100 protein-coding genes and 4 tRNA genes (2 of these 104 cut by a window edge) are annotated in these 114589 nt (G+C 68.8%); 68 read left to right on the top strand and 36 right to left on the bottom strand.

Annotated features, from left to right (window positions below; all coding sequences use genetic code 11):
- A protein-coding gene (locus tag GVV77_RS11570) for an MFS transporter (protein WP_159618481.1) crosses the window boundary here: on the top strand, positions 1 to 313 show its end. 1139 nt of this gene lie to the left of the window's left edge; only the last 313 of its 1452 coding nucleotides appear in the window; its start codon lies beyond the left edge, outside the window; it ends in the stop codon at positions 311 to 313.
- Positions 310 to 2091: a DEAD/DEAH box helicase gene (locus GVV77_RS11565; protein ID WP_159618480.1), complete on the top strand. Its 1782-nt coding sequence runs from the start codon at positions 310 to 312 to the stop codon at positions 2089 to 2091. Before GVV77_RS11570 ends, GVV77_RS11565 begins: the two co-directional genes overlap by 4 nt.
- Before the next feature lie 72 nt (positions 2092 to 2163).
- On the opposite strand, the gene GVV77_RS11560 is transcribed toward GVV77_RS11565, so the two are convergent.
- Both GVV77_RS11560 and GVV77_RS11555 read right to left on the bottom strand, forming a co-directional pair.
- Complete coding sequence (locus GVV77_RS11560) at positions 2164 to 2787, bottom strand: isochorismatase family protein (RefSeq protein WP_159618479.1); 624 nt, start codon at positions 2785 to 2787, stop codon at positions 2164 to 2166.
- On the bottom strand, positions 2784 to 4127 hold the full coding sequence (locus tag GVV77_RS11555; protein ID WP_425483359.1) for a nicotinate phosphoribosyltransferase: 1344 nt from the start codon (positions 4125 to 4127) through the stop codon (positions 2784 to 2786). The genes GVV77_RS11560 and GVV77_RS11555 overlap by 4 nt, the downstream gene beginning before the upstream one ends.
- 78 nt (positions 4128 to 4205) lie before the next feature.
- On the opposite strand from GVV77_RS11555, the gene clpS reads away from it, so the two are divergent.
- The 9 genes from clpS to GVV77_RS11510 all read left to right on the top strand — a co-directional run bounded on the left by clpS (position 4206) and on the right by GVV77_RS11510 (position 10781).
- The gene (gene clpS, locus GVV77_RS11550; protein WP_120165220.1) at positions 4206 to 4514 is read left to right on the top strand and encodes an ATP-dependent Clp protease adapter ClpS; all 309 of its coding nucleotides are present in this window, start codon (positions 4206 to 4208) and stop codon (positions 4512 to 4514) included.
- Between the two features lie 6 nt (positions 4515 to 4520).
- Positions 4521 to 5087 carry a DUF2017 domain-containing protein gene (locus GVV77_RS11545; RefSeq protein ID WP_159618477.1) on the top strand — a complete coding sequence of 189 codons (567 nt, stop codon included), beginning with the start codon at positions 4521 to 4523 and terminating at the stop codon, positions 5085 to 5087.
- An 83-nt stretch (positions 5088 to 5170) separates the two neighbouring features.
- On the top strand, positions 5171 to 6088 hold the full coding sequence (gene murI, locus GVV77_RS11540; protein ID WP_159618475.1) for a glutamate racemase: 918 nt from the start codon (positions 5171 to 5173) through the stop codon (positions 6086 to 6088).
- A complete protein-coding gene (locus GVV77_RS11535) occupies positions 6085 to 6882 on the top strand; it encodes an MBL fold metallo-hydrolase (RefSeq protein ID WP_159618473.1) in 798 nt (265 codons plus the stop codon). Before murI ends, GVV77_RS11535 begins: the two co-directional genes overlap by 4 nt.
- Positions 6883 to 7004: 122 nt before the next feature.
- Positions 7005 to 7757 carry a class F sortase gene (locus tag GVV77_RS11530; RefSeq protein WP_159618471.1) on the top strand — a complete coding sequence of 251 codons (753 nt, stop codon included), beginning with the start codon at positions 7005 to 7007 and terminating at the stop codon, positions 7755 to 7757.
- Between the two features lie 168 nt (positions 7758 to 7925).
- Complete coding sequence (gene rph / locus GVV77_RS11525; RefSeq protein ID WP_246199772.1) at positions 7926 to 8744, top strand: ribonuclease PH; 819 nt, start codon at positions 7926 to 7928, stop codon at positions 8742 to 8744.
- Positions 8737 to 9384, top strand: a complete 648-nt coding sequence (gene rdgB, locus GVV77_RS11520) for an RdgB/HAM1 family non-canonical purine NTP pyrophosphatase (RefSeq protein ID WP_159618469.1) — start codon at positions 8737 to 8739, stop codon at positions 9382 to 9384. Before rph ends, rdgB begins: the two co-directional genes overlap by 8 nt.
- Positions 9385 to 9430: 46 nt before the next feature.
- Complete coding sequence (locus tag GVV77_RS11515) at positions 9431 to 10102, top strand: DedA family protein (protein ID WP_159618467.1); 672 nt, start codon at positions 9431 to 9433, stop codon at positions 10100 to 10102.
- Positions 10103 to 10115: 13 nt separating this feature from the next.
- Positions 10116 to 10781: a GNAT family N-acetyltransferase gene (locus tag GVV77_RS11510; RefSeq protein WP_159618465.1), complete on the top strand. Its 666-nt coding sequence runs from the start codon at positions 10116 to 10118 to the stop codon at positions 10779 to 10781.
- On the opposite strand, the gene GVV77_RS11505 is transcribed toward GVV77_RS11510, so the two are convergent.
- Complete coding sequence (locus tag GVV77_RS11505) at positions 10762 to 11376, bottom strand: HAD family hydrolase (RefSeq protein ID WP_159618463.1); 615 nt, start codon at positions 11374 to 11376, stop codon at positions 10762 to 10764. The two genes, GVV77_RS11510 and GVV77_RS11505, sit on opposite strands and share 20 nt — an antisense overlap.
- A gap of 94 nt (positions 11377 to 11470) precedes the next feature.
- On the opposite strand from GVV77_RS11505, the gene GVV77_RS11500 reads away from it, so the two are divergent.
- A complete protein-coding gene (locus tag GVV77_RS11500) occupies positions 11471 to 12460 on the top strand; it encodes a 3'-5' exonuclease (protein WP_159618461.1) in 990 nt (329 codons plus the stop codon).
- 35 nt (positions 12461 to 12495) lie between these two features.
- Here the strand turns inward: GVV77_RS11500 and GVV77_RS11495 are convergent, their stop codons facing one another.
- Positions 12496 to 13545, bottom strand: a complete 1050-nt coding sequence (locus tag GVV77_RS11495) for an ADP-ribosylglycohydrolase family protein (RefSeq protein ID WP_159618460.1) — start codon at positions 13543 to 13545, stop codon at positions 12496 to 12498.
- 116 nt (positions 13546 to 13661) lie between these two features.
- Here GVV77_RS11495 and GVV77_RS11490 point away from each other — a divergent pair, with 116 nt between their 5' ends.
- The 6 genes from GVV77_RS11490 to GVV77_RS11465 all read left to right on the top strand — a co-directional run bounded on the left by GVV77_RS11490 (position 13662) and on the right by GVV77_RS11465 (position 22297).
- The gene (locus GVV77_RS11490; protein WP_159618458.1) at positions 13662 to 14612 is read left to right on the top strand and encodes an aquaporin; all 951 of its coding nucleotides are present in this window, start codon (positions 13662 to 13664) and stop codon (positions 14610 to 14612) included.
- 110 nt (positions 14613 to 14722) lie between these two features.
- Positions 14723 to 15883, top strand: coding sequence for an exonuclease SbcCD subunit D (locus tag GVV77_RS11485; protein WP_159618456.1), 1161 nt, complete (start codon positions 14723 to 14725; stop codon positions 15881 to 15883).
- A 95-nt stretch (positions 15884 to 15978) separates the two neighbouring features.
- A complete protein-coding gene (locus GVV77_RS11480; RefSeq protein ID WP_159618454.1) occupies positions 15979 to 19044 on the top strand; it encodes an AAA family ATPase in 3066 nt (1021 codons plus the stop codon).
- A gap of 70 nt (positions 19045 to 19114) precedes the next feature.
- The gene (locus tag GVV77_RS11475; protein WP_425483360.1) at positions 19115 to 20443 is read left to right on the top strand and encodes an MFS transporter; all 1329 of its coding nucleotides are present in this window, start codon (positions 19115 to 19117) and stop codon (positions 20441 to 20443) included.
- Positions 20444 to 20625: 182 nt separating this feature from the next.
- Entirely contained in the window at positions 20626 to 21954 is a 1329-nt protein-coding gene (locus tag GVV77_RS11470; RefSeq protein ID WP_159618450.1) for an MFS transporter, read from the top strand.
- A gap of 157 nt (positions 21955 to 22111) precedes the next feature.
- Positions 22112 to 22297 carry a hypothetical protein gene (locus GVV77_RS11465; RefSeq protein WP_159618448.1) on the top strand — a complete coding sequence of 62 codons (186 nt, stop codon included), beginning with the start codon at positions 22112 to 22114 and terminating at the stop codon, positions 22295 to 22297.
- Between the two features lie 76 nt (positions 22298 to 22373).
- Here the strand turns inward: GVV77_RS11465 and GVV77_RS11460 are convergent, their stop codons facing one another.
- The 5 genes from GVV77_RS11460 to GVV77_RS11440 all read right to left on the bottom strand — a co-directional run bounded on the left by GVV77_RS11460 (position 22374) and on the right by GVV77_RS11440 (position 26765).
- Entirely contained in the window at positions 22374 to 23342 is a 969-nt protein-coding gene (locus GVV77_RS11460; protein WP_159618446.1) for a serine/threonine-protein kinase, read from the bottom strand.
- Positions 23343 to 23534: 192 nt separating this feature from the next.
- Positions 23535 to 24335, bottom strand: a complete 801-nt coding sequence (locus GVV77_RS11455) for an alpha/beta fold hydrolase (RefSeq protein WP_159618444.1) — start codon at positions 24333 to 24335, stop codon at positions 23535 to 23537.
- A 46-nt stretch (positions 24336 to 24381) separates the two neighbouring features.
- Positions 24382 to 24711, bottom strand: a complete 330-nt coding sequence (locus tag GVV77_RS11450) for a biotin/lipoyl-containing protein (protein WP_159618442.1) — start codon at positions 24709 to 24711, stop codon at positions 24382 to 24384.
- Positions 24704 to 25750 (bottom strand): alpha-ketoacid dehydrogenase subunit beta, encoded by a 1047-nt coding sequence (locus tag GVV77_RS11445; RefSeq protein WP_159618440.1) that lies wholly within the window; start codon positions 25748 to 25750, stop codon positions 24704 to 24706. Before GVV77_RS11445 ends, GVV77_RS11450 begins: the two co-directional genes overlap by 8 nt.
- Positions 25743 to 26765 (bottom strand): thiamine pyrophosphate-dependent enzyme, encoded by a 1023-nt coding sequence (locus GVV77_RS11440; RefSeq protein WP_159618438.1) that lies wholly within the window; start codon positions 26763 to 26765, stop codon positions 25743 to 25745. The genes GVV77_RS11445 and GVV77_RS11440 overlap by 8 nt, the downstream gene beginning before the upstream one ends.
- A gap of 258 nt (positions 26766 to 27023) precedes the next feature.
- Here GVV77_RS11440 and GVV77_RS11435 point away from each other — a divergent pair, with 258 nt between their 5' ends.
- From GVV77_RS11435 to GVV77_RS11410, 6 genes are read left to right on the top strand one after another with little or no spacing between them, the layout of a single operon-like run.
- Positions 27024 to 27524, top strand: coding sequence for an Lrp/AsnC family transcriptional regulator (locus GVV77_RS11435; RefSeq protein ID WP_159618436.1), 501 nt, complete (start codon positions 27024 to 27026; stop codon positions 27522 to 27524).
- A gap of 58 nt (positions 27525 to 27582) precedes the next feature.
- Positions 27583 to 28290: an NUDIX hydrolase gene (locus tag GVV77_RS11430; protein ID WP_159618434.1), complete on the top strand. Its 708-nt coding sequence runs from the start codon at positions 27583 to 27585 to the stop codon at positions 28288 to 28290.
- Positions 28287 to 29573, top strand: a complete 1287-nt coding sequence (nadA, locus tag GVV77_RS11425) for a quinolinate synthase NadA (protein WP_159618432.1) — start codon at positions 28287 to 28289, stop codon at positions 29571 to 29573. The genes GVV77_RS11430 and nadA overlap by 4 nt, the downstream gene beginning before the upstream one ends.
- Complete coding sequence (nadB, locus tag GVV77_RS11420) at positions 29570 to 31219, top strand: L-aspartate oxidase (protein WP_159618430.1); 1650 nt, start codon at positions 29570 to 29572, stop codon at positions 31217 to 31219. The genes nadA and nadB overlap by 4 nt, the downstream gene beginning before the upstream one ends.
- Positions 31216 to 32163, top strand: coding sequence for a carboxylating nicotinate-nucleotide diphosphorylase (gene nadC, locus GVV77_RS11415; protein ID WP_159618428.1), 948 nt, complete (start codon positions 31216 to 31218; stop codon positions 32161 to 32163). Before nadB ends, nadC begins: the two co-directional genes overlap by 4 nt.
- On the top strand, positions 32160 to 33311 hold the full coding sequence (locus GVV77_RS11410; RefSeq protein WP_159618426.1) for a cysteine desulfurase family protein: 1152 nt from the start codon (positions 32160 to 32162) through the stop codon (positions 33309 to 33311). The genes nadC and GVV77_RS11410 overlap by 4 nt, the downstream gene beginning before the upstream one ends.
- Positions 33312 to 33412: 101 nt before the next feature.
- On the opposite strand, the gene GVV77_RS11405 is transcribed toward GVV77_RS11410, so the two are convergent.
- The 9 genes from GVV77_RS11405 to bcp form a co-directional block, all read right to left on the bottom strand.
- Complete coding sequence (locus GVV77_RS11405) at positions 33413 to 34336, bottom strand: oxidoreductase (RefSeq protein ID WP_159618424.1); 924 nt, start codon at positions 34334 to 34336, stop codon at positions 33413 to 33415.
- A 77-nt stretch (positions 34337 to 34413) separates the two neighbouring features.
- Entirely contained in the window at positions 34414 to 34878 is a 465-nt protein-coding gene (locus GVV77_RS11400; RefSeq protein ID WP_246199771.1) for a MarR family winged helix-turn-helix transcriptional regulator, read from the bottom strand.
- Positions 34871 to 35968: an LLM class flavin-dependent oxidoreductase gene (locus GVV77_RS11395; protein ID WP_159618422.1), complete on the bottom strand. Its 1098-nt coding sequence runs from the start codon at positions 35966 to 35968 to the stop codon at positions 34871 to 34873. The genes GVV77_RS11400 and GVV77_RS11395 overlap by 8 nt, the downstream gene beginning before the upstream one ends.
- 83 nt (positions 35969 to 36051) lie before the next feature.
- A complete protein-coding gene (locus tag GVV77_RS11390; RefSeq protein ID WP_159618420.1) occupies positions 36052 to 39366 on the bottom strand; it encodes an efflux RND transporter permease subunit in 3315 nt (1104 codons plus the stop codon).
- Positions 39367 to 39416: 50 nt separating this feature from the next.
- Positions 39417 to 40913: a malate:quinone oxidoreductase gene (locus GVV77_RS11385; protein WP_159618418.1), complete on the bottom strand. Its 1497-nt coding sequence runs from the start codon at positions 40911 to 40913 to the stop codon at positions 39417 to 39419.
- Between the two features lie 64 nt (positions 40914 to 40977).
- On the bottom strand, positions 40978 to 42696 hold the full coding sequence (locus tag GVV77_RS11380; RefSeq protein ID WP_159618416.1) for an ABC transporter substrate-binding protein: 1719 nt from the start codon (positions 42694 to 42696) through the stop codon (positions 40978 to 40980).
- A gap of 209 nt (positions 42697 to 42905) precedes the next feature.
- Positions 42906 to 43598 (bottom strand): fasciclin domain-containing protein, encoded by a 693-nt coding sequence (locus GVV77_RS11375; RefSeq protein ID WP_159618414.1) that lies wholly within the window; start codon positions 43596 to 43598, stop codon positions 42906 to 42908.
- 254 nt (positions 43599 to 43852) lie between these two features.
- Positions 43853 to 43934 (bottom strand) — tRNA-Leu (locus GVV77_RS11370).
- Positions 43935 to 43980: 46 nt separating this feature from the next.
- Positions 43981 to 44451: a thioredoxin-dependent thiol peroxidase gene (gene bcp / locus GVV77_RS11365; RefSeq protein ID WP_159618412.1), complete on the bottom strand. Its 471-nt coding sequence runs from the start codon at positions 44449 to 44451 to the stop codon at positions 43981 to 43983.
- 132 nt (positions 44452 to 44583) lie between these two features.
- On the opposite strand from bcp, the gene GVV77_RS11360 reads away from it, so the two are divergent.
- Entirely contained in the window at positions 44584 to 45108 is a 525-nt protein-coding gene (locus GVV77_RS11360) for a MarR family winged helix-turn-helix transcriptional regulator (RefSeq protein ID WP_159618596.1), read from the top strand.
- A 139-nt stretch (positions 45109 to 45247) separates the two neighbouring features.
- The gene (locus tag GVV77_RS11355; RefSeq protein WP_159618410.1) at positions 45248 to 46021 is read left to right on the top strand and encodes a sigma-70 family RNA polymerase sigma factor; all 774 of its coding nucleotides are present in this window, start codon (positions 45248 to 45250) and stop codon (positions 46019 to 46021) included.
- A gap of 53 nt (positions 46022 to 46074) precedes the next feature.
- On the opposite strand, the gene GVV77_RS11350 is transcribed toward GVV77_RS11355, so the two are convergent.
- The gene (locus GVV77_RS11350; RefSeq protein ID WP_159618408.1) at positions 46075 to 47034 is read right to left on the bottom strand and encodes a glycosyltransferase family 9 protein; all 960 of its coding nucleotides are present in this window, start codon (positions 47032 to 47034) and stop codon (positions 46075 to 46077) included.
- 114 nt (positions 47035 to 47148) lie between these two features.
- On the opposite strand from GVV77_RS11350, the gene GVV77_RS18335 reads away from it, so the two are divergent.
- The 7 genes from GVV77_RS18335 to GVV77_RS11320 all read left to right on the top strand — a co-directional run bounded on the left by GVV77_RS18335 (position 47149) and on the right by GVV77_RS11320 (position 53911).
- Positions 47149 to 47694, top strand: a complete 546-nt coding sequence (locus tag GVV77_RS18335) for a D-glycero-alpha-D-manno-heptose-1,7-bisphosphate 7-phosphatase (RefSeq protein WP_246199770.1) — start codon at positions 47149 to 47151, stop codon at positions 47692 to 47694.
- Positions 47691 to 48791, top strand: a complete 1101-nt coding sequence (locus GVV77_RS18330) for a glycosyltransferase family 9 protein (RefSeq protein WP_246199769.1) — start codon at positions 47691 to 47693, stop codon at positions 48789 to 48791. Before GVV77_RS18335 ends, GVV77_RS18330 begins: the two co-directional genes overlap by 4 nt.
- Positions 48788 to 49789: a glycosyltransferase gene (locus GVV77_RS11340; RefSeq protein ID WP_159618404.1), complete on the top strand. Its 1002-nt coding sequence runs from the start codon at positions 48788 to 48790 to the stop codon at positions 49787 to 49789. The genes GVV77_RS18330 and GVV77_RS11340 overlap by 4 nt, the downstream gene beginning before the upstream one ends.
- Positions 49786 to 51069 carry a glycosyltransferase gene (locus GVV77_RS11335; protein ID WP_159618402.1) on the top strand — a complete coding sequence of 428 codons (1284 nt, stop codon included), beginning with the start codon at positions 49786 to 49788 and terminating at the stop codon, positions 51067 to 51069. Before GVV77_RS11340 ends, GVV77_RS11335 begins: the two co-directional genes overlap by 4 nt.
- On the top strand, positions 51066 to 51755 hold the full coding sequence (locus GVV77_RS11330; protein WP_425483358.1) for a D-sedoheptulose-7-phosphate isomerase: 690 nt from the start codon (positions 51066 to 51068) through the stop codon (positions 51753 to 51755). The genes GVV77_RS11335 and GVV77_RS11330 overlap by 4 nt, the downstream gene beginning before the upstream one ends.
- Positions 51752 to 53113: a PfkB family carbohydrate kinase gene (locus GVV77_RS11325; RefSeq protein WP_159618400.1), complete on the top strand. Its 1362-nt coding sequence runs from the start codon at positions 51752 to 51754 to the stop codon at positions 53111 to 53113. Before GVV77_RS11330 ends, GVV77_RS11325 begins: the two co-directional genes overlap by 4 nt.
- Positions 53114 to 53185: 72 nt before the next feature.
- Positions 53186 to 53911, top strand: coding sequence for an SDR family oxidoreductase (locus tag GVV77_RS11320; protein WP_159618398.1), 726 nt, complete (start codon positions 53186 to 53188; stop codon positions 53909 to 53911).
- Here the strand turns inward: GVV77_RS11320 and GVV77_RS11315 are convergent.
- On the bottom strand, positions 53877 to 55034 hold the full coding sequence (locus GVV77_RS11315; RefSeq protein ID WP_159618396.1) for a glycosyltransferase family 9 protein: 1158 nt from the start codon (positions 55032 to 55034) through the stop codon (positions 53877 to 53879). The two genes, GVV77_RS11320 and GVV77_RS11315, sit on opposite strands and share 35 nt — an antisense overlap.
- Before the next feature lie 230 nt (positions 55035 to 55264).
- Between GVV77_RS11315 and GVV77_RS11310 the strand changes: the two genes are divergently transcribed.
- From GVV77_RS11310 to GVV77_RS11295, 4 genes are all read left to right on the top strand, one after another.
- Positions 55265 to 56668, top strand: a complete 1404-nt coding sequence (locus GVV77_RS11310) for an aldehyde dehydrogenase family protein (RefSeq protein ID WP_159618394.1) — start codon at positions 55265 to 55267, stop codon at positions 56666 to 56668.
- Positions 56668 to 58164, top strand: a complete 1497-nt coding sequence (gene rfaE2 / locus GVV77_RS11305; RefSeq protein ID WP_159618392.1) for a D-glycero-beta-D-manno-heptose 1-phosphate adenylyltransferase — start codon at positions 56668 to 56670, stop codon at positions 58162 to 58164. The genes GVV77_RS11310 and rfaE2 overlap by 1 nt, the downstream gene beginning before the upstream one ends.
- Positions 58165 to 58298: 134 nt before the next feature.
- On the top strand, positions 58299 to 58490 hold the full coding sequence (locus GVV77_RS11300; RefSeq protein WP_159618390.1) for a DUF2795 domain-containing protein: 192 nt from the start codon (positions 58299 to 58301) through the stop codon (positions 58488 to 58490).
- Between the two features lie 132 nt (positions 58491 to 58622).
- Positions 58623 to 60239 carry an MFS transporter gene (locus GVV77_RS11295; protein ID WP_159618388.1) on the top strand — a complete coding sequence of 539 codons (1617 nt, stop codon included), beginning with the start codon at positions 58623 to 58625 and terminating at the stop codon, positions 60237 to 60239.
- 10 nt (positions 60240 to 60249) lie between these two features.
- Here the strand turns inward: GVV77_RS11295 and GVV77_RS11290 are convergent, their stop codons facing one another.
- The 3 genes from GVV77_RS11290 to GVV77_RS11280 form a co-directional block, all read right to left on the bottom strand.
- A complete protein-coding gene (locus GVV77_RS11290; protein ID WP_159618386.1) occupies positions 60250 to 60486 on the bottom strand; it encodes a hypothetical protein in 237 nt (78 codons plus the stop codon).
- Positions 60487 to 60837: 351 nt separating this feature from the next.
- Positions 60838 to 60910: transfer RNA gene (locus GVV77_RS11285), tRNA-Lys, on the bottom strand.
- Positions 60911 to 61010: 100 nt separating this feature from the next.
- Positions 61011 to 62681 carry a sensor histidine kinase gene (locus GVV77_RS11280; RefSeq protein WP_159618384.1) on the bottom strand — a complete coding sequence of 557 codons (1671 nt, stop codon included), beginning with the start codon at positions 62679 to 62681 and terminating at the stop codon, positions 61011 to 61013.
- A 167-nt stretch (positions 62682 to 62848) separates the two neighbouring features.
- Between GVV77_RS11280 and GVV77_RS11275 the strand changes: the two genes are divergently transcribed.
- Positions 62849 to 63814, top strand: coding sequence for a 2-hydroxyacid dehydrogenase (locus GVV77_RS11275; protein ID WP_159618382.1), 966 nt, complete (start codon positions 62849 to 62851; stop codon positions 63812 to 63814).
- A gap of 3 nt (positions 63815 to 63817) precedes the next feature.
- Here GVV77_RS11275 and GVV77_RS11270 read toward each other — a convergent pair whose 3' ends face one another.
- Positions 63818 to 64294, bottom strand: a complete 477-nt coding sequence (locus GVV77_RS11270) for a hypothetical protein (RefSeq protein ID WP_159618380.1) — start codon at positions 64292 to 64294, stop codon at positions 63818 to 63820.
- Between the two features lie 201 nt (positions 64295 to 64495).
- Here GVV77_RS11270 and ilvD point away from each other — a divergent pair, with 201 nt between their 5' ends.
- The 7 genes from ilvD to metG all read left to right on the top strand — a co-directional run bounded on the left by ilvD (position 64496) and on the right by metG (position 74698).
- The gene (gene ilvD / locus GVV77_RS11265; RefSeq protein ID WP_159618378.1) at positions 64496 to 66196 is read left to right on the top strand and encodes a dihydroxy-acid dehydratase; all 1701 of its coding nucleotides are present in this window, start codon (positions 64496 to 64498) and stop codon (positions 66194 to 66196) included.
- 654 nt (positions 66197 to 66850) lie between these two features.
- Positions 66851 to 68731 (top strand): acetolactate synthase large subunit, encoded by a 1881-nt coding sequence (locus GVV77_RS11260; RefSeq protein ID WP_159618376.1) that lies wholly within the window; start codon positions 66851 to 66853, stop codon positions 68729 to 68731.
- Positions 68732 to 68733: 2 nt separating this feature from the next.
- The gene (gene ilvN, locus GVV77_RS11255; RefSeq protein ID WP_159618374.1) at positions 68734 to 69246 is read left to right on the top strand and encodes an acetolactate synthase small subunit; all 513 of its coding nucleotides are present in this window, start codon (positions 68734 to 68736) and stop codon (positions 69244 to 69246) included.
- A 61-nt stretch (positions 69247 to 69307) separates the two neighbouring features.
- Positions 69308 to 70333, top strand: a complete 1026-nt coding sequence (ilvC, locus tag GVV77_RS11250; protein WP_120165273.1) for a ketol-acid reductoisomerase — start codon at positions 69308 to 69310, stop codon at positions 70331 to 70333.
- A 160-nt stretch (positions 70334 to 70493) separates the two neighbouring features.
- Entirely contained in the window at positions 70494 to 72083 is a 1590-nt protein-coding gene (gene serA, locus GVV77_RS11245; protein ID WP_159618372.1) for a phosphoglycerate dehydrogenase, read from the top strand.
- Between the two features lie 52 nt (positions 72084 to 72135).
- On the top strand, positions 72136 to 73059 hold the full coding sequence (locus tag GVV77_RS11240) for an acetamidase/formamidase family protein (protein WP_159618370.1): 924 nt from the start codon (positions 72136 to 72138) through the stop codon (positions 73057 to 73059).
- A 67-nt stretch (positions 73060 to 73126) separates the two neighbouring features.
- A complete protein-coding gene (gene metG / locus GVV77_RS11235) occupies positions 73127 to 74698 on the top strand; it encodes a methionine--tRNA ligase (protein WP_159618368.1) in 1572 nt (523 codons plus the stop codon).
- 18 nt (positions 74699 to 74716) lie between these two features.
- On the opposite strand, the gene GVV77_RS11230 is transcribed toward metG, so the two are convergent.
- Complete coding sequence (locus GVV77_RS11230; protein ID WP_159618366.1) at positions 74717 to 75253, bottom strand: hypothetical protein; 537 nt, start codon at positions 75251 to 75253, stop codon at positions 74717 to 74719.
- 60 nt (positions 75254 to 75313) lie between these two features.
- On the bottom strand, positions 75314 to 77002 hold the full coding sequence (locus GVV77_RS11225) for an ATP-binding protein (protein ID WP_159618364.1): 1689 nt from the start codon (positions 77000 to 77002) through the stop codon (positions 75314 to 75316).
- 706 nt (positions 77003 to 77708) lie between these two features.
- Between GVV77_RS11225 and GVV77_RS11220 the strand changes: the two genes are divergently transcribed.
- From GVV77_RS11220 to GVV77_RS11210, 3 genes are all read left to right on the top strand, one after another.
- Positions 77709 to 79007 (top strand): hypothetical protein, encoded by a 1299-nt coding sequence (locus tag GVV77_RS11220; RefSeq protein ID WP_210252845.1) that lies wholly within the window; start codon positions 77709 to 77711, stop codon positions 79005 to 79007.
- A gap of 166 nt (positions 79008 to 79173) precedes the next feature.
- Positions 79174 to 80232: a 3-isopropylmalate dehydrogenase gene (locus GVV77_RS11215; protein ID WP_159618360.1), complete on the top strand. Its 1059-nt coding sequence runs from the start codon at positions 79174 to 79176 to the stop codon at positions 80230 to 80232.
- Positions 80233 to 80343: 111 nt separating this feature from the next.
- A complete protein-coding gene (locus tag GVV77_RS11210; protein WP_159618358.1) occupies positions 80344 to 81450 on the top strand; it encodes a branched-chain amino acid aminotransferase in 1107 nt (368 codons plus the stop codon).
- 81 nt (positions 81451 to 81531) lie between these two features.
- Here GVV77_RS11210 and GVV77_RS11205 read toward each other — a convergent pair whose 3' ends face one another.
- The 3 genes from GVV77_RS11205 to GVV77_RS11195 all read right to left on the bottom strand — a co-directional run bounded on the left by GVV77_RS11205 (position 81532) and on the right by GVV77_RS11195 (position 85196).
- Positions 81532 to 83073 carry a putative bifunctional diguanylate cyclase/phosphodiesterase gene (locus GVV77_RS11205; protein WP_159618356.1) on the bottom strand — a complete coding sequence of 514 codons (1542 nt, stop codon included), beginning with the start codon at positions 83071 to 83073 and terminating at the stop codon, positions 81532 to 81534.
- A 5-nt stretch (positions 83074 to 83078) separates the two neighbouring features.
- Positions 83079 to 83513, bottom strand: a complete 435-nt coding sequence (locus GVV77_RS11200; protein ID WP_159618354.1) for a DUF7793 family protein — start codon at positions 83511 to 83513, stop codon at positions 83079 to 83081.
- Positions 83514 to 84125: 612 nt separating this feature from the next.
- A complete protein-coding gene (locus tag GVV77_RS11195) occupies positions 84126 to 85196 on the bottom strand; it encodes a hypothetical protein (RefSeq protein ID WP_246199768.1) in 1071 nt (356 codons plus the stop codon).
- Positions 85197 to 85386: 190 nt separating this feature from the next.
- On the opposite strand from GVV77_RS11195, the gene GVV77_RS11190 reads away from it, so the two are divergent.
- From GVV77_RS11190 to GVV77_RS11155, 8 genes are all read left to right on the top strand, one after another.
- Complete coding sequence (locus tag GVV77_RS11190) at positions 85387 to 85530, top strand: hypothetical protein (RefSeq protein ID WP_159618352.1); 144 nt, start codon at positions 85387 to 85389, stop codon at positions 85528 to 85530.
- 165 nt (positions 85531 to 85695) lie between these two features.
- Complete coding sequence (locus GVV77_RS11185; protein WP_159618350.1) at positions 85696 to 86469, top strand: fumarylacetoacetate hydrolase family protein; 774 nt, start codon at positions 85696 to 85698, stop codon at positions 86467 to 86469.
- Positions 86470 to 86532: 63 nt separating this feature from the next.
- Entirely contained in the window at positions 86533 to 88041 is a 1509-nt protein-coding gene (gene gltX / locus GVV77_RS11180) for a glutamate--tRNA ligase (protein ID WP_159618348.1), read from the top strand.
- The gene (locus GVV77_RS11175) at positions 88041 to 88832 is read left to right on the top strand and encodes an HAD family hydrolase (protein WP_159618346.1); all 792 of its coding nucleotides are present in this window, start codon (positions 88041 to 88043) and stop codon (positions 88830 to 88832) included. The genes gltX and GVV77_RS11175 overlap by 1 nt, the downstream gene beginning before the upstream one ends.
- Positions 88833 to 88901: 69 nt before the next feature.
- Positions 88902 to 88973, top strand: a tRNA-Gln gene (locus GVV77_RS11170).
- 76 nt (positions 88974 to 89049) lie between these two features.
- Positions 89050 to 89122, top strand: a tRNA-Glu gene (locus tag GVV77_RS11165).
- Positions 89123 to 89251: 129 nt separating this feature from the next.
- The gene (locus GVV77_RS11160; protein ID WP_159618344.1) at positions 89252 to 91012 is read left to right on the top strand and encodes a dynamin family protein; all 1761 of its coding nucleotides are present in this window, start codon (positions 89252 to 89254) and stop codon (positions 91010 to 91012) included.
- 62 nt (positions 91013 to 91074) lie between these two features.
- The gene (locus GVV77_RS11155) at positions 91075 to 92634 is read left to right on the top strand and encodes a GTPase (protein ID WP_246199767.1); all 1560 of its coding nucleotides are present in this window, start codon (positions 91075 to 91077) and stop codon (positions 92632 to 92634) included.
- A gap of 132 nt (positions 92635 to 92766) precedes the next feature.
- On the opposite strand, the gene GVV77_RS11150 is transcribed toward GVV77_RS11155, so the two are convergent.
- Positions 92767 to 93318, bottom strand: coding sequence for a DUF1697 domain-containing protein (locus tag GVV77_RS11150; RefSeq protein WP_281350585.1), 552 nt, complete (start codon positions 93316 to 93318; stop codon positions 92767 to 92769).
- Complete coding sequence (locus tag GVV77_RS11145; RefSeq protein ID WP_120165289.1) at positions 93315 to 94037, bottom strand: IclR family transcriptional regulator; 723 nt, start codon at positions 94035 to 94037, stop codon at positions 93315 to 93317. Before GVV77_RS11145 ends, GVV77_RS11150 begins: the two co-directional genes overlap by 4 nt.
- 149 nt (positions 94038 to 94186) lie before the next feature.
- Here GVV77_RS11145 and leuC point away from each other — a divergent pair, with 149 nt between their 5' ends.
- From leuC to GVV77_RS11115, 6 genes are all read left to right on the top strand, one after another.
- Positions 94187 to 95677 (top strand): 3-isopropylmalate dehydratase large subunit, encoded by a 1491-nt coding sequence (gene leuC / locus GVV77_RS11140; RefSeq protein WP_159618340.1) that lies wholly within the window; start codon positions 94187 to 94189, stop codon positions 95675 to 95677.
- 10 nt (positions 95678 to 95687) lie between these two features.
- Positions 95688 to 96287 carry a 3-isopropylmalate dehydratase small subunit gene (gene leuD, locus GVV77_RS11135; protein ID WP_133402138.1) on the top strand — a complete coding sequence of 200 codons (600 nt, stop codon included), beginning with the start codon at positions 95688 to 95690 and terminating at the stop codon, positions 96285 to 96287.
- Positions 96288 to 96537: 250 nt separating this feature from the next.
- On the top strand, positions 96538 to 97887 hold the full coding sequence (murA, locus tag GVV77_RS11130; RefSeq protein ID WP_159618338.1) for a UDP-N-acetylglucosamine 1-carboxyvinyltransferase: 1350 nt from the start codon (positions 96538 to 96540) through the stop codon (positions 97885 to 97887).
- Positions 97888 to 97905: 18 nt separating this feature from the next.
- The gene (locus GVV77_RS11125) at positions 97906 to 98664 is read left to right on the top strand and encodes a lysophospholipid acyltransferase family protein (protein ID WP_159618336.1); all 759 of its coding nucleotides are present in this window, start codon (positions 97906 to 97908) and stop codon (positions 98662 to 98664) included.
- Between the two features lie 17 nt (positions 98665 to 98681).
- A complete protein-coding gene (locus tag GVV77_RS11120; RefSeq protein ID WP_159618588.1) occupies positions 98682 to 99713 on the top strand; it encodes an NAD(P)H-dependent glycerol-3-phosphate dehydrogenase in 1032 nt (343 codons plus the stop codon).
- Complete coding sequence (locus GVV77_RS11115) at positions 99710 to 100855, top strand: D-alanine--D-alanine ligase family protein (protein WP_159618334.1); 1146 nt, start codon at positions 99710 to 99712, stop codon at positions 100853 to 100855. The genes GVV77_RS11120 and GVV77_RS11115 overlap by 4 nt, the downstream gene beginning before the upstream one ends.
- 113 nt (positions 100856 to 100968) lie before the next feature.
- Here GVV77_RS11115 and GVV77_RS11110 read toward each other — a convergent pair whose 3' ends face one another.
- Both GVV77_RS11110 and GVV77_RS11105 read right to left on the bottom strand, forming a co-directional pair.
- Positions 100969 to 104478, bottom strand: a complete 3510-nt coding sequence (locus GVV77_RS11110) for a bifunctional proline dehydrogenase/L-glutamate gamma-semialdehyde dehydrogenase (RefSeq protein ID WP_159618332.1) — start codon at positions 104476 to 104478, stop codon at positions 100969 to 100971.
- A 59-nt stretch (positions 104479 to 104537) separates the two neighbouring features.
- Positions 104538 to 106025 (bottom strand): amino acid permease, encoded by a 1488-nt coding sequence (locus tag GVV77_RS11105; protein ID WP_159618330.1) that lies wholly within the window; start codon positions 106023 to 106025, stop codon positions 104538 to 104540.
- 168 nt (positions 106026 to 106193) lie between these two features.
- Here GVV77_RS11105 and GVV77_RS11100 point away from each other — a divergent pair, with 168 nt between their 5' ends.
- Complete coding sequence (locus GVV77_RS11100; protein ID WP_159618328.1) at positions 106194 to 107159, top strand: LysR substrate-binding domain-containing protein; 966 nt, start codon at positions 106194 to 106196, stop codon at positions 107157 to 107159.
- Positions 107160 to 107254: 95 nt separating this feature from the next.
- A complete protein-coding gene (gene ribA, locus GVV77_RS11095; RefSeq protein WP_159618326.1) occupies positions 107255 to 108676 on the top strand; it encodes a GTP cyclohydrolase II in 1422 nt (473 codons plus the stop codon).
- A 219-nt stretch (positions 108677 to 108895) separates the two neighbouring features.
- On the opposite strand, the gene GVV77_RS11090 is transcribed toward ribA, so the two are convergent.
- Positions 108896 to 109123, bottom strand: a complete 228-nt coding sequence (locus GVV77_RS11090; RefSeq protein WP_159618324.1) for a DUF3072 domain-containing protein — start codon at positions 109121 to 109123, stop codon at positions 108896 to 108898.
- Between the two features lie 53 nt (positions 109124 to 109176).
- Complete coding sequence (locus GVV77_RS11085; RefSeq protein ID WP_159618322.1) at positions 109177 to 110166, bottom strand: glycosyltransferase family 2 protein; 990 nt, start codon at positions 110164 to 110166, stop codon at positions 109177 to 109179.
- A gap of 125 nt (positions 110167 to 110291) precedes the next feature.
- Here GVV77_RS11085 and GVV77_RS11080 point away from each other — a divergent pair, with 125 nt between their 5' ends.
- The 4 genes from GVV77_RS11080 to GVV77_RS11065 all read left to right on the top strand — a co-directional run bounded on the left by GVV77_RS11080 (position 110292) and on the right by GVV77_RS11065 (position 113711).
- Complete coding sequence (locus GVV77_RS11080) at positions 110292 to 111134, top strand: SDR family oxidoreductase (RefSeq protein WP_159618320.1); 843 nt, start codon at positions 110292 to 110294, stop codon at positions 111132 to 111134.
- 238 nt (positions 111135 to 111372) lie between these two features.
- Positions 111373 to 111957, top strand: coding sequence for a DUF6318 family protein (locus GVV77_RS11075; protein ID WP_159618318.1), 585 nt, complete (start codon positions 111373 to 111375; stop codon positions 111955 to 111957).
- 95 nt (positions 111958 to 112052) lie between these two features.
- Positions 112053 to 112739 (top strand): DUF6318 family protein, encoded by a 687-nt coding sequence (locus GVV77_RS11070; protein WP_159618316.1) that lies wholly within the window; start codon positions 112053 to 112055, stop codon positions 112737 to 112739.
- Between the two features lie 3 nt (positions 112740 to 112742).
- Entirely contained in the window at positions 112743 to 113711 is a 969-nt protein-coding gene (locus GVV77_RS11065; protein WP_159618314.1) for a PKD domain-containing protein, read from the top strand.
- A 179-nt stretch (positions 113712 to 113890) separates the two neighbouring features.
- Here GVV77_RS11065 and GVV77_RS11060 read toward each other — a convergent pair whose 3' ends face one another.
- Positions 113891 to 114589, bottom strand: partial view of an HNH endonuclease gene (locus GVV77_RS11060; RefSeq protein WP_159618312.1) — the 3' end only. The gene runs 705 nt beyond the window's last position; the window shows 699 of its 1404 coding nt (coding positions 706-1404); its start codon lies beyond the right edge, outside the window; it ends in the stop codon at positions 113891 to 113893.

The following is a 114589-nucleotide window of genomic DNA, read 5'->3' as shown; positions in this document are numbered from 1 at the left end:
GATGACCCTCTCGAGCACCTCGGTCCTCGTCCTGTCGCTCTCACCGAAGGCCGAACAGGGGCGCAATTCGGCGTCGCTGCAGATCGCCGACCAGCTCGGCGGGGTGGCCGGCACGGCCGGGGCCGGCACCCTCTTCGCCCTGCTGCGCGATCCCGCGGCGCCGGGGCGCGTCGAGGTGTTTGTTGCGATCTGGCTGGCTCTGTGCCTGTTCGCGGCAGCAGGTATAGTTTCCGGTCTGAGAGGGGCACAGGCACCCAAGGCCAGCCCCACGAAGGACACCAAGAAGTCAATGGAAGGTACTGTCCCGGCGTGAGTAGTGACACCCTGTTCGGGGCCGGCCCAGCCCTGCCGCCCGCCTACCCGGAGCGAGCGGCGTGGGGCACGGCACCCAAGCTCCGGCAGTGGCAGAGCGAGGCCCTGGAGAAGTACTTCGCCAATTCGCCGCAGGATTTCCTCGCCGTGGCCACCCCCGGGGCGGGAAAGACGACGTTCGCCCTGCGGGTCGCCACCGAGCTCGTCGAGCGGGGCATCGTGAACCGGGTCACCGTGGTGGCGCCGACCGACCACCTCAAGCGCCAGTGGGCCGACGCCGCCGCGCGGGTGGGCCTGGCCATCGACCCGAACTTCAAGAACGCCGACGGCCGCCACGGCAACGGCTTCATCGGCGTCGCCGTCACCTACGCCCAGGTGGCCAGCAAGCCCATGCTGCACCGGGCCAAGACCGAAGCCGCGAAGACCCTGGTGATCCTCGACGAGATCCACCACGGCGGCGACGCCCTGTCCTGGGGCGACGGGATCCGTGAGGCCTTCGAGCCGGCCACCCGCCGGCTCGCCCTGACCGGAACGCCCTTCCGCTCCGACACCGCGGCCATTCCGTTCGTCGAGTACGTCGAGGACGGCGACGGCATCCGCCGCTCGCGCTCCGACTACACCTACGGGTACGGCCAGGCGCTGCGCGACCACGTGGTGCGCCCGGTGATCTTCATGGCCTACTCGGGCCAGATGCGCTGGCGCACCAGCACCGGCGACGAGATGGCGGCGTCCCTCGGCGAGGCGGCGGTCACCAAGGACATCACCGCCCAGGCCTGGCGCACCGCGTTGAACCCGGCGGGGGAGTGGATTCCCGCGGTGCTGGCGGCGGCCGACAAGCGTCTCACCGAGGTGCGGCGGACCGTGCCCGACGCCGGCGGCCTCGTCATCGCCACCGACCACGACGACGCGCGCGCCTACGCCGGCCGGCTGAAGAAGATCACCGGGGAATCCCCGACGGTCATCCTCTCCGACGATGTCAAGGCCTCCTCGAAGATCGAGGAATTCTCCGCCGACACCACGCGCTGGATGGTCGCCGTGCGCATGGTCTCCGAGGGCGTCGACGTGCCGCGCCTGGCGGTCGGGGTGTACGCCACCTCCACCGCGACGCCGCTCTTCTTCGCCCAGGCCGTCGGCCGGTACGTGCGTGCGCGGCGCCGCGGCGAAACCGCGTCGATCTTCCTGCCCTCGGTTCCGAACCTGATGGCCCTGGCCAACCAGCTCGAGGCCGAGCGCGACCATGCCCTGGACCGCCCCACGACGGGGGAGGAGGACGGCTTCGCCCTCGAGGAGGGCCTGATGGAGGCGGCGAACCGCGAGGAGAAGGCCTCCGATTCGCTCACCAAGCAGAAGTTCGAAGCCCTCGAGTCCCAGGCCTCTTTCGACCGGGTGCTCTTCGACGGCGGCGAGTTCGGCACCGGCGGTGAGATGGGCAGCGAGGAGGAGTTCGACTTCCTGGGCATCCCGGGGCTCCTTGACGCCGACCAGGTGGGGCAGCTGCTCCGCCAGCGGCAGCAGGAGCAGCAGTCGCGGCGGCGCGGACGCGTCCCCGAGCCCGCACCGGCCGACCCCGCGGTGCCCGACCACCGGCAGCTTACGGAACTGCGCGGGCAGCTCGCCAAGAACGTCTCGGCCTGGTCGGCGCGGACCGGCACCCCCCACGGCGTGGTGCACACCGAGCTGCGCAAGGCCTGCGGCGGCCCGGCGGTGGCCCAGGCCAACGAGGAGCAGCTGCAGCGCCGGCTGAAGAAGCTCCAGGACTGGTTCATCGGGCGGAAATAGTTCCGCCGGCGTGCTCCGGACCCCCGGTCAAGGGGGTGCCGGAGCGCGGTCACGGGTGCCGAAGCACGGTGCTCAGTGCTGGACCTCGGCCCCTGCCGCTTCGAGTTCGTCGAAGGTGTCGTTCAGCTTTTCGGCGTGGACGGCCCGCGTCAGGCCCGTCAGCACCGACACCGAGTAGCCGGCGGCCACGGCGTCGAGGGCGGTGGCGCGTACGCAGTAGTCGGCGGCGAGACCGGCAACCACCACCTCGTCGACGTCCCGGTCGCGCAGCCAGTCGTCGAGGCTCAGCGGTGTCTCGTCGGGTTCGGTCAGGGCCGCCCCGAGCTTGCGCTCCCCGGTGGGAACCTCGTCCTCGGGGGCCAGGACCCCCTCGAAGCCCGAGTAGGCTGCCTCGAACTGGCCCTTGCGGAACACCGCGTCGATGTTCTCGGTGTCGAGGTCGGGATGGAAGTCCGCCCCGCGGGTGTCGGCCACGCAGTGGACGGGCCAGGAGTCGATGAAGTCGGGGGTCTCGGAGAAATGGGGGCCCGGATCGATGTGCCAGTCCTGGGTCGCGACGACGTAGTCGTAGTCGGCGGCGCGGGCGTCGGCGTGGTCGCTGATGGCGGCCGCCACCTCGGCGCCGCCCTGCACCGCGAGGGATCCTCCCTCGCAGAAGTCGTTCTGGACGTCGATGATGATCAGTGCACGCGTCATGGAAGGGTCTCCTCGTACTCGGTGGGGATGGCAGGCTCGCCGCGCTGGAGCCGGTGCACCGACTCCGGGAGCTCGGCGACGGACTCGGAGTGGCGCAGTGCCGCCCGCTGGACGCCCTCGGGCCCGGTCCAGCCCGGAAGGACCTCGCCGCCCTTGACCAGCTGCTGCAGCAGGGGCCGGTCGTTGCCGTCGTCGGAGGGCGACGCGGAGATGCCCACCACTTCGGCGGTGGCCGTCCCGTTCTCGTCGAGCCGGCGAAGGGCGTACTTCCGGCCGCCCACGGAGGCCTTGTTCTTGGCGGCCTTGGCCACGGAGACGAAGGTGCCGTTGTTGTCCTCGCGGCTGACGAGCTTGTAGACCATTCCGGCGGTCGGGGCGCCCGAGCCGGTCACCAGCGAGGTGCCGACGCCGTAGGCGTCAACGGGGGCCGAGGCCAGCAGGCCGATGGCGAACTCGTCGAGGTCGGAGGTCACCACGATCCGGGTGTTGGTGTTGCCCAGATCGTCGAGCAGTTCGCGCACCCAGCGGGCCTGGGTCACCAGGTCCCCCGAGTCCAGCCGCACCGCGCCCAGTTCAGGGCCGGCCACCTCGACGGCGGTGCGCACCCCCTGCTCGACGTCGTAGGTGTCGACGAGGAGGGAGGTGCCCCGGCCGAGGGCCTGGACCTGCGCCTCGAAGGCCTGGCGTTCGGTGTCGTGGAGCAGCGTGAAGGAGTGGGCGGCGGTGCCCACGGTCGGCACCCCGTAGCGCCGCCCGGCCTCAAGGTTGGAGGTGCTGGCGAATCCGCCGATGATCGCCGCCCGGGAGGCGGCCACAGCCGACTCCTCGTGGGTGCGCCGGGAGCCCATCTCGATGCACGGCCTGCCCGCGGCGGCGCTGGTCATGCGGGAGGCCGCAGAGGCGATGGCGCTGTCGTGGTTGAGCACCGAGAGCACGAGGGTCTCAAGGATGCACGCCTCCGCGAAGGTCGACTCGACGATCAGGATGGGCGAGTTGGGGAAGTACGCCTCACCCTCGGCGTAGCCGAAGATGTCGCCGGTGAAGGAGAAGCCGGCGAGCCAGTCCAGGGTCTTGTCGTCGACGATTGAATTGTCGGAGAGGAACCCCAGCTGGTCATCCCCGAACCGGAACGCGGCGAGCGCTTCGAGGAGGCGGCCGGTGCCAGCGGTGACGCCGTACCGGCGGCCGTCGGGCAGGCGGCGGGCGAAGGCCTCGAAGACCGAGCGGCGGTGGGCCGCACCCGAGTGCAGGGCCGCCTGCAGCATCGTGAGCTCGTACTGGTCGGTGAACAGTGCGGTGTTGGGCTGCCGGGGCGCCGGAGCGCTGCTGGGAGAAGTCACAGTCAAAACATTAGCCGTGCGTTCGCTTTGTGAGTACCGGGGCCGCCCGGGTCCGCGGCGCATCTTAGAATGAGGTACATGACACTTGGCACTGCGACCGATACCCGTGTGCGGGATGAGGCCTCGACCCGTTCCGAGGCCGGCCTTGACCAGCCCTGGGTCGTTGTGGTGTGGAACGACCCGGTGAACCTGATGACTTATGTCAGCTATGTCTTCCAGACCTACTTCGGCTACAGCGAATCCAAGGCGCGCAAGCTGATGCTCGAGGTCCACGAGCAGGGCAGGTCGGCGGTGGCCACCGGCAGCAGGGAAAAGGCCGAGCGGGATACCGTCGCCATGCACTCCTTCGGACTGTGGGCCACCTTCGAAAAAGCCGGAAGCGAGTAGGGCCCCATGGCGAAACCCTTCAAGTCAACCCGCCGCGGGATCACCGGGCATTTCGAGCCTGGTGAGGTGCGCCTGCTGGGCACCCTGTTCAGCGACATCATCACCATGCTCGAACCGGACACCGCCCCCAGCACCGATCCGCTGGCCGCGATGGTGGGCGTCGACGCCGAGGCGGCACGGCCCGAGGATTCGGCGCTGCAGCGGCTGCTGCCCGACGCGGTGCGGGACGACGACGCCGAGGCGCTCGAGTTCCGCCGGCTCACCGAGCGCTCCCTGCGGGAGCAGAAGATCGGAGCGCTCCGCAGCAGTGCCCTGCTGATCGAAAACAACCCGGTGACCCTGAATCCCGAGCAGGGGCGGCTGATGGCCCAGGCCTTCAACGACGTCCGGCTGGTGCTGGCGGACCGGCTGGGGATCGAGACCGACGAGGACGCCGCCCGCCTCCACGGGATCGACGACTTCGCCGACGCCGAGGACGTCGAGGCGTACCTGGCGCTGGTGTACAACTTCCTGACCTGGCTCCAGGAGTCCCTGCTGCAGGCACTGCTCAGCAGCACCCGCACCGCCCGGTAGGCGCGGGCTCCCGGGCGGATGTGATGGATCCCACGCGGAATCCGTTAGTGTCCGGGCCCGACACACCCTATTCTCAGTAGATTATGAGTTCAGAGCCTGCGGGAACATCGCCCTTGAGCAAGACCGGGGCGCCGATCGGTATTTTCGACTCCGGAGTCGGCGGCCTGACGGTCGCCCGCGCCGTCATCGACCAGCTGCCCAATGAATCGATCCTCTACGTGGGCGACACGGCCAACGGCCCGTACGGGCCCCTGCCGATCGCCGAGGTGCGCGCCCACGCGCTCGCCGTCATGGACGAGCTCGTCGACTCGGGCGTGAAGCTGCTCGTCATCGCCTGCAACTCGGCCTCCGCCGCGGTGCTCCGCGACGCCCGGGAACGCTACACGGCGCGGTACGGCATCCCCGTGATCGAGGTGATCCAGCCCGCGGTCCGGCGCGCGGTGGCGGCCACCCGCAGCGGGGACATCGGCGTCATCGGAACCTCTGCCACCATCGGCTCGCGGGCCTACGAGGACACCTTCGCCGCCGCCCCGCACCTGCGGATCACCTCGGCCGCGTGCCCGGAGTTCGTCGAGTACGTCGAGGCCGGGGTCACCGCCGGGCCCGGGCTGCTCTCGGCCGCGAAGCGCTACCTTGAGCCGCTGAAGCGTGCCGGCGTGGACACCGTGGTGCTCGGCTGCACCCACTACCCGCTGCTGACCGGTGTCATCTCATACGTGATGGGGGACAGCGTCAGCCTGGTCTCCAGCGCCGAGGAGACCGCCAAGGACGTCTACCGCGCCCTCGTCTCCCACGACCTGCTCAGCAGCGGCACCGGTCCGGCCGTCCACCGCTTCCTGGCCACCGGTGATGCCGGGAGCTTCGAAGTCCTCGCCCGGCGCTTCCTCGGCCCCGAGGTGCTCAGCGTCCAGCACGTCGACCACGTCGCCGCGCAGTACCCGACGGGAAGCCTGGCGAGGATCACCCCGGACATGATCACGGCCTCCGGTGGACCGCGATGAAGCTGACGATCGTGGGCTGCAGCGGCTCCTTCCCCGGCCCGCAGTCGCCCGCGTCGTGCTACCTGATCACCGCCGAGGCCGAAGGCCGGACCTGGCGGATCCTGCTTGACCTCGGCAACGGCTCCCTCGGGGCCCTGCAGCGGTATATGGACCTGCGGCAGATCGACGCGGTCTTCCTGAGCCACCTCCACCCCGACCACTGCATGGACCTGTGCGGGCTCCACGTCGCCGTCCACTGGGATCCCGCCGGCTGGGGCCGGGAGCGGATCCCCGTCTGGGGCCCGGCGGCGACGGCCGACCGCATGGCGACCGCGTACGGGCTGGCCCTTAACCCGGGCATGCACGAGGACTTCGAGTTCCACTCCTGGCAGGACCGCACCGCGGTCCGGCTCGGGCCCTTCAGCATCACCCCCTTCGCGGTGCTGCACCCGGCCGAGGAGGCCTACGCCCTGCGCATCGAGGTCACCGAGCCGAACGCGGACGGGGTGCCCGAAACCCGCGTGCTGACCTACTCCGGCGACACCGACTCGTGCGAGGGCCTGATCGAGGCGGCGGCCGAAGCCGACCTCTTCCTGTGCGAGGCGGCGTTCCAGGAGGGGCGCGACGACGGCATCAGCGGGGTGCACCTGACCGGCCTGCGAGCCGGTGAGATGGCGGAGGCCGCCGCCGCCAAGCGGCTGCTGCTCACCCACCTGCCGGTGTGGAACGACGCCAACGTCTCGATCGGCGAGGCGCGCTCGCGCTACAGCGGGCAGCTCGCCGTCGCCGTCGCCGGGGTGTCCTACACCGTCTGACCGGCTGCCGTTTCGACCTGCCTGGGCACCGGCCTCCGCCACAACCGCCGCGGGGCCTGTACCCTATGCGGAAGTACCGGTCCCGAGCGGACAGGTAGGTCTCTCCGATTGAAAGGCGCAGCATGGCACCCTCGGCGCACCCCGACGAGCCCCCGGCACCCGCGGAACCGACCCCGTCAGGGCATCCGCAGCAGGGCAGGCGCCGGCGGACCCTCGTTGCACTCCTGGGCGCGGCCGCGGCGCTCGTGCTGGTCCTGCTGGTGCTTCTTCCCCAGCTGCAGCAGGGATCGTCGGCGGCCGGTGATGACCGCCCCACCTCGACGCCCACTCCGGCCCCCTCGGCGACCAGTGCCCCTGCCTCTCCCAGCGCGGCCCCCGTCACGCCCCCCGCCAAGGCGCCCCCCAAGGCACCCGCCGGGCCGGCCGCCGCAGCTCCCACCCACATTCAGGTGGAGGCCGCCGGCATCGACGTCGCGGTGCTCCCGCTGCAGCCCACCGCCGCCGAAGTGGCGAGCCAGTCGATCGTGCCGCCGTTCACCGACGAGGGCTACTGGCTTTCCTCCTACGGCACCCCGGGCGCCGGGTCGGTCAATACGACCTACATCACCGGGCACAGCTGGGAGGGCAGGGAGGCGCCCTTCGACCGGTTCAGCACCCACACGGAAGTCGGTGACAAGGTGAGTGTCACGACGAAGACGGGCACCCTGCGCTACACCGTCGACTCGATCACCACGCATGACAAAGACACGCTGAAGACCAGCGACATCTGGAACATCGTCCCGAACCGCCTCGTCATCATCAGCTGCTACACCGAGGACCCCTGGGGCAAGAACGTCGTGGTGACCGCCTCACCGGTTCCACCGGCAGCGGGCTGACCGGCGGCCGGCCCATCCCGGCAACCGCGGCGGTCCCCGGCGGCAGCCCCGCGGCTGCCCGTCCCTACCCGCCCCTACCCGCCCCTACCCGCCCCGGCCCGTCCTGCAGCCGTCCCGCGCCCGCTCCGCGCCGCCGGGCCGGGCACGCCGCCGGTTTAGACTGGCTCCATGAGCCCAGCCGATCCGCACCCCGCCCCGTCCACCACCGCCACGGCCACGGCCGACGGCGCCACTCCCGCCCCGCCGACGGTGCGGCGGGCCGACGGCCGCACCCCGGACCAGCTGCGGAACATCAGCATCACCCGGGGCTGGTCGAACCAGGCCGAGGGCTCGGCGCTGATCGAGTTCGGCAACACCCGCGTACTGTGCACGGCCTCGCTGACCAGCGGAGTCCCGCGCTGGCTCAAGGGGGAGGGGAAGGGCTGGGTCACGGCCGAGTACGCCATGCTGCCCCGGGCCACCAACACCCGCTCCGACCGCGAATCGGTCAAGGGGAAGATCGGCGGGCGCACCCACGAGATCTCCCGCCTCATCGGCCGGTCGCTGCGCTCGATCATCGACACCAAGGCGCTCGGGGAGAACACCATCGTGCTTGACTGCGACGTGCTCCAGGCCGACGGCGGCACCCGCACCGCGGCGATCACCGGTGCCTACGTGGCGCTCGCCGACGCCATCCGGTACGCCAAGGACAAGAAGCTGATCCCGGCCGGTGCCAAGCCGCTGGTCGACACGGTCGCCGCCGTGAGCGTCGGCATTATCGACGGCGTTCCCATGCTCGACCTTCCCTACGTCGAGGACGTGCGCGCCGAGACCGACATGAACGTCGTGGTCACCGGCTCGGGGAAGTTCGTCGAGGTCCAGGGCACCGCCGAGGGTGCGCCCTTCGACCGGGCCGAACTCGACGCGCTGCTCGACCTGGCGCTGCTGGGCACGGCCCAGCTCGCGCAGATCCAGCTCGACACCCTCAAGGAAGCAGCCGGTGCCTGAGCAGGTGCACCGGCTGGTACTCGCCACGCGCAACCCGGGCAAGCTGCGCGAACTCCGCGAGCTGCTGCGCGGACAGGTTCCCGGGCTCGACGTCGACACCCAGGTCGTTGACGCCGAGACCGCGGGCGCGGCCGACGTCGTTGAAAGCGGAGTCACCTTCGAGGAGAACGCCGTGATCAAGGCGCGCCAGACCGCGGCGGCCACGGGGCTGGTGGCCGTGGCCGACGACTCCGGCCTCGCCGTCGACGTCCTCGGCGGAGCCCCCGGGATTTTCTCGGCCCGCTGGTCCGGCCGCCACGGCGACGACGCCGCGAACCTTGACCTCCTGCTCGCCCAGCTGGCGGATATCGGCCCGGAGCACCGCGGCGCGGCCTTCCACTGCGCCGCAGCGCTCGCCGTGCCCGGCGGTGCCGTGCACGTGGAACTGGGCGAACTGCGCGGCACGCTGCTGACCGGGCCGCGGGGCACCGGCGGATTCGGCTACGACCCGGTGCTCGTCCCCGCAGGGCTCGACCGGACCTGCGCCGAACTCACCCCCGAGGAGAAAAACCGCATCAGCCACCGCGGCCTTGCCTTCAGGGCGCTGCTGCCGCACCTGATCAGTGCCCTCGACGGCGGCCGGGATGGTCTCCGGTCCTGACCGTTTTTTGGCGGCAGGCGCCGGACATAGGGCAGACTTGGTGGCGATGACTATTTTTCTGCAGCAGGGCCTGACCACTGAGTCCGACGGATCCGCACTGGGCGGGGTTGCCGAGTGGGCGGTGAACGTGATGGAGACGATCGGCGCTCCCGGCGCCGGCCTGGCGATCGCCCTGGAGAACCTCTTCCCCCCGCTGCCGAGCGAGGTCATTCTTCCCCTCGCCGGATTCACGGCGAGCCGCGGCAACTTCACGCTGTTCGAAGCGATCTTCTGGACCACCCTCGGTTCGGTGGTGGGCGCATACGCGCTCTACGCGCTCGGCGCGGCGCTGGGCCGCCGGCGCATGCGCGCGATCGTGGCCCGGATTCCCCTTGTCGACCTTGAGGACATCGACAGGGTAGAGGCCTGGTTCGCCCGCTACGGCTACCGCGCCGTCTTCTTCGGCCGGATGATCCCGCTCTTCCGCAGCCTGATCTCCATTCCTGCCGGGATCGAAAAGATGCCGCAGGGGAAGTTCCTGGTCCTGACCGCCGCAGGCAGCCTGATCTGGAACCTTATCTTCGTCCTCGCCGGTTTCTACCTGGGGGAGAGCTGGCACCTCGTGGAGCGGTACGCGGACACCTTCCAGAAGATCGTAATCGCAGCGGTGGCCCTCTGCGCCGCCTACTTCATCATCAGCAGGATCCTCAAGCGCCGCCGGGCACCGGACGCGCGATGACCGGTATCGTGCGGTGACGGGGACCGCCGGCACACGCCTCGCTGAGTTCTGGCCGCTCTTCGGGCTGTCGATCCGCACCCCCCGGCTCATCCTCACCCCGGTGCGCGACGACCAGCTGCCCGGCCTCGTTGACGCGATCCTCGCCGGCGTCCACGACCGCTCGGTCATGCCCTTTGGCGTCCCCTGGACCGATGCACCCCGGGACATCCTCATCCGTGGAAGCCTCAAGTACCAGTGGAGCCTCCGGGCTGCTTTGAGCCCTGAGGACTGGACCATCAGCTTCGCGGTCCAGCACGAAGGCCGCATCATCGGCGTCCAGGACCTCTCGGCGCGCAGCTTCGCGCTGCTGCGCCGGGTCAGCACCGGCTCCTGGCTGACGCTGGAAGCGCAGGGCAGGGGCCTGGGCAAGGAGATGCGCTCCGCCGTCCTCTCCTTCGCCTTCGACCACCTCGGGGCGCACTCGGCCGTCTCCGACGCCGCCGTCTGGAACGCGGCCTCGCTCGGGGTGTCGGCGGCGCTTGGGTACCAGCCCAACGGCACCACCCTCGCCGAGGCACGCCCGGGCGAGGTCCGCGAACAGCAGCAGCTGCTGCTGGCACGTGAAGATTTCCGCCGCCCGGAGTGGACGGCTGCCGTGGAAGGCGTCGAGGCCGTCCAGCCTATACTGGCAGGCGCCTGAGCTCGCGCGAGAGATCGGTCTCCCGCAGGTGCAGGCGGGCGTCGATCCCGAGGCCGCGTGCGGCCGCAATGTTCGCCGCCGAATCGTCGATGAACAGCACGCGGCCGGGCTCGGTGCCCAGTTCGGCGAGGACGTGGGAGAAGATGGCGTCGTCCGGCTTGATCAGGCGCAGCGACGAGCTGAAGAACAGCTTTTCGAAGTGTCGAGTCCACGGGGCTCCGGCGAAGTGCCCCACCATGGGGGCAGGCATATTGGAAAGCAGCGCCAGGCGTGCGCCGGACCCGGACAGTTCATCGAGCACGTCGAGGGTCTCAAGGTTGTAGTGCGACCACTGGTTGGCGTCGAGGACATCGAGCCATGAGGCGCGGGCGTCGCTGACTGCGTGTCCGGTCACCCGCGACCAGTACAGCACCGGGCTCAGGTCTCCGGCGTCGTAGCCGTCGCGGTGCTGCCAGTAGGCGGACGAGCGCTCCCCCAGCCCCGGAACGCCGGCCTCTTCCTCCAGCCGGTCCCAGTCCTCGCTCGTGGGCTCGGTGGAGATCACCATTCCGTAATCGAAGAGATACCACTGCGGGGGAGGGAGGAAACCGGGCATGGTTCAGCGTACGACCACCCGGCGGTTCCCGGCACGCCACCGGGGTGAACGTTGGATGAACGGTTTCGCCATCCGGCACAGGTAGCCTTGGAGAGTGGGAATTGAGTTCACGGCGATTGACTTTGAAACAGCTAACGGGTTTCGGGGGTCACCCTGCGCAGTGGGACTCACGAAGGTCCGGGACGGACGCGTCGTGGACGAGGCCTCCTGGCTGATGCGTCCACCCGCCGGCCACGACTACTTCGATTCCCGCAATACCGCCATCCACGGCATCACCGCCGACCAGGTGGCCACCGCGCCCCGGTTCGGAGAGCTGTTCCCCGAGATCGGCGGCTTCATCGGCGGGGACATCCTGGTGGCTCACAACGCCGCCTTCGACCTCGGGGTGATCCGCTCGGCGCTCGAAGTGTCGGAGCTCTCAGGGCCCGGCTGGGACTATGCGTGCACCGTGATGCTCTCGCGCCGCAGCTACTCCCTGGCCTCGTATTCCCTTCCGTTCGTTGCCGAGGCGGCGGGGGTTCCGCTGTTGAACCACCATGACGCCGTGGAGGACGCGCGGGCCTGCGCGGGCATCTTCGTGGACATCGCCCGGCGCAGCGGCGCGTCGACGGTTGAGGAGCTCATGGCCGTGCAGCGGCTCCCGCTTTCGCGCGCCGAGCCCTATGAGCCCGGTATCGATGAACTCTCAAAGGCCACCCGGACGGCGCTGGAGCGCGGCGCTGCGGCAGGGTGGGCCGGATGGCCGGAGGAGGGCGACAACCCGCCGCCCAACCCGGCCGCCGATGCGAACCACCCGCTCTACGGGCAGACCGTCGTCTTCACCGGCGACCTTGGCATGCCCCGCCCGCAGGCGAAGGAACGGGCGGCACGGGTGGGGGCGCAGCCGGCCAGCGCGGTCACCCGGCGCACCACGGTGCTGGTGGTCGGCGACGGGTTCGTGGCCTCCGACCTGCGCAACGGCCGCGTCACGGGCAAGGCGCGCCGGGTGCTTGAACTGCACGAGCGTGGACAGCAGATCGAGGTGCTCTCGGAAGCCGAGTTCCTGCAGATGATCGGCGGCCTCTGGCCCGTCGGCAGCCAGTAGGCCCCGCCGCAGGTTCCACAGCGGGCCGGGCCCGGCTACTCGCCGGTTGCCGCCTTGATGAGGGAGGAGCCCACGGCCCGGATCACCTCGGTGCCGTCCAGGCGGTCGAGCCACGGCCGTGGCAGGGCGGCCTCCCCGTACAGTGCCCCCAGGATGTTCCCGGTGACCGAGCCGGTCGTGTCGCTGTCGCCGTCGTGGTTCACGGCCAGGACGACGCCGGCGGTGAAGTGTTCCGCGGGGTCCGGCCGGGCGGAGGCGAGCGCGGCATAGACGGCGAGGGAGAGGGCCTCCGGGGCAAGCCATCCGCGGCCCAGCTCGTCGGGCAGCCGTTCGGGCGCGACAGGACCGTCGGCGGCAAGGGCGGCCGCAGCCGTGAGGTTCCCGGCGAGCTCGGTATCGCCGAGGATCCCGGCATGGGCGACGGCGGACTGCACGGCGGCCTCAAGGCCCAGCTCATCGAGGGCCAGGGACCGGATGAGGTGGCTGAAGACGGCGGCCGGAGTCTGCGCGGCGGGATGGCCGTGCGTCAGGGCCGCGGCGTCGAGGGTCAACCGGTCCGCCATCTCTCCGGGAATCCGGGGCACCAGGCCGAACGGAGCGGAGCGCATCAGCGCCCCGGACCCCTTGGCCTGAGGGTTGAGCGGACGCTTCCGGGTTCCCATCACCCCGGCGAGCAGCCCGGAGAGGCAGGCCTCGCCGGGGTCCCTGCGGTGGTGCAGGACCTCCTGGGCGTCGATCCACCGCGGCGGCGAAACCGGCGCGGGATCCGGAGGGGTTTCGCCCTGCGTGGCAAGCCAGCGCAGGTAGGCCAGCCAGAGAATGGCCATCTCATCGGCCGACACGCCGTCATTTGCCCATTCAAGCGCCTCGACCAGTCCGTCGACCGTGTACAGGGTCAGCTGGGTGTCGTCCGAGAAGACGAACGGCGAACCGTCCTCCGGCGGAGCGGTCACCCCGCCGGGGCCGAACCGGGTACGGATCGCCTCAAGGCTGTCGCGTTCGACCGTGTAGCCGAGGGCGTCTCCGAGCGCGCCGCCGAGCAGACTCCCGGAGACCCGCTGGGGGTAGGTTGCGTGGTATGCCATCGTTCAAGTCTAGGTCCGCCTAGGATGGGAGACTGGACGGCTGTGCCCGCCGCCCGGGAGCGCGAGCGAGGGCGGCGGGCACAGCCAATGGCCCCAACCGAAGGACGCACTGCCTTATGTCGCACGGAATCCATCACTCCACGGACGCCGGACAGGACCGGACCGGAGCCCTGCCAATGCGCTCCTACGGCCCGGCTGCCCGGACTGCCGCCGAGGCAGTCGGCTCGTTTGCTGTCGTCCTCACCGGACTGGGCGTCACCATGCTCAACACCCAGTCGGGCGTGCCTCCGACCCTGGCCTTCGGATTCGCGCTGCTCGCGGCCATGATCGCCTTCGGATACATCTCCGGTGGGCACTTCAACCCCGCCGTCACCCTCGGCTCGGCCGTCGCCGGACGCACAGGGTGGGGCTCAGTGCTGCCCTACATCCTGGCCCAGCTTGTCGGCGGCCTTGCCGCCGCCGGCCTGCTGTGGCTTCTGCTCAGCGCCAACTCCCAGCTCACCGACGTCAACGGACTCTTCGCGGCGGCCTCCAACGGCTTCGAGGAGCACTCGGCGGCGCAGTTCCCGCTGAGCAGCGTGTTCCTGGCCGAAGCCGTCTGCACGGCCCTCCTGGTCGCCGTGTTCCTCGGCGCCACCGCCGGGCACGCCGGCCGGAGCACGGCACCGTTCGCGGTCGGCCTGACCTATGCCGCCCTGCTCACCCTGCTGCTCCCGGTCACCAACGGCGGGCTCAACCCGGCACGATCCACCGCCTCGGCCCTGTTCACCGGTGACTGGGCGACCGCCCAGTTGTGGCTGTTCTTCGCGGCGCCGCTCGTCGGAGCGATCATCGCCGGCCTGGCCTTCCGAAGCTTCGACGCGGCCGGCCGGAAGTCCGTATCGGCGCCCGCTGCGCCCGCCGGAGCCACCACCGCTGCCCCCTCCGACTCCACCGGCACGGATACGGTCGGAACCGGCGCTGCAGCTCCGGCGGCGCCCACGGCCGGCCCGGCGGCTTCTACAGGTTCCCCGGACGACGCGCGCTCCTTCTTCGACAAGGGACCCGGGACGACGGGCCGCGGCTAACGCCTCCTCTCCCCGGCCGCGGGCGCCGGGAAACTCCTTCGGGGGTGGAATTTCGCCGGCGCCCGCGCGGTGCCCGCAGGAATGTCCGGCGCGGGCGGTAGCGTAAAAATATGCTGTTACTCCACACCTCGGATTGGCACCTCGGCCGTTCCTTCCACGGAGCGGGAACCCTCGCGGCCCAGCGGATGTTTCTAGACAACCTCGAGAAGACGGTGCGTGACGCCCAGGTGGACGTGGTGCTCGTCGCCGGGGACGTGTATGACCGGGCCCTGCCCGGGGTGGATGTCGTCGCGCTCTTCGACGAGGCGCTCGACCGGCTGCGCGGGGCGGGCGCCGAGGTCATCATCTCGAGCGGCAACCACGACTCCGCGACCCGGCTGGGCTTTGGCGGCCGCATCCTCGAACGCGGAGGAGTGCACCTGCGGACCCGGACCGAGGACATCGGGCGGCCGGTCACCTTTCCGCTCGGGCCCGGGGCCGACCTCGCCGTCTACGGCATCCCCTACCTGGAGCCCCGGGTCGTTGCCGGCGCCCTGTCGGCCGAGCCGACCCACTCAAGCGTGACCCGGGCCGCCGTGGGGCTGATCCAGGAGGACCTGCGCCGCCGGAGGTCCGCAGGCACCGTGCACTCCGTGGTGATGGCCCACACGTTCGCCAGCGGCGGCATCAGCTCGGACAGCGAGCGGGAACTGGCACAGGGCGGGCTCGGCGCGGTACCGCTGGACCTGTTCGATGCCTTCGACTACACGGCCCTGGGCCACCTGCACGGGCAACAGAAGCTTTCGCCCACGGTGAGGTACTCCGGTTCGCCGCTTGCCTACTCCTTCTCCGAGGCCCGCCAGACCAAGGGTGCCTGGCTCGTGGAGATCACGGCCGCGGGACTGGGCCCGGTGACGCCCGTGCAGTGGCCGGCACCCAAGGAACTCGCCGTGCTCAGGGGCCGCATCGAGGACCTCCTGAGCGATGAGTCCCTCGCCGACGCCGAACACGCGTACTGCTCGATCACCCTCACCGATGCCGAGCGCCCGCCGCGCGCCATGGAACGGCTCCGCGCCCGCTTCCCGGACACCCTCGTCCTCGCCTTCGAGCCTGAGGGCGGGCACACCGGTGACCTGCGCACCTACAGCCAGCGCATCGCCGCGGCGACGAATGACGCCGAAATCTGCTGCGGGTTCCTCGAGCACGTGCGCTCGCGCGAGGCTTCACCCCAAGAGCGGGAACTCCTGTCCGCGACCGTGGACGCCGCCCTCAGCCTCAACTCCGAGCGGTGAGCGGCGGTGGCGGGAGACCAGACCTGGAAAGCACCAGACGCAGACGATGACCGGCCCGGAAGCAGCCCAGTGAACATGAACAGGGGAAACGCAGCGTGAGGATCTCCCGCCTTGAAATCGAGGCCTTCGGTCCCTTCTCCGGGCGGCAGGTCGTGGATTTCGACGCGCTGAGCGCCCAGGGCTTGTTCCTGCTCAACGGCCCGACGGGTGCGGGGAAGTCGAGTGTCCTCGACGCGATCTGCTACGCGCTGTACGGATCGGTGCCCGGAGTCCGGCAGGGCGCCAAGCGCCTGCGCAGCGACCATGCGCCCATCGGGCTCGCTCCGGAGGTCGAGCTTGAGTTCACCGTCGGCGCGCGCAGGTTCTCGGTCACCCGGTCCCCGCAGTGGGAGCGGCCCTCGAAGCGCGGCGGTGGAACCACGACCGAGCAGGCCCGGACCCTGCTTTCCGAATTCGTCGACGGCGCCTGGGTTCAGAAGTCCGCCCGCAACGACGAGGCCGGCCTGGAGCTGCTGAATGTGCTGGGCATGGACAAGGAACAGTTCACCCGCGTGGTGATGCTGCCGCAGGGCGAGTTCGCTGCCTTCCTGCGCGCCGATGCCGGTTCCCGGCGGGAGCTGCTTCAGCGCCTGTTCTCCACGGATCGATTCGAGAACATTGAAAAACTGCTGAGCGAGCAGGCCGGCCAGGCGGCGTCCCGCCTGGCCACCGCGGAGGACGGACAGCGGCAGACCATCCAACGGGCGCTCGACGAGGCGGCGCGGCACGGCATCGAAGCCGACGTTCCGGCCGAGGGTCAGCCGGCGCCGGGCGGCCAGGCGGTCGTGCACACGCTGCTCGAAGCCGTCGCGGCCCGTTCTGCCGAAGCGGCGGCGGCGGCGGACCGGACCGGACGGCAGCTGGAACAGGACAAGGCGCGCTACTCCGGGCTCGCCGCGGCTCGGGCGCGGGCGGTCGCGCTCGAACGGCACCGTACCGCGCAGGCCGAACATGACGCCGGTGCCGCAGAGGCGGCGGCGCTGGCCGCGGCCGTGGAGCGGCACCAGGATGCCCGCCTGCTGGCCGGGGTCCTCGACGCCGCCGAAGACGCCGGCCTCGAACACAAAGACTGCCGCACGCGCTGCGACAGAGCCCTCGACACGCTGCGGGCCGACGGCACCGCGGCCACCTACCTCACGGGTGCCGGTGACGGTACCGACGCCCTCTTCGACCTGGCGCCCACTGCCGCCCGGCTCGAGGCCGCGGCCCGTGCCGCGGCCTCGGATCTGGGAGTGCTGCAGGCTGCGCTCCCCGACGAGGACAGGCTGCAGGGACTCAACGAACGTATCCGGGACATCTCGGCGGAGCGCGCCTCACTGGCCGAGCGGACGATCGGGCTGGAGCAACGGCTGGCCGAGCTGCGCGCGGACAAGGCGCTGCTTGAGCAGGAGGCCGTTGGGCTGAGGGAAACCGCGGGGGAGGAGACCCGGTGCGCCGAGGCGCTTGAGGCCGCCCGGGCGCTTGAGGCCACCATCGCCGAGCATGCGCAGGCGGAGCAGCGGCGCTCGGTAGCCGAGAAGAACTACGCGGCAGCGCACGAGGAGCACCTCCGCCGCAAGGAGATGTGGCTGACCCGGCTGCAGCTGCGCCTTGAGCAGGCCGCCGTCGAGCTCGCGGCCCAGCTTGAGGACGGCAAGGAGTGTGCCGTCTGCGGCAGCCTCGAGCACCCGGACCCGGCCCGGGCCGGCGACGACGAAAGGGTCACCCACGCCGACGAACAGGCGGCCCGGGAGGCCCACGCAGCGGCGGAGGCACGCCTGAACGAGGCGCGGGCACTGCGGGACGCAGCGGCGCTTGAAGCGGCCCGGCTCGCCGCCCTCGGTGGCGGACGGGACGAGGCCGTTGCCCGGGAGGCGACCCAGCAGGCGCAGGCCAGGCTCACCGAAGCGCGTCGGGCCCAGCAGGAGCTTGAGGACGCTGCGGCACGGATCGACGCGCTCGTCGCCAGGGAACAGCAGATCCTTGCGCAGTTGGAGGACGCGGGCCGGGCCGCTTCCGAGGCCGCCGCCCAGCTGCGGAGCCTTGAGGACCAGGCCGCGGAGCTCGCCGCGCGCCTCGAACACCACCGGCGCGGTTTCGGTACCCTCCACGAGCGCGCGGAGGCGGTCGACTCCGCCCGTGCGGTGCTCGTCGCGGCCCGGGAGGCCCTCGAGGCCCTCGACCGGGCCGCAGGGCGCAGGGACAAGGCCGTAAGCGCCCTTGCCGATGCCCTCGCGGGCTCCCACTTCGACGGGGCCGCTGCCGTCCGGGAGGCCCTCCTCGAAGCAGAAGCGCTTCAGGAGACCCTGCGCCGCATCCGCGCCCATGAGGCGGCAGGGCACCGGCTCGAGGCCGAGGGGGAAAGCCCCGATATCACCGCCGCCCTTCAGGACGAAGCAGAGGGCCGCTCCGTCCCCTCCGAGGACGAGGTCCAGGCCGCTGGCCGCGATTACGCCGCGCTGGGGGAGAGGGCAGCCGATGAGGCGGTGGCCCTGCGGCTGCTTGACCAGTCATTGAGCCAGCTTCAGGCCTACAACGCCCTCCTGGTGGAACAGGAAGCGGCCGTTGCGCCGCTGCGGGAGCGGCACGCGCTGCTGCGCTCGGTGGCCGACTCCGCCCGGGGCGGCGGCGACAACCGGTACAAGATGCCGCTGAGCACCTACGTCCTCGCGTCGCGCCTCGAGCAGGTCGCCGAGGCCGCCACCGAGCGGCTGCTGGCCATGACGGACGGGCGCTTCGCCCTCGTGCACAGCGACGCGCTGACCGGGAACAAGAAGGCAGGGCTGGGGCTGAGTGTCATCGACGGGTGGACCGGAAACCGCAGGGACACCTCGACGCTTTCCGGTGGGGAATCATTCATGGCGTCCCTGGCCATGGCACTCGGCCTCGCCGACGTCGTGCAGCAGGAGGCAGGCGGCATCGACATCGAGACGCTCTTCGTCGATGAGGGCTTCGGCTCGCTCGATGACCAGGCACTGGAACAGGTGATGGATGCGCTCGACGGCCTGCGCAGTGGAGGCCGGGTTGTCGGCCTCGTCAGCCATGTCGCCGAACTGAAACTGCGCATCCCGGCCCAGCTCCAGGTCCACAAGGACCGCGAGGGCTCCCGCCTGGAATTTGTGGATCAGCTCCAGATGGTGTAAATTCACTCAGTTACCGGGTAGGGCGCATCGGGAGGAGGGACGATGCGCGATTCGAAGTACCCGGATGACAATGAACGCAATTCCTTCCCTCAGCCCCGCTGCCGAACGTTCGCCCGCCGGCCCTGAGCGGCCCCGCCGGTTCGGCCGCTTCGGCCGCCTCCCGCAGTTGGCCGGCACCTCCTTCCTCTCCGTCGGGTTCCTGGCACGGCTGCCCCTCGCCATGCTGACCGTCGGCGCCCTCACCATCGTGACCTCGGCCAGCGGCTCCTACGCGCTGGGCGGATTCGCGGCCGGCGCCGTCGGCATCGGCTCCGCCCTCGGCGCGCCGATCCTCGGCTTCCTCGCTGACCGCTTCGGCCAGCGGGTCGTCCTGCTGCCGGCGGCGGCCCTGAACACCGTCGCCACCGTGGCGCTGGTGGTGCTCGCCCTTGCCCTCACCGGGACCGCCGCCGCGGCCGCCGTTCCCGTCATGGCCGCCGCCTTCCTCACCGGCTTCACCTCTCCCCAGATCGGGCCGCTGGCGCGGGTGCGGTGGGTGGCGATGACGCGCAGGCCCTCCGACCTCGACACGGCCATGTCCTACGAAAGCACCGCCGACGAGCTGACGTTCGTCCTCGGTCCCGCCCTGGTCGGCCTCCTCGCAAGCCTCGCCGCCCCCTGGGTCCCCCTGACCCTTGCCGCGGTGCTGACCCTGGCCATGGTGAGCGCGTTCGCCGTCCACCCCACCGGCCGCCTGGTCGGATCCTCGCGCGGCCGCTCTGACGTCCAGGAGCCGGGGCCGGCCGTGACCGGCCGGCGGTCTCGCCTGCTGATCTCCATTCCCGTCCTGGGCATGGTCGCGATGGGCACTTTTTTCGGGGGGACCCAGACGACGCTCACCGCCTTCGCCGGGCAGTTCGACGCCGCCTCCGCCGCGGGGCTGCTCTACGCGGTGATGGGGCTGAGCTCGGCGGGCGCTGCCCTGTCGGTGGCGTTCTGGCCCGCCACCTTCGCGCACTCCTGGCGGTGGATCGCCTCGGCGGCCGGCATGGTCGGCCTGGCGGCGCTGCTGTTCCTGCCCTCGGGCATCCCGGCAATGGTGCTCGTGCTGTTCCTCCTCGGCATCCCCGTCGGGCCGACCATGGTCTCGATCTTCAGCATCGGGTCGATGGTGGCACCCCGACGCCTGCTCGGCACGGTCATGACCCTGCTCGCCAGCGGCATTGTCGCCGGCTCGGCCCTCGGCTCCGCCGTCGCCGGGTCCCTCGCGGAGAGGGTGGGAACCGATGCCGCCTTCGCGGTGCCGGTGCTGGCAGCCGCCGCGCTCCTGGTGCTGGGCCTGGCCGGTGCGGCCGGACTCCGGGCGCACCGCCGGTCCGTCGAGGCCACCGCCGCCGCTTCCGGTCCCACTGGCTCCTGACGCGCGGACAGCCTCTTGTGGGATCCAGCCCCCGCCTCCGCCGGCACCCCGGCCACAGCGGACTCCTGACGCGCGGAAATTGATCCGCAGGACCTCCCCCATCCCGGGGAGGTCCTGCGTATGATTTAGCTCACGTAACCGAACGTTCTGTCGGTAATGTTTTCCCGTCCCTTGGAGTGACAATGACGTCTTTCACCGCTGCGAACGCCACGGAGCATCGCACCTCACGCGAGGAGCGCCGCGTCCTGGCCGGGACCCTCGTTGGAACAACCATCGAGTGGTACGACTTTTTCATCTTCGCCCAGCTCACCGCCACGGTCCTGGGCGCGCTGTTCCTCACTCCGCTTCGGGAGTCCAACCCGGGCCTGGCCCAGGTCCTCGCCTTTTCCCTGATCGGCATCAGCTTCCTCTTCCGGCCCCTCGGAGCGATCGTCGCCGGGCACCTCGGTGACCGCATCGGCCGTAAGTCGGTCCTGGTCTTTACCCTGATCCTGATGGGCGCGGCGACCGCGCTGATCGGGATCCTCCCCACCTATGCCTCCATCGGGGTGTGGGCGCCGATCCTGCTGATCCTCCTGCGCATCGTCCAGGGGTTCTCCGCCGGTGGTGAATGGGGCGGTGCGGCGCTGATGTCGGTGGAACACGCCCCGGTGGGCAAGCGGGGCCTGTTCGGTGCCTACCCGCAAATCGGCGTTCCGATCGGCATGATCCTGGCCACAGGCACCCTGCTGCTGCTGCGCACCGCCATCCCCGAGGACCAGTTCCTCGAGTGGGGCTGGCGGGTGCCGTTCCTGCTGTCGGTGGTGCTGATCATCGTCGGCTACCTGATCCGGCGTGCCGTCAGTGAAAGCCCCGTCTTCAAGGAGATGCTGGCCCGCAAGGGTGAGAGCAAGGCGCCGCTGCGCCAGTTGTTCCGGAAGAACACCCGCGAGGTGCTCCTTGCCGCCGTCATCTTCATCGGCAACAATGCCGCGGGCTACCTGGTCATCGCGTTCTTCATCTCCTACGCCACCACGGCGCTGGAGATGCCAGTGGTGCCGGTGCTGCTGGCCACGACGCTCGCCTCCTTCGGCTGGCTGATCTTCACCATGGTCGGCGGCTGGCTTTCCGACCGGATCGGCCGCGTGCGGACCTTCCAGATCGGCTATGCGCTGGTGTTCGTGTGGATGCTGCCGATGTTCATGCTCGTCGACACCGCCAACATTTTCCTCTATGGGCTGGGCCTGTTCGTCCTGACCATCGGCCTGGGACTGTCCTACGGGCCCATGTCCGCGATGTACGCGGAGATGTTCCCCGCGAACGTGCGCTACTCCGGCATTTCCATCGGGTACGCGCTGGGCGCGATCCTGGGCGGGGCGTTCGCGGCGATGGTCGCGCAGCTGCTGCTGGAGACCTACCAGTGGTCGGGGGCCGTGGCGATCTACATCATGATCCTGTGCGCCATCTCCTTCGTCGGGGTCACCCTGGCCCGGGAGACCCGCGGTGCGCCGCTTGGAGTCTCCCAGCACTGAGCCGGCACGCCCGGGACCTTCAACCGGGGCGTCCGGGCGCACACGCGCAGCAGACAAAAGACCGGAGGGCCAGGAAACCAACCTGGCCCTCCGGTCTTTTGCGTTGCCCCCCGGGCTCCTAGGATCGAAGGAACAAACACCTACGCCGGAGGATGAAATGACCGAGACGCCGAACGGCAAGAAGCAGGACACCAGCGGGCAAGGCACCAACGGGCAGGACACAGGGGAGGGTCCCGAGGGCACCATCCCCGACAACCAGGAGGGAATCGGCGCCACGACGCTCGATGAGCCCTCAAACTTCGAGCCCGAAGAGGATGACGTCGAGGGCGGCGAACCCCGCTGAGCGCTGCCCTGGAGCAGCGCTGATCCGGACTAGCGCTGCCCGGGCTAGCGCTGCCCCGGGCTAGCGCTGCCCCGGACTATCCGAGGCTCGGGGCGTGCGAGGGCGGGTCGGGGATGTGGATGTTCCCGGTGGTGATTCCGCCGGTCGAGACCCCGTCGCCGTCGTCGGCGGGGGCGGAGCCTGCGGCCGCCTGGGGTGTCCCGATCCCCGAGAAGCCCGCGCCCTCGTCGGAATGGACCCGCAGGAGCAGGGCAACCTCGTGGGCGTCCGGACGGTCCTGCGGGTTCCGGGCGGTCATGCTGGTGAGCAGGCTCGCCCAGTCGGCGCCCAGCCATTCCGGGATCTCGGGATCACGGAGCAGGCGGGCCAGGGCCGCCTCCACGACGGGCCCGGGGAAGGCCTTGTCGCCGGTGAGGCACTCGAGCAGGACCAGGCCGAGGGAGTAGATGTCGCTGCGCTCGTCGATGTTGCCCGACTGCGCTTGCTCCGGGCTGAGGTAGTTGGCCGTGCCGATGGTGGCCCCGACGGCGGTGGCCATGGTGGAATCCACCATGCGCGCGATGCCGAAATCGGTGAGCTTGGGGTAGAGCCGGGTGTCGTTGTCGCCGGAGTGGAACATCAGGATGTTCGCCGGCTTCACATCGCGGTGCACCACCCCGTGGGAGTGGATGTAGGCGAGGGCGTCGGCGAGGTCGGCTCCGACCTGAGCGACGGCGGCGGGGGCGAGGGGACCCTTCTTCAGCAGCTTGCGCAGGTCCTCGCCGTCAACGAGTTCCATCACCAAAAAGCCGGTGGTGCGTCCGTCCTCATCCTGGTGCAGCCCCGCATCGTGGAGGGTCACCAGCCCGGGGTGGTTCAGGGTGGAGAGCAGGAGCGTCTCGGTGTGCTGCCGGCGGTAGTCGTCGTCATCGGCGGTGGTGGGCTGGAAGACTTTCACCGCGACATCGCGCTGCAGGTTGCGGTCGACCGCCCTATAGACGGAGGCGGCGCCGCCCACGCCGAGCAGGTCGGTGGTCTGGTACCGCTCGGCAAGGAGCACATCCATGGGTGTTCTCCCGGGAAATTGGTGGCTGGAAAGGTCAGGGTGGGGCGCGCAGAAAAGGTAAGTCTACTGAGCACTTGGCTCGATTGTATCCTGCCGCTACGGTCTTTTGCCCTGCGGCGCAGGTCCCTTTACCTAAAGTTTATCCGCTGCGTCAGCCACCCGCAGCGGGCGGCGGCCTGTGCGGGGGCGGGTTCAGGCGGACAGGAACGCCACGGCGGCGGACTTGAAGGCGCGAGAGGTCACCGCGTTGGCGTGGGTCCGGGCGGGCAGCTTCAGGAGCTCCGCCTGCGGGGCCAGATCCGCCAGTTCCTGCGCCGTCGCGGCGAGGTCATCGTTCTCGCCGGCGACCAGCAGCAGCGGCATCCGGGGCACGGCCTCGGAGGGGATGAACGGCTCGTCCTTCACCGCCTCCACCATGGTCAGCAGTGCGAATACGTCGTTGGTCGGCACGAGCCTGGCCATCCGCATCAGCTCGGCGGTCCGGGCATCCTGGATCGGGGTGCCTTCGGCGAGGAGCTCCTGCGCCGCGGCGAGGTCGAATTCGGCAAGCGGGTCACCGCTGCCGGGGCCGCCCAGCACCATGCGGTGGACCAGTTCGGGCTGGGTGGCGCCGAATTCCCACGCCAGCCGGGAGCCGAGGGAGTAGCCGATGATGTCGACGCCGCTGGCCGGCACGCCCTCGCGCAGGGGCACCACGTGATGGTCCTGAAGGACCTGCAGGACATCGGCGCGGATGCGGCTGGGGGAGTAGGAGTCGCGCGCCTCCGGTGCGGCGCTGGCGCCGTGTCCGGGCAGGTCGACGGTGAGAACGGCCCGACCGGCCTCGTTGAGGAAGCGGATCCAGCCGGTGTCGGTCCAGTTGAGCTTCGTCGAGGAGGCGAAGCCGTGAAGGAGCAGCACCGGGCGCAGCCCGGCGTCGGAGGCGGGCGGATGCAGCGCCACGCTCAGCTGCGGATCCGATCCCTCCACCAGGTGGTCGCGGTGCCTTCCCATGCCTTGTCCTTTCCTGCCGTTGAAATCCCGCTCCGCGGGCCGGTGCCTAGTCGTCGTCGAGCACGGCGCTGAGCCGCACCCGCCGGGCCGGGGCCTTCTCGGCGGGCACCGTGCCCACGATGCCGGCCGTGTCGTCCGGCACCTCAAAGACGATCAGCGGATCGCCGACGGCGATCACCGCGCCCGCATCGCCGTGGACCTTCACGACTGTACCGGCCTGCGGGGAGGGCAGCTCGACGGCGGACTTGGTGGTTTCGACCTCGACGAGGGGCTGGTTCCGCTCGACCTGGTCGCCCTCGGCGACGAGCCACTCGAGGATGGTGGCCTCGATGAGGCCCTCGCCGAGGTCGGGCAGGGGGAATGAGAGTTCAGCCACGGCGGTGCTCCAATACGCGTTGGATTCCGAACAGGATCCGGTCAATGTTGGGAATGTACTCGTCCTCAAGGTCGCCCGACGGATAGGGGACGTCGAATCCCGTCACCCGTTCCACCGGCGCCTTGAGGGTATTGAAGCACCTTTCGGTCACGAGGGCGGCGATTTCCGCGCCGAGCCCGCTGCTGCGCGGCGCCTCGTGGACGACGACGGCGCGGCGGGTGCGCGAGACGGATTCTGCGAGGCCGTCGGCGTCGATCGGGCTGAGCCAGCGCAGGTCGAGCACCTCCACCTCGATGCCGTCCTCGGCCGCCAGTTCGGCGACCTGCAGGCAGCGGGCGACCATGGCGCCCCAGGCGATCAGGGTCAGGTGACGGCCGGGCCGGGCAATCTGTGCACCCTCAAGTGCACCGGCGTCCGCGGGATCGACGATGCCCTTCTGCCAGTAGCGCGCCTTGGGTTCCATGAAGATCACCGGATCGGGCATCGACCCGGCGAGGCGGAGCAGGTGGTAGGCCTGGTGCGGGTCCGCGGGGGAGACGACCTTCAGGCCCGGCACGTGGACGAAGAGGCTCTCGAGGCTCTCGCCGTGGAGTTCGGGTGCGCGGATCCCGCCGAAGCTGGGCACCCGCAGGGTGATCGGCATGGGCAGGGCCCCGCGGCTGCGGTAGTTCATGCGCCCGACCTGGGAGACGATCTGGTTCACGGCCGGATACGCGAAGCCGTCGAACTGCACCTCGGGGATGGGGTGGAAGCCCGCCATCGCCAGGCCGACGGACATGCCCAGGATGCCGGATTCGGCGAGCGGGGTGTCGAAGACGCGCTCGGCGCCGAAGCGGGCCTGCAGCCCGTCGGTGATGCGGAAGACCCCGCCCAGGCGGCCGACGTCCTCGCCGAAGATGAGGGCCTTGGGGTTGTCCTCAAGTACCTCCCCGAGCGCACGGTTCAGGGCCCCCTGCATCGAGAGCGTCAGCGGCGCGGGTGCGGCCGGCCCGTCGCCGCCGGCGGCGGGGGACAGGGGGCTCGACAGGGTCTCAGACATGCTCGGATTCCGTCCTCCAGGCGGCGGCCTGGGCTTTCAGTGCGGGGGTCGGCTCCTGGAAGACGAAGTCGAACATCTCGCTTCCCGGGCGGGGAGCAAGGCCCTCAAGGCCCTGCCGGACGGCATCGGCCTCGGCCTCGCCCGCGGCGAGGGCCGCGGCGAAGAAGGGGTCGGGCGTGCCGAAGCGTGTGCGCAGCAGGGCCTCGCAGGCGGCCAGCGGATCGGAGCGGCGGGCCGCCTGCTCCTCATCCAGGCTGCGGTAGCGTCCGGGGTCATCGCTCGTAGAGTGCGGCCCCAGCCGGTAGGTCCGGGCTTCGATGAGGATCGGGCCGCCGCCGTCCCGGCAGTGCGCGAGGGCCTGCCGGGTGGCCTCAAGCACCGCCGTGACGTCGTTGCCCTCCACGCTCAGCGACGGCATGCCGTACCCGGCGGCCCGGGCGGCGACCGACCCGCCCGCCACCTGGCGCTCGGTGGGCACGGAGATGGCCCAGCCGTTGTTCTGCACGAAGAAAATGACGGGTGACTTCATCACGGCCGCGAAGTTCATCGCCTCATGGACATCGCCCTGGGAGCTGGCGCCGTCGCCGAAGTAGGTCAGGGCGACGTTGTAGCCGTCCTCGCCGGGCCCGGCCAGCTTCTGGCCGTGCGCCCAGCCCACGGCGTGGAGCACCGATCCGCCGACCACGGCCTGGATGGGGGCGAAGTGGGTGGCGGCGGGGTTATAGAGCCCGCCATGCCAGGTGGCCTTGTGGGTGGCCATGTATTCGACCATGTCCACGCCCACGGCCCGTGCAACGCCGAGTTCCCGGTAGGTCGGGAATAGAAAATCCCGCCTGGGGTCAACGGCGTAGCCGCTGCCCACCTGGGCCGCCTCCTGCCCGAGCAGGGGGGCGTAGCCGGGGATGATGCCCTGGCGCTGCCAGCGGACCGCGGCGGTATCGAGCTGCCGGACGGCGGCGAGGAGCCGGTAGAGCTCCTCGAGCTCGCTCGGATCCGCAGGTGTCGGAGATTCCATGGTGCGTCCTTGTGTAGAGGGTCTTGGGCGACGGTATCCGTACCCGAGCTCCTGCGCAATCTGCCGCGTCGATCCTCCGCAGTTTGCCGCAGTTAACGGTGCCTGGGCGCAACCGGCTGTACAGACTGCTCCGTTCAGCCGTTATCGTCTGTACAAACAGGCGTCCGCCCTTAGCCGGCCCCGGCCCGGACAGTCTCGGCCCGGGTGGTCAGGGCGCCGCCGCGGCAGGGCACGGTGTGTCCGGGAGGAAGGCAACCCATGGAGATTGACCGGCTCGACGTCCGCATCGCTGACCTATTCGCCGACAACCCCCGGATCTCGGTGCTCGAGGCATCGCGCGTCCTAGGGGTCGCGCGGGCAACGGTGTCGGCGCGGCTTGAACGGATGCAGCGCAGCGGGGTGATCAGCGGCTGGGGCCCCCGCATCGACCCGGGGTCCATGGGGTACGGCGTGACGGCCTTCTGCTCGCTGATCATCCATCAGGATTCGGGTCACGACGCGGTGGCCGAGGCGCTCGCGGAGATCCCCGAAATTCAGGAACTGCACACCGTGTCGGGGGAGAGCGACCTGCTGGCACGGGTCACAGCCCGTTCCAACGCCGATCTGCAGCGCGTGATCGACGCGATCATCGCCACCCGGACCGTCATCCGCTCCTCGAGCGTCATCGTCCTCAACACCCACTTCGAGGCGCGGACCCTGCCGCTGATGCGGGCCGCGGCCTTCGGGGGCCCTGCCGCAGGACCCGGAAGCCTGTTATAGTCATAGTGACTTTAACCCGGGCTGCCGCGGCGGACTGAACTTGGAGGGCGGTGCAGGCATGGACTTCAGCTCGGCGAACGTGACCGAACGCAGCCAGCTCCCCCCGGCACTGGCGATCTCCACGGTGATCTTCGCCCTCCGCTCCGACGGCGCCCGGCAGGCGCTCTGGATGCCACTGGTACGGCGGATCCGCGAGCCGCACCTGGGCAAGTGGGCACTGCCCGGGGGGCCGCTGTCGGGCCGGGAGTCCCTCCAGGACGCCGCGGCGCGGAACCTGAACGAAACCACGGGCCTCGCCCCCCGATACCTCGAACAGCTCTACGCCTTCGGCGGGCTCGACCGCGCCGCCACCCAGCGGCTTGTCTCCATCGTCTACTGGGCCCTCGTGCAGCCGGGGGAGGCGGACCTCGCGCGCGAATCGGAAAACGTGAAGTGGTTCCCGGCCGACGCCCTGCCGGACCTCGCCTTCGACCACAACACGATCGTCGAATACGCCCTCTGGCGGCTGCGCAACAAGATGGAATACGGGCCGATCGCCTTCTCCTTCCTCGGTGAGTCCTTCACCCTCGCCCAGGTGCGCGGGGTCTACGAGGCGGTCCTTGGCCGGGAGCTCGACCCGGCCAACTTCCGCCGCCACCTCCGGGCCACCCCCGACATCGTTCCAACCGACACGTTCCAGCAGGGCGGCAGGCACCGTCCGCCCCGCCTCTACCGCTACACCGGCGCCGCCTCACCCGATCCCGGCTTCCCCAGGAGAACCCCATGACCTCTGTCAACACCGCGGTCCAGCTCATCACCCGGGCCGAAGCACAGGCCGCCCCGGCCGCCGGCGGCACCTGTTCACCCGCGCTCGCCGAGGGCCCGTGGGCCTTCGACACCCCCGTGCCCACCTATGGACCGGGCGCCTCGATGGCCGACCCCGCGCCCGCCGCGACCCCCCGCCAGGGCGAACTGCCCGAGGAATACCGGAGGGCCGGCGACGACGAACTGGACCGGCGCATCACCGCGGCGCGGCACGCCCTGGGCAGCCGGGTGGTCATCCTCGGGCACTTCTACCAGCGCGACGAGGTCATCCGACACGCCGACTTCGTCGGGGACAGCTTCCAGCTCGCCCGCGCGGCAACCCAGCGCAGCGAGGCCGAGGCGATCGTCTTCTGCGGCGTGCACTTCATGGCCGAGACCGCAGACCTGCTCTCCCGGCCGGACCAGGCGGTGATCCTGCCCAACCTCGCCGCCGGCTGCTCGATGGCGGATATGGCCGACATCGACTCGGTGACCGACTGCTGGGAGCAGCTCGCCGAGGTGTACGGCACGGAACCCGACGCCGAGGGCAGGGTCCCGGTGCTCCCGGTCACCTATATGAACTCCTCGGCGGCGCTCAAGGGGTTCTGCGGTGAGAACGGCGGAATCGTCTGCACCTCCTCCAATGCCGCCGCGGTGCTGGAGTGGGCCTTCGAGCGGGCGCAGCGGGTGCTCTTCTTCCCCGACCAGCATCTGGGCCGCAACACCGCCAAGGCGATGGGTGTCCCGCTGGAGCGGATGCCGCTGTGGAACCCGCGCAAGGACCTTGGCGGCCTCGCGGAGCAGGAGCTCCTCGACTCGCGCGTCATCCTGTGGAACGGCTTCTGCTCCGTCCACAAGCGCTTCACGGTCGCCCAGATCGAGAAGGCCCGGGCCGAGCACCCGGGGGTGCGCGTGATCGTCCACCCCGAGTGCCCGATGGCCGTCGTCGATGCCGCCGACGAGGCCGGGTCGACCGACTACATCCGCAAGGCGATCGCCGCCGGTGCTCCGGGCACCACGTTCGCCGTCGGCACCGAAGTCAACCTCGTGAACCGCCTGGCCGCAGAACATCCTGAACACACGATTTTCTGCCTCGATCCCGTCATCTGCCCGTGCTCCACGATGTACCGCATCCACCCCGGGTACCTCGCCTGGGTGCTCGAGGGCCTGCTCGAGGGCGAGGTGCGCAACCGGATCACCGTGCCGGCCGCGACCGCAGTACCCGCCCGCACCGCCCTGCAGCGTATGCTCGCGGTCCGGCCATGACCCCGGCCCCGGCTGACTACCCGGCCGCCCCGCACCGGGTGGTCGTCGTGGGCGGCGGTGTAGCAGGGCTGGCAGCCGTGCTCCGGATCCGCCGTTCCCTGCCGGGCGCGCAGCTGACCCTGATCACGAAGGCCGCCCTCGAGGAGAGCAACACCTGGTACGCCCAGGGCGGCATGGCGGCGGTGCTGTCCGGTGCCCCCGGACAGCACCCGTCCGGGACCGGCGCCCGGGCAGGCGGTCCGGACAGCGTGGCCGCCCACGCGGCCGACACCCTGGCCGCCGGCGCGGGGCTCGCCGCCCCGGACGCGGTCGGGCTGCTATGCGCCGGGGCAGAGGGCCAGGTGAGTTGGCTTGAGTCCCTCGGGTTCCGCTTCGACAGCGCCGGAGGAGCGCTGTCCAGCGGCCGGGAGGCGGCGCACAGCGCGGCCCGGATCCTCCACGCCGGCGGCGACGCGACCGGCCGTGCGCTGGCGGGCGCGCTGATCGGCGCGGTGCGCGCCGACCCCTCCGTCCGGATCCTTGAATCCACCTTCGTCACGGACCTGCTGCAGGCGGGTCCGCCCGGCGAACCCCGCGTCTCGGGCGTGCGCATCCGCCCTGGAGGTCCCTCCGCCGGCGGGGATGCTGGTGAACGGGAGATCGCGGCCGACACCGTCGTGCTCGCCACCGGCGGGGCCGGCAGGCTCTATGAGCACACCACCAACCCGGCGGTGGCCACCGGCGACGGCGTGGCCCTGGCCTGGCGGGCCGGGGCGGTGGTGGCCGACGCCGAGTTCTTCCAGTTCCATCCCACAGCGCTCGATGTCCCCGGCAGCCCGCTCATCTCCGAGGCGGTGCGGGGGGAGGGCGCGGTCCTCCGCGACGCCTCCGGCACCCGCTTCCTCCCCGCCTACCATCCGGACGGTGAACTGGCACCGCGCGACGTCGTCTCCCGCAGCATCGCGCAGCACCTCGCCGTGCGGGGTGAAAGGTGTGTGTACCTCGACGCGACCGCCCTGGGCGGTCCGTTCCTCGCCCGCCGGTTCCCCTCATTGACGTCCCTGACGGCGCGCCACGGCCTGAACTGGGCGCGCGAACCGGTCCCGGTGGTGCCCGCCGCGCACTACTGGATGGGCGGGATCCGCACCGACACCTCGGGCCGGACCTCGCTCCCCGGCCTGTACGCGGTGGGGGAGGCCGCCTGCACCGGGGTGCACGGCGCCAACCGGCTCGCCTCGAACTCCCTGCTCGAGGGACTCGTCTTCGCGGAGCGTACGGCCGAAGCCCTGGCCGCGCCGGAGGCCCCGTGGCCAGCGTTCCCGGCCGACCCCCTCGCCCTTGAAGCCCCGGACGCCGGAGAACCCTTCGACCGGGCCCAGCTGCAGCGCCTGATGACCCGGCAGGCCGGGGTCGTCCGGGACGCGGCCGGGCTCGAACTGGCCGCCAAGCAGCTGGCCGCCTATGCGCCCGCCGGCAGCACCGCCGAGGAACTCGAAACCGCCAACCTCCTGCTGTGTGCGCGGCTGCTGGTGCATGCCGCCACCGCCCGCAGGGAAAGCCGGGGTGCCCACCACCGGTCGGATTTCCCGCTGACCGATCCGCGATCAATTCCTAAGAGCACGGCGTACGTCCGCGCTTCCACCCCCCAGGAAGGATTCCCGCAATGACCCCACCGGCAGCCGCCTCCGCCCCGTCCGCCGCGGTCTTCGACGCGGTGATTCTAGCCGCGCTCGCCGAGGACTCACCCTGGGGCGACATCACCTGTCAGGGCCTCATCGCGCCGTCGGTCCTGGCCACCGGCGCCGTCACGGCCCGGGAGGCAGGGATCTTCTGCGGGGCGCACGTCATCGAGTCCGCGATGCGCCTGACCGACCCGCGCATCACCGTGGAGCCGCAGCTGAACGACGGCGACGCCTTCGCCCCGGGCGCCGTGCTCGCAACCCTTTCCGGTCCCGCCGCGGGGATCCTTGCCGCCGAGCGCACCGCGCTCAACCTGGCCCAGCGGCTCAGCGGCATCGCCACCCTCACGGCCCGGTATGTCGAGGCGGTCCGCGGAACCGGCGCACGCATTGTCGACACCCGCAAGACCACCCCCGGCCTGAGGGCGCTGGAGAAGTACGCGGTGCGCTGCGGCGGCGGGTTCAACCACCGGTTCAGCCTCTCGGACGCGGTGCTGGTGAAGGACAACCACCTGGCCCTGCTGTCCGCGGACGGCCCCGAGGCACTTACCGCCGCCCTCGCGGAGGCAAGGGCACGGCTCCCGCACACCGTGCATTTCGAAGTGGAGGTCGACCGGCTCGACCAGATCGAACCGGTGCTCGCCGCAGGGGTCGACACGATTCTGCTCGACAACTTCTCCCTGGCCGAACTCGCCGAGGGCGTCCGCCGGGTCGGGGGCCGCGCCCTCGTCGAGGCCAGCGGCAACGTCACGCTTGAGACCGTTGCCGCCATCGCCGCGACCGGCGTCGACCTGATCTCCTCCGGGGCCCTGACCCACAGCGTCCGCAGCCTCGACCTCGGCCTCGACTTCCGGCCCGCCGTCTCCGGATACGCCGGTGCGGGGGCGGGAGCGGCGGCGGCTGGGCGGCCCCCGGCGGAGCTGCGGTCATGATCTACCTCGACGCCGCCGCCACGACGCCGGTGCGGCGGGAGGTGCTTGAGGCGATGTGGCCGCTGCTGACGGGCGGTTTCGGCAATCCCTCGAGCCACCACGCGGTCGGGGAGGCCGCCGCGGCCGCCCTCGCTTCCGCGCGGGAGGCCGTCGCTGCGGAACTGAACTGCCGGCCGGCGGAGGTGGTCTTCACCTCGGGCGGCACCGAGGCGAACAACCTTGCGCTGAAGGGGATAGCCCTCGCGGCACCGCGCGGACGGCACATCGTCACGAGCGCGCTCGAGCACGCCGCGGTCCGCGAACCGCTGTCGTACCTTGAGCGGTTCCACGGCTTCCGGAGCACTGTCCTGCCGGTGGACGGCGCAGGGAAGGTCGACCCTGAGGGGCTCGCGGCAGCGCTGACCGCGGAGACGACGCTGTGCAGCGTGATGTATGCCAACAACGAGGTCGGCACCGTGCAGGACATCGCCGGACTCGCCGGAATCTGTCGGAGCCGGGGGGTGTACTTCCACACCGATGCCGTCCAGGCCGCGGCGTGGCTTCCCCTCGACGTCCAGGCGCTGGGTGTCGACGCGCTGAGCATCTCGGGCCACAAGCTCGGGGCACCGAAGGGTTCCGGGGTGCTGTACCTCCGCCGCAGGGTGCAGGTGGAGCCGGTGATCCACGGCGGCGGCCAGGAGCGGGGGCGCCGCTCAGGGACGGAGAATGTGGCCGGCGCCGTCGGCGCGGCGACGGCGCTGACGGCCGCCCGGCGGGGCTGGGCCGCTGCCGCGGAGGTCTCCACCGCGCTGCGGGACCGGCTCACCGCCCACGTCCTGGCCGGGGTGCCGGGCGCCGTCCTGACCGGGCATCCGGGGCGGAGGCTGCCGAACCTCGCGTCCTTCTGCTTTCCCGGCCTCAGCGGCGAATCGGTCCTGCTTGAACTGGAGCGCCTCGGCGTGGTGGCATCGTCCGGCTCCGCCTGTGCCGCAGGGTCGGATGAGCCCTCCGCCGTCCTCCTCGCAATGGGTCTCGACGCCGATACCGCCACCACGGCGCTGCGGCTCTCCTGGACCTCGGAAGTGACGGCGGCGGACCTGGAGGCGGCCGCCGCGGCGGTCGTCGAGGCCGTTGGCCGGGTGCGGGCCCCGCACGCCGCACGGCTCTAGGCCGCTGCTGCCTGCTCATACCTGCCTGGGATCGCCGCTGCCCCGGTTCCCGCGTGCCGGCTGCCGGGAGCCCGGCCCGCTGGGTGCCGTGCGCCCGGGTTTCAGCTGCGCGGCATCAAGGCCCGGTAGTCGACGCCGGTCAGTTCGACACTGCGATCCCAGAGCCGTGCGGCGGCTTCGCGATCGAGGACGCGCGGGGAGGGCGCCACGAGGCGGACGTTTCCGCGGGTCTCTCCGGGGCCGTCCGGCCCGTAGTAGTCCCCGCCCTCAACGTCGGGGCCGGTGGCCGCATAGAGCACCGGAAGCGCACCGGCCCCATCGGACTGGCTCAGCACGCCGAGGAATCCGCCGAGCAGGTCGAGCACCGGTCCCGCCTGGCGGTTCCGCACCAGGTTGGTGCGGGCGAGGCCCGGGTGCGCCGCCGCTGCCGTGAGCTGCCACCCCGCCGCCCGTGCGCGCCGGTCGAGTTCGATGGTGAAGTAGAGGTTGGCCGCCTTGCTCTGGCCATAGGCGGCCCAGGGCCGGTATGCCCGGGCAGACTGGAGGTCCCCGAAGTTCAGGCGCCCGCGTTTGTGGGCGAGGCTTGAGACGGTGACGACGCGGGAACCGCCGGCCGCCCGCAGCTGCCCGAGGAGGAGCCCGGTGAGGGCGAAGTGGCCAAGGTGGTTGATTCCGAACTGCGACTCGAAGCCGTCCTCGGTGAGAACCCTGCGCGGTGGCGCCATAACCCCCGCGTTGTTGATCAGCAGGTCCAACGGGTGCTCCCAGTCGGCGGCGAACTGCCGGATGGAGGCGAGGCTGGCCAGATCGAGCAGGCGCATCTCCACCGCCGAATTGCCGCTGAGGGAGCGCACGTGGTGCTCGGCTTCCTGCCCCCGCCCCGCGTCGCGGCAGCCGAGCACCACGTGGGCGCCCTTCCGGGCCAGGGACACGGCGGCCCGGAGGCCGATGCCGCTGTTGGCCCCGGTGACGATGGCGCGGCGGCCGGTGAGGTCGGGGACGTCGTCGGGGGTGAAGCTGTGCATGGGGCCGCCTTCGCTCGTACGGCTGACCCCTGGTGGGTGCCGTGTCCCCAGCATAGGGGCCGGCACCCGGCCCTGGGTCAGGAGGGGCGCTCCACCCCGGCACTGATCTTGGTGGTGAGCAGGCGGAGCTGTTCGAGTTCCTCGACGCTCAGGACCGGCCCCAGGGTTTCCTGGATTACCCGCACGTGCGAGGTTCCGATGCGCTTCTGGAGCGCCCGGCCCTCTTCGGTCAGGGAAAGCTCCACGCCGCGCTGATCGTTTTTGGCCTGCCGGCGCTGGATCAGCCCCTTGGCCTCGAGCCGTTCCACCATCCGGCTCAGGCTCGGCTGGCTGATCAGCAGGTTCGCGTTCAGCTCATTCAGCCGTGCCCACCCGGTAGGGCACCTGCTCAGGTTGAAGAGCACATCGTAGTCGCGGATGCCGAGCTGCTTGAAGGCCTCGTCCTGCCTCAGGACCTTCATCACTGCGACCTGGGCGCGGAACAGCGACTCCCACGCCTCGGCCGTGAGGCGCACCGGAGGGAGTTCCGGGCCCTCACCCACGGGACACCGCCGGTGAGGTTGCCCCCGCGGCGAGCCGGTTCTCGAAGGTCGGAGGAGCCGGAATCGTAGCCGGGGTGCGCGTGGCGAACTCCGCCCGCAGTGTCGGCAGGACCTCGGAGCCCAGCAGGTCCAGCTGCTCGAGGACGGTCTTCAGCGGAAGGCCCGCGTGGTCGACCAGGAACAGCTGGCGCTGGTAGTCGCCGAAGAACTCACGGAAGGTCAGGGTCTTCTCGATCAGTTCCTGCGGGCTGCCGACCGTCAGCGGAGTCTGTGAGGTGAACTCCTCAAGGGACGGGCCGTGGCCGTAGACCGGGGCGTTGTCGAAGTACGGCCGGAACTCCCGCACGGCGTCCTGCGAGTTGCGGCGGATGAAGAACTGCCCGCCCAGTCCCACGATCGCCTGCTCGGGCGTTCCGTGGCCGTAGTGGGCGTAACGCTCGCGGTAGAGCCCGATCAGCTGCTGGTAGTGCTCCTTGGGCCAGAAGATGTTGTTCGCGAAGAACCCGTCGCCGAAGTACGCGGCGATCTCGGCGACCTCGGGGGTGCGGATGGAGCCGTGCCAGACGAAGGGTGCGACGCCGTCGAGCGGGCGCGGGGTGGAGGTGAAGTTGCGCAGCGGGGTGCGGAACTTGCCGTCCCAGTTCACGACGTCGTTGTCCCACAGCTGGCGCAGCAGGTTGTAGTTCTCCACCGTCAGTTCGACGCTGTCCTGCTGGTTCTTGCCGAACCAGGGGTAGACCGGCGCGGTGTTGCCGCGGCCCAGGATCAGGTCCACGCGGCCGTCGGCCAGGTGCTGCAGCATCGCGAAGTCCTCGGCGATCTTCACCGGGTCATTGGTGGTGATCAGCGTGGTGGAGGTCGAGAGGATGATCCGCTCGGTCTGCGCGGCAATGTACCCGAGCATTGTGGTCGGCGAACTCGGCACGAACGGCCGGTTGTGGTGCTCGCCGGTGGCGAAGACGTCGAGCCCGACCTCCTCGGCATGCTTCGCGATCGTCACCATAGCCTTGATGCGCTCGTATTCGGTGGGCGCGGTCCCGTTGGTGGGGTCAACGGTGACGTCACCGACTGTGAATATGCCGATCTGCACGGGGTCTCCTCGTTCGGGTAGATGCATTTGCATCCATTATACGCCGCTTCGGACCGGCGCCGGGGCCGGCGGACCAGCGGGGACTAGGCCGGCACCGTTTCCCGGGCCTGCTCCGCGCGGTCGGATGCTTCGCGGCGGCGGGCGCGCAGTTCCCGCCGTCCCTCGATCAGCCGGTAGAGGACGGGCACCAGGATCAGGGTCAGGGCGGTGGAGGAGACCAGCCCGCCGATGACGACGACGGCGAGCGGCTGGGAGATGAAGCCACCCTCGCCGGTCAGCCCCAGGGCCAGCGGCGTCAGGGCGAAGACCGTGGCCAGCGCGGTCATCAGGATGGGGCGGAGCCGCTGCCGGGCGCCCTGCAGGATGGCCTCGGCCACATCCAGCCCGGGCTCGCCGTCCCGCGGCCTGCGGTACTGGTTGATCAGATCGATCAGCACGATGGCGTTCGTCACGACGATTCCCACGAGCATGAGCATGCCGATGAGCGAGGGCAGTCCGAGCGGGATGCGGGTGATCACCAGCAGCGCAATCGCCCCGGTCGCGGCGAACGGGATGGAGACGAGCAGGATCAGGGGCTGGAGCAGGCTCTTGAACGTGGCCACCATGATGACGTAGACGATGGCGACGGCCGCCCACAGGGCAAGAAAGAGCTGGCCGAAGGATTCGCTCTGCTGCGCTGCCGCCCCGCCGACCGTGGCGGTGGCTCCGGCCGGGAGGTCCACGCCGTCGAGGCGCGCGGACACCGCCGCGGTGAGGGCGCCCAGGTCGTCCCCGGCCGGGGTGACCGAGACGCGTGCCGTGCGTTCCCCGTTGGCGCTGGTGACCGTCAGCGGGACCTGGACCTCCTCGATGGTGGCGACCTCGGTCAGGGGCACCGGGCGTCCGGCCGCCGGGATGACCAGGTCCTGCAGCTGGGCAAGGCTGGTGATGGGCGTTCCCTCCCCGATGAGGACGGGATAGTCGGTGGCCTCCAGCCGGAGCACTCCGGCGGGGACCGGGCTGATGCTGCCGCCGAGCAGGCCGGCGATCTGCCCTTCGGTGAGCCCCGCGGCGACCGCTGCGGCCCGGTCCACGCTGATCTGGACCTGCGGCTGGGCTGCGGAGAGGTTGCTGGTGACCTCGCCGGCGCCGTCGATGCCCTGGAGGCTCTCAACCACCGCGTCGCTTGCGCGCTGAAGGTCTTCCGGGACCGGAGCAGTGATGTTGATGTCGATGGTGCTTGAGGTGCCGAAGCCACCCTGCTGGCTCGAGAGCGAGAACTCCCCGGCACCGGTGAGCTGCTCGAGGTCGTCCCGGATCCGGGCCTGCAGTGCGTCCTGGTCGGCGTCCTCGTCCGTGGTGACGGTGAAGCTTGCCACCGAGGCCCCTTCGGAGAACTGGGCGGCGAACGCGCCCTGGGCGTTGCCGACGGTCAGCTGGATGTCGCGGATGGCCGGGTCCCGGGCCAGCACCTCCTCGGTGCGTGCGGCCGCCGCGGCCGTGGTGGCGAGACTTGAGCCGGCCGGGAGGGTCTGGGAGATGCTGAAGCTGTTCTGGCCGCTGCTGCCGAGCAGGTTGGTCTGGAGCAGCGGGACCATGGCGGCGGTCGCCCCAAGCACCAGCACGCCGGCGGTGAGCGTCCAGACGGGGTGGCGCTGGGTTCCGCGGAGGATCGGGAGGTAGCCGCGCTGCAGCCAGGAGCGGCGTTCCGCCCGGTGGGCCTCTTCGACCGCCCGGGCGCGCGCCTGCCGGGCCGCCTCGGACGCGGCGCCGTCGTCGACGTCAGTGGTCCGGGTGCGGGGCAGGAACCAGTAGGCGAGGACGGGGATGATCGTCAGGGACACCGCGAGGGAGGCCAGCAGGGCAATCCCGGTGGTGACGGCGAAGGGACGGAACAGCTCACCGGCAAGCCCGCCGACGAACGCGATGGGCGCGAACACCGCCACGGTGGTCAGGGTCGAGGCGGTCACCGCCCCGGCGACCTCGCGCACCGCCGTCAGGATGGCCGTGCGTTTTTCCTCGCCGTAGCTCAGGTGCCGTTTGATGTTCTCGATCACGACGATCGAATCGTCGACCACCCGGCCGATGGCGATGGTCAGCGCCCCGAGGGTGAGGATGTTCAGGGAGTACCCGGCCGCGTAGAGACCGATAAAGGTCACCAGCAGTGAGAGCGGGATGGAGATCGCGGTGACCAGGGTGGAGCGCACCGAAAGCAGGAACACCAGGATCACGACGACGGCGAAGGCGAGGCCGAGCAGCCCCTCGGTGGTGAGGTCCTTGATGGAGCGTTCGATAAAGGGCGCCTGGTCGAAGACCACCGTGATGTTGGCGCCGTCGCCCAACTCCGTCTCAAGCTCGGGGATGAGTTCGCCGACCGCCCGGGAGATGCGCACGGTGTCGCCGTCGGGCACCTTGGTGATGGTGAGGCCGAGGGTTTCGACGCCGTTGGTCCGGGTGATCGAGGTGGCGGCGTCGTCGGCGAGTTCGACGTCGGCGATCTCGCCGATGGTGACCGGATCGGCAGGGGGCGCAGGTGCCGGCTCGGCGGGCATGGCGGTCGCCGGCTCCGTGCCGCCGGGGGAGCCCGGAACGCCACCGGGAACGCCGGGCGCTGGAAAGCCGGGGGCGGCCGGAGGCTGGGGGGCCTCCGGGGCCGGTTCGGCCGTCCCGACCGGCTCGGAGGGCAGCACGGGCAGGCCCCGGATGTCGTCGAGGGACGCGACGGGACTGCCGGCCTGGATGGTGAGGGACCGCAGCTCCTCCTCGAGCGTGCCCACCGGGAAGAGGGCGCCGTTGGCTTCCAGGGTGTCGACGATGTCCCCGACCTGCACCCCGGCCTCGGCGAGGGCGCTATCGCGGGGAAGCACCGAGATGTGCTGCCGTGAGCCGCCGGTGATGTCCGCCGAGCGGACCCCCTCGAGCTTCTGCAGCCGGGGAACCGTCAGCCGGGTCAGCTCGTCATTGAGCTCGCTGAGCGTACGGTCCGAGGAGATGGCCAGGAAGGCGATCGGGAAGTCGCCGATGCTGCCGGCCAGGGCCTGCGGCTCGACGTCCTCGGGGAGGTTGGGCCGCACTGCGGAAATGGCACGGTCCACCTGGGCGCGGGCCCGGTCGAGGTTCGTCCCGTAGACGAACTCGAGGTTGACGGTGGAGACGCCGCTGCGGGAGGTGGCCGAAGAGGTTTCGAGCCCCTCGACACCGCTGAGCGCGGTCTCGAGCGGGCCACTGACCTGCTTGTCGATGTATTCCGGGGAGGCCCCGGGCACCGAGGAGATCACGGTGATCCGGGGGAACTCGAGCGAGGGGATGAGTTCCTGCTTGAGCGAGCCGACGGTGATCACGCCGAACACCGAGGCGAAAACGGTGATCAACGCAATCAGGGCCCGGTTTCCCAGGGAGAGCTGCGCCAGACGGAACATGGGCCTGCCTTCGGTGCTGACGGTGCCTGGTGTCCCGGGGCAGCCGCGGCTTACTGGAGTTTCAAGACCCGATCCGTCATCGACTGGACTTCCGCGGCAAGCTCCTCGTTCTCATTGAGTTTCACGCCGTATCCGGGGATCATCTCCTTCAGCTTCGCCTCCCAGCCAGACATCTTCGCCGGGAAGCACCGCTTCAGGAGTTCGACCATGATCGGAGCCGCCGTGGACGCCCCCGGTGATGCGCCGAGGAGCGCCCCCACCGACCCATCGGCCGAGGTGATGACTTCCGTTCCGAACTGCAGAATTCCACCCGTCTTGGGGGCCTTCTTGATGACCTGTACACGTTGGCCGGCGGTGATGAGTTCCCAGGCGCCGCCGTTGGCCGACGGAACGAACTGGTTGAGGGCCTCGTTCTTGGCGTCGCGGTTCTTCAGGACTTCGGAGATCAGGTACTTGGTGAGCGGGACGTTGTCCTTGGCGACAGCGAGCATCGGCACCAGGTTGGAGGGGCGGACCGATCCGGGCAGGTCCAGGAAGGAGCCCCGCTTGAGGAACTTGGTGGAGAAGCCGGCATAGGGCCCGAACAGCAGGGACCGCTCGCCGTTGACGAACCGGGTGTCCAGGTGCGGCACCGACATGGGCGGGGCGCCGACCGAGGCCTGGCCGTACACCTTGGCGTTGTGCTGGTTCACCGTGTCCGGGTCGGTGCAGCGCAGGAACTGCCCGGACACCGGGAAGCCTGCGAAGCCCTTGCCCTCGGGGATGCCGCTGCGCTGCAGCAGGTGGAGGGCGCCGCCACCGGCGCCGATGAAGACGAACTTCGTGCTGACCGTGCGGGTGGCACCGGTGCCGCGGTTCTTCACCTTGATGTCCCAGCGCCCGCTGGAGGCGCGGGAGACGTCGACGACGTCGTGGTGGTAGTTCAGTTCGACGCCGTTGCCCTCGAGGTAGGTGGTGAGCCCGCGCGTCAGGGCGCCGAAGTCGACATCGGTCCCGCCGGCGACCCGGGAAGCGGCCACGGGCTGGCCCGGGTTGCGGTCCTTCATGATCAGGGGGGTCCACTCGGCGATCGTTGCCGGGTCTTCGGAGTGCTCCATGGTGCGGAAGAGCGGCTGTGCGCTGAGGGCCTCATGCCGCCGGCGGAGGTAGGCCGCGTTCGCGGTGCCCCAGACGAAGCTCATGTGGGGCACGGGGTTGATGAAGTTGCGGGGGTCCCCGAGGTGCCCGTTGGAGACCATGGAGGCCCAGAACTGGCGTGATACCTGGAACTGCTCGTTGATCTGCACGGCCTTGGCCGGGTCGACAGAGCCGTCCTTGCCCGCGGGGGAGTAGTTGAGCTCGCACAGCGCCGAGTGGCCGGTGCCCGCGTTGTTCCAGGGGTCCGAGCTTTCCAGGCCGGCCCTGTCGAGGCGCTCGAACACGGAGATGTCCCAGTCGGGCTGGAGCTGCTTCAGGAAGGCACCGAGCGTGGCGCTCATGATGCCGCCGCCGATCAGGACGACGTCGGTGGTGGATGCGGGTGATGCCGCCTGGCTTTGTGCAGTCAACGTTGTCTCCAGTCGCGAGGTCCTAGCCCTTGAAGCCTAACGGCTGGGAGCCCCCTTAATTAAATCAGCCGGCGCTTGCGTCGCCACCGGGAGCCGGTACCCCGGCGAGGTCGATCCGGTTGAATACTTCGTTCATGACGGGGCTCACCGGGTAGGAGGCCACCCGGGGGGCCATGGCCAGTGCCGAGATCGGGAAGGCCAGCGGAACGGCCGGCAGCCGCGTGGCGATCTGGCTGCTGACGTCGGCGTAGGCCTGCCGCCGGTCCTCGCCGTTGGGGAGGGTCCCGGCCCGGGTGATCTTACTGAACAGCTGATGGTCCTCGAAGCCGAACTCGCTTGAATATTTACCGAAGAGCGCACCGGCGAAGTTGTCGGGGTCCTGGTAGCTCCCGCTCCAGCCCAGCAGGTGGAAGGCGCGGTCGCCGTCCTCAAGGACGCGGTCGAGGTAGCCCTCGTTCCAGTCGACCGGCACGGGTTTGAGGTTGAACCCGGCGGCGGTGAGCTGCCTGCTGAGTTCGGCGTAGATCTTCTCCGGGGCCGGCAGGTACGGCCGGGAGATGTTGCGCGGGTAGTAGAAGGGCAGGGGGGTGCCCGTATACCCCGCTTCCTCAAGCAGCTCCCGGGCCCTGTCCGGGTCATGGTTGTAGGAGGGGACGGCCTCGCTGCTCACGCCGAGCTTCTGGGGAAGGAACTGGCGGGCCGCTTTGGTGCCGTTGAGGAAGCGGCCCTCGATCAGCGCCTCCTTGTCGATGGCGTGGGCAACGGCCTGGCGGAAGAGCACGTCGTCGACGCCAGGGAAGTTCTGGTTCAGCCCCAGATACAGCACGGAGTAGGGGTCGCGCTGCAGCAGCTGCTGGCCCGCCAGGGCCAGTTCGGCGGCGTTCTCCACGGTGACGAAGTCGTAGCCGTCGATGCGGCCCGCCTTCAGGGCGCGCAGGCGGGAATCTGGCTGGGCGATGGTGGTGAACACCACGTCCGCGACTTCGCCGGGGTCCCCCCAGTAGGAGTCGGACGCAGTCAGCCGCACCTCGTCCCCGGTCCAGCTCTCGAACCGGAACGGCCCGGTGCCCACGGGTGCCAGCGCATACCGGGACAGCCGGACTCCCTCCCGGGTCTCGGTCAGTTCATCCGCCGCCAGCTGCTCCAGTGCCCGCGGGGAGGACATGGCGAAGGAGGGCTGCGCGAGGGCGGGGATGAACTCGGTCATCCGGCTGTTCAGCTCGATGAGCACCTCATACTCGCTCAGGGGCCGGCAGCCCTTGTACAGGGAAGCCTCGGCGTTGTCAGAGAAGGCCAGGAAGACTGTTTCGAAGGGAAGGGCTGCCGCTGCCGCGGCGCGCGCCGCGGGGGGAGTGTTGAACCAGCGCGAGAAGTTGGCGCACACCGCCCTGGCGTTGAAGGACTCCCCATCGTGGAAGACGACGTCCTTCCTGAGCTCGAAGGCGTAGGCCCGGCCCTCGTTGCGCTCCTCCCACGACTCGGCCAGCAGCGGTGCCGGCTCGGAGGTCAGCGGGTCGACGCCGACAAGACCCTCGAACAGCTGCTGGGTGACCCGAAAAGTCTCGCTGTCGGTGGCCATCGCGGGGTCAAGTCCGGTCGGGTCGGCTGCCGCCGCGAACCGGAACGTGGTGTCGGGGGCTGCGGAGGTCGCCGGCGCCGGGGCCGACGGGGACGGCGGCGCGGGCGGCGCGGCGGTGCAGGCGGGAAGGCTGAGCGCTACGGCGGCCGCGGCAAGGACTCGGAGGACGCGACGGGACCGGACGCGCCCGGCGGTTTTCTTCACAGCCAGATTCTCCAAAGGGGCGCAGCGCCCGGGCTAGGTGGTTGAAGAGTTCAGTCTAGGCGATGCGGCCGGTCCGGCCGCGAAGGCGTCGGCGTCCCGCACGTGCCGGCCGCCGACCCTTCCGCACAGAGGACGGGCCCCCGCACGGCGAGTGCGGGGGCCCATCCAGGTTCCCTGGTCACGTTAGAGGAGTTACACCAGGGAGGTTCCTAGCCGGCCGGCGGCGTGAGGACGCCGTCGATCAGGTACACAGTGGCGTTGGCTGTCTGGACGCCGCCGCAGATGACGTTCATGCCGTTGACCATCAGCTCATCGCCCGAGCCGGTGATCTCGACGTCGCCGCCCTGCACGGTGGTCTGGGTGGTTCCTTCAAGGTCGGCCGGAAGCATCCTGCCGGGGACCACGTGGTAGGTCAGGATGCCCGTGAGCAGGTCCTTGTCGGTCTTGAGGGCCTCGACGGTCTCGGCGGGGAGCGCCTCGAAGGCCTCATCGACCGGGGCGAAGACGGTGAACTCGTCGCCGTTGAGGGTGTCGACGAGGTTGACGTCGGGGTTCAGCTCGCCGGAGACGGCGGCCGTGAGCTGGGTCAGGATGGGGTTGTTCGAGGCCGCTACTGCGACGGGGTCGAGGGCCATGCCTTCGACCGAGCCGGCGCCGTCGGGAACCTCGGCCGCGTAGTCGGCGCAGCCGGGCCCGACGAGGTTCGCCGCCGGGTCCATTGCCTCGCCGGAGGCCTCTTCGGTGGCTTCCGGTGCCATCGACTCGGCTGCCTCGGTCTCCATGCTCTCGGCACTGGGGGCCGACTCGGAGGCGGCTTCGCCGCCGCCACAGGCCGACAGACCGAGCACCGAGACGGCTGCGAGTCCGAGGACGGAAAGGTTCCTGCGCTTGGTGAGTTCCATGAGATTTCTCCTTGATCAACCTGGCCCGGTGGGGGAAGTTCGGGGCCGCTTGCTGGGGGGGGTGGAGCGCATCGTGTCGATGTCTCGGAGGTACTTCGACAGTGCGTCGAAGTCGGATGGGTCGGACCTGAAAATTCTCCCCGGGGCGGGCCGGGGCCGGCGGGGCCGGGGCCGGGCGGGGCCCATCGAAAGAACGGCACCCCGGTCCGAAGACCAAGGTGCCGTTGGGTGCCGGCCAGGGGCCGGCGTTGAAGTGCGCAAGGGGGGACTTGAACCCCCACGTCCGAAGACACTGGAACCTAAATCCAGCGCGTCTGCCAATTCCGCCACTCGCGCGCCGACGCTGCGCGAAAGCGCAGCGTCGGCCTTTAGTCTACGGGAATCAGGAAACCCCGAGGTCGCGGCGCAGCTTGGCGACGTGTCCGGTGGCCTTGACGTTGTACTGTGCCAGCGCCACGTGCCCGTCCCCGTCGAGGACGACGGTCGAGCGGATCAGGCCCTCGTAGGTCTTTCCGTAGTTCTTCTTCTCGCCCCACGCGCCCCACGCTTCGGCGACCGTGTGGTCCTCATCGGAGAGCAGCGGGAACGTCAGGTGCTCGTCCTCGCTGAAGGCACGGAGTTTGTCCGGGGCGTCGGGGGACACTCCCAGGACCCGGTACCCGGCCGCTGCGAGGGAGGAGAGGTTGTCACGGAAATCGCACGCCTGGGTGGTGCAGCCGGGGGTGGCGGCCGCCGGGTAGAAGTAGACGACGACCTTTTCGCCGCGGAACTCCGAGAGCGACACCGAGTTGCCAAACGCGTCAGTGAGCGTAAAGTCGGGGGCATGATCTCCGGCCGACAGTTGTTGTGTCATGCGGGTTCCTCAGTTCAATAGGGGCGGCGCGAAGGCATTAAAAATGACTGGGACGCCTAGTTATCATAAAGGGGACGGGTTGGCGCCATCCATGAGCGTTGATCAGCTTAGCGAAAGGGAGTGCACAATTTCATGCCGGATCTGGAGCAATGGCCCACGGGCCGACTGCTGACGACGGCTGCCCGCCTGGTCGAGCACGCCTGGAATGAGCGGCTGGTGGACATTGGCGTTACCCACGCCGGAGTGATCGCACTGGGAGTCCTCGCGTCGCAGGGCGCCATGACGCAGGCGAGCCTTGCACAGATCGTCCGGGTCCAGGCCCAGACCATGGGCAAAACCCTTGCCCGGCTCGAATCCCGCGGCCATGTGGCCCGCGTGCGGAACGACCTCGACCGCCGGTCCCACCTTGTCTCCATCACCGACGCTGGCCGTGAGGTGCTCATCCGGGCCGACGACGTCGAACGCACCCTCGTGGCAGGCGGCGGCCTTGTCTCCGATGAACTCCGCACGCACCTCCAGAGCGTGATTAAGGAACTCGGCGCCCCCCGATGGAACTGGGCGGCCGCCGCGGCAGCCCCGGAGGTCGCCTCCGCACTCCAGGACGACGCCGTTCCCGGGCCGGAGTCCTCCGGGCCGGCGGCCACCATCAGCACCTGACCCGGCCTCAGAACGCATACTCCATCGGAATTGAGAATAGAAGATTTTCGGGAGCAGAACTTTTAGCTAATCGTTGCAGGGTACAAGTGCCCGTGGTTCCTTGGGGGTGTCAGTTGGACACGCCGAACTGGAGAACCATATGCCGAATCCTGCCGACGCCGCGACGCCCCCGTTCGAGCCTCAAGGCAGGACCGACGGACCGTTGCGGACCGCCCTGCGGGACGACATCACACTGCGCCACCTGGACCTTGCCGAGTCGGTCGCGCGGTCCTTTTCCTCGTTCGGCCCGGACGCCGCGGACATCCGGCAGGTGGCCTACCTCGGCCTGATCAAAGCCGTGCAGCGGTTCAACCCAGCTCGGGGAGTGCCCTTTGCTTCGTTCGCCATTCCCACCATCACCGGTGAGATCAAGCGGTACCTGCGCGACTGCTGCTGGGTGATCCGCCCGCCACGCCACCTCCAGGATCTGAGGACCGAAGCCGTGCGGGCCGCCCCCGCGCTGGCGCAGCGGCTCGGGCGGGAACCGACTGCGAGGGAGCTGGCGGCCGAGCTGGGCGCCGAGGAGTCGGTGGTGGCCGAGGCGCTGACCTGCGCAACGAGCCTGCGGCCGGAATCCCTCGACGCACCCTTCGACGGCAAGAGCTGGGGGGACACCCTGCCCTCGCCGGATAACTGCATCGAGCGCAGCGACGACATCGTTTCGCTGCGGGCGGCGGTCAACGGCCTCACGCCTGCGGAGAAGGAACTGCTGTACCGGAGGTATTTCAAGGAGGAGACCCAGCAGCAGATCGGTGAGCACCTCGGGATGACCCAGATGCAGGTGTCCCGGAAGCTGGCCCGCATCCTGGTGCTGCTTCAGGAGCGGCTGACGGGCGCGGCGGGCCGCGGACCTGCGGACATCCGGATCGCCTGAACCCTGGCGGTCCGCCCAGGGGTGTCCGGTGGGCAAGGGCCATCGAGCCCGCGCTAGTACACGCCGAGCCGGGAGGCCGCGGCGAGCACCGCATCGGGGGTCACCGCGAGCAGCGCCGGGTCCGGGTCTGTGGCGAAGGTTTCGCCGACCCGCTTTGAGGCGTCGGTGAGCACGATGTGCGGCCCGGGCGGAGGGCCCCACTCCTCGACCGGCGCCGGCCCGAAGAGCACAACGGAGGGGCGGGCGTAGGCGGAGGCGAGATGGGCGGCACCGGTATCGGCCGACACGACGAGGCGAGCCCCGGCCACGAGCGCCGCGAACCGCTCGAGCGGCAGTTCCCCGGCAACGACGGCGCACTCGGGAAGCCCCGCGGCCTCGGCAACCGCCAGCGCCCGCGCCCGCTCACCGGCGCTGCCGGTCAACAGCACCTTGTGGCCGGCCCCGGTGAGGGCCTTGGAGACGGCGGCGAAGCGGTCCACCGGCCACAGCCGGCTCCCATACGCTGCCCCGACGTGCACGACGACGGCCCCGGGCACGGGGCTTTCCTCATCGGGGATGCGCAGGCGCAGGTCCAGCGGATCGGCCGGCACGCCGTGCCAGGACACGAGGTCGGCCCACCGGTGCCGCTCGTGGACGCCGTCCTGCCAGGCCGGGCCGTCCCACCCGGGTGAGCGGTGGCCCATGCGGCGGGCCGGAACGATCTCCTCGAGCCGCCCACGGCTCTCCGGTCCGTTGCCGTGGAGGTTGACGGCGATGTCGATACTCCCGGGGGCAAGGTCCAGGGGGTCGTCGAGTCCGTGCGTGGGAAGCAGCTCATCGACGGCGTCGGTCAGCGCCACGATGGGTGCCAGCCAGGCCTGGGCGGCGTACCGGATGCGGTGCCCGGGAAAGGCCCGGCGCAGTCCGCGCAGTGCGGGCACGGCTACCAGGAGATCGCCCAGCTTCAGGGCGCGCAGAGCCAGCAGTTCCGGCCGGCCGTCCGGGGGCGGGGGCGCGGAGACGTTCGATGCCATGGCCCCATCCTCGCAGAGGAAGCGGACGCCGGGCCGGGCACTTCCCGGCGGCCGGGCGGAAAGAAGTTGACCCTCAAGTGTTTAGCACTGCTTCTTCTCGGGAACAGAGCTTGTATGAGAAGCAGGGCTTTGGCTGCGGCCGCTCCGAAGGCGGTCCTGTTCGACCGCGACGGGACGCTTGTAGTCGACGTCCCGTACAACGGCGAGCCCGCGCTCGTCGAGGAGATGCCCGGTGCCCGGGAGGTCCTCGACCGGCTGCGGGGAGCCGGCGTCGCCGTGGGGGTCGTGACGAACCAGTCCGGGATCGCGAGGGGGATCCTGACCCGCGCGCAGGTGGATGCCGTCCACGCCAGGATCGAGGAGATCCTTGGCCCCTTCGCCGTCTGGGAGGTCTGCCCCCACGGCCCGGCCGACGGGTGTGCCTGCCGGAAGCCGGAGCCCGGCATGGTCCTGGCCGCCTGCCGCAGGCTCGGGTTCGAGCCCGGCCAGGTGGCGGTGATCGGGGACATCGGAGCCGACATGGGGGCCGCCCGGGCCGCCGGGGCGGCCGGTGTCCTGGTGCCCACCGCCGTCACCCGCCCGGAGGAGATCGCGGCCGCACCTGCCGTCGCCTCCTCCCTCGGGGCCGCCGTGGAGCTGCTCTGGCGGGATCCGCGGTGACCGGGCGCGTGCTGGTGGCCCGCCTCGACAGCGTGGGGGACGTCCTGCTCGCCGGACCGGCTGTCCGCGCCGTCGCCGCCGGGCGCGGGGGAGCACCCTCCGAGGTGGTCATGCTGTGCGGGCCGCAGGGCGCCCCGGCGGCCCGGCTGCTGCCCGGCGTCGTGGACGTGCTCACCTGGGCGGCGCCCTGGATCGTCGATCCGGCACCGCCGGTCACCTCCGGCCTGCTGCGGGAGGTCATCGACCACGCCGAGGCATCCGGCGCCGCGGAGGCGGTCATCCTCACCTCCTTCCACCAGTCGCCGCTGCCGCTGGCCCTCGCGCTGCGGCTCGCCGGCATCGGGCGCATCACGGGGGCGTCGGTCGACTACGCCGGGTCCCTGCTCGATGTCCGGCTCAAGCCGGGCGAGGACTTCCCCGAGGACCAGCCCGAGGCCGAACGCGCGCTGCGCATCGCCGCGGCCGCCGGCTACCAGCTCCCCCCGGACGATGACGGACGTCTCCACGTCACCGGTCTCCCCGACATATCGGCCCTGGTGGGGGAGGCACCCTATGTCGTCGTGCATCCCGGGTCCGCCGTACCGGCGCGTGCCTGGCCTCCGCTGCACCATGCGGCCGCCGTCGAACTGCTCACCGCCGCGGGCTTCCGGGTGGTCGTCACGGGCGGACCTGCGGAGACCGGGCTCACCGCGACGGTCGCCGGCCCCGAGGGCCTCGACCTCGGAGGCCGCACGGACCTTGCCTCCCTTGCCGCCGTCGTGCAGGGCGCTGCGGCCGTCATCACCGGCAACACCGGGCCGGCCCACCTCGCCGCCGCCGTGGGGACTCCGGTGGCCTGCCTGTTCTCCCCCGTGGTCCCCGCCGTGCGGTGGGCGCCCTACAAGGTGCCCGTTGAACTCCTCGGAGACCAGGGCGCGTCCTGCGCCGGAAGCCGCGCCCGGACCTGCCCGGTGCCGGGCCATCCGTGCCTCTCAAGCGTCCAGCCCGAGGAGGTCGTCGACGCCGTCCGCCGGCTGACCGCCGGGGTGGCATCGCTCGGTTCGCGGCGCCGCATCGGCCGCGCGGAGGCGCGCGGCCGGGAACGGGGAAGCCAATGAGAATCCTGCTCTGGCACGTCCATGGAGGGTGGACCGACGCCTTCGTGCGCGGCAGCCACACCTACCTGCTTCCCACCACCGCCGAGGGCGGGCCGTGGGGTCTGGGACGCGCGGGGAGGGACTGGCCTGATTCTGTGCGTGAGGTGGAGCCCGGGGAGCTCGCCGGGCAGGACATCGATGTCGTCGTCCTGCAGCGGGTCGAGGAAATCGCGGAGTGCGAGCGGCTCCTGAACCGCACGCCCGGACGGGACCTGCCGGCCGTCTTCCTCGAGCACAACACCCCCAAAGGCGACGTTCCGTCGGCGCTTCATCCCCTCGGGGGGCAGGACCTCATCCCCGTGGTCCATGTCACCCATTTCAACGAGCTGATGTGGGACAACGGGATGGCCCGGACCACCGTCGTCGAACACGGCATTGTCGATCCCGGCCCGCTCTACACCGGGGACCTGGAACAGCTCGCGGTGGTCATTAACGAACCCGTCCGCAGGGGACGCGTCACCGGCACCGACCTGCTGGCCCGCTTCGCCCCCACCGCACCCCTTGAGGTGTTCGGCATGGGCGGCGGCGGCCTTCCGGACCTGCTCGGGCTGCCCCCGGAACGGCTGCGGCTCGGAGGCGACCTGCCCACCGCGCAGCTCCACTCCCGGCTGGCCCGCTCCCGCGCCTACCTCCACCCCCTGCGGTGGACTTCGCTTGGCCTCGCCCTGCTCGAGGCGATGCACCTTGGCATGCCCGTGCTGGTCCTCGCGACCACCGAGGCAGTCCGGGCTGTCCCGCCCGAGGCCGGAGCCGTCTCGACGGACGTCGGTGAGCTCACGGCAATGGCGGCGCGGCTGCTGGCCGACCCGGACGAGGCCCGTTCCCGCGGCCGCGCCGCCCGCCGGGCGGCCCTCGACCGTTATTCCCTCGCCCGGTTCCTTGCGGACTGGGACGACGTGCTGGACGCCGCCGCCGGGCGCGGGCGGGTCCTGGCAGCAACCGAAAGGAGAGCGCAGTGAGGATATCCCTGGTTTCCGAACACGCGAGTCCGCTCGCGGCCCTGGGCGGAGTCGACGCCGGCGGGCAGAACGTGCATGTCGCGGAGCTGTCCCGTGCCCTCGCGCAGCGCGGCCACGACGTCACGGTCTACACCCGACGGGACGATCCCGGCCTGCCCCGGCGCGTGCGTTCCGCCGCGGGCCTCGACATCGTCCACGTGGATGCCGGTCCTCCCCGTGCAGTGCCGAAGGACCAGCTGCTGCCGTTCATGCCGGACTTCGCCCGGGGCATCCTGGCGGACTGGGGGGCCCGCCCGCCCGAGGTGGTGCACGGACATTTCTGGATGTCCGGGCTGGCCTGCCTCGACGCGGCCGCGCAGTGCCCTCCCACCCGCCGGCCGGTGGTTGTCCAGACCTTCCACGCCCTGGGCACGGTGAAGCGGCGACATCAGGGCGGTGAGGACACCAGTCCCGCGGAGCGCATCCGGCTTGAGACGGCCGTCGGCCGGGATGCGGACCGGATCATCGCCACCTGCAGCGACGAGGTTTTCGAGCTCAAGGCGCTCGGCATCCCCGGCACCCGGGTCTCCATTGCACCGTGCGGGGTCGACCTCGACCTGTTTTCCCCGTCGGGGCCCGCAGCTCCCCGCGGGCGCGCACACCGGATCGTTTCGGTCGGACGCCTCGTTCCACGCAAGGGCATGGACCTGGCGATCCGCGCCCTGCGGATCCTCGCCGACGGCGGCTACGACGTCGAGCTTGTGCTCGTCGGCGGCCCCGGAAACGCGGCCCGCCTCGAGGAGGATCCTGAGGCACGGCGGCTGAAGGCCCTTGCCGCCGACCTGGAGGTCGAGGACCGGGTGGTGTTCGCGGGCCAGGTGGGGCGGGAGGACATGCCCCCGGTCCTGCGCAGCGCCGATGCCGTCGTCTGCGCCCCCTGGTATGAGCCTTTCGGCATCGTCCCCCTCGAGGCCATGGCGTGCGGGGTTCCCGTTGTCGCCGCGGCCGTCGGGGGACTTGTCGACACGGTGGTCGACGGACGCACTGGCAGGCACGTTCCGCCGCAGGACCCCGGTGCCATCGCCGGTGCGGTCAAGGAGATCCTCGACAGCCCCGGCTGGGGCACCGAACTTGGCCGGAACGGAAACCGGCGGGTCCGGGCCCGGTATTCCTGGAACCGGATCGCCGCGGACACCGAAAAGGCCTACCTGCTGACACTGGGCAGCGCACGCCTGGCCGATGAGGCGCAGGGGCTTCCGCTGCCGCGCCCGCTGGAGAGCACGGGAGGGAGGGCGCTGTGACCGCCGAATACCTCAACGCCGGCCGGCCACTTGGAACCCTGCCGGCCCACCACCGGGACCTTCCGGCCGGACTCGACGGATTCTCCGACGAGCGGCATGCGCACTCCCTCAAGGCCGTCGTGGACCACCTCGCGGCGGTCCTTCCCGCCCTCGAATCCCTGCGCGCCGAGGCGGACCACCTCGCCCGCTGGGGAGTGGAGCTGGCCGGGCGCCTCCTGGCCGGGAGCCGGCTGCTCGCCGCAGGAAACGGCGGGTCGGCCGCTGAGGCGCAGCACCTCACCGCCGAACTGGTCGGAAGGTTCGACGGCGAGCGCGAACCGTTCTCCGCGATCTCCCTCCATGCCGAGAGCTCGGCGGTGACCGCGATCGCCAACGACTACGGGTACGACCAGCTGTTCGCCCGCCAGGTGCGCGCCCACGGCCGGCGGGGCGACGTGCTGATCCTGTTGAGCACGAGCGGGAAAAGCCCCAACCTGCTGCACGCGGTGGAGGCGGCCCGCGCGGCGGGCATCATCACCTGGGCCCTCACCGGTCCGGCGCCCAACCCGCTCAGCTGCTGCGTCGACGACTACGTTGCGGTGGAGGCGGCCTCGGCCAACGCCCAGGAGGGACACCTGATCGCCCTGCACGCGCTCTGCCGGGCGTTCGATTCGGAAGTGCGCCGGTACCGGGAGGAACGCTCATGAGGGTCCTGGTGATCGGCGATGTCCTCCTGGACGCCGACCTGTCCGGAGCGGCGGAACGCCTCTCCCCGGACGCCCCCGTGCCGGTCGTCGACGTCGACACGGTGCAGCGGCGGGCCGGCGGCGCCGGGCTGGTGGCGCGGATGCTCCAGCGGGACGGCCACGACACCGAACTGGTCACGGTGCTCTCCGACGACGACGCCGCGGTCCTCCTGCGCGCCGAGCTCAAGGGGATCACCGTGACCGCAGGCCCGTCCGGCGCCCCGACCCCGGTGAAGACCCGGGTCCGGGCCGCCGGGCACGCGATCGTGCGCTTCGATGAGGGGTGCGCGCCGGCACCGGTGCCGGCCTGCACCCCGGAGATGGTGGCCGCCCTTGAGCGCGCCGAGGCGATCGTGGCGGCCGACTACGGCCGGGGGCTGCTGCTCAACGACGACCTGCGCCGGGCGCTGGCGAGGCAGGTGGGACGGGTCCCGGTGGTCTGGGACCCGCACCCGTCGGGGGCCGACCCGCTGCCCGGAACCACCGCGGTGACGCCCAACTTCGCCGAGGCGCTCCGGTTCGCCGGGGTCGACGGCGAGCGCACCGCCGCGGCCGCCGAGGCCGCAGACCGCCTGCGCACGCGGTGGAAGGCCCGCGCCGTGGTGGTGACCCTGGGGGAACGGGGTGCACTGGTTTCGGCGGAGGATGCCCTGCCCCAGGCCGTGCCCGCCCCGAAGGTCACCGCCCCCGATCCCTGCGGCGCGGGAGACCGCTTCGCCGCCACCCTCGCTGTAGCCCTGGCCAGCGGGTATCCCCTCGACGCCGCCGCACAGGAGGCGGTGCAGGCCGCAGCCGCCTTCCTGGGCGCCGGCGGGGTGTCCTCCCTCCGCGCCGTCCGGGAACCGGCGGCACTCGCGGTCCCCGGCGCGGATGCCCTGGACACGGCCCGGCGGACGCGCGGGGCGGGCGGCACGGTGGTGGCCACCGGAGGCTGCTTCGACCTGCTCCACGCCGGCCATGCCCGCACCCTCGCCGCCGCCCGCGGGCTGGGAGACTGCCTCATTGTGTGCCTGAATTCGGATGCCTCGGTGCGCCGCCTCAAGGGCGAAACCCGGCCGATCATGCAGCTTCAGGACCGGGTGGAACTGCTCCTTGCCCTTGAATGCGTCGACGCGGTGCTGGTCTTCGAGGAATCGACCCCGGAAAACGCCCTGGAACGCCTGCGGCCGGACATCTGGGTCAAGGGCGGCGACTACGCCGCCGCCGACCTGCCGGAGGCGCGCCTCGTCGCCGGCTGGGGCGGCAGGACCGTCACCGTTCCCTACATTCCGGCCCGTTCCACCACGAAACTCGCGGCCGCCCTGGCCCGCGTGGGCTGAGCGGCCCCGCTCTCTTGACGGCCCGGTCGATCCGTCGGGCCGGGTACCTGAAGCAGCAAACGAAAGGAAGAAATGACACCTCCAGCAACTGGCCACCAGTCCCCGGCCGCGTCCAACCCCGGGCGGGTGCTCGTCACCGGGGGAGGCTCCGGCCTCGGCGCCGCCGTCGTGGAGGCCGTCCTGGCCGCCGGCGGCACCCCGGTCGTCCTTGACCTCGACGTCAGCCGGGTCTCCGGGGTCAAGGCCTTCGAGGTCGACGTAGCCGACCGGAGCGCGGTCGAGGCCGCCGTCCGGGAGGCGGGCGAGACGCTCGGCGGGCTCGACGCCGTGGTGACCGCCGCCGGCATCGACCGCTGCGGAAAGCTCGAAGACGTCCCGGCCGAGCAGTGGGAGAAGGTCCTGGGCGTCAACCTGCTCGGCACCGTCTCCACCGTCCGGGCCGCCCTGCCCTACCTCCTGCCCGTCCACGGACGGGTGGTAACGATCGCCTCCACCCTCGGCATCCGGGCGGTGGCCGACGCCACCGCCTACTGCGCCTCGAAGTTCGGCGTCGTCGGCTTCTCCCACGCCCTCGCAGCCGAAACCTCCGGCCGGATCGGGGTCACCACCATCATCCCGGGGGGCATGAAGACCCGGTTCTTCGACGACCGCGACGAACGATACAAGCCGCAGGACGACTCACGGCTCAACGACCCCGAGCGGGTGGCCGCCGCCATCCTGTTCGCCCTGTCGCAGCCGACGGGCTGCGAGGTGCGCCAGATGCTCATCTGCCACGAAGAGGAAGGTTCGTGGCCATGAGTTCGCGTACGTCCGAGTAGACGGCGTCGGGCTGGACGGACCCGACCAGCGAGTCGTCGTGCTCGCACCGTTCGGCCGTCCAGCCCACCTGGGTCACGTCCACCCCGCAGGTGGGGCAGGCGATGACCCAGGCGAGGTGGACCCGGTGCAGTGCGCGGCCGATGGCGCCGGCGCTAATGACGTTGCCGATCCAGTAGACCCCGACGGTCGGGGTGCCCACGGCCTGCGCCAGGTGGCGTGGTCCGCTGTCGTTGCCGACGACTACGGTGCTTGCGGCGAGCACGCCGGCCAGCTGGCCCAGGTCAAGGTCTCCGGCAAGTGAGGTGATAGAGGCGTCGGGCGCCTGCCGGCGTGCGCGCCGAAGGATCTCCTGCGCGGCCGGGATGTCTCCCTCGTCGCCCACGACGAGGACCCGGGCGCCGTCCGCGGCCGCCAGGGCGGCCACCGCCGCGAAGGATTCCGCCGGCCAGCGCCGGCGCGGATCCGTCGCGCCCGGATGGAGGGTCACCAGCGGGCCGTCGCCGGGCACGAGCCGGGCGGCGTCGTCGAGTTCGCCGGCCCGTACCGCGATCCGCGGTTCGAGGATCCGCGGTTCGGCCCCCGCGAGGCCGGCAACCTCAAGGGCACGGAAGACTTCGTGCTGGTAGTAGATGTAGGGAATCGTGCGTTCCAGTGCCGCAGCGTCGGGGGTCCGGGTGCCGATGGTGTGACGGGCGCCGAGGCGGAGCAGGAACGGATTGGAGTTGCGCCCGCCGCCGTGGATCTGGACGGCCAGGTCGAAGTTCAGCGCAGCCATCCGGTGGAAGAACTCCTCCACCGCCAGCGGGTCGGCCAACCCCTCGCGGATACCCGGCGCCACCGGAAGGATCTCGACGTCGGACACCGGGCCGGGGCGGTCCCGGAGCAGCGCGGCGGCGAGCGGGGTGCCCAGCAGGGTGATGCGTGCCTGGGGGTACCGGGCCTTGAGGGCGTCGATGGCGGGCACGGCGAACATCAGGTCCCCGAGGCCTCCGCCGCGCAGTACCGCAATGCGCTGGACATCCTCGAAGGCCGGACCCACCGGCCCGACTCCCCGGGCGGTTGCTGCAGTGCTTTCGGCCACCGCCGGCAGGGCGTGGTTCATGATCCCTCCTGATTCACCTCCGGGCCGCATCCCGGGTCCATTCCGGCGTTGACGCACCGTCTCCGCTGGCCGTGCTGAGGAAACCATAGGTTCCGGCAGGGACGCAGGACAATTTCTAAATCCCCACGCCGGGGCTGTGTAAATTCATGGACGCCGGGGTATTGGTCTAGCTACCCGCCGGAATATCTGAGCCGCCGCGGGCCGATCCGGAGAACCTGCCAAGGAGCGCGATGTCCACCAACTCCCACGTCGATTCGCCCGCGGCGGCCGACGCAATCACCGTGCTGGATCCCCGGGACGGGACGCTTGTCGGAACCCTCGAATCCTCGACCCCGGAGCAGGTGGAGATTGCCCTGTCCCTCGCCCGCACCGTCCACCCCGAGTGGGCCGCCACCGACCCGGCGGCCCGCGGCCGCCACCTGCGCTCGGCGGCCGATGCCCTGCGGGCCGCGGCGCGGGAGCTCGCGGAGCTGAACGCCCGCGAGACGGGACGCCCGGTGGAGGAGGCACTGGCCGGGGTACACGCGGGGGTGTCGGCCCTTGAGCAGTACGCGGAGCTGGGGCCGGTGCACCGTGGTCACGCCCTGCGCGGAGCGGTGCTCGCGGCGGACTACACAGTGGCCGGGCCCCGTGGAGTCGCCGTCCTGCTGACCCCCTGGAACGACCCGGTGGCCGTCGCTGTGGGGTTGATCGCGGCGGCGCTGGTGACGGGCAACACCGTGGTGCACAAGCCCAGTGAGCGCTGCCCCCACCTCGGCGTTCGGCTCGGGGAGGTCCTCTCGCAGGCCTTCCCCTACGGGGTGCTCATCACCCTCACCGGCGGAGCCGAGGTCGGCGCCATCCTGACCCGGCAGAGCGGGGTCGATGTCTTCGCCCATGTCGGCTCAAGCGCCACGGGAGAGCGCATCGCCCGGGCCGCTGCGCTTACCGGTTCGCATGTGCTGCGGGAGAACGGCGGCAATGATCCGCTCGTCATCGACGACGACGTGGACCCGGTGTGGGCCGCGGAACAGGCCGCGGTCGGCGCGTTCAGCAACAGCGGGCAGATCTGCACGGCCGTTGAGCGGATCTACGTGCACCGCGGGATTTTCGGGCGCTTCGCCGAGGCGCTCGTCGAGCAGGCCCGGCGCCGCAACGACGGCGGAGCGTTCGCGCCCCTTGTTGACACTCGGCTGCGCGAGGAGGTCCACGCCCAGGTTTCCGAGGCGATCACCTTCGGCGCGGTGCGGGCCATTGGGGGGAGGATCCCGGAGGGCCCGGGCGCCCACTACCCGGCCACGGTGCTCCTGGGCTGCACCGAGGTGATGCGGGTGATGACCGAGGAGACCTTCGGCCCGGTGGCCCCGGTGAGCGTCGTCGAGAGCTTCGAAGAGGGCCTGGCCCGCGCGGCGTCCGGCCGGTACGGCCTGGCCGCGACCGTGCTGACCGGCAGCATCGCCAACGCCCAGCGCGCCGTCGCCACCCTTCCCGTGGGCACCGTGAAGGTGAACGCCGTCTTCGGCGGTGCCCCCGGTGGCTCGGCCCAGCCGCGGGGGATCAGCGGCGAGGGGTTCGGCTACGGGCCCGAACTGCTCGACGAGTTCACCCTGGTCAAGGTGGTGCACATCAGTTCCCCTCCGGTGGGAAAACCCTGATGGGCGGCCTCGAGGAGGTCCGCGGCCTGGCCGGCTGGGTTCCGCTGAGCATCGCCGGGATATCGCCGGTCATCACGGTGGTGGGTGATGTGATGCTCGACGGCTGGTTCAGCGGCACCATCGAGCGGCTCTGCCGGGAGGCTCCGGCCCCGGTGGTGGAGCTCGACCGCCGGGACTACGCACCGGGCGGCGCGGCCAACACCGCGATGAACCTCGCCGCCCTCGGCGCCCGGGTGCGCCTGTGCGGGCTCACGGGCGCCGATGACGCCGGCGCCCGGTTGCGCGGACTGCTCGCCGCGGCGGGTGTGGACGTCACCCACCTCGTCGAGGATCCGGCCATCACCACCACCACCAAGTACCGCATCCTCGGCGGCGACCAGGTGCTGCTGCGCCTCGATGAGACCCCACGAAGGGTGCCGGCCGGTGCCGCTGCGCGGGTGGCCGCCGAGGCCGCGGCTGCGGTCGACGGCAGCGACGCCGTCATCGTGTGCGACTACGGCTCCGGCGTCCTCGACGGTCAGGTCCGCGACGCGCTCGCGGCCGCTCCAGGGGACCGGCTGACCCTCGTCGACGCCCACGACCCGGCCGCGTGGGCCGCACTGCGCCCCGACCTGGTCACGCCCAACGCCCGCGAGGCGGCAGGACTGCTCGGGGAGCGGCTCGACCCGCGGGGGGACCGGGCCCGCGCGGTGCGCGAGCGCACCGCCGACCTGCTCGAGGCCAGTGGAGCGGCCGCCGTCGTCGTCACCCTCGACCGGGACGGCACGGTCCTGCTGACCGCCGACGGGGAGTTCCACCGCACCTGGGCGAGGCCCGCCACCGAGAAGCAGGCCTCCGGCGCGGGGGACACCTTCGTGGCCTGCCTGGCCGCCGCCCGCGCCGCCGGGTTGCCGCTGACGACAAGCCTCGACCTCGCCCAGGCAGGCGCCGACATCGTGGTGCACCGCGCCGGCACCTCGGTCTGTTCGGCCGCCGACCTCGCCCAGCACCTGGGCAGCTTCGCGGGGACGGCGCTCGAACCGGACGAGCTGCTGCAGGCCATCCGGCGGGAGCGGGCGGAGGGACGGAGGATCGTGCTCACCAACGGCTGTTTCGACGTGCTCCACCGCGGCCACACCGCCTACCTCAACCAGGCCAAGCAGCTCGGTGACGTGCTTGTCGTCGCCGTCAACGACGACGACGGCGTGCGGCGGCTCAAGGGCCCCGACCGCCCCATCAACCCGGTCGCCGACCGGGCCGGTGTGCTGGCCGCCCTGAGCTGCGTCGACTACGTCACGGTGTTCAGCACCGACACCCCGGTGCCCCTGATCGAGGCCCTCCGCCCGGACATCTACGCCAAGGGCGGCGACTACTCCGAACAGATGCTCGCCGAGACACCGGCCGTGGAGGCCTGCGGCGGGTCGGTGCGGATCCTCGACTACGTTCCCGAACGGTCCACCTCGGCGGTGGTGCGGAAGATCCGGGGGCCGGGCCCGGTGGTGGAGGGCGCGTCGTGACCCGGCGCTGGTCGGAGGACCGGGGCGTGCCGGCCGGGGCCGCCGACCCGACGACGGTCACCTCCCGTGCCACAGACGCTGCCGGGGCGATCCTCGGCCAGTGAATCGGTCCATCAACAGAAGGGATGCACGCAATGGCCAATCCAAGCCCGATCGATATCCAGAAGGCGCTCGGGGGGATCGACTACCCCGTATCCAAGGACGACCTGGTGAAGCACGCGGAGGGCTCAGGCGCCGGTGACGAGGTGATGCAGACCCTGCGGGGGCTGCCCGACCGGGAGTATGACTCACCGACGGACGTCAACAAGGAGGCCTCCAGCTCCTGAGCGCCCGCCGGTGCCCGGGAGCCGCCGCGTCATGCTGGCCGGTTCCCGGGCACCTTCCTTGTTTGGCTTTCCGGTGGATGGGACACTGACTCTTGGCAGCCGACGGGAGGCCTGCCGGGAAGCAGAGAATTCATGAACGAGGTTGTACGGTTTGGGTCGGCGTCAGGCCGCTGGCTGTTGCTGGCCTCCATTCTGGGGTCGGCAATCGCGGGAATCGACGCCACGGTCGTCAATGTGGCGCTTCCCGCGATCGGCGAGGAATTCGATGCCCCCTTCGAGGTCCTGCAGTGGACGATCACGGCCTACACGCTGACCCTGGCCGCCTTCATCCTGCTGGGCGGATCGCTTGGCGACCGGTACGGCCGCAAGCGCGTGTTCGTCATCGGCGTCGTATGGTTCGCCGTGGCCTCGCTGCTGTGCGGGCTGGCCCCCAATGCCGGCACCCTGATCGCCGCGCGTGCCCTGCAGGGCATCGGAGGGGCCCTGCTGACGCCGGGCAGCCTGGCCATGATCCAGGCATCATTCGTGTGGGAGGACCGCGCGCGGGCCATCGGCGCGTGGTCGGGACTCGGAGGTGTGGCGACGGCTATCGGGCCCTTCCTGGGCGGCTGGCTCGTCGAGAGCGTCTCCTGGCGGTGGATCTTCCTCATCAACGTGCCGATCGCCGTCGTCGTCGTCATCATCTCGCACCGCCACGTCCCGGAAACCCGCAATCCCTCCGCCACCGGCACCCCCGACTACCTCGGCGGCCTGCTGGGGGCGGGGGCGCTGGGCGGCTGGACCTACGCGCTGATCGACATCCCCACCGCCGGGCCTCTGGCCGCGCCGGTGGTCACCGCGGCCGCCTTTGGCACGGTGTGCACCATCGCCTTTTTCATCACGGAAAGCAGGCTGGCGCGGCCCATGCTGCCGCTGGGCATTTTCGCGGTGCGCCAGTTCAGTGCCACCAACGCCGTCACCTTCCTGATCTATGGTGCCTTCGGGGGCATCTTCTTCCTGCTCGTCGTCCACCTGCAGGTCGTCGCCGGGTTCTCTCCGCTTGCCGCGGGAATCGCCCTGCTGCCGGTCACCGTGCTGATGCTCCTGCTGTCCTCCCGGGCCGGTGCGCTGAGCGTGCGTATCGGGCCGCGGGTGCCCATGGCGGTGGGCCCGGCCATCTGCGCAATAGCGGCGCTGATGATGCTGGGCATCGGCGAGGGGGCGTCCTACTGGATCGATGTCCTTCCCTCGGTTGTCGTCCTTGGGCTCGGGCTTTCCCTGCTGGTCGCGCCGCTGACCTCCACGGCGCTGTCCTCGGTCCCCGACGCGCAGGCCGGCCTCGCCTCCGGGGTCAACAACGCGGTCGCCCGCGCCGCGGGCCTTCTCGCCATCGCGGTGCTTCCGGCCCTCGCCGGACTGTCCGGGGACGCCTACACGGATCCGCCGGTCTTCGCCGAAGGGTTCCGGTTCGCGGCGATGGTGTGCGCCGGGGTCCTTGCCGCCGCAGCGGTCCTGGCCGCAGTGACGATCCGCAACCCCGCACTGCCCGAAGGGGCGGATCGCCCGGCGGCACCGACGACAAAGACGCCGAAGCCCGCAGACGCCGGCGCCACCGGCGTTGAGACCGCCGACACCGCCCGCGCTGCCGGTGCATGGACTACCGGGTCGGCTGTGACCGGGGCCGCGACCCTGCGCCACTGCGCGGTGGACGGCCCGCCGGTGGCTATGTCCGCGGCGGTCCAGGAGTCACGCCACTCCGCCGACGACTAGCGCTGCCGGGCTACCGGTCCGGCTGCTGCGGGCGCTGGCGCCTCATCCAGACGGTCACGACGTACAGGATGATGCAGGCGACGATGATGCGGCCGAGGTTGGGCCCGGAAAGGGCCGTGTCGATGACGATGACGGCCAAAATGATGCTGCCGATCACGATCCGTGCAGTGGAGCGTCCGCCGGAACGAGGCAGCTGCGGCCAGGGATGGAAGTCGAACCGCTGCGGGTCATCGGCGTTGCATTTCACGCGGAGCTCCTGAAGGCCGGAAGGAGTCGATTGCGGCCCCACGGGTTGGGCTGTGGCGACGTACTTACCTTACAACGAACGGAACCCGGCAGCTGGCGAGAGCTTGCCGGGTTCCTCGAAGCCCGCTGGGAGCTTCTGTCTTAAGCATAGACGCAGCCCGGGCCAGCCCGTGACCACCGGCGTGGGGTCCACGGGCCGGGCCCGGGTATGGATTGGGTATGGGCCGATCCAACCAGGGATTTCCATAACCCCTCACAGCCGGCCCGACGTCGCCCAGCAGGCCTGGCCTGAGGCAAAAGAAAAGCGGCCCCTACCCGACATAATGTCGGGCAGGAGCCGCTTTTTTCCCTGTGCACCCCCCGGGACTTGAACCCGGAACCCATTGATTAAGAGTCAATTGCTCTGCCAATTGAGCTAGAGGTGCGTGGCGTCGAGACGGTCTTTTTTGCGAGTCCGTGTCATCCGCAACAGCATGAAACTCTACCAGCACTCCTGCGGAATCGAAAAATCGAGGGACCGGCCGCTCAGCTTACGCTCAGGGCCGGCTGCCTCAGGGGCAGGTAAAAGGTCATGGACGTGCCCTCGCCGAGCCGGCTCCGGCACTCGATCCCGCCGTCGTGCTGGTCGATGATCTCCTTCACGATGGCCAGGCCCAGCCCCACGCCCGGGATCGCCGCACGCACCGCCTCCGGGCTGCGGAAGAACCGGGTGAACACGTTGCGGCAGTCGGCCTCGCTCATTCCCATCCCGGTGTCCGCCACGGTGCACAGCAGCCGGCCGTCCTCGGACCGGGCGTGAACCGTGACGGTGCCGCCGCGCGGCGAATACTTGATTGCGTTGGAGATGAGGTTATCGAGCACCTGCCCGATCTTCCCCGGGTCGCACACCACCCGCAGGCCGTCCGCCAGATCGGTGTCGAGCACGACCCCCGCCTCGATGGCGCGGGGCGTGGCCGAGGCGATGGCCTGGGAGACCACCTGGACGTAGTCGATGGGGGAGGGGTCCAGCGCCGTCGGGCCGTCGGCGGTCCCCAGCAGGTCGTTGACCAGTCCGAGCAGGCGCTGTGCATTGCGGGAGACGACGTCGAGGCCGGCCACCATCGGTGCAGGTGCGCCGTCGACGCCGGAGAGCATCTCCACGTAGCCCACGATCGAGGTCAGCGGGGTGCGCAGTTCGTGGGTGATGTTGGAGATGAAGGTTTGTTTCGCGTTCAGCGCCGACATCAGTTCGGTCACGTCGCTGAAGGTGACAACCGTGCCGTCATGGCGCCCGTCGTCGGACTTCATCCGGGCCGCCGACGCCGAAAGGGTCTTCTGCTCCGGGCCGGCGCCGATCCGCACCACTTCCTTCGAAAAGATTTCGCCGCCGACCGCCCGGTACAGCGGACGCCGTTCCGGCGGCAGGACGGTGGTTCCGTCTTCCTCAAACATGGGGGCGGCGGCCTCGCCGTGGACGGCGCCGCCCGGTGCCGCGGTGGAGGGCATGAGCCGCCGCTGCTTCTGGTTGGCGAGAATCTCCTTGCCTGAGGAGTCGACGGCGAGCACCCCGACATCGACGGCGTTCACCACGGTGTGGAGCAGCCGTTCGCGCAGGGCGCTGGCCTGAAGGAGCGAGCGGAGTTCGGCGTCCTTGCTCTGAAGGATCCTCCGCTGGCTCCTAAAGCCCCCGGTGATGGCGCTGATGGTGATTCCGATGGCCAGCATCATGATGGGCAGGAGCATGGGCCGGGCCAGTTCCTCGGCGGTGACGGGCCCCCGAAGGAACTGCGGCAGCCACACCACGGCCAGGGAGGCGAGCACCCCGGTGAGAATCGCGGCGCGGGGGTGGATCCCCGATGCGGTCAGCCAGATGACCGGGAAGACGGCGAGGAAGCCGAGGGCCGTGAATTCGGTGCCGGCTCCTTCGCGCATCAGGGCGATCGGAACGAATTCGAGGACCGGTATCGCGAGCGTCGCGGCCAGGGGGAGCCGGTGCCAGGGGACTGCGGCGCAGAGTACGAGCAGCAGCAGGTGCATCAGCATGCACAGCTGCAGCAGGGTCCCTGCAAGGAGAGCCGGCGCGAAGATGGCCACCACGGCCAGGAGGATCAGGGCCGTCGCGGTCAGGGGCACCTGGCTGAGCAGCATCCGACGGCGCGGAGAGAGCCGCTCGAAGTGCTCCGGGTTGAACGTAAGGTACGACAGGGCTCGATCCAAGCTGCGGCTCCGGAGGTGGCTGAACGGTGGTGATTGAACTGTGGTGGGCAGGCGGCAGCTCATTCGCAGGCGGCGCCGGTCCTTGTATGATCACACACGCCCCCGCAGCGGCGGCGCCGCCGCACCGGCGGTGCGCTCCGGCCCGCGGCGGCCGTTAGGCTGGCCCGATGGAGACCAGCGGCAGTCCCGGCCAGGCGATTCGAACCCTCACCGTCCCCTCGGAGGAGCTGCGGGAGGCCCTCGCCCCCGCCGCCGGCGCCATCCGGCTGGCGGTCTGGGACTTCGACAGCGCCCCGGCGGGAATTGACCCGGCGGAGGTTGACGCCGTTGTCCTTCCCTATACCGGCAGCCCAGACCTGCGCTCCGCCCTGCCCGCGGCGCCGGGCCTGAAGCTCGTTCAAACCCAGACCACCGGCTACGACGGGGTGACCGACCTCGTCGGGCCCGGCGTCGGCATCGCCACCGCCTCGGGAGTCCATGCCGCCGCGACCGCCGAGCTCGCCGTCGGCCTGGCCCTGGCCTCGCTGCGCGGCATCGACGACGCCGTCCGCAATCAGCGCGAGGGCCTGTGGCGGCCGCGGCGGTACCCGGGACTCGCCGACCGGCGCGTGCTCCTGGTCGGCGTGGGCGGCATCGGCCGGGAGATTCAACGCCGGCTCGACGCCTTCGACGTCCTTCTCACCCGGGTCGGCAGTTCCGCCCGCGACGACGAGTCCGGGCACGTCCACGCGGCCTCGGAGCTCGTGGCACTGGCGCCCACCCACGACGTGGTCATCGTCATCACGCCGCTGACGGAGGCGACCCAGGGGTTGATCGGGGCCGAGGTGCTCGCCGCCCTTCCGGACGGCGCCCTGGTGGTCAATGTCGCCCGCGGCCCCGTCGTTGACACCGAAGCGCTGACGCGGGAGGTGGTGGCGCGCAGGCTCCGCGCCGCCCTGGACGTCGTGGATCCCGAACCGCTGCCGGCGGAACACCCGCTGTGGCGGGCCCCCGGTGCGCTGATCACCCCGCACGTCGGAGGCAATTCCGGGGCGTTTTGGCCCCGCATCGTCCGGCTCCTGGAGCGCCAGCTCCACCTGCTGGGCAGCGGGGCCGCCCCCGAGAATCTGGTTCAGCGCGGTCCGTGGGCGTAGGGGCTAGGCGAGCCCGATGAAGGCCTCCATGAAGGCGTCGAAATCGATCCGGTCGACGTCCTGCTCGAGGACGATGCCGTTGCCCGGACCGACATCGAGTACGGGTTGGTCCTCCACGGCGAACCGGAAGACCTTCCCCGTGCTGGTGCCGACCTCGTAGGTGTTGTCGTCCCACATGGTCGCATGCGCCAGGTTCGTCATATTTATTTCCACCGGGGACCCTGCGCCACTGAGGTCCGCGACCCGGACAGGCGCAATCATCAGTTCGGCCGGCTTCCAGCGGTAGCCGAGCACGTAGGACGTCCTGTCCGGCGCGGGAGGCTCCCACTGCTCCGGTTCTTCGGGTTCCTCCGGTGCGGCAAAGACGAGGTTGTAGGCGCCGTAGTTCGGGATCTGCGAGTCGAAGATCCGGCGGAGGGCGTTCTTCAGCCCCTGGCCGCCGGAAAGATGCTCTGGAGACGATGCAGGCTCGGACGTCATGTTCCGCCAAGGAGTTAGGGTGCCGGCTGGTGGGTCGGCCGCGGCATCGAACCCCCACGGCCCGCGGGCGCTCGCCCACTGCGGCCGATTGTACCGGAGGGACCCTTCCAACTGGAGGTTGGGCAGGTTCGAACCGCCGGGCGGTAACAGCCCGGAAATAGAAAACAGAAAGCCGCGACGGTTACCCATAGACTTTCAGGCATGACCGTGACTACCCCTGACATCAAGCCAAGAAGCCGTGCGGTAACCGATGGAATCGAGCGGGCGCCGGCGCGCGGAATGCTGCGGGCCGTCGGCATGGGCGACGACGACTTCGTCAAGCCCCAGATCGGCGTTGCCAGTTCCTGGAACGAGATCACCCCCTGCAACCTCTCACTCAACCGGCTCGCCCAGGGAGCCAAGGAGGGCGTGCACGCAGGTGGCGGGTTCCCTATGCAGTTCGGCACCATCTCCGTCTCCGACGGCATCTCCATGGGCCACGAGGGCATGCACTTCTCCCTCGTCTCGCGTGAGGTCATCGCCGACTCGGTCGAGACGGTCATGGAAGCCGAGCGCATCGACGGCTCGGTCCTCCTCGCCGGCTGCGACAAGTCCCTGCCCGGGATGCTCATGGCTGCGGCCCGCCTCGACCTGGCCAGCGTGTTCCTGTACGCCGGGACGATCATGCCCGGCTGGGTCAAGCTCGAGGACGGCACCGAGAAGGAAGTCACCCTGATCGACGCGTTCGAAGCCGTCGGCGCCTGCGCCGCCGGGAAGATGTCGGTGGGGGACCTCACCCGCATCGAGAAGGCGATCTGCCCCGGTGAGGGTGCCTGCGGCGGCATGTACACCGCGAACACCATGGCCTGCATCGGCGAGGCTCTCGGCATGTCCCTGCCCGGCTCCGCCGCCCCGCCCTCGGCGGACCGCCGCCGCGACCACTTCGCCCGCCAGTCCGGCGAGGCCGTCGTGAACCTGCTGCGTCTCGGCATCACCGCCCGGGACATCATGACCCGCAAGGCCTTCGAGAACGCCATCGCCGTCACCATGGCCTTCGGCGGCTCAACCAACGCCGTCCTGCACCTCCTCGCCATTGCCCGCGAGGCCGAGGTCGACCTCACCCTCGACGACTTCAACCGCATCGGCGACCGGATTCCCCACCTGGGCGACCTCAAGCCCTTCGGCCGGTACGTCATGACCGACGTCGACCGGGTCGGTGGCGTTCCCGTGATCATGCGTGCACTGCTCGACGCCGGGCTCATCCACGGCGACGCACTGACCGTCACCGGCAAGACCGTTGCCGAGAACCTCGCGGAGATCAACCCGCCGGACCTCGACGGCAAGATCCTCCGGGCCATGGACAACCCCGTCCACAAGACCGGCGGCATCAGCATCCTCAAGGGATCCCTCGCCCCCGAAGGCGCCGTGGTGAAGACCGCAGGGTTCGACGCCTCCATCTTCGAGGGAACTGCCCGCGTATTCGAACGCGAGCAGGGGGCCCTCGCCGCCCTCGCCGAAGGCACCATCAAGGCCGGCGACGTCGTCGTCATCCGCTACGAGGGACCCAAGGGCGGCCCTGGCATGCGCGAGATGCTAGCCATCACCGGGGCGATCAAGGGCGCAGGGCTCGGCAAGGATGTCCTCCTGGTCACCGACGGGCGCTTCTCCGGCGGCACCACCGGCCTGTGCATCGGGCACGTGGCCCCCGAAGCCGTGGACGGTGGACCGATTGCATTCATCCGCGACGGCGACCGCATCCGCGTCGACATCCCCAACAAGAGCTTCGACCTGCTCGTTGACGAGGCCGAGCTGGAAGCCCGCAAGGTCGGCTGGGAGCCGCTGCCTGCCCGTTACACCAAGGGCGTCCTGGCCAAGTACGCGAAGCTCGTGCACTCGGCCTCCGAGGGGGCTTACTGCGGGTGAAACCTTCCCCTAAGCCCGCGCGCTAAGCGCGCGGGCTTAGGGGCCCCTCGGTTTCTACCCTTATTGTGGGTGGCCGGCCTCCTGCCTTCCTCACCAGCCACGCGCTGAAGCGCATGGCACCTTGGGGCCCTCGGTTCATCGCCTTATTGTGGGTAGTTGGCTCGGTGCCTCTGTCGCCGCCGCGCGCTAAGCGCGCGGGCTTAGGGGCCCCTCGGTTTCTACCCTTATTGTGGGTGGCCGGCCTCCTGCCTTCCTCACCAGCCACGCGCTGAAGCGCATGGCACCGTGGGGCCCTCGGTTCATCGCCTTATTGCGCGGGCTGGGTTTGTGCCTCTGTCGCCAGCTATGCACCCCGGGCGCACGGCTTTCCGAATCAGTTAGTGTCCACTAACTGGACGCTTTGTCCAGCATGTGAGACACGGGGGAGTGCTGTTGACACTGCACAACCCGTACGAGGACACTTCAAATATGCAGTCAGTGAACGTAATCGTCGTCCTTACCAAGCGCGTGGCCTAAAGCCCGACCGGTAGACCCTACGTCACGCGCAACCCCTCACCAGCCCACCAGGCGGAGGGGTTTTTTGTTTCCACAGGACAAATCGCGCACCAACTGTCCAGCACGTCAATGCAGTACACGTTCCGAAGGAAGTTTCAGATGTCCAAGGGATCGCCCATCAGCCCGGCGCTGATGGCAGCAAGGCCGGCCGCTCCTGCAGCCCCGGGCAGGGACACCGCCCAGCCGGTGCAGGTAAGCGCAGTCCGGGGGCCCAACAACGTTGTGCCCCCCACCGAAATGCTTGGCTCCTCGGCGATCGTCCGGTCCCTTGAAGAGCTCGGCGTCGACGACATCTTCGGACTTCCCGGCGGAGCCATTCTGCCGACCTACGACCCGCTGATGGCCTCCACGAAGCTCCGACATATCCTCGTCCGGCATGAGCAGGGCGCTGGGCACGCCGCCCAGGGCTATGCCATGGTCACCGGCCGCCCGGGAGTCTGCATCGCCACCTCGGGTCCCGGCGCAACGAACCTCGTCACCGCCATCGCGGACGCGCACATGGATTCGGTGCCCCTCGTCGCCATCACCGGTCAGGTCGCGAGCGCCGTCATCGGCTCGGACGCCTTCCAGGAGGCGGACATCGTCGGCATCACCATGCCGATCACCAAACACTCGTACCTGGTCACCAACGCCAACGACATTCCCCGCGTGCTCGCCGAGGCCTTCCACATCGCCTCGACCGGCCGCCCTGGACCAGTGCTCGTCGATATCGCCAAGGATGCCCAGCAGGGCAAGATGACCTTCTCCTGGCCGCCGAAGATCGACATCCCCGGCTACCGCACCGTGGTGCGCGGTCACTCCAAGCAGGTCCGCGAGGCCGCCCGCCTGATCGCCGGTTCCACCCGCCCGGTCTTCTACGTCGGTGGCGGAGTCATCAAGGCCCACGCCGCCGCGGAGCTGAAGGAGCTGGCCGAACTGGTCGGCGCGCCGGTCGTCACCACGCTCATGGCCCGCGGTGTGTTCCCGGATTCCCATCCCCAGCACGTCGGGATGCCAGGCATGCACGGCTCCGTCTCGGCCGTCACCGCACTGCAGCAGTCCGACCTGCTGATCACCCTGGGCGCGCGCTTCGATGACCGGGTCACCGGAGTGCTCTCCAGCTTCGCGCCGGGCGCCAAGGTCATCCACGCGGACATCGACCCCGCGGAAATCTCCAAGAACCGCACCGCCGACGTGCCCATCGTGGGATCGGTCAAGGAGATCATTCCCGAACTTGTCTCCGCCGTCCGCGAGCAGTTTGACGGCGGGGCAGCCCCGGACACCTCGGCCTGGTGGAACACCATCAACCGGCTCCGCGAGACGTACCCCATCGGCTTCACCCAGCCCGACGACGGACTCTCGGCGCCCCAGCAGGTGATCAAGCGAATCGGTGAGCTCACCGGCCCCGAGGGGGTCTATGTTGCGGGCGTTGGCCAGCACCAGATGTGGGCCGCCCAGTTCATCCAGTACGAACGCCCGCACGCCTGGCTGAACTCGGGCGGGCTCGGCACCATGGGCTACTCGGTTCCGGCCGCAATGGGGGCCAAGGTCGGCAACCCCGACCGGGTGGTCTGGGCCATCGACGGCGACGGCTGCTTCCAGATGACCAACCAGGAACTCGCGACCTGCGTCATCAACAACATCCCGATCAAGGTCGCCGTCATCAACAACTCATCGCTCGGCATGGTCCGGCAGTGGCAGACCCTGTTCTACGAGGGCCGGTACTCCAACACCGACCTGAACACCGGGCACGACACCGTCCGCGTCCCGGACTTCGTCAAGCTCGCCGACGCCTACGGGTGCGCCGGCCTCCGCTGCGAGCGTGACGAGGACATCGACGCCACCATCCAGCAGGCCCTCGCAATCAACGACCGGCCCGTCGTCGTCGACTTCGTCGTAAGCCGCGATTCGATGGTGTGGCCGATGGTGCCCTCCGGAGTGAGCAACGACCTCATCCAGATCGCCCGCAACATGACCCCCGTCTGGGAGCAGGAGGACTAGCCGTGACCCGTCACACGCTCTCAGTACTCGTCGAGGACGTCCCCGGCGTCCTGACCCGCGTCGCGAGCCTTTTCGCCCGCCGCGCCTTCAACATCAACTCCCTCGCGGTCGGCCCCACCGAGATTCCCGGTATGTCCAGGATGACCGTCGTGGTCGAGGCGGAAGGTGACCTGCTCGAGCAGGTCACCAAACAGTTGAACAAGCTCATCAATGTCATCAAGATTGTCGAGCTCACCTCCGAACAGTCGGTGCAGCGCGACCACATCCTGGTCAAGGTGCGCGCCGATGCCTCAACCAGGCTGCAGGTCACCCAGGCCGCCGACCTGTTCCGGGCCTCCGTCGTCGACGTCTCCACCGACTCGTTGATCATCGAGGCCACCGGCACCCCCGAAAAGCTCAGCGCCCTCCTGTCGGTGCTCGAGCCGTTCGGGGTGCGGGAGATCGTCCAGTCCGGCACCCTCGCGATCAGCCGCGGGGCGAAGTCGATGAGCGACCGGGCGCTCCGCAGCGCCTGAGTCCGCACCGCCCTTTTCACCCACCAAGTTTTCCAGGTAATCCACTAGAGGAGATATCCACGTGACCGAGTTGTTCTACGACGACGATGCCGACCTTTCCATCATCCAGGGCCGCACCGTGGCCGTCATTGGCTACGGCAGCCAGGGCCACGCCCACGCGCTCAGCCTGCGCGACTCCGGCGTCGACGTGCGCGTCGGGCTGAAGGAAGGATCGAAGTCACGTGCCAAGGCCGAGGCGGAGGGCCTCCGGGTCCTCTCCGTCGCCGAGGCCACCGCCGAGGCCGACCTCATCATGATCCTCACCCCGGACCAGGTACAGCGCCACGTGTACGCGGAGGACATCGCGCCGAACCTTCAGGCCGGCGACGCCCTGTTCTTCGGCCACGGCTTCAACATCCGCTACGGCTACATCCAGCCGCCGGCCGACGTGGACGTCGCCCTCGTCGCCCCGAAGGGCCCCGGGCACATCGTGCGCCGCGAGTTCGAGGCCGGGCGCGGGGTCCCCGACCTGATCGCCGTCGAGCAGGATCCCTCGGGCAAGGCCCGTGAGCTCGCGCTGTCCTACGCCAAGGCCATCGGCGGTACGCGGGCCGGCGTCATCGAGACCACCTTCACCGAGGAGACCGAGACCGACCTCTTCGGCGAGCAGGCGGTGCTCTGCGGCGGCGCGTCGCAGCTGATCATGTACGGCTTCGAGACCCTCACCGAGGCCGGGTACAAGCCCGAGGTCGCCTACTTCGAGGTGCTCCACGAACTAAAGCTCATCGTCGACCTGATGGTCGAGGGCGGCATCGCCAAGCAGCGCTGGAGCGTTTCCGACACCGCCGAGTACGGTGACTACGTCTCGGGCCCGCGCGTCATCGATCCGTCGGTGAAGGAAAACATGAAGGCGGTGCTTGCCGACATCCAGAGCGGTGCCTTCGCCAAGCGGTTCATCGATGACCAGGACGCCGGAGCCCCCGAGTTCGCCGCCCTGCGCAAGAAGGGCGAGGACCACCCGATCGAGAAGACCGGACGGGAACTGAGGAAGCTGTTCTCCTGGATCCAGACCAACGACGACTACACCGAAGGTTCGGTCGCCCGCTAGGCGCCGGGGCAGCCCCAGGCTGCCCGCCCCCGCTGGGGAACAATCAGGACACGAAGGCCGGGCTCACTGCTGAGTAACATAGCGGGCCCGGCCTTTCCTGCACCCTAAGCTGGCCGTACAATCCACCCGCCCCGCATTGCAGCAGTGAAGGAAAATCCCTGTGGAAAAACCCGTAGTTCTCCTTGCCGAAGAACTCTCGCCCGCCACCGTCGAGGCCCTCGGCCCGGACTTCGAGATCCGGAGCACTGACGGCGCCGACCGCACCCAGCTTCTCGCAGCCCTGGGCGACGTCGACGCCGTCCTGGTCCGCTCGGCCACCCAGATGGACGCCGAAGCCATCGCGGCCGCGCCGAAGCTCAAGGTGATCGCAAGGGCCGGGGTTGGCCTGGACAACGTGGACATCAAGGCGGCCACGCACGCCGGGGTCATGGTGGTGAATGCTCCGACTTCGAACATCATCTCGGCCGCGGAGCTGACCGTGGGGCACATCCTCAGCCTCGCCCGGAACATTCCGCAGGCCAGTGCGGCGCTGAAGGCGGGGGAGTGGAAGCGCTCCCGGTACTCCGGCATCGAGCTGTACGAGAAGAAGATCGGCATCATCGGCCTGGGCCGGATCGGGGCCCTCGTCGCCGCGCGCCTGCAGGGGTTCGGGACCGAGATCCTCGCCTACGACCCCTACGTGACCTCCGCGCGGGCCGCCCAGTTGAACGTTCAGCTCGTGACCCTCGATGAGCTCCTCACCGAGGCCGACTTCGTCACCATCCACATGCCCAAGACGCCCGAGACAGTCGGCATGCTCGGCGAGGAGGCGTTCGCGAAGATGAAGAACAGCGCGTACGTCGTCAATGTGGCACGGGGCGGTCTGATCGACGAACCGGCGCTCCATGCGGCGCTGGAGCGCGGCGAGATCGCCGGCGCCGCCGTCGACGTGTTCGTCACGGAGCCGAGCACCGACCTTCCCTTCTTCAAGCTCGACAGTGTGGTCGTCACGCCGCACCTTGGCGCCTCAACGGCCGAGGCCCAGGAAAAAGCAGGTGTCTCCGTTGCGAAGTCGGTCCGGCTCGCCCTCGCCGGGGAGCTTGTGCCCGATGCCGTCAACGTCGCCGGCGGCATCATCGACCCGGCCGTCCGCCCCGGCATCCCACTCATGGAGAAGCTCGGCCGGATCTTCACGGCACTGACCCATGACTCGCTCACCCAGATCGAGGTCGAGGTCGCCGGCGAAATCGCCTCATTGGATGTGAAGGCCCTTGAACTTGCCGCGCTTAAGGGTGTGTTCACCGACATCGTCTCGGATCAGGTGTCGTACGTGAACGCCCCGGTGCTCGCGGAGCAGCGGGGAATCGCCACCCGGCTGACGACGACGTCGGAATCGGAGGAATACCGCAATGTCCTGCGGATCCGCGGCGCGCTCTCGGACGGATCCCAGATCTCGGTCGCCGGAACCCTCACCGGCCCCAAGCAGATCGAGAAGCTCGTCGGCGTCAACGGGTACGACCTCGAGATTCCGATCAGCGAGCATCTCCTGGTGCTGCTGTACACCGACCGTCCGGGCGTGATCGGCGCCCTCGGCCGGCTGCTTGGTGAGGAGGACATCAACATCGCGGGCATGCAGGTGGCACGGAACAAGGAGGGCGGCCAGGCGCTGTCCCTGCTGACCCTGGACAGCGCGGTTCCCCAGAACGTGCTGGACGCCGTCAAGGCCGAGATCGGCGCAACGGTGGCGCGCGAGGTCGACCTGCAGTCCTAGCAGTACACCCAGCCCTGCACGCCCGACCTTCAGCCGTTTCGAAAGGAAGCCGATGACGGTCCACACCCTTCCCGCCGGACGCGGCACGGTCCTGCAGTCGTTCAACCGGTCGGGTCCTCCCGTGCTGGAGGTCGACCCGGGCGACACGGTCGTGGTGTCCTCCCTCGACGCTGCGGGCCACCTGGAGGCCCCGACGTCGCCGGGGGAGGCGAAACCGCTGATGTTCCCCGACCGCCTGGGCCACTGCCTGACCGGCCCCATCGCGGTCCGGGGAGCGGTGCCGGGTGACGTGCTTGCGGTGTCCTTCACCGCCCTGACACCGGGGGACTGGGGATGGACGATCGCCGGCCACCGTCGGGACGCCCTCGCCCGTGCGCTCGGGATGGACGAGGCCGAGCCCCAGTGGCTCCTGTGGGACCTTGATCCCGAACAGGGCACGGGAGTGAATCAGCTGGGGCATGCGGTTGGGCTGAGCCCGTTCCTCGGCGTCGTCGGCATGCCACCCAACGAGCCGGGGGACTTCCCGACAGTCCCGCCACGGGCCGCCGGCGGCGGCAATATCGACTGCCGCGAGCTCACCGCCGGGTCGGTCCTCTACCTGCCGGTGACCGTTCCCGGAGCGATGCTCTGCGTGGGAGACGGGCACGCCCGCCAGGGGGACGGGGAAGTGGGCGGTACGGCGATCGAGTGCCCCATGACCTCGGAACTGGTGCTGGACCTGGCGGAGGATCCGGCGCTGCAGTCGATCCATGCGGTCACGCCCACCGCCCGGATCACCTTCGGTTTCGACTCCGACCTGAACGCGGCCAGCGCCGAAGCACTGAGCGCGATGCTGACGTGGATGGAGTCCCTGTACGGGCTGGATCGGACGAAGGCCCTGGCGCTGGCGAGCACCGTGGTTGACCTGCGCGTCACGCAGATCGCCAACGAGGTGTGGGGCGTCCATGCCGTGCTCGGCCGGGACGCGGTGCGGTGAGCCGCCCCACCCGCGGCACACCCGGAACGGAATCGGGTTTCGACGGCGGACAGGGTAATTTCGTAGAGTGACTTCTCCCGGTTCAAACACTCCGTTCTACATCACCACGGCGATCTCCTACCCCAACGGCGTCCCGCACATCGGCCACGCCTACGAGACGATCGCTACCGACGCCATGGCCCGGTTCAAGCGGCTTGACGGCTATGACGTCCGCTTCCTCACCGGCACCGACGAGCACGGGCTGAAGATGCAGCAGACGGCGGACAAGGAAGGCATTCCGGTCCGGGAATTGGCAACGCGAAACGCGAAGGCCTTCCGGGCGATGAACGACTCCCTCGGGATCTCCTACACCCGTTTCATCCGCACCACCGACGAGGACCACTATGCGGCCGCCTCGGAGATCTGGCGCCGGATGGAAGCGAACGGGGACATCTACCTGGATAAGTATGCGGGCTGGTACTCCGTCCGGGACGAAGCCTTCTGGCCGGAGGACGAGACCGAACTGCGCGAGGACGGCATCCGCTACGCCACGGAGACCGACACCGAGGTCACGTGGACCGAGGAGGAAAGCTACTTCTTCCGGCTGGGCTCCTACCAGCAGCGGCTCCTCGACTTCTACGAGAAGAACCCCGAGTTCGGCGCGCCGCAGTCCCGCTTCAATGAGGTCATCAGCTTCGTTCGCGGCGGCCTGCAGGACCTCTCCATCAGCCGCACCACCTTCGAGTGGGGAGTGCCGGTGCCGGGAAATGAGAAGCACGTCATGTACGTCTGGGTGGACGCCCTCACCAACTACCTGACCGGTGCAGGGTTCCCGGATACGGAGTCGGAGTCGTTCCGGAAGTACTGGCCCGCCGACGTACATGTCATCGGCAAGGACATCTCGCGCTTCCATGCCGTGTACTGGCCGGCGTTCCTCATGTCCGCCGGCCTTGAACTGCCCAAGCGCGTCATGATTCACGGCCACCTCCACAACAAGGGGGTCAAGATGTCCAAGTCGCTGGGCAACACCGTGGCGCCTCAGGACTGGGTGGAGCAATACGGCCTGGACCAGGTCCGTTTCTTCCTCCTGCGCGAGGTTCCCTTCGGCGCGGACGGCTCCTACAGCCATGAGGCGGTGGTGGGCCGGATGAATTCGGACCTGGCGAACAACTTCGGCAACCTCGCGCAGCGCTCCCTGTCGATGGTTGCCAAAAACTGTGCCGGACTCGTGCCGTCGCCGGGTCCCTTCACCGAGGCCGACACCGCGCTGCTCGCCGACGCCGGGGCGCTCCTGGAAACGTGCCGGTCGGCCTTCGAGAAGCAGGAGTTTTCCCGCGCGCTGGAGGCGATGTGGACCGTACTGGGAGACACCAACGCCTACTTCGCCGAGCAGCAGCCGTGGGTGCTCCGCAAGACCGACCCAGAACGCATGAACACCGTTCTCTACGTGACCCTGGAAGTGCTGCGAATCGTCGCAGTGCTTTCCCAGCCGGTGATGCCGACGAGCGCCGCCCGGCTCCTCACGGTGCTGGGACAGGGCACCTCTGACGCCGACCCGCTGCGGGCCTTCGCGGCACTCGCGACGGCGCTGCTGCCGGGCACTGAACTTCCTGCCCCAGCGCCAATCTTCCCGAAGTACGAGGAGCCGAGCGAGGGGTAGCAGCCGGGCCGCAATGCCTTAGTTCGAGAAGAACCGCTCGACGGCCGTCTCCCGCATGATCCGGGCGACCGTTTGCTGCTGTTCCCGGGCGGCCTTCAGGAGCCGTTCAAGTTCAGTGGGATCGAGCGCCGGTTCGCGCCTGCCGGCGGGCGTGCCAGCCACAAAGAGCAGCGTGTCCCAGAGCGCTTCCTTCCCGCGCAGGAGGGACTGGAGAGCTTCGAACTCCAGCTGGGCTCCTTCGCCGGATCTCCGCCGCAGGAGGTTGATCGGGTTCACCGACGAAATCAGGGAGCCGGTGTGGGCTGCCGCCATCTTCAGTCTGCCGGGGCGGTGTCCCAGTGCGTGGATGAGCCGTACGAGCGTGTCCCGTTCTCCGGAGATGCCGCGCGCCATTTCGGCGAGCTCGGCACCGCTTGCCGTGCCGTCCCAGGAACGGCTGGCCGCTTCGAAGAGGCGGACTCCGTTCGTGGCACCCAGCAGATGGGTGTCGAGGTAAGCGAACAGAGTTCCCTTATCGAGGCGTGTCCGGTCAGGCGCCTGCTCGTAATCGTTCATATACCCATCCTCATCGATCTTTGGCAGGGTGCAAATCGAAGGCGCCGGCGATGCCGGCAGCTAGCTGTGGGATACGACCGTGGATGGAGCCTTCAGCGGCATTTCGATGCGCACGGTGGTCCCTTCTCCGACAGTGGAGTCGACGGTGATTGAACCATTGTGGGCGTTCACTGTTCGTTGCGCTATCGCCAGTCCAACCCCGGCGCCGGGGACGGCGCCGTCGGTGGCATTCGAGGCGCGGAAGAAGCTCTCGAAGAGGCGGGGGATGTCGGCTTCGGGGATACCGATACCGGTGTCCCGCACGACAACTTCGGCCGGGCCGGCGGTGGAACGGCAGAGGGTGTTGACCTCGACCACGCCGCCCGGGCCGGTGAACTTCACAGCATTGGAGATGACGAGCCCGACTGCTTCCTTAAGCTGGTCGTAGTGGCCGGCGACGAGGATGCTCGCTTCGCTGGGCGGGCAGAGAAGAGCCACGTTCTTCGCCGTCGCGGCGGCAGAGAGGTCCCCGGCGGCTGCGGCAACGACATGGCCGAGGTCCACGGAGAGGTGGCCGTGCGGCTCGTCGAGCGTGGGCGAGAGGGCCGTGATGTTCTCGATCAGGTCGCGGAGCCGGGTCGTGTTGCGCTCGACCGTCTCGAGCATGCGCCGCGCTCCTTCGGGCAGCGGACCGCCAGAGCCATCGAGGATCATCTCGAGGTAGCCTGCCATTGAGGCGAGCGGTGTGCGCAGTTCGTGGTTGACCGTTCCCACGAAGTCGCTCTTGGCCTTATTGAGGCGCCGGAGTTTCTCTACAGCCTGCTGTTGCCGCGCGATCAGCTGACCCTGGATCAGGCCGTGGGCGAAGTTGCCGAGCACGTGCTGGGTCAGCGAATTCTCCACCGGGGTCCACTCGAGGGGCCGGTGGTTATTGATCAGCCAGACAAGCCCGAACGGCGTGGTGCCCTCCCCAAGGGCGACGACGACGCCGCTCGTGATGCCGGAGAGGTCCTCGAGATCCTCGAAGACCGATGTGCCCGCCGATGCGGAGTCCTCCGCAGGAGGGAAGCGTTCGCCGGTGGAGCTCTCCCACAGCCGGAGCGCTAGGGCTTTGGCCCTTCCGGAGTGGGCCAGGGAAGGAACTTCCATTGGGTCAGCGTCGGCACTTGACCAGTGTGAACTCAGGTCCGCCACGCGGTCGTCGGGGAAAATCTGGAGGAAGACCGAGTCCGAGCCCAGTGCGCGGCCGAGCCCGGCGAGGAAGTTTCCGACCATGGTTTCGAGGCTGTTGGTGGCGCGGATGCCTGCGGAGATCTCGCGCATCCGTTCGCGCAGCAGCGACGCAGACTCGCGCTGTACGCGGTGCTGGCGGCGTCGGGCGATGGCGGACGCCGCGCGCTGAATGATCTCGCGCTCCTGATATGGCCTAAAAACGAAATCGGTGATCGGATTCTCGAGCAGCCCGCCAGGCTCCAACGGCGCACTGTCGGGCAGGAGGAGGATGACCGGAAGTCCGGCGAAGCGGGAATCGGATTCGAGGACGCCAAGGAGTGCACGGCTGCTTTCGTCGGCCAATTGAAGGTCGAGGAAAACAATGTCGGGCGTGCTTTGACGGAGGGTCCCCAGGAGGGCCGAACCTGAACTTACTGAGACCGCGGCGTAGCCGGCCTGCTGCAAAATGGCACAGAGATCTTGGCCGTCCTCATCGCTTGGCGATGCGACGACCGCTGTGCCGCCGAACCCGGCCCAGCTAACGTCTTGCTTGCTCACGGCGTCCCTTCCCCATGTCGCTTGCGCTCACACTATCCGAAGCCCTGTCAAGTGTCAGGCTCAAGCCCGCCGGGTAGATGGATCGATACCCCATTGAAGCTGAAGATACGCGCTTTTGAACCGCCACGTACTTCTCAGCGAGGCAAGCGTAGCAATTCGAGTAATTACTCGGAGTCATCCAAAACAGTCGAGTATTGACCACTCGCGACTATCCCGTAGGCCATTTCTAGCCTGAGTAAGTAATCAAGAACTGATGATTCTGCTGGGGAAACATCAAGGTTTTGAGTCGGTCTCACACGGCATTCGAGCGGTCTTTTGCAACGCCATTCGTCACCGCATTTCATCCCCCCAGGAGTGGTCAGTTAAGCCCCCATCTGGTTGGAGAGCTGCCATGAAATCAATCCTTACAACTGTCGGGCTCGTAGGCTTCGCCTTCGCTGCCACCACCGCTCCCGCCTACGCTGCACCGCCTCCGCAGAATAATGCCTGCCACTCGGCAGGCGTCACTGGCATCGGCGCACAGGCCTCGGCAGGCAACGGGGCAAACTGTTCCGGTGGCGGCCAGGGGGGAGCACCGGTACAGCCGGCAACGCCCGCCCAGCCCACAACGCCGGTCGCTCCTGTGGTGCCGGCGGAGCCCGCCGCTCCGGTGGTTCCGGCAGAGCCCGCCGCTCCGTTGGCGCCTGTTGCTCCTGCCGTCCCAGCGGTGCCGGCTACTCCAGTCGATGCCGTCATTCCTGCCGTTCCGGCAGCCCCGGCTGAAGCTGCTCCGGCGGTGCCGACCGTTCCTGCATCTCCAGCCCAGGTAGGCAATGCAACCGGCGGCAAGCCAAATGCTGGTAATCCTGGCGGAGGCAACGGCAACAACAACGGCGGCAACGGCAACGGCGGCGGTGGTGACAGCAACCCCGGCAACGGCGGCGGCGGTGATACCAACCCCGGCAACGGCGGCGGCGACAACCCCGGCAACGGGAACGGCCCCGACGACAACAACGGCGGCGGTGACAACAACGGCGGCGGCGACAACCCCGGCAACGGGAACGGCCCCGACGACAACAACGGCGGCGGTGACAACAACGGCGGCGGTGACAACAACGGCGGCGGCGACAACCCCGGCAACGGGAACGGTCCTGGCGACAACCCCGGCAACGGCAACGGGAACGGCCCTGGCGACAACCCCGGCAACGGCAACGGGAACGGCCCTGGCGACAACCCCGGCAACGGCAACGGGAACGGCCCTGGCGACAACCCCGGCAACGGCAACGGGAACGGCCCTGGCGACAACAACGGTGGCGGCAACGGTGACGGATGCGGGGACAACAACGGCGGGGAGAACAACACCGGCGAGGGCAACAACGGCGGGGAGAACAACACCGGCGAGGGCAAAGACGACTGCGGTGAAAACCCCGGCAACGGGAACGGCCCCGGTAACGGCAACGGGAACGGCTGCGGCGACAACAACGGCGGGGAGAACAACACCGGCGAGGGCAACAACGGCGGGGAGAACAACACCGGCGAGGGCAAAGACGACTGCGGTGAGAACCCCGGCGGTGAGAACCCCGGCGGTGAGAACCCCGGCGGTGAGAACCCCGGCGGTGAGAACCCCGGCGGTGAGAACCCCGGCGGTGAGAACCCCGGCGGTGAGAACCCCGGCGGTGAGAACCCCGGCGAGGGGAACCCGCAACTCCCCGGAACTCCGGAGACTCCCTCGGCACCAGAATCTCCTCAGGTACCGCAGGCTCCCCATGCCCCAGTCGTGCCAGGGAAAACTGTCACAACGGTCCCAGTGAAGACTTCGGGCACCGTCACGGTGCGGACAGTGGTCGTGCCGGCTTCAACGGGGACGGTTCGTACGAACCAGGGCCTCAATGTTCAGTCGGCTGCGACCGCGGCATCGGATGACCCAGGTCAGGTATGGCTGGGAGGGCTTGTCGTGGCAAGCCTGACCGCTGCGGGCCTGGTGGCTGGCCGGGCCGTTGAGCGGAAGCGGAACGCTAGCATCTAGCAGGAACGAATCAGGCAGTACTAAGGGGACGGGCACCCGAAAGGGTGCCCGTCCTTGTTTGTGCAGTGCGAGCGGCATCGTGATCGGACCCGGTGACCCCATGCACCGATGTCTCACAAAATGAGACTGATTATCCGCAGGGGAGCCCACTTCGTAATCTGGGTCGATGGACGCCTCAACTGCTCGAATCGACCTCGCGATCATCCCCGGAGACGGCATTGGCCCGGAAGTCACGGCGGAAGCGGTGAAGGTGCTCTCAGCGGTACTGCCCGATGAGGTGGAACTTGCACTTACCGAATACTCCCTCGGCGCCCAGCACTGGCTCGTCACCGGGGAGACGCTTCCGGAGGAAACCCTCATCCGGCTGCGTGCCCACGATGCAATCCTCTTTGGAGCGGTGGGGGCGGCGCCAGGGGATAAGCGGATACCCTCAGGGCTGATTGAGCGTGAACTGCTGCTCAAACTGCGGTTCGAACTTGACCACTACGTCAATCTGCGCCCCTCCAAGCTGTACCCGGGGGTGGATTCGCCACTGGCCGCCCCCGGCGCCGTCGATTTCGTCGTGGTACGGGAGGGCACCGAGGGCCCCTACGCGGGCAATGGAGGCACCCTGCGTGGTGGTACGGAGCATGAGATTGCCACCGAGGTCTCGCTCAATACAGCGCACGGAGTGGAACGCGTAGTGCGGGACGCCTTCCGTCGCGCGAGCGAGCGCCCTCGCCGGAAGCTGACCCTGGTCCACAAACACAACGTGCTGGTCTTCGCGGGCCATCTTTGGAAGCGGACTGTGGAGGCGGTCGCGGCGGAGTTCCCCGAAGTCACCCACGACTACCTGCACGTCGATGCGGCGACAATCTTCCTCGTAACCGATCCCTCACGGTTCGACGTCATTGTCACAGACAATCTCTTCGGCGACATCCTCACCGATCTCGCCGCGGCAATCAGTGGAGGGATTGGCCTGGCGGCCTCCGGAAACCTCAACATGGACCGCACGGCCCCCTCAATGTTCGAGCCGGTCCACGGCTCGGCCCCTGACATCGCAGGTCAGCAGAAGGCTGATCCTACGGCCGCCATCCTATCGGCGGCGCTGCTGCTGCGGCACCTGGGCCAGGATGCCGCAGCCGAACGCATCGAGCACGCGGTTGAGGCCGACATTGCCGGACGCTCCGGAGAACCGCGCACGACGTCGGCGGTGGGCGATGCGATTGCGGCCGCATTGTCCTAAGGTGGTTAGGAACCATTAACCCAGCGTCGGCGAAGCAGCCGGCCCTGATCACTGACCGAATAGCCTCCCGGAGCGCCGCTCCGCACGGAGCAGGTCACGCGCGGAGGAATCATGACAGCCACCGATCTGGAGTTCGCCCAGCATCTCTCTCCAACTCCGAAGACCGTGGAGCAGCGCGAGGCCATCCTCGCCAATCCGGGGTTCGGCAACCACTTCACCGACCACACAGCGATCGTAGACTTTTCGGTCGACGCCGATGGAGAGGGTGGCTGGAGCAATGCCCGGGTCGAGCCGTACGGCCCCATAGCACTCGACCCCGCCGCCGCCGTACTGCACTACGGCCAGGAGATTTTCGAGGGCATGAAGGCTTACCGCCATGCCGATGGTTCAATCTGGACCTTCCGTGCGGACGCCAACGCCGCACGCCTCAACAGGTCGGCGGCCCGACTGGCCCTTCCCCAGCTTCCGGAACCGATCTTCCTCGAATCCCTGCGCCAGCTGGTTTCAGCGGACCGTGACTGGATCCCTACCGGTGATGGAGAAAGCCTGTACCTGCGACCCTTCATGATTGCCACTGAGGCGTTCCTGGGTGTCCGGCCCGCACGGGAGGTTTCCTTCCGGGTCATCGCCTCGCCTGCAGGAAACTACTTCGGCGGAGAGCTGAAGCCGGTTTCGATCTGGGTCTCCCGGAACTTCGCCCGCGCCGGACGGGGCGGGACCGGCGCGGCGAAATGCGGCGGCAACTATGCGGCCTCTCTCGCAGCCCAGCTTGAGGCGGAAGCCAACGATTGCAAGCAGGTGCTCTTCCTCGATCAGTTCAATGACAACGCCGTTGAAGAGCTCGGCGGCATGAACGTGTTCTTCGTGTTCAAGGACGGCTCGCTGGTCACTCCGGCGCTGTCCGGCACCATCCTCGAAGGTGTGACGCGCTCCTCGGTGATCCAGCTGGGCCGGGACCGCGGCATGAATGTCGTCGAGCGCAAGATCACTCTCGACGAGTGGCGTGACGGCATTGCCTCCGGTGACATCACCGAAGTCTTCGCCTGCGGCACGGCAGCGGTGATCACCCCGATCGGGCAGCTGAAGGACGGCGAGGAAATCATCGGTGCACCCGATGCCCTTCCCGGCGAGGTGACCATGTCCATCCGCAGCCAACTGCTGGGAATCCAGACCGGCGCTGCCGAGGATATCCATGGCTGGCTGACCCGGCTGGTCTAGATTCCATTCCTTGGGCGGCGCAGCATCACCGTTGTGCCGCCCAAGGGCTTCACGCGCGGGGCTGGAGAGTTGCCGCGAGGCCTAGGCCGGCAGGCTGAGGAACCTGTGCGTAGCGAGCAGGGCCTTGATCTCCTCGATGGGCAGAGGTCTGCTGAAGTAGTATCCCTGGCCGCTGGCGCAGCCCATGGCCCGCAGCTGGTCGGCCTGTTCCTTTGTCTCGATGCCCTCGCACACAGCCTCAAGTCCGGCCGCCCGGATCAGCTGAAGCACGGCGGAGACAAACCCGAACTGGCCGGGTTTGGTGTCAAGGTCGACAAGAAGCGAGCGGTCAACCTTCACCATACTGACGGGCAACTCGCGCAGGTAGCTGATTGAGGAATAGCCGGTCCCGAAGTCGTCGATCTCGATTCCCACGCCAAGCTGCTGCAGACTGAGAAGCGAGTACATCTCCACTTCGCCCCGCGTCACGATCGCCGATTCGGTGATCTCGATGACCAGGCAGGAGGCAGGGACGCCCGTTTCCCGCAGCAGGCCCCGGACGAAGTCGACCAGGTCCAGCTGCTTCAGCTCAACAGCCGAGAGGTTCACCTGAAGCTGGAAGTCGTCGTCGAGCTGGAGATCACGGCGCCATTCGGCGAGGTGGCGTAGGGACGTCGACATCACCCACCGGTCGAGGTCGTGGATGACTCCGATTTCCTCGGCGAGGGGGATGAAGACGTCCGGCGGGATGAGCCCGCGCACCGGGTGCTGCCAACGCACGAGCACCTCAAGCCCAATGATGCGGCTTGTCGCAAGTTCAACCAGCGGCTGGAAGTGAAGAACCAGTTCGTCACGGCGGACGGCGGCTCGGAGCTCCGCCGCCATCTGACTACGGAGCTGCCGGGAGTACTGCATCACCGGTTCGAACACCTTGATGATGTTGCGGCCTTCTCGCTTTGCGGCGTACATGGCTGTGTCGGCATCGAGCAGCAGGTCATCCGCGCTCTGCTGGGGATCACCAAGCCGCACCCCGATGCTCGCCCTCGAATGAACCTGGAGGTCCTCCAGTTCGATGATCTCCCCAAGGACTTCGAGGGCGCGGCGTGCGACGCGCATGCAGATCTCCATGCTGGCCGCTGGAAGGAGGATGGCAAACTCGTCGCCGCCGAGGCGCGCGACGACATCGCTCGCACGCACCACACCATTGAGCCGGACGCCGACCTCCTGGAGCACGCGGTCGCCCGCGTCATGCCCGAAGCGGTCGTTGACGTTCTTGAATGAATCGAGGTCAAGCAGGATCAGCGCCGGCGGGGGAGCCCCATCCGCGGCCTCGGCCAGTGCGGTCTCAAGGGCTTCCATTAAGGCCACCCGGTTCGCGAGGCCGGTGAGGGCGTCGGACATTGCCATCTTCTTCATATCCCGGTGGGCCTGGCGAAGCATCGCCGTCCGGCTTTCAACCCGCTTCTCGAACTGGTCGTAGACCTGTTCGAGTTCCTCGGCGAGCAGGTTGAAGCCGGTGATCACCGCGTCGACTTCATCCCTTGCCTCAGAGGGCTCAATGCGGCTGCTCAACTCGCCGCGCGAAAGGCGCACGATACTGTCGACCAGCTGGCCCAGCCGCGGATCCTTATTTTCGGCGTTCATCTTTTTCAGGGTACCGGCAGGAAGCCCGCCAGCCATGCAAGCGCCTCGCTGCGCGATGCGAAGAAGGCCACAGGGCATCGTGGCTCCTGGCTTCCCATCACGAAGTTGCCCAGCACGCGGTCCACCGGGCTGGCACCCAGGAGGGCAACCGCCGCCGACATCTGGGCCGCGCCCAGGACGGCGCGCGCATCGCGGTCGATCGACTTCACGCCCCGGATATCGATCAGCAGGGGTCGGGGCACGCCCGCTGCGAGCGCACGGGCCTCCTCCGCCCTGGATTCGGCCAGCCGCCGGGACACATGCTCTCCGGCGGGAAGCGTGATCACTGTGATCCCATCCCGCGAAAGCGTCTGTTCACCACGCCGGTGTTCATCGGCGGCAGGCTCGGGGCCTGCCTCAAGCATTTCTGCGTCGTCGTGGAGCAATATTTCGTCGGTCATCGGTCCCCCAACCATCCCGTGTCGAAATTCAGCGGACCATTTGCGGCTCGGAGCGGCGTTCCGCGCCCCATCTACGTTTGCGGGCAGGACTTTGTTCCGGCTCGAAAGAGCAGGTTCCGGTGATCGAGTTAGACATATGCTCCCCAGCATCCATACGGCAACAGCAGCACCCTTTGGGGCGCACGTTGCATTGCACCACTTCTCCATTGAAGGACGGAAACTTTGTTATATCAGAGATCACCGACAGGAATCTCTCCGAACGGCGTCGGACCTTGATTTCGCCACGATGGCAGCGCACGCCGTGGGATGCGCGCAACACCGGCACCATGGCCCGCCCTCAGGCGGAGCTCCTCACGACAAAATCCGGGCCGGAGCCGGGGGAGCGGGAGCTGGTGGTCCGCAGTCGATTGGGTCACCGGCGGAGTGGCGCTTAAATGTAGAGGCCCCAGCCGGGGTGGGAGTAATGGGGGGAAACGCCCAGCCCGGCCAGGGCTTAAAGAAGACTCTACACAACTAGCTACCCTGAACCGCAAGTCCGCTTCGCTGAGAGGGGAATTCGTAGCGCTGGACGGCGGTCGGCGGGTGTGCCGTGGCTCGAGCCGGCCGCTTCGATCAGCCGCCCTGGACCTGGTGGATGAGCTGCCGTGCGGCGGCGGCCCGGTCATTGGCGCCGGACTGGACGAAGAGCTGCTCACTCGCTTCGAGGTTCAGCAGGGCTTCGAGTTCGATATGCCGGGCGTTATATGCCTGGCCCAGCAGGAAGCGGGCTTCGGCGGCGGTGTGGGTAGCGAGCAGGGACTCCTGGGAGGTCACTGCCCGCAGTCGTTCGATCGCCGCATCGAACTGGCCGGTCAGTACGAGCCAGTGCGCGCGGGTCAGTGCCAGTTCGAGCCGGTCCCGTTCACTGCCCCCGACAATTGAGCTGGCCATTTCTGCGCGGTCGATGCATTCAAGGGTCTCGGGCTCGACGACGCCCGCTGCAAGGCGCAGCGCAGCGGAAGCACGGTTGAAGCGTGCCCACAGGTCAAGGTCGTTGGTCGGTGAGAGGTTCTCAGCAGCGAGGCGGTGATATTTGGTTCCATCTTCGACGCGCTGGAGGAGGAATGCCACGTTGCCAATGGCCCAGTAGCTCATGCCCGCGGTCTGCTTGCTCGCATTTTCTTCGAGTAAATTAGCCAGGACGAGGCATTCGGTCCAGGCGTCGTTCAGCTGGTCGCTGTCCGCAAGCGCCGCGATCAACGCATTCTGCGCCTCAATGTGCAGTTCCTGTTGCCCCGGCGCGAGCGACGCCTGTGCGGCGGCTCCCCGCGCTTCGGCGACCGCCTCCCTTAGGGCTCCACAACCCTGGAGTGCGAATGAGACGAGGGTCGCCACCCTCACGGCGAGCGCCGTTGACTGGGCAGTGACGGGGTGGTTTTGAAGAGTGCGTCCGACAATCACCGACTCGTTCATCAAGCCTTGCTTGCGCAGGCATTCCGCCTGAAGAAACGTCATGTTCCACCAGGCGTTGTCATCGTCGAGGTCGGCTGCAAGTCCGGCTGCCTGTTCGGCGATCCGCCTCGCAAGCTCGTAGTCCCGTTGGTTCCACGCGCTTCGAGCCTGAAGTTCGAGGAGGACCTGTTCCCCTGGCGTTTCCTGCAGGGCCTTCACCACCTTCGGCTCGCGGAGGGTGCCTGACGGCACCGTCCAACTACGTGGGCGCCGCGCGGTCGGGCGTCCAGTGAAGGCCAGCATGGACCCCCGAAATTAAATAGTCAAAAAATGTTACGTTTGTGACTGGTGTGGCGGAGCGACATTTCGTAGACTGAATCTGCTATAGCAATGCAGAAGACCGCTTTTGTCTTGTGCTTCCATCTCACCTTGAGGACAAATTATGAAGAAGCTCACCTCCGCGCTCCTGCTGTCGGTACTTTTCGTCACCGCCGGAAGCTCTGCAGCCGTGGCCGCTGGCTCGACCTCGACGAAGTCGGGTTCGACGACCGTCAGCACCGATCGCGTGAACAACTGGCCGTACTGATTCTTTCTCTGGTCGGTTCCAAAGGGAACCGATTGGAAGTAAAGAAAAAACCTGGCCGGACCTGTCCGGCAGTGTGATAAGGGCCGTGAACCCGCTTCCTGGGGGGCGAGTTCACGGCCTTTCCGCTGCCCGGGGTCGGCTGGAATGAGCCTGTAGCCTAGGACAATGCGTATAGCCCGGTTTGTTGTAGATAACGATCCAATGTTCGGCGTCGTCGAAGGCCCCGACGGCAGCGAAGAGCTCGCGGTCATCAACGGTGACCCCTTCTACTCCGGCATCCAGCTCACTGGCGCGCGGCACCTGCTGGCCGATGTGCGCCTGCTGGCCCCGGTGATTCCCCGCAGCAAGGTGGTGGGAATCGGCAGGAATTACGCGGACCACGCCGCCGAACTCGGCAATGAGGTCCCGCCGGCTCCGCTGATGTTCCTCAAGCCGAACACCTCCGTCATCGGGCCCGGCGACCCCATCCTCCTTCCGTCCTTCTCGGACGAGATCTCCTACGAAGCGGAATTGGCCATCGTCATCGGGCGGATCTGCAAGGACGTGCCCCTCGAGCGGGTCGACGACGTTGTCTTCGGCTACACCTGTGCCAATGACCTCACCGCGCGCGATGCCCAGCGCACCGACGACCAGTGGGCGAGGGCCAAGGGCTTTGACACCTCCTGCCCGATCGGGCCGTGGATCGAGACCGAGCTTGACCCCGAAAACCTCGCGGTCAAGGGAAGCCTCGACGGCGAGCTGCGCCAGGACGGCTCGACCAGCCAGATGATTTGGGGAGCCAAGGAACTCGTTTCCTACGTGTCCCAGGCCTTCACCCTGCTTCCCGGCGACATCATCCTCACCGGTACGCCGGCAGGGGTGGGGCTTATCAGCGAGGGACAGCGCTACGAGGTCGAGATCGAGGGGATCGGGCGGCTTTCAAACCCCGCCCGCCGCTGACTGCTGCGGCTGCCGCGCCCGGTGGCCGGGGGCGAAGGGTCCGGCTACTAGAATTGGCCCATCATGACTACTGCAGCCGAGATTCCCACTGTCAATGACTCAACCCCGGTCCGCGTGCGGTTCTGCCCGTCACCCACGGGCACACCGCACGTCGGGTTGATCCGTACCGCCCTCTTCAACTGGGCGTACGCCCGGCACACCGGCGGCAAGCTGATCTTCCGGATCGAAGACACCGACGCCGCCCGCGACAGTGAGGAAAGCTACAACCAGCTGCTCGACGCCATGCGCTGGCTCGGCATTGACTGGGACGAGGGCGTCGAGGTGGGCGGCCCCCATGAACCGTACCGGCAGTCGCAGCGGGGGGACCTCTACCAGGATGTGATCTCGAAACTCGTGAAGGCCGGGCACCTCTACGAATCCTTCTCCACACCCGAGGAGGTCGAGGACCGCCACCGGTCTGCCGGGCGCGACGTCAAGCTCGGCTACGACAACTTCGACCGCACCCTCACCGAGGTCCAGCGCGAGGCGTTCCGCAGTGAGGGCCGGGGCGCGGTGCTCCGGCTGCGGATGCCCGATGAGGACATCACGTTCACCGACCTGGTGCGAGGTGAGATTACCTTCAGGGCCGGCAGCGTTCCCGACTTCGCTGTCGTCCGGGCTAATGGAGCGCCGCTCTACACGCTCGTCAATCCCGTCGACGACGCCCTGATGGGTATCACCCATGTGCTGCGCGGCGAGGACCTGCTCTCCTCCACCCCGCGGCAGATCGCCCTCTACCGCGCCCTGATCGATATCGGCGTCGCGCGCTATATGCCGCTGTTCGGGCATCTGCCCTATGTCATGGGCCAGGGCAACAAGAAGCTGTCCAAGCGCGACCCGGAGTCGAACCTGTTCCTCCACCGCGACCGCGGGTTCATCCGCGAGGGGCTGCTCAACTACTTGTCGCTGCTGGGCTGGAGCCTCTCCGCTGATGAGGACATCTTCAGCGTCGAGCAGCTGGTCGAGAAGTTCGACGTCCGCGACGTCCTGGCCAACCCCGCGCGCTTCGACCTCAAGAAGGCCGAGGCGATCAACGGCACCCATGTCCGGCTGCTCGATCCGGCGGACTTCCGCTCACGCCTCGTCCCCTATCTCCAGGCGTCCGGACTGATTGGACATCCGGTGACCGAGCGCGAGGAAAGAATCATCGCCGAGGCCGCGCCGCTTATTCAGGAACGGATCACCCTGCTCGGTGAAGCCCCCGAGATGCTCGGTTTCCTCTTCAAGGACGACGACGCCATCGACGTCGCCGACGACGCGCGGAAGGGCCTGCCGGACAACCTCGCCGCGGTCCTTGCCAAGACGCGCGAGGCTCTGGAAGCCGTGACCGACTGGGACGCAGAGTCGATTCAGGGTGCCCTGCGGGCTGCCCTGGTGGACGACCTCGGCCTCAAGCCCCGGCTTGCGTTCGGCCCCGTGCGCACCGCCGTGTCGGGCCGGCGCATCTCCCCGCCCCTGTTCGAGTCAATGGTCATTCTCGGCCGCGACTCCTCCCTGGCACGGATCCGCGCCTTCGCCGGGGCAAACGGCTAATGAGCGCGGGTCCGGGGGAGGGGGCGCCGGTCATCGAGGGAGTGCTCTTCGACATCGATGACACGCTCGTCGACCTTGAGACTGCCATGGGCAGGACCCTCCACCACATCGCGGGGGATGCCTTCGGGCATCTGAGCGATGACGATTGGATGGAATACAAGCGGCTCTTCACCACGGACCCCCTGGGCCACTACGAAGCCTTCCTCGCCGGCCAGCTGACGTTCGCCGAGCAGCGGCTTCGGCGCGCCCGCCACGCCCAGGCTGCCTTTATCGCGGATCCCCTTGAGGGAGAGGCCGCCCACCGGTGGACCAGCGCGTACGAGGCGACGCTGCCGCTGCATTTCCGGCCGTACGACGACGTGATGCCCCTCCTCGACGAGCTCGAGGCAAGGGGCGTCCCGTACGGCGCGGTGAGCAACAATGTGCACGACTACCAGCGGGCCAAGCTCGACCGGTCCGGGCTGCGCCGGATTCGGGTGCTGGTGGGGATCGATGCCGTAGGCGTCGCGAAACCGGACCCCGCTATTTTCCATGAAGGGGCCCGGCGCCTTGGCACGGACCCCGCCCGCACCCTCTATGTCGGCGACAACCCTGCCATCGATGCCCGGGCTGCGGATTCCGCGGGCCTCGTCGGCGTCTGGCTGGACCGGCGTGCCGCCGGCTCACCCTCTCCGTCGAGGGCCTCCGAGGACCCGGAGGGCGGAACGGAGGAGGCCCGAACGGCGGGGGAGGGGCTGCGCCGGATCACCTCCCTCGACGCCGTTTTGCAGTTCCTGCCATCTTTCCGGTAGAGTTATTTCTCGGCGCGGAGCGGTAACGCGGCCCGGATGCCTGCACCACTGGGCTTCGGAGAGTGCCATTGGGGTATGGTGTAATTGGCAACACACTGGTTTCTGGTACCAACATTCTAGGTTCGAGTCCTGGTACCCCAGCGCAGTAAAATGCAAGCCGTAAGGTAAAGTAGTACAGCAGTAAAAGTAGTTTCGCAGTAAGCAGTATCAAAGTACTGGCCCCATCGTATAGCGGCCTAGTACGCCGCCCTCTCACGGCGGTAACGCGGGTTCGAATCCCGCTGGGGTCACGAGCGTCCTTATTGAAGGACATCGGAAAAGACGCCCCGGACATTCATCGAATGTCCGGGGCGTTTTTGTGTTTTGGGGTGATTCAGTTTGCTCCAGCAGGAAAGTAAGCAAGCTGGCAGAATGGAAAGATGAATGCATCCCTCACCGCCGCCGACGCCCGCGGGGTAGCGGGATTCCTCCGAGAGGTGCATGGTGCACTGCTGGGCGCCGGTTTCCCGCTCTCCCTCGCAGGGGCCCCCGCAGCGCGCGCCGCGGCGGCCGCGGCCGCCGCGCAACTCGACGACTACATTCTTCCGCGGCTCGACCGGCTCGACGCTCCGCTTCTCGCCGTCATCGGAGGATCGACCGGGGCCGGCAAGTCCACCCTCGTCAACGCCCTCATCGGGCGCCCGGTGACCCGAACCGGAGCGGTGCGGCCAACGACGCGGCAGCCCATCCTGCTCCACCACCCCGCCGAAGCCGAATGGTTTACCTCCCAGCGGGTTCTGCCGTCGCTCAGCCGGGTCCAGGCCGGTGCGGGCGAACTCGCCCCCCAGGATGCTGTCGGAGCCGCAGCAGGAACCCTCCTCCTGCAGGGTGAGGCAACAGTTCCGCGCGGGCTGGCGATCCTCGACGCCCCCGACATCGACTCAATCGCTGACGAGAACCGCCGCCTCGCCGGGCAGCTGCTCGCCGCAGCCGACCTCTGGATCTTCGTCACCACAGCCAACCGCTATGCCGACGCCGTCCCGTGGAAGTTGCTCGCAGAGGCGGCCCGGCGCGACATCCTCCTGGCCGTGGTGCTTGACCGGGTGCCGCCCGGGGTGGAGGAGGAGGTCCGTGAAGACCTCATGACCCTCCTCACAGCCGAGTCCCTCGGGCACGCCCCGATCTTCGTCGTGCAGGAGTCGGGCCTTGACGAAAACGGAATGCTCCCCGCCGGGTCGGTCGATCCCATCCGCCGCTGGCTCGGGGCGCTGGCCGCCGACGCGGAGGGACGCACCGACATCGCGCGCCGCACCCTGGCCGGAGCGGTGCGCGCTCTCGCTGGACGCGTCGAGGAGGTTGCTGAGGCCGCCGAGGTCCAGCAGGCGACCGCTGCCCGCCTTTCAGGGGCGGCTGAGGCCGCCTACCAGGAGGCCCTGGCTGCAATCCTCCGCTCCACCGAGGACGGAACAATGCTCCGTGGGGAGGTCCTCGCCCGCTGGCAGGACTTCGTCGGCACCGGAGAGTTCATGCGGGGCATCGAGACCCGGGTGGGATGGCTGCGTGACCGGATCACCGCGTTCTTCACCGGCCAGCCCGCCCCGGCAACCACGGTTGCGGCGGCGATCGAGACCGGGCTGCACTCGGTCATTGTCGAGGAGTCGGCGAAGGCGTTCGAGCAGACCGAGCAGTGGTGGCGCAGCGACGACGCCGGCCGGGCATTGCTTGCCGGCCGGGGCACCTATGTCAGCGACGAGTTTTCCGCCGAGGCCGCGCGGCAGGTGAGGGAGTGGCAGCAGGATCTGCTCGAGCTTGTCAGCACCGAAGGCTCCGACAAGCGCTTCGCCGCACGGATGCTTTCCTTCGGCGTCAACGGAGTGGCGGTGGCCCTGATGGTGGTCGTGTTTGCGTCGACCGGTGGCCTGTCCGGTGCCGAGATCGGCATCGCCGGCGGCTCGGCCGTCGTCGGCCAGAAACTCCTTGAGGCCGTCTTCGGCGAGGACGCCGTCCGCCGGCTGGCCAAGACGGCGCGCGACAACCTTGAGCGCCGGTGCCGCGCCCTGCTCGACGATGAAAAGGAAAAGTTCATCGTCCTCCTCACCCCGGTGGCAGCGCAGACACCGCCTGAAGCGCTCTTCGCCTATGCGCGCCGGCTCGCCGGAACCGATCTCGCCGAAGGCACCACGGCCGGTGGCAGCCGGTGAGCCGGCACCGCGGTGCGGGGTCCAGAAGCGGTCTGCATAATCAACTCGAGGCACTCGACTCTGTGCGAGGGCTCGCCGAAGGGCGGCTTCCCGACGAACACGTGCAGGGCCTGTTCGGTGTGCTCGACCGGGCCAGCAGCCGCCGTTCGCTGTCCGCCGACCATACGGTCATTGGAATCTTCGGTCCCACAGGGAGCGGCAAATCCTCACTGATCAACGCGTTGAGCGGCACCGAGGTGGCGCGGGTCGCGGCCCGCCGCCCGACGACCTCGAAGCCCCTGGCCGTGGTGTGGGGGGCCGAGGGAAGCGGCCCGCTCCTCGACTGGCTGGAGGTCGATGAACGCCATGAGATGCCCGCAGACGCCGCGCTCCTTGGCTCGGACACCGGCGGGCTGATCCTGCTTGACCTTCCCGACTTCGACTCGACCGCCGTAGCCCACCGGACCGTCGTCGAACGCATGTCGGGCCAGGTGGACGTCCTGCTGTGGGTCGTCGACCCGCAGAAATACGCGGACGCGGCGCTTCATCATGACTTCCTCGCCCCGCTGGCCTCCCACGGCGCCGTGACCCTCGTCGCGCTGAACCAGGCGGACCGGCTGTCCGGCCGCCAGCAGGAGCAGGTGACCGCCTCCCTGTCCGGGATCCTGGCAGAGGAAGGCCTTCGCGGTGTGCGGGTCTTTCCCGTCTCCGCCCGCACGCGGGACGGCCTCGAGGACCTTGCTGGCGCCATCCGGCAGATCGCCGGGCGGAAACAGGCTGCGAACGCCCGCCTGGCGGCCGATGTCGCGGCGGCCTCCACACAGCTTGCTCCGTTTGCCGGACCGGAGGACCTTCCGATACCCGGCAAGGCCGCCCAGGCCGACCTCTCGGCCCGCCTTGCCGCGGCCGCCGGGGTCGACGCCGTCGTTGACGCGGTTGTGCGTTCCTACCGCCGTGATGCCCACGCAGCTACGGGCTGGCCCGTGACCCGCTGGCTGGGTTCCTTTCGTTCCGATCCGCTCCGGCGGCTCAACCTGCGCCGGAGCGACGTCGACGCAGCCCTGCGGCGGACCTCGATGCCCTCCGGAGCGCCGGCCCAGCGGGCCCGGGTCGACCAGGCGTTGCGGACCTTCGCCGACACCGCAGCGGGATCGGCGGTTGAGCCCTGGCGCTCCGCCATCCGCTCGGCGGCGCGCGGGACCGTGCCCACGCTCCTCGACGGACTCGACCAGGCCCTCGCCGGCACCAACCTCGACACCGGCCGAAGGTCCTGGTGGTGGCCGCTGGTGGGCCTGCTTCAGTGGCTGGCGCTGGCCGCCCTCGTCGTCGGCATCGGCTGGCTCGGGGTCATGGCGGCGATGGGATTCCTTCAATTCGACGTCCCCGACGCTCCGTCCATGGAGGGGTTCCCGGTGCCGACCCTGCTGATCGCCGGCGGTGTTGCCGCGGGGATCCTCCTGGCGGTACTTGCCGCGGTCATTGCCCGGTTCGCGGCTAAGGCCCGCGGCCGCAAGGCGCGGCGCCGGCTCCGCGCCGCTTGTGCGAAGGTGGCCGAGACGGTGGTCGCCCAGCCGGTGACCGCCGAAATCCGCAGGTACAACGACTTCCGCGCTGCGCTCGCGGCGGCGGCGCGCACGAAATGACCGGGCCGCGGCTCACCTGACAAGCCGGGTGCGGAGACGACAACGGCCAGCGGAGGCTGCGGTCGGAGCGGTTCGGCGGGGCTGCCTGCGCGCGGTGGGTGCGGGTGCTGGACGCCGGCATCGCGACAGGAGTCAGCCCGCCATCGCGGCGTGGACCTTCACCAGCGTCCGCAGGTTGCGGGTGGTCGTCGTCGCCTTGAAGCGGCCCTTAGCCGTGATCTTTCCCAGCCCGGAGTCGAGGGTTCCTCCCCGCGCCGCCTGCCAGGCGACGGCGTCGGGTCCGAGCAGCGTGAGTGCCTCGCCGGCGGCCCGGGCGGCGGCGGCGAGGTCCTCCACCGCCGCGGGATCCGAGCTCAGGGTGACGTAGGCGTGCACCGCAGGGTCGTCCGCGGGAAAGGGGCAGGCCTCAATAATCTCGGCGAGCCGTGCCGCCGGCAGAACCACCACCCACGCGTCGTAGCCGAAGGCCGAGCGCAGGCGTTGTTCGATTGCGTCCTTGAGTTCCTGCGCCCCGAGCGCCGAAGTACAGACGAGGTTTCCCGAGGCCAGCAGGGTGCGCGGATGGGAAAGCGGAAGCCCCTCGAGCGCCTTGAGCAGGTCCGCCATGCGAATCGTGGTGCCCTGGACGTTGACTCCCCGAAGGAAAACGGCCCAGGGCACGGCCGCCGCTGAGCCGGCCGTCACTCGTTGGCTGCTTTGCTGACGGCGAGGGTAAGCTGCTGGGCCGCTTCGGTGACGACCTCGGCGTGGATCCGCCCGGGCTGGCGGGTCAGCCTCTCCATCGGTCCAGAGATTGAGACAGCCGCCACCACGCGGCCCGACGGACCACGCACGGGAGCGGATACCGAGGCGACGCCCGGCTCGCGTTCGCCGAGGCTCTGCGCCCAGCCGCGGCGGCGGACGCCGGCGAGGACTGTCGGGGTGAACCGCGCATTCTGGAGCCCCTTAAGGAGCCGGTCGTGGTCCTCCCAGGCGAGCAGGCACTGGGCCGCCGAGCCGGCCCGCATTGAGAGCTGGGTTCCGACCGGGATGGTGTCGCGGAGTCCGGCCGGACGCTCGGCGGAGGCGACGCAGACGCGCCATTCGCCCTGCCGCCGGAACAACTGGGCACTCTCGCCGGTGGCATCGCGCAGCTGCTGCAGGACCGGGCCGGCCGCGGCGATGAGGCGGTCCTCGCCGGCCGCGCTGGCCAACTCCACCAGGCGGCTGCCGAGGACGAACCGCCCCTGAATGTCGCGGCTGACCAGCCGGTGATGCACGAGGGCAAGGGCCAGCCGGTGCACCGTGGGTCGGGCAAGCCCCGTCGAAGCCACTAGCTGTGCAAGCGTCGTCGGCCCCGCCTCGAGGGCATCCAGCACGGTTGCCGCTTTATCAATGACTCCCACACCACTAGAATTGTCCATAGACTGATATTGCCGTCTCAATATCTGAGACGCAAGTCGTTCCGCTGGCGTGTTGGGTGGCGTCACTGGAACAGTTGGGGATCGAAGGCTCCGCAGGGCGGGCGAACAGCAGGTTTGCGCCAATGCGGACGAGCGGTGGAGGAAACACCATGGGCAAGACACTGGCAGAGAAGGTCTGGGACTCGCACATCGTCCGCAAGGGCGAGGTCGTTGGCGCCGAAGCCGAGCCCGACCTTCTCTACATCGACCTCCACCTCATCCACGAGGTGACCTCACCACAGGCCTTCGAAGGCCTGCGGCTGGCTGGACGCCGGCTCCGCCGGCCAGACCTCACCATTGCCACCGAGGATCACAACACCCCGACCCTCGATATCGACAAGCCGATCGCCGACCCCACCAGCCGGACACAGATCGAAACCCTGAGGGCGAACTGCCGCGAATTCGGGGTTCGCCTCCACTCCCTGGGCGACGCCGAGCAGGGCATCGTGCACGTCGTCGGCCCGCAGCTGGGCCTCACCCAGCCGGGACTGACGGTCGTCTGTGGAGACTCCCACACCTCCACCCACGGCGCCTTCGGTGCCCTGGCCATGGGCATCGGCACCTCCGAGGTGGAGCACGTCATGGCCACGCAGACCCTGTCGCTGAAGCCCTTCAAGACCATGGCCATCACGGTCGAGGGCACGCTCAAGCCCGGAGTCACGGCGAAGGACATCATCCTGGCCGTGATCGCGAAGATCGGCACCGGAGGCGGGCAGGGCTACGTCCTTGAATACCGCGGTTCGGCCATCCGTGCGCTGTCGATGGAAGCGCGCATGACCATCTGCAATATGTCGATCGAGGCAGGGGCCCGTGCCGGTATGGTGGCCCCGGATGAGACGACCTTCGAGTACCTGTTGGGCCGGCCGCACGCTCCCGAGGGCGCCGACTGGGAGGCCGCCGTCGAGAACTGGCGCGGACTGGTCACCGACGACGACGCGGTGTTCGACGCCGAGGTGTACCTCAACGCAGACGACCTCGAACCGTTCGTCACCTGGGGCACGAACCCGGGGCAGGGAGTCTCGCTGTCCCAGGCCGTGCCCTCGCCTGCGGACTTCGCCGACGAGAACGACCGGGCCGCCTGCGAACGCGCCCTCGAGTACATGGCGCTCGAGGCCGGCACCCCCATGAAGGAGATCCGGGTCGACACGGTGTTCCTCGGCTCGTGCACCAACAGCCGGATCGAGGACCTCCGCATCGCCGCCGACATCATCCGCGGGCGGGCAAAGGACCCGGACGTCCGCATGATGGTCGTTCCCGGTTCCGCCCGGGTGCGCCTCGAGGCCGAGGCGGAGGGCCTCGATCAGGTCTTCAAGGACTTCGGCGCCGAATGGCGCTTCGCAGGCTGCTCGATGTGCCTGGGCATGAACCCGGACCAGCTGGCGCCGGGGGAGCGGTGCGCCTCCACCTCGAACCGCAACTTCGAGGGGCGGCAGGGCAAGGGCGGACGCACGCATCTCGTCTCGCCCGTCGTCGCCGCCGCCACGGCGGTGCGGGGGACCCTGAGTTCGCCGTCCGACCTCGGCCCGGTCCCGCCGTCGAGCAGCGGAAGAGGCGCCCCGGGCGCCTTCGCGACCACCCCGTCCGCTACCCCAGCCGCCTAGGAGCGCCGCCATGGAAAAGATCACCACGCACACCGGCATCGGTGTTCCGCTGCGCCAGAGCAATGTCGATACCGACCAGATCATCCCCGCCGTCTATCTCAAACGGATCACCCGGACCGGCTTCGAGGACGCGCTTTTCGCGGCCTGGCGCAAGGATGAGAATTTCATCCTCAACCGGGAGCCCTACACCCGCGGCTCGGTACTCGTCGCGGGCCCCGACTTCGGCACCGGATCATCCCGGGAACACGCCGTGTGGGCGCTCAAGGACTTCGGCTTCCGGGCCGTGCTCTCCTCCCGCTTCGCCGACATCTTCCGGGGCAACTCGGGCAAGCAGGGACTCGTGGCCGCCCAGGTCGCCCAGGACGACATCGAGCTGATCTGGAAGGTGCTCGAGAACGAGCCCGGGGCCACAGTGACCGTTGACCTCCAGGCCCGCACGGCCGTCTGCGGTCCGGTGAGTGCGCCTTTCCAGATCGATGACTACACGCGCTGGCGGCTGCTCGAGGGGCTCGACGACATCGGGCTGACCCTCCGCCATGAGCCCGACATCACCGCGTTCGAGGCCACCCGGCCGAGTTTCCGGCCCACCACCCTCCCGGTGCGCACCTAGCCCCGGTCCGGCGCACCGCCCCCCGCTCAGGGAGTGCCAAAGCTTTCCGGACCCCGTTCCGAACTGCCCGCCAAAACCGGTGTGATCCTGCTTGCGTTAAGGAATCTTGCCCGCCGTTCCGCGGTTCTAACCGTTGGGCAAGGCAGGAATGAACTAGCCTTGCATTTCAGTTCGGTTCGACAAGCTCCTATGCTGTACTCGGGCAATCACGTTCTGCGGGGGCATATTTGTATGAGGAAATTAGGTATTCATGGGTAACGTTCTGACCATCCGCGGTGGGGTTCCACTGAACGGAAAGGTCTCAGTCCGCGGGGCGAAGAACCTCGTGCCGAAGGCCATGGTGGCGTCCCTGCTGGGAAACACCCCGTCCGTCCTGCGCAACGTCCCTGAGATCAAAGACGTTGAGGTTGTCACCAGCCTGCTGCGCCTCCATGGCGTGGAGGTCACCAAGGACCCCGTCACCGGCGACCTCACCATGGATCCCAGCGCCGCGAAGATGGCGCAGTCGAAGGACATCGATGCGCACGCCGGCGACTCGCGCATCCCCATCCTCTTTTGCGGCCCCCTGATGCACAGCATCGGGGAGGCGTTCATCCCCGACCTCGGCGGATGCAAGATCGGCGACCGCCCCATCGACTACCACCTCCAGGTGCTGCGCAACTTCGGCGCCGTCGTCGACAAGCGCCCCGGCGGCATCTCCATCTCCGCCCCGAAGGGCCTCCACGGCGCCAAGCTGTCGCTTCCCTACCCCAGCGTCGGAGCCACCGAGCAGGTGCTGCTGACCGCGATCCGCGCCGAAGGCATCACCGAGCTCTCCGGCGCCGCAGTCGAGCCCGAAATCATGGATCTCATCGCAGTGCTGCAGAAGATGGGCGCCATCATCACGGTCCAGACCGACCGGGTCATCCGCATCGAGGGCGTCCGGGAACTGACCGGCTACAACCACAAGGCCATCTCCGACCGCAACGAGACCGCCTCCTGGGCCTCGGCGGCACTGGTCACCAAGGGCGACATCTACGTCGAGGGCGCGCGCCAGCTCGACCTCACCGCCTTCCTCAACACGTACCGGAAGGTCGGCGGCGCCTTCGACGTCGACGACGACGGGATCCGCTTCTACCACCCCGGCGGCCCGCTCAAGCCGTTGGTCCTCGAGACGGACGTGCACCCCGGGTTCATGACGGACTGGCAGCAGCCCCTCGTCGTCGCGCTCACCCAGGCCTCGGGCGTCTCAATCGTCCATGAGACCGTCTACGAGAACCGGTTCGGCTTCACTGAGGCCCTGATCCGCATGGGCGCAAACATCCAGGTCCACCGGGAATGCCTCGGCAGTGTGCCGTGCCGCTTCGGCCAGCGGAACTTCCTCCACTCCGCCGTCATCTCGGGCCCGACGCAGCTGCGCGGGGCAGACATCGACATCCCCGACCTGCGGGGCGGCTTCAGCCACCTCATCGCAGCCCTGGCGGCCGAAGGAACCTCCCGGGTGACGGGCATCGAGCTCATCAACCGCGGATACGAGCGCTTCCAGGACAAGCTCGAGGGCCTTGGCGCCGATTTCGACATCACGGAGGAAGCCCCGCTCTTCGCCGCGGGACTCCTCTAGGCCCGGGGCGCACCAGCCATGGGTGAAACAGGCACATCACGGGCCACTTTTACGGTGCTCGCCGCAATCCTGCGTCCGGTCATGAACCTGCTGATGAACAAGCAGTGGATTGACACGCAGAAACTGCCCCGGGACTCGGGCTTCATCCTGTGCCCGAACCACGTCACCGAGATCGACCCGATCGTCATCGGGCACTACCTTTACAACAACAAGGTGATGCCCCACTTCCTGGCGAAGGCGTCGCTGTTCTCGGTGCCCGTCCTGGGGCACGCGCTGCGCGCCACCCGGCAGATCCCGGTGGAGCGCACCACCGCGGGAGCGAACCGGTCCCTCGAGGCGGCCCAGCAGGCCATCGCCGACGGCGGCGGGATCATCGTCTACCCCGAAGGCACCCTCACCCGCGATCCGGGGATGTGGCCGATGAAGGGCCGGACCGGTGCCGCCCGCCTGGCCCTGCAGACCGGCGCGCCCGTGGTACCCATGGCGCACTGGGGAGCGCACGAGGTCTTTCCCCGGTACGCCCGGCGCCTCTACCTCTTCCCACGGAAGACCTCACGGGTCATCGTCGGGGATCCCGTGGACCTCAGCGACTTCCGGGACCGCCCGATCACCCGGGACACGCTGAACGAGGCAACCGACCGCATCCTTGACGCCGTCACCGCGCTCCTGGCCGAACTGCGCGGAGAGCAGCCGCCGGCGGAGCGCTGGGACCCGGCCGCAAAGCGCCAGAAACGGACAGGCCGTGACTTCGACGCGGCGGAGGAGGACAACGAGTGAGTGCTGGAACGTCCCGGATGGGACGCCCGGTGCCCACCCGTGTCGCCGTCCTCGGAGCGGGAAGCTGGGGGACCACCTTCGCGAAGGTCCTCGCCGACTCCTCGAAGGATGCGACGGTCCGGCTCTGGGCCCGCCGTGACGAGGTCACCCTCGAGATCAACGGCTCCCGCCGCAACAGCAGGTATCTTGGTGACGTCGTCCTGCCCGGCAACATCACCGCGTCGAGCGATGTCGGCGCCGTCCTCGCGGATGCCCAGCTCGTCGTCCTGGCTGTCCCGGCGCAGACCCTGCGCCCCCAGCTGGCCGGCTGGAAGGCCCTGATCCCCGACGGCGCCGTCGTCGTCTCGCTGATGAAGGGCCTCGAGGTCGGCACCGACGCGCGCATGAGCGAAGTGATCGCCGCCGAGCTCAGCCTTCCCGCCGACCGCGTCGCCGTGGTGTCGGGGCCGAACCTGGCGATGGAAATCGCCCGTCAGGAGCCCACGGCCTCGGTGGTCGCTTGCTCGGACCACGACGTCGCCGCCTGGATCGCTACCGCCTGCACCGCCTCCTACTTCCGGCCCTACACCACCACGGACGTGGTCGGGGTGGAGATCGGGGGCATCGTCAAGAACGTCATCGCCTTGGCTGTCGGCATCTGCGAGGGACGGAGGATGGGGGACAACACCAAGGCCTCGGTCATCACCCGCGGCCTTGCCGAGACGACTCGACTGGCCGTGGCGCTGGGCGCGCGGGCCGAGACCCTCGCCGGACTCGCCGGGATGGGCGATCTCATCGCCACCTGCTCCTCCGCGCTGTCCCGCAACCACACCGCCGGGCACCTGCTTGGCCAGGGCCTCACCCTTGAGCAGGTCACAGTGCGCATGAACCAGACCGCCGAGGGAATCAAGTCGGCCCAGGCCGTGCTCGACCTCGCCACCCAGCTCGGCGTCGACATGCCGATCACCGATAATGTTGTGGCAGTGCTCCAGGGAAGTATTTCAGTTAACGATCTGGGACCACGCCTGCTGGCCCGTGACCTCAAACCGGAAGGCGAACATACTCCGTGACAAGTGAATCCACTCCGGGGCGCAGGCCCCGCGTCCTTGTCCTGTTCGGGGGGCGCTCCAGTGAGCACTCGGTCAGCTGCGTCACCGCCGCCGGCGTGCTCAACGCGATCGACCGGTCGAAGTACGACGTCGTTCCGGTGGGCATCGCCAAGAACGGGCAGTGGGCGCTGGTGTCCGAGGATCCCTCCCAGTGGTCGCTGAGCTCCGGCACCCTCCCCGAGGTGACGGCCTCATCCGAGTCCGTCGCTATCTCCTCGGCGGCCTTCCCCGGCGCTGCCCGGGGCCAGGAACTGATGGTGACGGCACCGGATTCGATGCCGCGCAGCCTCGGCGGCGTCGACGTCGTTTTGCCCCTGCTGCACGGGCCGTTCGGTGAGGACGGAACGATCCAGGGAATGCTCGAGATGGCGGACATCCGCTACGTCGGCGCCGGAGTCCTGGCCTCCGCCGTCGGCATGGACAAGCAATACATGAAAGTCGTGTTCGCGTCGGCCGGACTGAAGGTGGGCCCTTACGCGGTGTTCACCAACCGACAGTGGGAGAAGGACAGCGAGGAGTGCCTGCGGCGCGCCGCGGACCTCGACTTCCCCGTGTTCGTGAAGCCGGCGCGCGCAGGATCATCGATGGGGATCAGCCGGGTCGACACCGCGGCGGGCCTGCGGCAAGCCATCGAAGCCGCGCGGGTCTTCGACCCCAAGGTCATCGTCGAGGCGGGCATCGACGGACGCGAGATCGAGGTCGCCGTCCTGCAGGGCCGGGGCACCCAGGATCCGCGGACCTCGCTGCCCGGGGAGATCGCGGTGCACCAAGGCGGCCACGACTGGTATGACTTCGAGGCCAAGTACGTCGACGGGAACGCCGCGCAGCTGAGCTGCCCCGCGGACCTTCCGCCGCACGTCACCGATCAGGTCCGCGACCTGGCTGCGCAGGCCTTCGACGCGGTGGGGGCCGAGGGGCTGTCCCGGGTCGACTTTTTCTACACCCCGGCAGGCGAGCTGATCATCAATGAGATCAACACCATGCCCGGATTCACCCCGATCAGCATGTACCCGCAGATGTGGGCCAAGTCGGGTCTCACCTACACCGACCTCATCGACGAGCTGATCGAACTGGCGCTCGAGCGCAGGACCGGCCTGCGCTGACAGCCCGCACGGCGACCACCGGCGGCCGCCCGCGCAGTGCCATGGTCGTCCCGACTACGGGAAGCGCCCCTCCCCGTATCGGGGAGGGGCGCTTCTGGTTGGGCGTATCTGGGCTAGATCAGGCCCACCGAGAGCTCGTTCTTGGTACCGAACCGGTGGGCGGTGATGCTGACCGCCTGCTCGTGCAGGAAGGGCAGCATTTCGACCCGGCCGGCCTCGGTGACGGGCTGGGAGTACACGGCCAGGTCGGGGCGTCCGCCGGTTGCCCTGGCCAGGGACGCTGGGTCGCCGCCGATGAGGCGGATGCGTCCGGCTTCGTGGCGGGCAACGGACACCAGCCACTCCTCGTCGGTTTCGATGGTGACCGAAGCCGCGAAGGTGCGGACCGCCGTCGAGAGCGCGCTGGTCAGCTCCACGGCCGAGGACACGCGAACGGTTGAACCGGCGGCCGCCGCGGCAGCGAGGACGCGGATCAGCTTGACGACCGGCTCACCATCGGCGAGGCGCACAGTCACGGGGACCGGGAGGTAACGGAACACGTTCCGCTCCGCCGTGAGCGCCGAAACGTCCTTGGCCGCACCGAACTCGTCCGCCCAGGCCGCTGCGTCGGAGGCCGCCGCGCGCTGGAGCATCGCGAAGTCGCCTTCGCGCAGCTCAGAGCCGGCGTCGGGCGCCACGGCGGCCAGGAGCGGCTGCGCAGCCGGAACCGGCTCGGCGGAGGCGGTTGACTCGCGCGTGCTCCAGTTGCCCAGCCCGACGAGGTAGTTCGGTCCGCCGGCCTTGGTGCCCGCACCAACGGCGGACTTCTTCCACCCGCCGAACGGCTGACGCTGGACGATCGCTCCGGTGGTGCTGCGGTTCACGTACAGGTTGCCGGCCTGGATGGAGTCGATCCACGTGCCGATCTCCTCCGGGTTGAGCGAGTGCAGCCCGGCGGTCAGGCCGTAGTCGACCTGGTTGGCGATCTCGATTGCCTCGTCGATCGTCTCTGCGGTCATGACGCCGAGGATCGGACCGAAGTACTCGGTGAGGTGGTATTCGGAGCCGCGCTTAACGCCGGCGCGCACGCCGGGGCTCCACAGCCGGCCCGTGTCGTCGAGCTTGCGGGGCTGGATCAGCCAGTTCTCGTCCTCGCCGAGCTTCGTCAGGCCATCGAGCAGCTTGCCGGAGACGGGCTCGATGACCGGACCCATCTGCGTGGCCGGATCCGAGGGGTAGCCGACCTTCAGAGACGTGACTGCATCGACGAGCTGGTTGCGGAAGCGCTGGGAGTGCCGCACGCTGCCCACGAGGATCACCAGGGACGCAGCCGAGCACTTCTGGCCCGCATGGCCGAAGGCCGAGTACGCCACGTCCTTGGCCGCGAGATCGAAGTCCGCGCTCGGGGTGACGATGATCGAGTTCTTGCCCGAAGTCTCCGCCAGCAGGGGAAGGTCCTGGCGGAAGGAACGGAACAGCTGGGCCGTCTCGTACCCACCGGTCAGGATGACCCGGTCGACGCGCGCGTCGGAAATCAGCTTGGTGCCCAGGGAACGCTCATCGAGGTGGACGAGCTGGAGGACGCCGCGCGGAACGCCGGCCTCCCACAGTGCCTCCACCATTACCGAACCGCTGCGCGGCGCCTGCCCAGCGGGCTTGATGATCACCGAGGAGCCGGCCGCCAGGGCCGCCAGGGTCGACCCTGCGGGGATGGCCACCGGGAAGTTCCACGGGGGAGTGACGACGGTGAGCTTTGCCGGCGTGTAGACCGCGCCGTCGACGTCGTCGAGCCCGCGGGCGAGCTCGGCGTAGTAGTGCGCGAAGTCGATCGCCTCGGAGATCTCGGGGTCGGACTGGTCGAGGGTCTTCCCTGTTTCGGCCGCCATGACCTCCATCAGGTCGGCACGGCGGGCCGCCAGGGCGTCACCGGCGCGGTGCAGGATCTCCGCACGCTCAGCGCCGCTCAGGGCACCCCAGGCGTCGGCCTCGGCGATGGCCTCGGCGATGACGCGCTCAAGGGACTCGGAGTCAAACAGGGTGGTCGCGGCGACCGTCGCTTCGCCCAGGCCGGAACTCTCGACCCGCTTCAGCACCGCGCGGCCCCAGCGGCGGTTGGCCGGCAGGGACGGATCGGTGTCAGGGGTATTGGTGAAGCCGGCCGCGGGCGCGGGAGGCTCGGGCTGGTTGCGGTCCTGCGTGCGGTTCGGGCCGGGCACCGTGTCGTCCAGGGCCTCGAGCGAGCGGAGGAACCGGTCCTCCTCACGGGCGAACAGCGCCTCATTCGAGGAGAGCTCGAACACCGCCGACATGAAGTTGTCCTGGCTGGCGCCCTCTTCGAGGCGGCGGATCAGGTAGGCGATGGCGACGTCGAACTCCCGGGGGTGCACCACCGGGGTGTAGAGCAGCAGCGAGCCCACGTCCTTCTTGACCGCCTCCGCCTGGCCCTGGGCCATGCCGAGGAGCATCTCGAACTCGATGCCGTCGCGGACGCCGCGCTCACCGGCGAGGAGCCAGGCGAACGCGAGGTCGAAGAGGTTGTGGCCGGCGACGCCGATGCGCACGTTGCCGATGCGGTCGGGGTGAAGGGCGTAGTTGAGCACCCGCTTGTAGTGGGTATCGGATTCCTGCTTGGAGCCCCAGGTGGCCAGGGGCCAGTCGTGGAGGGAGGCCTCGACCTGTTCCATGGGCAGGTTGGCGCCCTTGACGACGCGGACCTTGATCGCGGCGCCGCCTTCGGCGCGGCGCTCGGCTGCCCATTCCTGCAGGCGGATCATCGCCGCGAGGGAGTCCGGCAGGTAGGCCTGGAGCACGATGCCGGCCTCGAGGTTCTTGAACTCGGGGCGGTCAAGGATCGCGGTGAAGACCGCAATCGTCAGGTCGAGGTCCTTGTACTCCTCCATGTCCAGGTTGATGAACTTGGCCGGGGTGGAGGACACAGCGAGTTCGTACAGCGGCGTCAGCTTCTCGGTCACGTGCTGCACGGCTTCCTCGAACGCCCAGGGGGAGTGGGGGGAGACGGTCGAGGAGACCTTGATGGAGACGTAGTCGACATCCGGACGGGCGAGGAGCTTCATGGTGCCCTCGAGGCGGCGCTCTGCTTCGTGCTCGCCCAGAACGGCCTCACCGAGGAGGTTGACGTTCAGCCGGGTGTCGTCCTTGCGGATCTTGCTGATCGACTTGCCGAGCTTCTTGTCGGAGGCGTCGATGATCAGGTGGCCGACCATCTCACGCAGCACCCGCCGCGCCACCGGAATGACGACCTGCGGCAGGACCGGGGCCACGGTGGCGCCCAGGCGCACAGCGGAACGCATGTACCAGGGGAGGAAGCCGGGCACCTTGGGGGCGATGGCGGCGAGGTTGCGCGCCGCGACCGACAGATCCTCGGGGCGGATCACGCCGTCGACGAATCCCACGGTGAACTCAAGGCCGCGCGGATCCTTGAGGACGCCCGCCAGCTGCTCGGCGGAGGCGTCGACCGGAATCTTGGCAGCCTCCGTGAGCCAGCGGCGCACCAGCGCCGTAGCCTCTGCCGCGAGGTGCTCAGGAATTGGACCGGAGCCTGCGGCGTCCGGACCGGTGGCGCCAGCGGCGCCTGTTCCGCCGTCGGAGATGATGTCTCCGCGGTCGGACAGTGAGCTAGTCATGATTTCTGTATCCATTCAACTGTTACTGGCGCCGCCCTGGTGGGCGGAGCGGGGGCCGGTTACGCCGGGTCAGGCGTTCCGGACACTTTGGTGTGGCGCGGGCTGCTGGGGTTCATCAGGGAGTGCTTGCGGCCGTAAAACCAGTAGATGATCAGGCCAATGACGAGCCAGATGCCGAACCGCACCCAGGTTTCGAATTCGAGCTGGAGCATCAGGAAACCGGAGGCCAGCACGCCGAAGGCCGGAACGACCGGCATCCAGGGCAGGCGGAACGTCCGCGGAGCGTCAGGAGCCTTGCGGCGCAGGACGATGACCGCAATACAGACGACGACGAACGCGGCGAGGATGCCGATGTTCGTGAGGTCGGCGACGGCGCGGATCGGGAACACCCCGGCGAGCAGGGCGGCCGCGATGCCGGCGATCCAGGTGACGCGCTGCGGGGTGCCGTGGCGGTCGGTCCCGGAGAACCAGGCGGGAAGCAGGCCGTCGCGGCTCATGGAGAACCAAACCCGGGTGACGCCGAGGAGGAAGGTCAGCATGACCGTGAGGATCGAGATGACGGCGAACGCCGAGATGATGGTCGCGATCACGGGCAGGCCGACCGACTGGAAGGCGGAGGCGAAGCCGGCGGTGGGACTGATTTCGGTGTAGTTCTGCATCCCGGTCAGCACGAGGGTGGCCAGGACGTAGAGGAACATGGCGATGGCCAGGGAGAGCAGGATCGCCTTGGGCATGTGCTTCTTGCCGTCCGTCGCCTCCTCGGCGGCGGTGCTCATGGCGTCATAGCCGAACACCGCGAAGAACACTGTGGCCGCGCCGGCGAAAATGGCACCGAAGCCGGAGGGCAGGAACGGCGTGTAGTTGTCGACATTGACGTAGAAGAACCCAAGGCCGACGATGCCGAGGATCAGCAGGATTTTCAGCCCGACGGCGATCAGTTCGAAGCGGCCGAAGGTCTTCGTGCCGCGGCTGAGGATGAAGGTGATGAGCAGGCACACCACGATCGCGGGCACGTTGACGAGCCCGCCCTCGATGGTGTCCGGTGTGCCCTGCATCCAGACCGGGACCTGGATACTGATGCCGGACATGAATTCGGTGAAGTAACCGGAGATGCCGATGGCGACGACGGCGACGATTGCAATGTACTCAAGCAGCAGGTCCCAGCCGATGAACCAGCCGATAATCTCCCCGAGGGCTACGTACCCGTAGGTGTAGGCGGAACCGGCGCGCGGAATCATCCCCGCGAACTCCGCGTAGGACAGGGCCGCCGCCGCGCTGGCCAGGCCTGCGACGAGGAAGGAGATCAGGACGGCGGGCCCAACGGGCTGGCCGTCCTCACCGCCGTTCGCCACGAGTCCGGCCAGGGTGAAGATGCCGACGCCGATGATTCCGCCGACGCCGATGGCCGTCAGCTGCCACAGTCCCAGGCTCTTGAAGAGCTTGGTTCCACCCTTTTCATCCTCGACGTCGTCGATCGGCTTCCGCCGAAGAATGGAGGTTGAAGAGCCACCCGTTGGCGGAAGGCCTCGGTCTGATGTGTTCGTCATAATGGTCCGTCTGGGAGAGGGGCAGGGCCGGCCACGCTGGTGTCGCACGAGAAACACAGTGGTGTCCGCCACTTTGGGAACTGATCCATTATGGTGCCGATTTTCATTTAGGAAAAGCTAGGTTTCGCGAATGATATTGTTCAGATTCCCTAATGTATTGGTGGCACAATGCTCGACGTCCGACGGCTGCGCCTGCTCCGCGAGTTGAAGATCCGCGGGACCCTGAGCGAAGTGGCCGCAGCCCTCCGTTACAGTCCGTCCTCGGTCTCGCAGCAGTTGGCCCTTCTGGAAAAGGAGGTCGGGGTTGAACTGCTCCGGAAATCCGGGCGGGGGGTGACGCTGACACCCCAGGCGGAGGTCCTTGTGGCGCACACAGCGGAATTGCTTGAGATCCTGGAGCGCGCCGAGGCAGACCTGGCGGCGTCCCTCACCACGGTCACCGGCACGGTGCGCATTGCCGTGTTCCAATCCGCCGCGCTGGCGCTGATGCCCGATGCGCTGACCATCATGACGAAGGAGTATCCGGAGGTCCGGATCGAGATGGTGCAGCGCGAACCGGAGACGGCGCTCTACGAAACCTTCGCCCGTGACTTCGATCTCGTGATTGCCGAGCAGTACCCGGGCCATGCCGCGCCCCGGCATCCGGAGCTCGATCAGGTCGCCCTCACGACGGATGCGATCCGGCTTGCCGTGCCGCCCGGTCCGCTCAACCAAGCGCGGATCAGCACGGTCGCGGAGGCCGCCGATGCGGCGTGGGTGATGGAGCCCAGGGGCGCGGCCTCCCGCCATTGGGCCGAGCAGGCATGCCGCCGCGCGGGCTTCGAGCCCGACGTCCGGTACGAGACGGCGGACCTGCAGGCGCAGATCCGCCTCATCGAGTCAGGCAATGCGGTGGCGCTCATGCCGGATCTCGTCTGGACCGGGAGGCAGACCACCGTGAAGCTCTACGACCTTCCCGACAATCCAAGGAGGTCGGTCTTCACCTCGGCACGTCGGGCCAGCACCAACCGCCCGGCCCTGTTGGCCTGCAGGGAGGTCCTGGCCCGTTCGGCTGCCATGGTGGCGGCCGGATCTGAGCGTCACGCCGGACCGGGAACGGAGACAGCAGCGGAAGATACAGCCAGCAGGCAATAAAAGCCCACCCTCCGGACGTTCTTCCTACGTGGAGCCGACGGAACAACCCGTCGGCCCCATTTAGTGCGCCCCCTGCTCCCGACTAAGGTTGATTCATGGCTTTTTCGTTCGATCCGCTTCTCGTTCCCTCAACGGTCGAGCGGGTCACCGAGACGGTGCTTCCCACTCGGCACGGTCTTTTTCGTATGGTCGGATACCGAGACGCCGAAAACACCGAACACGTCGCACTGGTGCGCGGGATCGATGATGTGACGACGGCAGCCGGGGAGCCCCTGCCTGCCGGATCCGCGCCTTTGGTGCGGGTCCACTCTGAATGCCTGACAGGGGACGCGTTCGGTTCCTTCCGCTGCGACTGCGGCGAGCAGCTTGACGCGGCACTCGCTGCGATCAGCGATGAAGGCAGGGGGGTGCTCGTTTACGTCCGGGGCCATGAAGGCCGGGGGATCGGACTGCTCGCAAAGCTCAAGGCCTACGCCCTTCAGGACCAGGGCGTTGACACCGTTGACGCCAATACCTCGCTCGGCCTGCCTGTCGATTCGCGCAGCTACCACCAGGCGGCCGAAATTCTCCAGGACCTCGGCGTGGACCAGATCCGGTTGCTTTCGGGGAACCCCGCGAAGCAGGAGGCGCTGGAAGACCTGGGAATCTCTGTCGCCGAGCGCCTGAACCTCGCAGTGCCCGACCGTGCTGAGAACGCGGCGTATCTCGCCACGAAGCGGTTGCGCATGCGCCACGATCCCGCTCCGGCCGGTGACACGTGGGGCGAACTCACCGCCGGCAGGGTGCCGGCTGCCCCGCTCGTGGGGGAGCCTGAGGACCTGGTCCACCGCTATGGGTATCTCGCGGCAGCTGAGGGCCCGGTCGTCCTGGCCCAGCTCAGGCAGAGCCTCGACGGCTTCATTGCCTCGCGCAGCGGCGAGGGCGCCGTCGCCGATGCCCGCGAAGACCGCATCCACCTGCACCGTCTACGGGCCTTGGTCGACGCCGTCGTCATCGGTGCCGGCGCCGTGGTCGCCGACGACTCCCTGCTGACCGTAAGGGACGTTCCGGGAACAAACCCGACCCGGGTGGTGCTCGACCCCACGGCGCGCGTCCGGCCGGAATCCCGGATCCTCACCGACGGCGCCGCTCCCACCCTCTGGCTCGTTGGAACCGACGCCCAGGTGCCGGACGAAGTGGCCGCTCATGTCCGGATCCTTCGCCTGCAGCCCAGGCAGTTTGAGCCGGTGGAACTCCTTGGGCTGCTGCGCGGACAGGGGCTGGACAGGGTGCTCGTCGAAGGCGGAGGCCGCACCGTGTCCGCCTTCCTTGCGGCGGGTGAGTTGGATCGTCTCTACCTGACGACGGCGCCCCTGCTTGTCGGTGACGGCGTGCCCGGTGTGCGGTTCGAGGGGTCGGATGCGCTCGCCGAGGCACGCACAGCACCGGTGCGGAGATTCGTCTTCGGCCAGGACATCTGCACGGAGTTCAACTTCGCCGCAGCACGGGACCAGGCCGGGGCTGCGGTCCGCTCGTAGTCGAACGGCTGGCGCTGCTGTCCGCTCGGAGATGTACGCCCGGCGCCATCGTGCCCGGTGGGCCCGGGTAAGCCCAGTAAACCCGCGGGCGCGTTCAGCGCGTGCTTCGGGTCCGAGCAACCCTATGGTGAACGGGCCCGGGCGATAGCACGGGGTGACCTTCGTGGCGGAAGGGCCCTGTCCGGCTGTCTGTGCGTCGGAGAGCTGTGAGTCTGAGACCTAGGAGTCGGAGAGTCGCTTGCTCTTCTGCTGCAGGCGGTCGATATGCTCGGACGCCTCCGCCTTGGAGATATCGGCCGGAATCTCTTCGCCTGCCTCCCGGGCGAGCGTATCAAGGTAGCTTCGCTGCGCATCGGTCATCGGTTCGTCGCCGGTGACCCAGTCGGAGGGGTCGCGTTCGAAGTTGCCGGCCGGCTCAGGGGTGGAGCTTCCTAGGGTGTCTGACATGTCAGTTCCTTTCAGGCTGGTCCCGCGTGGTGGCTGCTCGGTTGTTACTCAGTCTACTGAGCTTCCGCTCCTTGTCGCGGTCGGGTGTGTGCTTGTGCGTGACGGCGTCCCAGGCACGCCTTGGAGTGCGCGGCGAGTCTCATGCGTCCGCCGGCGTAGGGTGCGCCGCCCCGCAACCTGCTCAGGACGGCCAGCCAGATGCAGAGCCCCCGTTCCAGGGCCCACAGCGGCGCCCATAGGGCGGAGGTCGGAGGGAAGACCGGCCGTCCCCCCTGCCGTCGGCGTCCCACCTCTGCCAGTGCGATCAGGGCGCCCATGCCCGCCAGGAGGCGGTGAGGGCGTCGCGCGGCGCAGGCGGCCAGCGGCAGGATGGCTAGCTCGGCTGCGAGGCGGCCGGGTTGGGCGAAGCTGTCATACGCCTGGCGGATCCGCTGGGCTCGAAAATGGCGTGCCGTTGGCGGGATGCGTGCGACGAACACGTCGTCGGCCCTTGCCTCCCGGCCGCCTGCGGCATGGACGGTTCGGATCAGCTCAAGGTTTTCGAACAGTGCTTCGCTGCTGTATCCGTTGGTCGCCTCGAGGATGCTCCGGCGGACCGCAAGCGTTCCGGGGTAATCCGAGCCGAAGGCCCGGTTGATGAGGGAGCGTGCAGTGTCCCAGCGGGCATGCCAGGGCAGCTCGCGGAAGTAGTTCTGAGGACGAACGAGGTCGGCGTCGTCGAGCCGGCATACCACCTCGCGAAGCTGCTCGGCGCTGTAGCGCACGTCGTCGTCGGCCAGTATCAGCGGATCATGGCGGGCCGCCCTCACGCCGGTGAGCACGCCGATCACCTTGCCGTTGCCCGTGCTGGAGGCGTCGGGGCGGAGAATGCGGACCCGTGGGGGGAGCGCCCGCTCATGTCGCTCGAACCAGTTTTGCGGAGAGCCGTCAACGACAGTGACCTCGACCCAGTCCGGAAGTGCCGCCAGGTAGTCGGCCAATTCGGCGATCGGCCCCTCTCCTGTCCACTTCAGGGGAAGGATGTACTCCACCGTTGACACCATGGCGGCCGCCTTCTGTCGACTGGGTCATGCTTAAATACTAAGTGTGCTTCCAAATTACCGGTGGTGATGCCTAGGGTTGTTCTGCAAACGATTTTGGAAACGCCACTCATCAGCGAGGAGCACCAATGAGCCAGCCAGCCCAGCAGCAGACGCCTCCTGGCACCACCGCCGCGATGGATCCCAAGCCTGATCATGGCGAGGAGAGTTACCGGGGGTCGGGCAGGCTCGAAGGGAAGGCTGCCGTCATCACCGGTGGGGACAGCGGCATTGGGAAGGCCGTCGCCATCGCCTATGCCCGCGAAGGTGCGGACGTGCTCATCAGCTACCTCGAAGAGGAGGAGGAAGACGCAAGGGACACCGCCCGGTGGGTGGAGGAGGCCGGCCGGAAAGCAGTGCTGTTCCCGGGCGACCTGGCCGACCCCGCCTACTGCAGGGCCGTCATCACCAGGGCGGTGAAAGAGTTCGGCCGGGTCGACGTCCTGGTCAACAACGCCGCGTTCCAGATGAGCCGTGAGTCCATCGAAGAGACCCCTGATGAGGAATGGGACCGGACCATTGCCATCAACCTCAGCGCGTTTTTCCACCTCACTAAGGCGGCATTGCCGCACATGAGGCCCGGAGCATCCATCATCGGATCAAGTTCGATAAATTCCGACAACCCGGTGCCGACCCTTGTTCCCTACTCCGTGACCAAGGCCGGGATCGCCAACATGACGGCGTCGCTGGCGCAGTTGCTGGCCGAGCGGGGGATCCGGGCGAACAGTGTGGCGCCCGGACCGATCTGGACACCTTTGATTCCCGCCACGATGCCGGAGGAAGAGGTGAAAAGCTTCGGCCAGCAGGTGCCGATGCAGCGGGCCGGGCAGCCTGCGGAACTGGCTCCGGTCTATGTGATGCTGGCCTCCGACGAGTCGTCCTACGTGTCCGGAGCACGTATCGCGGTGACCGGCGGTCAGCCGATCCTGTAGGTGGCTTTGCCGGCGGAGGCGGACCGGCAATCCGCCTCCGATCACCGGTGCGTTCCCGAAACCCCTAATCGGGCTACCTAATCTTCTTGCATACCGTCATTCGCCCTGCCTCGGTGGTGCGGCGCCCACTAATCTGAAAGTGCTTACCCGGTGCGGCCGGATCACAGCCGCCAAAGGTACATCCGAGTCAGGGCTGGAGGTTGCGGTGCGCCCACTGCGATCATTGCGGGGCAGGCGGATGCAGCGTGTGGGCGTCGTCGTCGTTGGCTCCCTGCTCCTGTCAGGCTGTCAGGGTTCGGAAGCCGGCGATTCGCCTCCTGCCAGTGGCGGAGCGGCTGGTCCGTCGGCGTCCTCGACAGCAGGGACTGCCGGTCCGGCTGCGGACCTCCAGCCGCCTGAGAAGCCCGCGGGGATCGACGCCGAGTCGCAGATCGGGCTGGAAACCTTCACCCGGTACTGGTTTGAGTTGTTGAGTTATGGATATGAATCCAACGACTGGGTGCCCCTGCAGACGGTCACCGACAGGGGGTGCGATACCTGCACCAATGTGATCGGGGAGGTGCGGAAGCACTACGAGAGTGGTGGAAGGATCACGGGTGGCAGGATCACTGTCAATTCGATCTCCACGACGGGTGAACCGGGTGCTCAGGGGCCCATCTCGTCATACGTTGAACTCGAACAGACCGAACTGAAGTACCTCGATAAGTCCGGTCGGGAGGCAGCTGTCTCCGATGCGCTTCCGCCGACGCGCAGCATCACCATTGCAGTGCACAAGAACAACCGTTGGGTGATGCTCGATTTCGGCTCACCCAACGCGAGTTAGTCGAAAGACCTGTGGATATCGGGACCACCCTGCAATTCGCGGATTAGGCTGATCATGCGTTATCCGCCATTGCCCGCACCACCTTGGGGGCTCACATGAACCGGACGTCAACCGCCGACCGCTTCCGGTTCCGCATGCTCGTGGTGCTCGTCGCCGGGACAGTGATGCTCAGTGGATGCCAGGGCGACCCGGACGAGGAGCAGACAACTTCTCCTCCAACCTCCGTTGCTCCAACCTCGGCTGCTGTTTCGGAAGCGCCAACGGCATCGGCTGCTCCCTCAGGTGGTCAAGCCACCGCCGCACCGGAACCCACTCCTGCATCGTCGAATGGTCCGGCTGCCAACATTCCAGTGCCAACGAAGCCGGCGCTCGCGGACGAGAACAGCAAGGAGGGACTCGAGGCCTTCACGAGGTACTGGTTTGAGCTGTTCAACTACGGATACGCCACCAACGACTGGAAGGCCTTTGACAAGGTGACCGACCCTGCGTGCGATACATGCACCAACGTGCGGAATGAGGTAGCCGCGCGGTATGAGGGAGGCGGTTGGATCATCGGTGGCAGGGTGATTGTAAACAGTTTCTCCACTGAGTTTCAGCCAAATGTCTACGGATCGATCAACTCGTTTGTAGAAATCGAACAAGATGCTCTGAACTACGCGGATTCTCAGGGAAAGACGGACGGGACCACGCAACCGCTCCCACCCACAGTCAATTCACTTGTCGCACTTCATGACGATCAGGGTTGGGTCGTCCTTGACTTCGGAAGTCCTGAAGGGTCTTGAACGGTGGGCGCGCGTCGGCAACTCGTAATAATCATTGGAGCCCTCCACCTCGCTACCGGTTCTCTTGCAGAGGTTCCTCTGCAAGAGCGAGCAGAGAAAGGATCACGAGCCGGATTTGCCGACGGCACGGTTGAGGTAGACAACTTCTTCAGGTCGATCGACTCTTCAGATCGAAGTTCTCGTCATGCTCAAGGAACTCCTGAGAACGTCCCCGCAGCACTTCCGGTCGACGATGGCATCGACTACTACTATGAGCGCGTCTGCACCAGTCGAACCGACGAAGCTCTCGATCCCGCCCGATGCGTCCTGCTGAACGATCAATGCGATGCCAAACCCGACGGTGTTTTCGTCGAATGGATTCAAGTCGATCGCCGCACCGATCCACCCAGCGAGACAAGGACCGGCCGCAACACGTGCATTTATCCCGGTGAAGTGCCCGAACCACCGACGGCCGGGGAGCCCGCCGCCGAACCGATCGTCATCACGATTGCCGAGTTCCAAAGTCAGCCGATTGCTCCGTCCGTCGTCTTTTCCCAGCCGCTTAACTTCGGGCTAAAGAACGCTCACTCGAATGTGTATGCCGAGGCGCAGGAACAGGAATTCACGTTCGACTTCCGCAACGCCCAGATCCGCCTTCGCGCCTGGCCCGTCTCGTACCGATGGGATTACGGGGACGGAACCAGTACGACCACAACCGTCCCTGGCGAGCCAGCCGAAGGCGACGCCTTCAACACGGAGACCCCGACCAGCCATCAATACCTCGACACGGGCGACTACAACGTCACACTGACGACGTTCTTTTCCGGTGACTACTCGGTCGACGGTGGTCCGTTCCAGCCCATAGCAGGCCAGGCGGAAGTTCCGTCGGCTCCCCACCTCATGAGCATCTGGCGCACTGAAGCACATTCAGTAGCGGATGACTGCCTAGAAAATCCCTCAGGCATCGGCTGTACGACACCGCTGGACCGTTAGGACTAGGGTCGGCCGACAAGAGTGAGAACCCATGCAATTGTCCACAAAAGGAAGTCGGTCAATAGAAGATTCGAAACCACGGAGCCACTTCACCCCTCCTAACCGCCCGCAACCGATGAGTCCCCAGCCGGCCTCAACCGCACAATCCAACCGAGCCACCCCCGTCCACCGGGTCCTCATTAGCCGGGGACGGGTTCGGGCAGGGTCCGGTATCTTCGCCCCGCCAGGGAGGTCACGGTGATGACTCCGGGCTCGGGTTGTTCGTAGTGCCACAGCCCTTCGCTTTTGAGCATGTGGTGTCTGCGGCACAGGTGGGCCAGGTTGTTGTGGGCGGTGGTGCCGGCCCGGGACCACGGGATGGTGTGATCGAGTTCGGTTGAGGCGGCCGAGCGGTTGCAGCCCGGGTGCCGGCAGGTGCGGTCCCGGACACGCAGCCACTTTTTCAGGTCCGCCGGCACCGTGTAGGTGTCCCGGCCGACGCTGAGGACCGCCCCGGTTTCGGGGTGGGTCAGCAGCCGGGTGAAGGAGGGGGCGTGGGCGGCCAGCCGGCGGGCAAGGTCCGGGGCGATGGGCCCGTAGCCTTCGAGTTCGCCGGGGGCGTCATCGACATCGAGCAAGGTCAGCACCGGGACGGTGACGTGCACCTGGGCCTGGATCCCGTTCCACCCGTGGGGCTCAACCGGCCGGCCCGGAACCCTACCCGCACCGCCCGCATCTGCACCGCCCGCGCCCGCCCGGGCCGCATCTGCACGGCCCGCGCCCGCGGGAAGGGACGCGGTGTTTGCGGGGCCGGGGCAGGTGTGGGTGAGCAGGTCGGTGAGCACGTCGGTGCGCAGCTGGGCCAGGGTCCGGGTTTCCTCGGGGCACTGCAGCGCCCG

Origin of the sequence: Arthrobacter zhaoguopingii (assembly GCF_009828605.1) — a bacterium.
GTDB lineage: Bacteria > Actinomycetota > Actinomycetes > Actinomycetales > Micrococcaceae > Arthrobacter_D > Arthrobacter_D zhaoguopingii.
Note: the sequence above shows the minus strand (reverse complement) of the source record. Positions and strands in the feature narration are given on the sequence as shown.

What these genes read in the sequence shown, in the direction of transcription:
- GVV77_RS11465 (WP_159618448.1), top strand. Translation starts at nt 22,112, where the DNA reads ATGACCGAGACGCCGAACGGCAAGAAGCAGGACACCAGCGGGCAAGGC.
- GVV77_RS11435 (WP_159618436.1), top strand. Translation starts at nt 27,024, where the DNA reads ATGGAGATTGACCGGCTCGACGTCCGCATCGCTGACCTATTCGCCGAC.
- GVV77_RS11090 (WP_159618324.1), bottom strand. Translation starts at nt 109,123, where the DNA reads ATGTCAGACACCCTAGGAAGCTCCACCCCTGAGCCGGCCGGCAACTTC.
- GVV77_RS11080 (WP_159618320.1), top strand. Translation starts at nt 110,292, where the DNA reads ATGAGCCAGCCAGCCCAGCAGCAGACGCCTCCTGGCACCACCGCCGCG.
- nadB (WP_159618430.1), top strand. Translation starts at nt 29,570, where the DNA reads ATGACCCCGGCCCCGGCTGACTACCCGGCCGCCCCGCACCGGGTGGTC.
- ribA (WP_159618326.1), top strand. Translation starts at nt 107,255, where the DNA reads ATGGCTTTTTCGTTCGATCCGCTTCTCGTTCCCTCAACGGTCGAGCGG.
- rfaE2 (WP_159618392.1), top strand. Translation starts at nt 56,668, where the DNA reads ATGGGCGGCCTCGAGGAGGTCCGCGGCCTGGCCGGCTGGGTTCCGCTG.
- GVV77_RS11085 (WP_159618322.1), bottom strand. Translation starts at nt 110,166, where the DNA reads ATGGTGTCAACGGTGGAGTACATCCTTCCCCTGAAGTGGACAGGAGAG.
- GVV77_RS11455 (WP_159618444.1), bottom strand. Translation starts at nt 24,335, where the DNA reads ATGGGAAGGCACCGCGACCACCTGGTGGAGGGATCGGATCCGCAGCTG.
- murA (WP_159618338.1), top strand. Translation starts at nt 96,538, where the DNA reads ATGGGTAACGTTCTGACCATCCGCGGTGGGGTTCCACTGAACGGAAAG.
- GVV77_RS11125 (WP_159618336.1), top strand. Translation starts at nt 97,906, where the DNA reads ATGGGTGAAACAGGCACATCACGGGCCACTTTTACGGTGCTCGCCGCA.
- GVV77_RS11530 (WP_159618471.1), top strand. Translation starts at nt 7,005, where the DNA reads ATGGCACCCTCGGCGCACCCCGACGAGCCCCCGGCACCCGCGGAACCG.
- GVV77_RS11110 (WP_159618332.1), bottom strand. Translation starts at nt 104,478, where the DNA reads ATGACTAGCTCACTGTCCGACCGCGGAGACATCATCTCCGACGGCGGA.
- GVV77_RS11215 (WP_159618360.1), top strand. Translation starts at nt 79,174, where the DNA reads ATGGACGCCTCAACTGCTCGAATCGACCTCGCGATCATCCCCGGAGAC.
- GVV77_RS11390 (WP_159618420.1), bottom strand. Translation starts at nt 39,366, where the DNA reads ATGTTCCGTCTGGCGCAGCTCTCCCTGGGAAACCGGGCCCTGATTGCG.
- GVV77_RS11350 (WP_159618408.1), bottom strand. Translation starts at nt 47,034, where the DNA reads ATGGCATCGAACGTCTCCGCGCCCCCGCCCCCGGACGGCCGGCCGGAA.
- GVV77_RS11200 (WP_159618354.1), bottom strand. Translation starts at nt 83,513, where the DNA reads ATGACCGACGAAATATTGCTCCACGACGACGCAGAAATGCTTGAGGCA.
- rph (WP_246199772.1), top strand. Translation starts at nt 7,926, where the DNA reads ATGAGCCCAGCCGATCCGCACCCCGCCCCGTCCACCACCGCCACGGCC.
- GVV77_RS11145 (WP_120165289.1), bottom strand. Translation starts at nt 94,037, where the DNA reads ATGGACAATTCTAGTGGTGTGGGAGTCATTGATAAAGCGGCAACCGTG.
- GVV77_RS11275 (WP_159618382.1), top strand. Translation starts at nt 62,849, where the DNA reads ATGGAGACCAGCGGCAGTCCCGGCCAGGCGATTCGAACCCTCACCGTC.
- GVV77_RS11100 (WP_159618328.1), top strand. Translation starts at nt 106,194, where the DNA reads ATGCTCGACGTCCGACGGCTGCGCCTGCTCCGCGAGTTGAAGATCCGC.
- GVV77_RS11240 (WP_159618370.1), top strand. Translation starts at nt 72,136, where the DNA reads ATGACGGTCCACACCCTTCCCGCCGGACGCGGCACGGTCCTGCAGTCG.
- ilvD (WP_159618378.1), top strand. Translation starts at nt 64,496, where the DNA reads ATGACCGTGACTACCCCTGACATCAAGCCAAGAAGCCGTGCGGTAACC.
- GVV77_RS11485 (WP_159618456.1), top strand. Translation starts at nt 14,723, where the DNA reads ATGCTGTTACTCCACACCTCGGATTGGCACCTCGGCCGTTCCTTCCAC.
- GVV77_RS11515 (WP_159618467.1), top strand. Translation starts at nt 9,431, where the DNA reads ATGACTATTTTTCTGCAGCAGGGCCTGACCACTGAGTCCGACGGATCC.
- GVV77_RS11355 (WP_159618410.1), top strand. Translation starts at nt 45,248, where the DNA reads ATGCCGAATCCTGCCGACGCCGCGACGCCCCCGTTCGAGCCTCAAGGC.
- GVV77_RS11105 (WP_159618330.1), bottom strand. Translation starts at nt 106,025, where the DNA reads ATGACGAACACATCAGACCGAGGCCTTCCGCCAACGGGTGGCTCTTCA.
- GVV77_RS11470 (WP_159618450.1), top strand. Translation starts at nt 20,626, where the DNA reads ATGACGTCTTTCACCGCTGCGAACGCCACGGAGCATCGCACCTCACGC.
- nadC (WP_159618428.1), top strand. Translation starts at nt 31,216, where the DNA reads ATGACCCCACCGGCAGCCGCCTCCGCCCCGTCCGCCGCGGTCTTCGAC.
- GVV77_RS11360 (WP_159618596.1), top strand. Translation starts at nt 44,584, where the DNA reads ATGCCGGATCTGGAGCAATGGCCCACGGGCCGACTGCTGACGACGGCT.
- GVV77_RS11325 (WP_159618400.1), top strand. Translation starts at nt 51,752, where the DNA reads ATGAGGGTCCTGGTGATCGGCGATGTCCTCCTGGACGCCGACCTGTCC.
- GVV77_RS11190 (WP_159618352.1), top strand. Translation starts at nt 85,387, where the DNA reads ATGAAGAAGCTCACCTCCGCGCTCCTGCTGTCGGTACTTTTCGTCACC.
- GVV77_RS11490 (WP_159618458.1), top strand. Translation starts at nt 13,662, where the DNA reads ATGTCGCACGGAATCCATCACTCCACGGACGCCGGACAGGACCGGACC.
- nadA (WP_159618432.1), top strand. Translation starts at nt 28,287, where the DNA reads ATGACCTCTGTCAACACCGCGGTCCAGCTCATCACCCGGGCCGAAGCA.
- GVV77_RS11560 (WP_159618479.1), bottom strand. Translation starts at nt 2,787, where the DNA reads ATGACGCGTGCACTGATCATCATCGACGTCCAGAACGACTTCTGCGAG.
- GVV77_RS11205 (WP_159618356.1), bottom strand. Translation starts at nt 83,073, where the DNA reads ATGAACGCCGAAAATAAGGATCCGCGGCTGGGCCAGCTGGTCGACAGT.
- gltX (WP_159618348.1), top strand. Translation starts at nt 86,533, where the DNA reads ATGACTACTGCAGCCGAGATTCCCACTGTCAATGACTCAACCCCGGTC.
- GVV77_RS11460 (WP_159618446.1), bottom strand. Translation starts at nt 23,342, where the DNA reads ATGGATGTGCTCCTTGCCGAGCGGTACCAGACCACCGACCTGCTCGGC.
- GVV77_RS11315 (WP_159618396.1), bottom strand. Translation starts at nt 55,034, where the DNA reads ATGAACCACGCCCTGCCGGCGGTGGCCGAAAGCACTGCAGCAACCGCC.
- GVV77_RS11535 (WP_159618473.1), top strand. Translation starts at nt 6,085, where the DNA reads ATGAAGCTGACGATCGTGGGCTGCAGCGGCTCCTTCCCCGGCCCGCAG.
- GVV77_RS11405 (WP_159618424.1), bottom strand. Translation starts at nt 34,336, where the DNA reads ATGCACAGCTTCACCCCCGACGACGTCCCCGACCTCACCGGCCGCCGC.
- GVV77_RS11260 (WP_159618376.1), top strand. Translation starts at nt 66,851, where the DNA reads ATGTCCAAGGGATCGCCCATCAGCCCGGCGCTGATGGCAGCAAGGCCG.
- GVV77_RS11230 (WP_159618366.1), bottom strand. Translation starts at nt 75,253, where the DNA reads ATGAACGATTACGAGCAGGCGCCTGACCGGACACGCCTCGATAAGGGA.
- GVV77_RS11185 (WP_159618350.1), top strand. Translation starts at nt 85,696, where the DNA reads ATGCGTATAGCCCGGTTTGTTGTAGATAACGATCCAATGTTCGGCGTC.
- GVV77_RS11270 (WP_159618380.1), bottom strand. Translation starts at nt 64,294, where the DNA reads ATGACGTCCGAGCCTGCATCGTCTCCAGAGCATCTTTCCGGCGGCCAG.
- GVV77_RS11445 (WP_159618440.1), bottom strand. Translation starts at nt 25,750, where the DNA reads ATGTCTGAGACCCTGTCGAGCCCCCTGTCCCCCGCCGCCGGCGGCGAC.
- GVV77_RS11430 (WP_159618434.1), top strand. Translation starts at nt 27,583, where the DNA reads ATGGACTTCAGCTCGGCGAACGTGACCGAACGCAGCCAGCTCCCCCCG.
- GVV77_RS11210 (WP_159618358.1), top strand. Translation starts at nt 80,344, where the DNA reads ATGACAGCCACCGATCTGGAGTTCGCCCAGCATCTCTCTCCAACTCCG.
- GVV77_RS11320 (WP_159618398.1), top strand. Translation starts at nt 53,186, where the DNA reads ATGACACCTCCAGCAACTGGCCACCAGTCCCCGGCCGCGTCCAACCCC.
- GVV77_RS11160 (WP_159618344.1), top strand. Translation starts at nt 89,252, where the DNA reads ATGAATGCATCCCTCACCGCCGCCGACGCCCGCGGGGTAGCGGGATTC.
- GVV77_RS11545 (WP_159618477.1), top strand. Translation starts at nt 4,521, where the DNA reads ATGGCGAAACCCTTCAAGTCAACCCGCCGCGGGATCACCGGGCATTTC.
- clpS (WP_120165220.1), top strand. Translation starts at nt 4,206, where the DNA reads ATGACACTTGGCACTGCGACCGATACCCGTGTGCGGGATGAGGCCTCG.
- GVV77_RS11295 (WP_159618388.1), top strand. Translation starts at nt 58,623, where the DNA reads ATGAACGAGGTTGTACGGTTTGGGTCGGCGTCAGGCCGCTGGCTGTTG.
- GVV77_RS11175 (WP_159618346.1), top strand. Translation starts at nt 88,041, where the DNA reads ATGAGCGCGGGTCCGGGGGAGGGGGCGCCGGTCATCGAGGGAGTGCTC.
- GVV77_RS11495 (WP_159618460.1), bottom strand. Translation starts at nt 13,545, where the DNA reads ATGGCATACCACGCAACCTACCCCCAGCGGGTCTCCGGGAGTCTGCTC.
- GVV77_RS11505 (WP_159618463.1), bottom strand. Translation starts at nt 11,376, where the DNA reads ATGCCCGGTTTCCTCCCTCCCCCGCAGTGGTATCTCTTCGATTACGGA.
- leuC (WP_159618340.1), top strand. Translation starts at nt 94,187, where the DNA reads ATGGGCAAGACACTGGCAGAGAAGGTCTGGGACTCGCACATCGTCCGC.
- GVV77_RS11340 (WP_159618404.1), top strand. Translation starts at nt 48,788, where the DNA reads ATGAGAATCCTGCTCTGGCACGTCCATGGAGGGTGGACCGACGCCTTC.
- GVV77_RS18335 (WP_246199770.1), top strand. Translation starts at nt 47,149, where the DNA reads ATGAGAAGCAGGGCTTTGGCTGCGGCCGCTCCGAAGGCGGTCCTGTTC.
- GVV77_RS11475 (WP_425483360.1), top strand. Translation starts at nt 19,115, where the DNA reads ATGAACGCAATTCCTTCCCTCAGCCCCGCTGCCGAACGTTCGCCCGCC.
- leuD (WP_133402138.1), top strand. Translation starts at nt 95,688, where the DNA reads ATGGAAAAGATCACCACGCACACCGGCATCGGTGTTCCGCTGCGCCAG.
- GVV77_RS11310 (WP_159618394.1), top strand. Translation starts at nt 55,265, where the DNA reads ATGTCCACCAACTCCCACGTCGATTCGCCCGCGGCGGCCGACGCAATC.
- GVV77_RS11375 (WP_159618414.1), bottom strand. Translation starts at nt 43,598, where the DNA reads ATGGAACTCACCAAGCGCAGGAACCTTTCCGTCCTCGGACTCGCAGCC.
- GVV77_RS11440 (WP_159618438.1), bottom strand. Translation starts at nt 26,765, where the DNA reads ATGGAATCTCCGACACCTGCGGATCCGAGCGAGCTCGAGGAGCTCTAC.
- bcp (WP_159618412.1), bottom strand. Translation starts at nt 44,451, where the DNA reads ATGACACAACAACTGTCGGCCGGAGATCATGCCCCCGACTTTACGCTC.
- murI (WP_159618475.1), top strand. Translation starts at nt 5,171, where the DNA reads ATGAGTTCAGAGCCTGCGGGAACATCGCCCTTGAGCAAGACCGGGGCG.
- GVV77_RS11410 (WP_159618426.1), top strand. Translation starts at nt 32,160, where the DNA reads ATGATCTACCTCGACGCCGCCGCCACGACGCCGGTGCGGCGGGAGGTG.
- GVV77_RS11070 (WP_159618316.1), top strand. Translation starts at nt 112,053, where the DNA reads ATGAACCGGACGTCAACCGCCGACCGCTTCCGGTTCCGCATGCTCGTG.
- GVV77_RS11120 (WP_159618588.1), top strand. Translation starts at nt 98,682, where the DNA reads ATGGGACGCCCGGTGCCCACCCGTGTCGCCGTCCTCGGAGCGGGAAGC.
- GVV77_RS11300 (WP_159618390.1), top strand. Translation starts at nt 58,299, where the DNA reads ATGGCCAATCCAAGCCCGATCGATATCCAGAAGGCGCTCGGGGGGATC.
- GVV77_RS11075 (WP_159618318.1), top strand. Translation starts at nt 111,373, where the DNA reads ATGCAGCGTGTGGGCGTCGTCGTCGTTGGCTCCCTGCTCCTGTCAGGC.